We start from the raw sequence: 110,668 nt of genomic DNA, 5'->3' as shown, positions 1-110,668 counted from the left end.
CAACGAAAAGGTGAAGGTGCTGCGCTCCCTGCGCCCCGTCACCGCCGAGGACGCCGAACGCGTCACCGTGCGCGGCCAGTATGTGGAAGGCGCGGTCGAGGGCCGCACCGTCGACAGCTATGAGACCGAGCGCGGCCAGCCGTCGGACACGGAGACCTTCGTCGCCATCCGGGCCGATATCGACAACTGGCGCTGGGCGGGGGTGCCCTTCTTCATGCGCACCGGCAAGCGGCTTCCAGAGAAGCGCACCGAGATCGTCATCCAGTTCAAGCCGGTGCCCCACTCCATCTTCGGCCACGGCGAGCGCGGGGCCATCTACGACAACCGCCTGGTCATCGAGCTTCAGCCCGATGAGGACATCTCCCTGTCGGTCATGAACAAGAAGCCGGGGCTGGAGCAGAGGATGCAGCTTCAACCGATCCAGATGAGTCTGTCGTGGGGGCAGGACGGCAAGGACGCCGCGCCGCCGCGCCGCCGCATCGCCTATGAACGGCTGTTGTTGGACGCCCTGCACGGCGACTCCACCCTGTTCGTGCGCCGGGACGAGGCGGAACAGGCGTGGAAATGGATCGATGAGGTGGCCGACGCCTGGGCCTGCCGCGAGTGCCGGCCGCTGGACTATGACGCCGGGACCTGGGGGCCGGAGGCGGCCGACCTGCTGCTGTCGCGCACGGGCCGGAAGTGGAACACGCGATGATTGCGAGCCAGACCTTTACCACCCGCGACGCCTGGGCCGAAGCTGCAGCGAACGCGCTGGCCGAGGCGTTGGCGAACGCCCTGGCTGCAGGCGGACGCGCCCTGTTCGCCGGATCGGGCGGATCGACGCCCTCGCCCATCTACGCGCGGTTGTCTGAGGCCGACCTCGACTGGGCCGGGGTTACGGCGACCCTGGTTGACGAGCGCTATGTGCCCGAAACCTCGCCTGACTCGAATGCGGCCTTGCTGAAGCGCACCCTGTTGACCGGCCGGGCCGCCGCGGCGCGCTTCACGCCCCTCTACAACCCCGCCGTGACAGTGGATCGCGCCGCCGCAATCGCCTCTCAGGCGCTGGCCGCCGAGGGCCGCCCCCTGGACGCCGTCCTGCTGGGCATGGGGGAGGACGGACACATCTGCTCCATGTTCCCCGGCAGTCCGACGCTGACGACCCTGCTGACGCCGGGCCTGAAGCCCGCCGTCTACGGCGTGCCCGCTGGGCGTAACGGCGCGGCGCCGCCGCAGGAGCGGCTGACGCTCAACCTGCCCTGGCTGGTCTCAGCCCGGCGCCTGGTGCTGGCCCTGACCGGAGCCAAGAAGCGCGTCGTATTCGAGCGCGAGGCTGCGGGCGATCCTGCCGTAAACCCCATCGCCGCCCTGATCGCAGCGAACGCCCCCCTTGAAGTGTTCTGGACGGAGGCCGAGTGATGGCGCTCAATCCTGTGGTGGCCGAGGTCACCGCCCGCATCGTCGAACGCAGCCGCAAGACCCGCGCCGACTATCTGCGCCGCATGGACGCGACGACGGGATCGGGGCCGGGGCGGGGCAAGCTGTCCTGCGCCAACTGGGCCCACGCCTTTGCGGGCCAGACAGTCGCCGACAAGCTGACGGCCATGACCGGGGCCCAGCCCAACCTCGGCGTCGTCACCGCCTATAACGACATGCTGTCGGCGCATCAGCCGTTCGAGCGCTTTCCGGAGGTTATCCGTCAGGCCGCGCGCGAGGTCGGCGCCACGGCCCAGGTGGCGGGCGGAACCCCGGCCATGTGCGACGGCGTCACGCAGGGGCGCCCCGGCATGGAGCTGAGCCTGTTCAGCCGCGACGTCATCGCCATGTCGACGGGGGTGGCCCTGACCCACGATGCGTTCGACGCCGCCCTGATGCTGGGCGTGTGCGACAAGATCGTGCCGGGGCTGTTCATGGGCGCCCTGGCCTTCGGCCATCTGCCGGTCGTCTTCGCCCCGGCCGGGCCGATGCCCTCGGGCCTTCCCAACGCCGAGAAGGCCCGCATCCGCGCCGAATACGCCCAAGGTCTGATCGACCGCGCCGAACTGCTGAAGAGCGAGATCGCCTCCTATCATTCGCCCGGCACCTGCACCTTCTACGGCACGGCCAATTCCAACCAGATGATGATGGAGGTCGCCGGGCTGCACATGCCCTCGACCGCCTTCGTGCATCCCGACACCGGGCTGCGCGACGCCCTGACGGCGGCGGCGGCTCAGCGGGCCGTCGAACTGGCGCGCGAGGGGCGCGGGCGCATGGCCGACGTCGTATCGGAAAAGACCATCGTAAACATGATCGTCGCCCTGCTGGCCACCGGCGGCTCGACCAACCACGCCATCCACCTGGTCGCCATGGCGCGGGCCGCAGGGGTGCTGATCGACTGGACCGACATGGACCAGCTGTCGTCGGTGACGCCGTTGCTGGCGCGGGTCTATCCCAACGGTTCAGCCGACGTGAACGCCTTCCAGGCGGCGGGCGGCGTGGCCTTCGTCACCCGCGAACTGGTCGAGGCCGGGAACCTGCATCCCGACGTGACCACCATCATGGGTCAGGGGCTCGAGCCGTACTTCAAGGAGCCTCGGCTGGAGGACGGCGAACTGGTCTGGCGCGACACGGTGAAGGAGAGCCTGGACCTGACCATCCTGCGGCCCGCCTCGGACCCGTTCGACCGCGAGGGGGGCCTGCGGCTGGTGCAGGGCGATCTGGGACGGGCGGTGATCAAGGTCTCGGCGGTCAAGCCCGAGAACCGCATCGTCGAGGCCCCCGCCGCCGTGTTCGAGACCCAGGAAGACGCCTTGCAGGCCTTCAAGGACGGCCAGTTGAACCGCGACGTGGTGCTGGTGCTGCGCTTCCAGGGACCCAAGGCCAACGGCATGCCGGAACTGCACAGCCTGTCGCCGGCCCTGTCTGTGCTGCAGGACAAGGGCTTCAAGGTCGCCTTCGTCACCGACGGCCGCATGTCAGGCGCCAGCGGCAAGACGCCCGCCGCCATCCATGTCAGCCCCGAAGCCCTGGCCGGCGGCCCCCTGGCCTACGTCCGCGACGGCGACGTGATCCGGCTGGACCCCGAGGCGGGAGTGCTGACCACGTTGGGGATCGAGGATCTGGACGCACGCCCGGCGGCGAAGCGCTCGCGCGCCCATGCCGAAGGCTCGTCCTGGGGTTATGGTCGTGAACTGTTCGGCGCCTTCCGTCAGACGGTGTCGACGGCGGAGGAAGGCGCCAGCGTCTGCTTCGCCTCGCCCATCGGCGCCAACGGCCATGACGACGGCCCGCCCGATCCGAACCTGGTCGATCGCGCCGTGGACGCCTGAACCCGCCAGGAGAACCCGCGAAGGAGAAAGCATGAGGGACGCGACCCTATTGGTAGGCGACGTCGGCGGAACCAACGCCCGCTTCGCCCTGGCCCGCATGGTCGACGGCCATCCTCGGCTCGAGCATTTCGACAGCTTCCCGGCCGAGACCTATCCGACCTTTCTCCAGGGGGTGCAGGCCTACCTCGACGACTGCGCGACCAAGCCCGCAGGCGGGGTCATCGCCGTGGCCGGGCCGGTCACGGACGGCGCCATCGACCTGACCAACTCGCCCTGGCGTCTGTCGGAGAAGGAGCTCCAGTCTCTGGGCCTCAATCCGGCCCGGCTGATCAACGATTTCGAGGCCCTGGCCTGGGGCGCGCCGATCGTGCCGGCCGACCAGCTGGCGCCCCTGGGCGGGCCGACCGAAGGCGACCCGCACGCCGCCATCGCCGTGCTGGGCCCCGGCACGGGCTTCGGCATGTCCGCCCTGGCGCGCGACGCCCGCGGGCGCGAGATGGCCCTGCCCAGCGAAGGCGGCCACGCCTGTTTCGCTCCCGGCGACGAGGTCGAGGATGAGGTGCTCCGCATCCTGCGCCGCCGCTACGACCGCGTGTCCATCGAACGATTGATCTGCGGACCGGGCCTGCTGAACCTGCATCGCGCCCTGGCCGAGATCGACGGCCGCGAGAGCCATATCGACGACCCCGCCCAGATCACGACCCAGGCGCTGGACGATCCGAACAGTCCCTGCGGCGCCACCCTGGCCCGCTTCTGCGCCATGCTGGGCGCCGTGGCTGGCGACATCGCCCTGACCACCGGCGCGCGCGGCGGGGTCTATATCGCCGGCGGCATCGTCCCGCGCATCCTGCCCTTCATCCAGGCCAGCCCCTTCCGCCGACGGTTCGAGCGCAAGGGACGTTTTCAAGACTATATGGCCGCCATCCCCACCAAGGTGATCCTGCATGAACACGCCGCCCTTTTGGGCGCGGCGCGCGTGGCCTTCGCCGAAGCAGGCTGAAAAACGTGATCACAGAGGCGTGAACCGATTGTGAGCCCGCGAGTTTCCAAGGCTCAACCATCTGGAGCACAACCATGCGCAAACTCGTTCTCGCCGCTGTTTCCGTCGCCGCCATGACCGGCCTGGCCGCCTGCCAGAACCCGGCCGAGAAGGAAGCGGACGCTCGCGCCGACGCCGTGGAAGCGGAAGCCGACGTCACCGCCACGCAGCTTGAGAACCAGGCCGACGTCGCCCCGACCGACGCACAGGCCGACGCCCTCAACGCCCAGGCCGACGCCGTGCAGAAGAAGGCCGACGAGAAGGCTGACGCCATCAAGGCCGAGGCCGGCAACCTGGACGGCGGCATGACCACCTCGAACACCCCGCCGAAGTCCTAAACAGACCTCGCACAGAACAAGGGCCCCGTCGTGATCGCGACGGGGCCCTTTTCATGACGTCAGTCGATGCAGAGCGTCGGCTTGGCCTGACTGTGCTCGATCACGGTGCGACAGCCGAAACGATTGCTGTCTGCGGCGCAGAAGCCGCTCGCGGCCGCGCCGACCGCAGGGCGGGCGTCAGCGGACGCCAGGCAGTCGCCCTGACACTGGGCGCCGTCGGTGCAGGGCTTCCCCGCATCGGCGTAGCGAATGACGCACTGGACGCTCTGCAGCCGTCCCACGGGACGCATCTCTCCGCCCCGAGCGGCGCAGGCCGCGACCTCGGCGGACTGATCGGTCGCCTTCTCGGCGGACGGCGCGCATCCGGCCAGCGCCAGCAGAGCCGAAAGCCCCGCCGCCACGATGATTTTCCCCTCACGCCGTGCGGCCTTTCTGGAAGCCGGTCCAGCAGTCGTCGTAGTCGAGCTGCATCAACGGCGTCTGCTCGGCCCATTGCGTCGTGCGGATGGGCATGCGCGTCTCGAACATGAAGGCCAGGGTGTTCTCGATCTTCACCGGCTTCAGCTCGGCCCTGGTCGCCCCGTCCCAGCTGGCCTGATCCGGACCGTGGCCGCTCATCCGGTTGTGCAGGGAGGCGCCGCCGGGGGCGAAGCCGCCCGCCTTGGCGTCATACTCGCCGAAGATCAGCCCCATGAACTCGCTCATGACGTTGCGATGGAACCACGGCGGACGGAAGGTGTCCTCGGCCACCATCCAGCGCGGCGGGAAGATGACGAAGTCGCAGTTGGCCGTGCCCGGCGTGTCCGACGGGCTGGTCAGGACAGTGAAGATCGACGGGTCCGGGTGGTCGAAGCTGACCGTGCCGATGGTGTTGAACCGCGCCGTGTCATAGCGATAGGGGGCGTAGTTGCCGTGCCAGGCGACCACGTCCAGAGGGCTGTGGTCGAAGGTCACAGCCCACAGCTTGCCGCCGTATTTCTGAACGCACTCGGTCGGACGATCCACGTCCTCGAAGGCGGCGACCGGGGTCTCGAAATCGCGCGGATTGGCCAGGCCGTTGGAGCCGATGGGGCCGAGGTCCGGCAGGCGGAAGGGCGCGCCGTAGTTCTCGCAGACATAGCCGCGAACCTCACCGTCCACCTCGACGCGGAAGCGCACGCCGCGCGGGATGACGACCACGTGGCCCGGCGCCGCCTCGATCACCCCCATCTCGGTGACGAAGCGCTGCGTCCCCAGTTGCGGCACGATCAGCAGCTCACCGTCGGCCGAATAGAAGACCCGATCGACCATCGAGCGGTTGGCGACATAGAGGTGGACGCCCACCCCTGTCCCGGAATCGGCGCAACCGTTGCCGCCATAGGTGGTCAGCCCCTCGACCCAGTCGGTCGGCTGGTCCGGCATGGGCAGCGGGTCCCAGCGCATCCGGTTGGGATTGGGCGGCGTCTCGGTGAAGGGACCGGAGCGCACCCTCCCCTGCGCGAACGGCTGATAAGGCCCGTGCTGGGCCGACGGCCGCAGGCGATAGAGCCAGCTTCTCAGATTATGGTCGCGCGGAGCGGTGAAGGCCGTGCCCGACAGCTGTTCGGCATAGAGGCCCAGCGCGGGGCGCTGCGGCGAGTTGCGTCCCACCGGCAGGGCGCCGTCCACCGCCTCCGTCGCGAAGTGGTTGCCGAAACCGCTCTGATAGGCGGGCGCGTTGGATCGCGTCATGTCGTTTCTCCCTTACCGGGAGGTGTAGCGAGTGAATCCCGCCCCGTCATCCTGAGCCGCACAGCTTTGCCCTGGATCAAACGGTATGCGGCATCATCCTTCTCCCCTTGAGGGAGAAGGTGGCTCGCGGAGTGAGACGGATGAGGGGTGTCGGCGCAGTCCTTCGACGTGCCGGCGCACCGCGTCGAACACGAGGTTCGGAGTGTGCAGTATCGCGGAGTTGTCGAAGCGCAGCACCGTATAACCAGCCTCGGCCAGCCAGGCGTCCCGGTCCGCGTCGCGCGCTTCGGTCAAGCGATGGATCCCGCCGTCGGCCTCAATGACCAGCTTCAGGCCGTGGCAGGCGAAGTCTGCGACATAGGGACCGATTGGAGCCTGCCTGCGAAATTTGAATCCATGCAGCCGCCGATCCTTCAGGAGTATCCAAAGCGCGACTTCGGCATCGGTCGGCACGCTGCGAGATCGACGGGCCACTGTCGGAGGGCTTCTCCATCGCGTGCAGCTTAACCGGGTTAGGGCGCGCCGACACCCCTCATCCGACCTGCTTTGCAGGCCACCTTCTCCCTCAAGGGGAGAAGGACGTTAGAAGCCCTGGGCGCGGGCCAGTCGTTCAGCGTGGAAATGGGCGTCGCCGAGAAGTTCGTTCAGGACGCGGACGCGCTTCATGAACAGGCCGACATCGAACTCGTCCGTCATGCCGACGCCGCCATGCATCTGAACCGCCTCCTGCACCGCCAGTTCGGCAACGCGGCCCGCCTTGGCCTTGGCGATTCCGGCGGCCTGTTCGGCGTCGGGACGACCCGCGTCGATGGCCTGAAGCGCGGCCAGCGTCGCCGCCTTGGCCAGTTCCAGCTCGGTGAACAGATGGGCGGCGCGGTGCTGCAGGGCCTGGAACTCGCCGATCAGCCTGTCGAACTGCTTGCGGGTTTTCAGGTAATCCAGCGTCGTCTTGAACGCCTGATCCCCCGCCCCGACCAGCGACGAAGCGGCGCAGGCGCGGCCCAGCGTCAGGGCGGCGTCCAGCGGTCCCTGCCCTTCGCCCACCGCGCCGATGACAGCGTCGGCGTCGACCTGAACCTCGCTCAGGGTCACGCGGGCGGCGTTGTGGGCGTCGACCATGACGGTGCGCTCGACCGAGACTCCCGGCGTCGCCGGATCGATGAGGAACAGGGTCAGGCCTTCATCCGTCTGCGCCGCGACGATCAGGGCGTCGGCGACATGGCCGTCCAACACGAAGCCCTTGGCGCCGTTCAGCTTGAAGCCGTTGCCGGAGCGTTCGGCGCGCGCAGCGATCTTCGCCGGGGCGTGTTTGGGCCCTTCGTCGACGGCGAGACTGAGGATGGCCTCGCCCGCCGCGATCCGGCCCAGCCATTGCTTCTGCGTCTCTGATCCCGCCGTCTTCAGCACCGTCGCCGCCAGCACGGACGAGCCCATGAAGGGCGACGGCGTCAGGGTGCGGCCCAGACTTTCAGCGATGACGCCCGCCTCGACGGCGCCGAGGCCGGAGCCGCCGTCTTCCTCAGGAATGACGACGCCGGAAAATCCCATCTCGCCGAACGCCCTCCACAGGTCGCGCGAGACGCCGTCAGGGTCGCGGCTGTCGCGCAGGCGGCGCAGGTGGGAGATCGGCGCATTTTCGCTCAGAAAGCCGTCGGCAGCGTCCTGAAGCAGGATCTGCTCTTCGGTCAGGATCAGGGGCATGGACTCAGGCTCCCGGCTTCACGGTGAAATAGGAGAAGGCGAAAAAGATCGTCTGATAGAACGGCGCCGCCAGCAGGACGATTTCCTGAAGGGGAGATGGTCGCCGCGAGAACTTCAGCATCCCCGCAACGATCAGAGCGATAAGCGGCGCAAAGAAGAACGCTTTCGCTCCCCAACTCGGCGCTATGTCCTGCCAGGACATTCCCCAGCCCGCAGGCGTCAGCATGACGAAACTGAGCAAGCCGCTCAGTACAATCCCGATCACAGCCGCAGCCAGCAGCTTCGGGCGTGGCACCACATGGCTAACCATCACGCCCCCGGCAGTTGCAGCAGGTGTTTGGCGATGATGTTCAGCTGGACTTCGCTGGTCCCGCCTTCGATCGAGTTGGCCTTGGTGCGCAGCCAGTCGCGGGCGGCCTGGCCGTCGTTCGAGCGCTCGCCCTCCCATTCCAGCGCGTCCGATCCGCCCGCCGCCATGGCCAGTTCGTGGCGGCGTTTGTTCAGTTCTGAGCCGTAGTATTTGAGCATGGAGGCGATGGCCGGATGGGCCTGTTTCGCCTTCATCTGATCGCCTGCCCGCTCCATCGCCAGACGGAAGGCGGCGGCGTCGATGTCGTAGTCGGCGATGCGGGCGCGCAGCAGCGGCTCATCCAGCCGCCCGGCCTCGTCCAGCCCCAGATGATCAGCCGCGACCTGACCCAGCGGTCGGCCGACCCCGGTATCGCCCATGGCGCCGATCATGGTCCGCTCATGCGCCAGCAGGGTCTTGGCCACGTCCCAGCCGCGATTCAGCGTGCCGATCAGGTTCTCCTTCTCCACGCGCACGTCGTCGAAGAAGGTCTCGCAGAAGGGCGACTTGCCGCTGATCAGGGTGATGGGCCGCGTCGTCACGCCCGGCGTCGCCATGTCGAACAGGACGAAGCTGATGCCCAGATGCTTGGGCGCCTCGGGATCGGTGCGGACCAGGCAGAAGATCCAGTCGGCCTTGTCGGCGTAGGAGGTCCAGATCTTCTGGCCGTTGACGATCCAGTGGTCGCCCTGATCGACCGCGCGGGTCTGGATGGAGGCGAGGTCGGACCCGGCGCCCGGTTCGGAATAGCCCTGACACCAGCGGATTTCGCCGCGCACGATGGGCGGCAGGAAGCGCTGTTTCTGTTCCTCGGTCCCGAAGGCCAGCAGGGCCGGGCCCAGCATCCAGACGCCGAAGCTGTAGAGCGGCTGCCGCGCCTTGATGCGGCGCATCTCCAACGCCAGCACCTTGGCCTCCTCGCGGTTCAGCCCGCCGCCGCCGTATTCGCGCGGCCATTCCGGCGCGGTCCAGCCGCGCTCGGCCATGCGGTCCAGCCAGACCTTGTGTGCAGGAGTCGGGAAGACGGCGTTGCGGCCGCCCCAGACCATCTCGGCCTCGCCCGGCGCGGCGCCGCGACATTCAGGGGGCAGTTCGCCTCCAGCCAGTCGCGCGTCTCGGCGCGGAACGTCTCCAGATCGGCCATGACCGCCCTCCCTCGCGTTCTTGCTTGGAGAGGACGCTAGCCGGTCCTTTTTGGAAACGGAACCTACTTCTTGGTGGGCATGAAGGGCGAGAAGGTGATGACGGTGAAGGTGTCGCGGATGTGCGGACGCGTCTGCACCTGCTTGGTGACGAAGGCGCCGATGTCGGCGTCCTTGGGCAGTTGGAACTTGGCCAGCAGGTCGTGCTGGCCCGAGGTCGAATAGACCTCGCTCACATTCTCGACATTGTCGACCAGATCGGCCGCAACATCGTGGGCATGGCCCAACTCGCATTTGATGAAGACGAAAATGGCGGTCATCATGGCCTTCAAGCCTCCCGTTCAAGTGGAGGTCTCTAGCGGATGGAGACGACATGGGTAAGGCTTTGTCGCCCGAGGCGACGCTGACGATGGAACGGGCTGCGGCCTATGAGGCGGCCTATAACAACCGCGCCCGCGTGCCGGGGCACCCCGCTATCCTGGATCGCTGGCGCAAGGACTCGCTGCGGGTGATCGACGCCCGCCGGCCCGAGACGATCGAATACGGTCCGTCCGAGCGGCAGAAGATGGAGTGGTTCGACGCCGGGTCCGGCGCGCCGGTCGCCGTCTTCATGCACGGCGGCTATTGGCAGTCGCTGGATCGGGGCTGGTTCGCCTGGGTCGCGCCCGCCCTGCTGGAGCATGGAATCAGCGTCGCCGTGCCGGGATACGATCTCGCGCCCGGCGTCTCGGTCGGCAAGATCATCAGCCAGATGCGCGAGGCGACGGAGGCGGTGCGCGCCCGCACCGGCAAGCGGCCGCTGGTCTTCGGCCATTCGGTCGGCGGGCATATGGCGGCGGGCATGCTGTCCGAGGGCCGAGCGCGGGCGGCGCTGGCGATCTCGGGCGTGTTCGATCTGGAGCCGCTGGTCCACACCTCGCTGAACGAAGCCCTGGGACTGGACGCGCCGATCGCGCGCGCGCTGTCGCCGCTCCACTGGCCCGCGCCGAACGGCTCGACGCCCGGCGGCACGGCGCTGGACTGCTGGGTCGGCGGCGACGAGAGCAATGAGTTCGTGCGCCAGAGCCGCGAGATGGCCGCCGCCTGGGGCGGCAAGGGCGCCGATACCCGCGTCGAGATCGTAGAGGGCGCCGACCACTTCACCGTCCTGGACCCGCTGGCCGATCCCGACAGCGCCATGGTGAAGCGGCTGGTGGAGCTGGCGACCGCCGAATAGCGGCGCTTACCAGGATTGATCCCGGTTACCCTTGACGTCAGGGGCGTCGCGCGCCGATCTGCGGGCCTCGGATCTTGAAGGAGACCTCCATGCGCCACGACCGCCTCAGCGTGCTGACCGCTCTTGAAACCCAGGGCGTGGTGCCGGTCTTCTATCACCCCGACCAGGAGGTCTGCGCCGAGGTGATCCGGGCCTGCGCCCGCGGCGGCGCCAAGGCGATCGAGTTCACCAACCGCGGCGACTTCGCCTGGGAGACCTTCACCGCCCTGTCCAAGGAATTCAGCCGCACGGATCCCGACATCATCATGGGCGTGGGCTCGATCCTGGATGCGCCGACGGCGGCCCTCTACCTGGCCTCGGGCGCGCGCTTCGTCATCAGCCCCTGCCTGGTTCCCGACGTCGCCAGGGTCTGCAATCGGCGACAGGTGGCCTATTCGCCCGGCTGCGGCTCGGTGCGCGACATCTCCGAGGCGCAGGAGCTGGGCTGCGAGATCGTCAAACTCTTCCCCGGCGCCTCCGTCGGCGGCCCGGACTTCGTCAAGGCGGTTCTGGGCCCCATGCCCTGGAGCAAGATCATGCCGACCGGCGGCGTCGACCCGGACGAAGCCTCCATCGCCAAATGGTTCGGGGCCGGCATCGTGGCGACCGGCATGGGCTCCAAGCTGATTACCGAGGCCGCGATCCAGGCGCGCGACTGGGCCGGCATCGAGGCCAAGGTGCGCCAGACCGTCGAGGCGATCGCGGCGTTCCGGGCGAAGGGCTGACCTTCTCCCTCCCCTTCAGAAAGGGCGCTCAAGGGAACGAGCGGCAACGCATAAAAAAGACCCCGCCGGCTCGCCCGACGGGGTCTTTCTTCTGTTCAGCGACAGGCTCGCCTCAGGCGGCGGCTTCGGCCTTGGCGGCCAGCTTGGCCTGGTGAGCCTTCATGCCCGCCGCGATCAGTTCGGCGGCTTCGCCGGCGTCGCCCCAGCCGTTGACCTTGACCGACTTGCCCTTCTCCAGATCCTTGTAGCGGGTGAAGAAGTGCTCGATCTGCTCGATCAGGATGGCGGGCAGCTGACGGTAGCTGGAGACCTCGGTGTAGTAGGGGTTCAGCTTGTCGACCGGCACGGCCAGGATCTTCTCGTCGCCGCCGGCTTCATCGACCATCTTCAGCACGCCGATCGGGCGCGAACGGATGACGCAGCCGGGCACCACCGGCGTCGGGTTCAGCACGATCACGTCGCAGGGATCGCCGTCGTCCGACAGGGTGTGCGGCACGAAGCCGTAGTTGCCCGGATAGTACATGGCGGTGTGCAGGAAGCGGTCGACGAACAGGGCGCCCGACTCCTTGTCCATCTCATACTTCACCGGCAGTCCGCCCTGCGGAATCTCGATGATGACGTTGATGTCCCACGGCGCGTTAGGGCCGACCGGGATGGCGTCGATGTTCATGGTACGCTCTTATTGCAGGTGCGAACGGGGAGAATTGACGCGCGTGATAAGCTTTGCGCGGCTTTACGGCAAGCGTCGCGGCGATCACGCTTGCCTTGCGGCGGCTGACGTGGCGTCAATCCAGACATGAGTCTGTTCGATTGGATCGCCCTGTTCGTCTTCGTCGTCGCCTGGCTGGGCTATGGCCCGCTGATCCGCCTGGTGGCGCGGCGCAGCGGCTCGCTCAACATGGACATGCTGTCGGTGCGCGACGCCTGGATGCGCGCCATGACCCATCGCGAAATGCGGCTGATCGACAGTCAGTTGATGGGCCATTCGATCAACTCGGCCTCCTTCTTCGCCTCGACCAATCTGCTGCTGATCGCCGCCGTGGCCGGGGTGCTGTTCGGGGGCGAGGCGGCGATGCGCGGTTTCGCCGCCGTCGGGGCCGAGCCCGTCGCTCCGCGCCTGATGGAGGCCAAACTGGCCCTGGTTCTGGTCTGCCTGGCGCGCGGTTTCCTCGACTTCATCTGGGCCTTGCGCCAGCTGAACTACACCCTGGCCCTGATCGGCGCCGCGCCGGAAATCCACGAAGAGGCCGATCGCGTCGCCTATGGCCGCGCCGTGGGGCGGTTGCTGAACCCCGCACTGACCAATTTCAACCAGGGCGTTCGCGGCTATTATTTCGCCCTGGCCGCCGCCGCCTGGTTATTCGGGCCACTGTGGCTGATGCTGGGCGCGGTGTCGGTGTTCGCCCTTCTGGCCTGGCGTCAGCTGGCCTCGCCCGCCGCCAGCGCCATTCGCCAGGCCCGCCGTCTGCTTGAACGCGGATGATTATCTCGCATATGCGAAATCGTCATCGCCGCCCCGCGCCGCCGAGAGGCGACGTCAGACTTCGTAACACCCCGTGATTGTATAAGATTGACTCGGCGCTTGTATTTTTGTGCGCTGCAAACTAACTTGTTTTTCGACGCTTTCGAGCGTCTTGCCCTTCCTGGGCGTTTCCTCCCTATAGACTTTCCAAAGCCGCGCCGTTTGGCGCGGCTCTTTTTTTGCCTCGTTCGCGGTCGTCAGGCGCTCTGGTCCGCGCACAGGCCGGCGATGACCCGCCGCAAGGCCGAGCGACATCGCGTCCAGCCCGGCGAGGGCGCCCAGGCCGCCTCATCCCAGTACAGGCCCCGGCTCAACTCCACCTGGATCGCCTGAAAACCCTCGTCCGGCCGCCCCCAGCGCTGGGTCGCATAGCCGCCCGCATAGGGCCGGTTCAGGCCGACCATCAGCCCCTGCGCCTCGAACAGCCGCCGCAGCCGCCGCGTCAGCAGCGCCTCGCAACTGGTCCCGTGCCGATCGCCCAGCACCACGTCCACCGCCCCGTTCGTCGCCCGCGCCGGCATGGAGTGCCAGTCGATCAGCACCGCTCGTCCGAACCGCGCCCGCGCCGTCTCCATCATCTCATGCAAGGCCGCATGATAGGGCGCATGGACCCGCGCCACCCTCGCCTCAACCTCACGCCACGTCAGCCGTCGATCGTAGAGCGGCGTGCCGTCCCCCGCCAATCGCGCCACCACGCCGTACCCCGCCTGAGCCTTGGCACTGGCGCGCGGCGCGACGGCGTCCGTGATCAGCGCCGGATCCCACTCGTCCGGCGCCCGGTTCAGATCGACGTAGGCTCGACCGATCCGCGCCGCGATCAGAGCCGCGCCTTCTGCCGGACCGCCGTCGATCAACTGATCGACGGCCGCGTCCTCGGCGCTGCGGACCGCGCGCATCGAGGCCGCCGCCTCCATGTCCTCGGGATAGAGGTCGCCCGAGTGCGGCGAGGCGAACACCAGAGGCGTCGCCCGCCCGGCCTCGGCCGGAACGATCCAGAAGGGCGGCTGATACGCATCCATGCCTTGGCCATAGCCTGCTTTGTCGCGAAAGGCGCGCCCGAAGCCGTTGCGCCCGCCGTCGTCTTCACCGCCGGTTTACTCCGCAGGGCCTAGGCTGACCGCCAATTCCCCAACGGTTTCGATTCGATCATGGCGCGCATTCTTCTGGCCGAAGACGACAATTCTCTTCGCGGCTTCCTGACCCGCGCCCTGGAGCGGGCCGACCATGAGGTCGTGGCCTGCGAAAACGGCGACGACGCCATCGACGCCCTGGACCAGGGCCCCTACGACCTGCTGCTGACCGACATCGTCATGCCGGGCGCCGACGGCATCGAGGTCGCCCGCGTCGCCGCCGCCCGCCAGCCGGGCCTGCGCATCATGTTCATCACCGGCTTCGCGGCGGTCGCCCTCAGCGCCGCCCAGGCCTCGCCCCAGGCCAAGGTCCTGTCCAAACCCGTCCACCTGCGCGACTTGGTGAACGAGGTCGAACGCATGATCGCGGCCTAACCGAAAGAAAAGTCGAACAAAGGCGTCAAAGCCCCTTGCAGCCCCCGCAAACGGCGGGTTATAGACGCCGCCTTCCCGCCCACCGGCGCACACGCCGAGGGGCCGCAGAACAGGCGGACGCGTAGCTCAGCGGGAGAGCACTACGTTGACATCGTAGGGGTCACAGGTTCAATCCCTGTCGCGTCCACCATTCTTTTCCTTAGGCTTTTTGGAACAACTCCCACTCGGGAGATTGTCCTGCCCAGGAAACGCCCATGAAACGCTCCCCGCCCAGTTCATCGCCGACCGATCGCTAAGCGCGCCTCCTCCATATAGTCCGGGCAGTGGTGCCCATAGGCCCTGGTGATCAGCCCCTCGCTGGCGCCGGTGAAGCCGGCGACCTGCCAGGTCGGCACCCCCTTCTGAAGCAGCCAGGTAATGCAGGTGTGCTTCAGCGTGTGCGGCGTCACGTCCGCTCCCAGGCCTGCCCGCTCCTTGGCGCTTTCAAAGCCGCTGCGCTGACGCTGGATGATTTCCCCTTCGTATTCGCACGGGCCGTGAATCGTCAGCCGACGCCGATGGCGCGCCGGCTGAGACTCATCTTCATCGCTTCGATCTCGCCGACGATGTCGAGGCCGCGATAGACGATCGACGTCTCGTGGCGGACGTAGGCGCCGTCGCGCGCAGCGCTGAGCCAGTTGAACGAACCAGCGCAGTATAGGTCGTTGTCGGCCATGACGATCTTGCTGTGGACGTCGCGCACCTCGATCATTTCGACACCCGCCAACGCCATGATTTCCTTGGCCGCTTCCAGGTTGTCACGCCCCATCGCGGTGCGGATGGAGCGATCAGCGTTGAGCGCCCGATCCGTATAGACCGATATCCTGACGCCCCGCGCCGATGCGGCGGCGATGTAGTCTCCCAGTTGCGCCTGCTCCAGCGCCTGACGGGTGATCCAAGGCGACACAATGTGTAGTTCGCGGCGGACGTCTGCGAGCACATCACGCAGGAATGCATCATGCGCGGCCGTGTCGCGCAGGTGCTCCACCCTGCCTCGTCGCATTAGATCCTGTCGCGGCGCCTGCTCGAAGGCGAGCCGGTTAGCCTTATCGGCGAACAGATAGTCGCCCAACAGCCCTCGAGGGCTGGATCGGGGCGCGGCTGAAAACAGGTCCATGTCTCCGAAGACGATGAAGCTGTTCATCGCGCGCGAGACGGCGACATTGAGCATGCTCGGGTTGCGGTCGATGAAATCGCCGTCGGCGTGTTTGGAATAGGTCGGTGAGAACAGCATCACGGGCCGTTGCCCGCCCTGGAAGGCGTGAACACTGCCGACGGTCAGTTCCCCGCCCGATCCGGCTGAAACACCAGCCTTATGCAAGGCGGATCGGATCGCGCGCACCTGCGCGCCAAACGGCGTGACGACGCCGACGATGTCGCTAAGCGGTCGGCCAGGATAGGCGGTCTCCAAGTCCTTTCGCCGCTCCGTCAGCCAGGCGGCGATCGCGTCGGCCTCAGCCAGATTACGCCGACTGCCGGAACCGTCCGCTTCGCAGCGGCCGTCAATATGAATGTAGCCGAGCGGCGGCAAGCCGTCGCCGCCGGCTGCGTCCGCCTTGCGGCCGCGCAATGGCCGCAACTTGCCCCGATAGCAAAGCGCATTGCAGTAGCTGACGATCTCATCGAAGCAACGCCGATGCTCATCGAGCATCAGCCCACGGGCAAGATCGGTGGCCTGATGATATCGGGACAAGGTCTGGGCGACCTGCATGACGCTGCCGGAAGCGGCGGCGCGGCCGCTGTCCCGGGCCGGATTGCGTCCGGCTTTCCGGTCGTCAGGCGTGAGCAGGCCCTGCTCCATGAGGTTGCCGACGTCGACACGACCGGGAATGCTCCAGATCGGCGGGATTTGCGCCGTATCGCCAATGACCAACGCGCGTCTAGCCAGGGAGAAGGCGGCGCCGGCGACCTCGGGCGTCGCCTGACCGGCCTCATCGACGATGAGCAGGTCCGCAAAATCATAGAGATAGTCGTCGACGAAGCGGTCGTCCTCGTGCCGCCGACCACGCAGCAGGACCGGTAACATATGGAAGGTCGAGACAACGCAGGGCGTCAACTTCATGCGGCGACGCCATCGGGCCTCCAGCCAACGCCGGCCTTTGCGCCCCTTCTCCTTTGCGATGTCCTCGACGTTCGCCATGTCGAGGAGCCACCGCCCTTCCCAATAATGCGTGGTCGTCAGGAAGATCGGAAAGCGCAGCAGCCTGTCGGCGTCGGCGTCACATTGCGCGAGCGTATGTCCAGCGGCGTCCTCGGCGGAGACGCCCAGCGGACGCAGCACGGCGCGCCAATGCTCAAGACACGCCGCCTCTCGCCCCAGCACCGCCTCGGCTCGTGCAAGGTCGGCCTGTCGCGTGGACAGCGTCCGACGCGCATCCTCGGCCCTGCAGGAGATCGCAAGCGCGATATCGGCGAGGCTCCGCTGCTCCGGCAGCGCGGGCCAGAGCGGGCGCAGCATCTGGCGAGCATGATACAGCCGCCGCCGCGCCACTGCAGGGAGCCAGGTCAGCAGGACATGCAACAACGGCTCGCTCGCCAAGTGCCGGTCCCAGGCTTCGAGGATCGAGTCCGCCTGTCCACACTCGGCCACAGCTTCCTCCACATGGGCGTACAAGGCGGCGATCACATCGGCCGGACTTTCTCCCAACAAGGCCCGGGTCGCCTCGCGCGCACTGCAAAGCGCCGACCAGCCCGCCTCGATCGTCGCAAGTTCGGCGGTCTGCGCCTGAAGTCGCTGGTGGAGCGCTTCCACAGCCCCCTCGACCGTAGGCTCGGGCAGGTCAGGAAAGGCGATGGCGGCCGCATTCAGGAAGGCGGTTCTGGCCCTCTCCAAGTATTCAGCATCCTCAATTCGATCAAAGAAGGCTTGCGTCTGATAGACGGCCGCCTCGCTGCGGCGCGAGGCGGCAGGAAAATAACCAGCGAAGCTCGTCACCTCAGGCAGCCAACGGCCGGCGAAGGCTCCCTCTCCCGTCGCGAAATCGGAGCCGAACGCATCAATGATGTTGGTGACAGCCTGATTATTGGTCGAGGCGGCGAACACGACCGGAGGCTCATCCCGCCTCAAGGCCGCGTCGGCCCAAAGCGAGGCGACCACCGAGAGCAAGAGGGTGGTCTTACCGGTCCCCGGCGGGCCATTCACCGTAACGACCTCGCCCTGTCTGGCCGCCAGGAGATGCGCCAGGGCGCCGCGTTGCGCCCTGGCAAGCGGGTAGCGGGGGCTGGCATGGCCCAGGCGGGTGGAGAAGCCGGCGCTGTCGGGCAAGCATGGCTCGATCGGCGGCGAAGACGACGCAGCGAAATTTTCGAACAGAGGCGAGATCCGGCGCCTCCTCGCGCAGCCGGTCGTATAGGGCGACGATATGCTGGCTGGCGCCCTTGGCGCCCTGGGCGAGCTCCAGGAAACCGTAGTCCATTCGTTCGAAGCGGTCGTCGTGGGCGAGGTCCGGACACACCGCCTTGATCAGCTGGGCGCAGAACTCACGATAGGACTGCCAATCGCGGGACGCGCTGTTGGCGTCGTCCTCCCCGGTCAGGAAAGCATCCAACGCGTCAACTGCGCCGATGGTCAGCCCCCCGCCCCCCATGGGCTCAAGGAGATCACGAGGCGTCGCCGTTCCGGGCCCGAGCTCCAGCCGACCATCTCGGAAGACGGTGGCGGGGGTGGCGATGGGCGTCAGGACATCCGGCAGGCCGACTCTGGCTCTGCCATGTTCGCTCCGTGATCGATAGGCGAGCGGCCGAAGCACGACGCCGAGGCTTTCTGCTTCCCGATTGTCGCCTTGAAACAACGCCTTCAGGATACCCTCGCCGAGGCGCCCCCTCGCGAGCGCCTCGGCGTCAATGCGCTGGAAGGCCTCGACCTCGCGAGAGCGAAAGGCTCCGCGTCCCAGTTCTGCATCAGCAAGCGTATTGCGCCAGTAGCTGGCGTAGGCCAGGGCCATAGGGATCATCATGCGGTAGCTGACCACCTCACCATCCAGATCGCAAGCCGCCGTCTGTTGGTGCTTCCAACCGCCTTGATCGATTGGCGCCAAATCATCGTCTGCCGCCCCGCTTGACTCCCTCCCGGGGTCAGGGCGCATATAAGAACATATGAGGAACATTCATTCTCAGCCTGACGCTCTGGCGGCGCTGAAGACTCGCCTGGAGGCCCTGGATCGGGCGGGCGGTCGTCGCGTCGACGCGGGCGTGCGCGCGGGAAGCAACGACGCATTTGCGCCGTTGGCCACGGGCGTTCTGCATGATCTTTATGCCGCTGCCCCTGCCGACGCGGTGGCGGTCAACGCCTTCGGTCTGGGCATGGCGCTACGGGCGGCGGCGGGGCGGCCCATCGTCTGGGGTCTGCATGAGATGATGGCCCAGGAGGCGGGACGGCCACATGGTCTGGGCCTGCATGAGATGGGCCTGTCGCCGCGCGACCTGCTGCTGGTGCGGACGCGCGACGTTCAGACCCTGTTGGCCGTCGGCGAAGAAGCCCTGCGCAGTCCCGCCGTGGGCGCCGTGCTGTTGAGCGCCTGGAGCGAGGCCAAGGCCTTCAGCCTGACGGCCAGCCGGCGACTGGCTCTGGCCGCCGAGACGGGCGGCGCGACCCTGTTCCTGGCGCGGGCAGGCGCCCTGCCCTGCCCCAGCGCGGCCGAGACCCGATGGTCGGTAGCGTCCTGCGCGTCAGAACCTCTGGAAGGCGGAGCGCCGGGACGGCCGTCTTTTTCCGCGACCCTGCTGCGGCGGCGCGGCGGCGGGGGGACCGGAACCTGGATCATGGAGTGGGATCGTGAACAGCGAACCTTCCGACCGCCCGCGCCGCTATCTGGCGGTCTGGTTCCCCTGGCTGCCCAGCGACCGGCTGCGGCGTCAGGAGCGGCGGGACGACGCGCCGCCTGAGGATGCGCCGCCCGTCGTCCTGGCCGAGATGATCAAGGGCGCGCTGCGGCTGGCGGCCGTCGATCCGGCCGCGGCGCGAGCGGGACTGACCCCCGGCCTGGCCCTGGCCGATGCGCAGGCGCGGACCCCCGCCCTGCGCGTCGTCGCCCATCGAGCGGATCTCGACGACGCCCTGCTGACGCGGGTGCTGGAGGATTTCGGTCGCTTCACCCCCATGATCGCGCTGGACCCGCCGCACGGTCTGATGCTGGACGTGACCGGCTGCGCCCACCTGTTCGGCGGCGAGACGGGCCTGATGCAGACGGTTCAGGCGCGGGCCGAACGCGCCGGATTTCAGACGCGATGCGCCCTGGCCGCCACGCCCCAGGTCGCTCGCGCCCTGGCTCGCTTCGGCTCCGGCGGTCGGTTCGAGCCCGGCCAGGACCGCGCCGCTGCGCGCCGCCTGCCGGTCGCCGCCCTGGAGCTTTCGGACAAGGAGGACGAGGCTCTGCGTCGCCTGGGCCTGAAACGGCTGGCCGATCTGGACGACCGGCCCCGCGCGCCCCTGGCCGCCCGTTTCGGCGCCGACTTCCCGACCCGACTGGCGCGGGTTCTGGGCGACGAAGACATGCGCATCACCCCGCATCGCCCGGCCGCCCCCGTAGTCGTCGACCGCGTCTTCTTCGAGCCCATCTCGGCGCCCGAGGACGTGGAGCGGGTCTTGTCCGATCTGCTGGTCGAGACCATTGACCGGCTGGATCAGACCGGTCTCGGCGGCCGCGCCTTCGAGACCGGCTTCTATCGCGTGGACGGCGAGACGCGCCGCATCGTCGTCCGCACCGGCCGTCCGACCCGCGACGCCCCCGCGACCCTGCGGCTGTTCCGCGAGCGGATGGCGGCCCTGGCCGCCCCGCTGGACCCCGGCTTCGGCTTCGACCAGATGCGGATGTCCGTGCCCTGGACCCAGGCTTTGGCGCCGACCCAGCAAGGGCTGGAGCGCGAGACGCCCGGCGAGGAGGCCTTCAGCCGCCTGGTCGACCGGCTGACCGCGCGTCTGGGGCCGGAGGCGGTGCTGCGCTTCGAACCCTTCGCCTCGCACATTCCCGAACGCGCCGCGCGGCTGGTCCCGGCCGCCGCTCGTCATGGCGACGAGACCTGGACCGATCTTGATCCCGACGATCCGCCCTTGCGGCCGCTGCAGATGTTCGACCCGCCTCAACCTATCGAAACCCTGGCGGAGGTGCCCGACGGCTATCCCCTGAAATTCCGCTGGCGCCGCGTCCTGCATGAAGTGACGCGCGCCGAAGGGCCCGAGCGGATCAGCGGCGAATGGTGGCGCGCCCCGAATCAGCGCACCCGCGACTACTACCGGGTCGAGGACCGGGACGGCCGCCGCTTCTGGCTGTTCCGCCAGGGCCTCTATGGCGAGACGCTCGAGCCGCGCTGGTTCATCCACGGCCTGTTCGCATGAGGAGGCTCGACCCTTGCGGCGACTACGCCGAGTTGGCGACGGCCAGCAACTTCTCCTTCCTGCGCGGCGCCTCGCATCCCAAGGACCTGGTGCTGACGGCGATCCAGCGCGGCCACGCCGGACTGGGGCTGGCCGATCGCAACACCGTGGCGGGCGTGGTGCGGGCCTGGAGCGCGCTGAAGGAGATACGTGTCGAGGGCCTGGCCCCGCCGGACAGGATGCGCGACGGCGGCAGTCCCGGCGAGATCGCCTTCATCGAGGACCCGCTGAACGATCCGGCCCTGTCCGAGGAGGTGAAGCGCCGCGCGGCGGACTTCCGCCTGCTGACCGGGGCGCGGCTGGTCTTCAACGACGGGACGCCGGACGTCATCGCCTATCCGGAGACGCGGGCGGGTTGGGGGCGGCTGACGCGCCTGCTGACCCTGGGCAATCGCCGCGCGAAGAAGGGCGAATGCGAGATCGGCCTGCGGGACCTGCTGGCCGATCCCGAAGGCCTGCTGCTGATCCTCGTCCCGCCGGACCGGCTGACGGGGCTGGAAGAGGTGCTGGCCCGCATGACCGCGGCGACGCCGGGCGCGGTCTGGCTGGGCGCCGCCCTGCACAGGCGCGGCGACGACCGACGCCGACTGGCCCGGCTCAAGGGCATGGCGGAGCGGGTGGAGGTTCCCCTGCTGGCGCTCAACGACGTCCTCTACGCCGCCCCCGAGGACCGCGACCTGCAGGACGTCCTGACCTGTATCCGCGAAGGCGCGACCATCGAAGCCGCCGGCCGTCGACTGGAGGCCAACGCTGAACGCTGGCTGAAACCCGTGGGCGAGATGGTCCGCCTGTTCCGGGACGCGCCAGAGACGGTGGCCGAGACGACCGCCCTCCTGTCACGTGCGACCTTCGACCTGAGCGACCTGACCTACAACTATCCGCAGGAGCCTACGCCGCCCGGCAAGACCTCTCAGGAATGGCTGGAGTATCTCACCTGGCGCAATGCCGACTCCAAGTACCCGGATGGTGTTCCCGACAGCGTTCGGACGACCCTGGAAAGGGAGCTGGCCTTCATCAAGGATGCTGATTACGCCCCCTATTTCCTGACCATCCGAGACATCGTCCAAAAGGCTGAAGAACTGGGAATCCTCTGTCAGGGGCGTGGATCGGCGGCCAATTCCGCGGTCTGCTACGTGCTCGGCGTCACCTCGGTCGACCCCGCCAAACATGATCTGCTGTTCGAACGCTTCTTGTCCACGAGCAGAGGCGAGCCGCCCGACATCGATGTCGACTTCGAGCATGCGCGGCGCGAAGAGATCATCCAGTATCTCTATGAAAAATATGGTCGACATCGCGCCGGCATCGCCGCCACGGTTATCTGTTATCGTCCCCGCAGCGCCATCCGCGAAGTGGGCAAGGTCCTGGGCCTGACCGAGGACATCACCGCCCGCCTGGCCTCGACGCAATGGGGAAGCTGGGGCTCTGAAATCAGCGCTCGTCAGATCGAACAAGCCGGTCTGGATCCCGCCAATCCGATGATCGGCCGCGCCGTCGTCATGGCCTCACGCCTTCTGGGCTTTCCGCGCCACCTGTCCCAACACGTCGGCGGCTTCGTCCTGACCCAGGATCGGCTGGACGAGATGGTCCCCATCGGCAACGCCGCCATGCCGGACCGCACCTTCATCGAGTGGGACAAAGACGACATCGACGCGCTTCACTTGATGAAGGTCGATGTGCTGGCCCTGGGCATGCTGACCTGCATCCGGAAAGCCTTCAACCTGATCCAGGCTCACCAGAAGCAGACCTACCTGCTGCACACCGTTCCGGACGAACAGGCGGACGTGTACGCGATGCTCCAGAAGGGTCAGTCCATCGGCGTCTTCCAGGTCGAGAGCCGAGCCCAGATCAACATGCTGCCGCGCCTGAGACCCAAGAATTTCTACGACCTGGCCATCCAGGTGGCGATCGTCCGGCCCGGGCCGATCCAGGGCGACATGGTGCATCCCTATCTGCGGCGACGCAGCGGCCTGGAAAAGGTTCATTATCCTTCGCCTGGCCGCCTCTACGGTCCGCCCGACGAGCTGAAGAAGGTGCTCCGCCGGACTCTGGGCGTGCCCCTGTTTCAGGAGCAGGCGATGAAGATCGCCATGGTCGCCGCGCGCTTCACTCCCGACGAGGCCAACGGCCTGCGCAAGGCCATGGGAACATTCAAGGGAGACGGCGACCTTCAGCGCTTTGAAGGCAAGATGGTCAACCAGATGATCGCGCGTGGCTATGAGCCCGATTTCGCGCGGCGCTGCTTCGAGCAGATCAAGGGCTTCGGCTCCTACGGCTTTCCCGAGAGCCACGCCGTTTCCTTCGCCAGGCTGGTCTATATTTCCTCCTATCTGAAGAAACGCCACCCCGCGGCCTTCGCCTGCGCCCTGTTGAACAGCCAGCCCATGGGCTTCTACGCCCCCGCCCAGATCGTGCGCGAGGCGCAGGAGGTAGGCGGCGTCGAGGTGCGCCCCATCGACGTCTCGCACAGCGACTGGGACAACAGTCTGGAAGGGCCTGAGAAAGCGCCCATCCTGCGTCTGGGCCTGCGCCAGATCGACGGCTTCAGGGAGGAGTGGGCCAAGGCCCTGTCGGCGACGCGGGCCGAGGCGCCCTTCGCCGATATCGAAACCCTGGCCCGGCGCGCCGAACTGCCCGCCGCCGCCATGCGCAAGCTGGCCGACGCCGACGCCTTCCGCTCCCTGGGCCAGGACCGTCGCGAGGCCCTGTGGGCGGTGCGGCGCCTGCCCGACGACGATCCTCTGCCCCTGTTCGCCGCCGCCGAGGCGCGCGAACGCGGCGCCCGCGAACTGGGCGCCGAGCCCGACGCTCGTCTGCCCACGATGCCGCTGGGCGAGCACGTCGCCGCCGACTATCAGACCGCGCGCCTGTCGCTGAAGGCCCACCCCATGGCCATCCTGCGTCCCGTCTTCGCCGCCGACCGGGTGCTGACCTGCGCGGCCGCCGAAGCCAAGCGCGGCGGCTCCCTCGTACGGGTCGCCGGCGTGGTCCTGGTGCGTCAGCGGCCGGGCAAGGGGAACGCCGTCTTCGTGACCCTGGAGGACGAGACCGGCATCACCAACGTCGTCCTGTGGGCGCGGATGCTGGACCAGTTCCGCCGCGAGGTCATGGCCGCCCGCCTGATGCAGGTCGAAGGCGTCGTCGAGAAAAGTCCCGAAGGCGTGGTCCACGTCGTCGCCCGCCGCGTCATCGACCGCAGCGCCGAACTGTCCCGCCTGTCAGAGGACCATGAGACCGACATCCAGCTCGCCCGCGCCGATGTCGTCGCTAACCCGCAACCGCCGCGCCACCCGCCACACCGGCATCCGCGCGACGTGCGCATCCTGCCGGGATCGCGGGATTTCCACTAGCCGCCGTAAGCGGGCCTGCCAATCGGACATCAAGACCCTAGCCTCGCCGTTCCCAAGCCTCTAGGCGACCCGGGCGGCCGTGGGCGGCGCCTGCCGCAGCGCCAGTTCCGCCTTTTCAGGCCGGATATAGATCGAGGTGAGCTGCGGATACCGCTGCTTCAATTCGGTTTCGAGCGCCTCGATGAGGGTCTCGGCCTCCCCCATCGCCAGGCCGTCCTCGAAGTCAGCGCTGACCGCGACGAACACCGCGTCCGGCGAGGTATGGATGGTGCGCACATGGTTCACCGCCGCCACGCCGGGGCTTCGCTCTACGGCGGCCCAGATGCCGCGGACCAGTTCCGGGTCGGCGCTTTCTCCGATCAGCAGCCCTTTGGCCTCGCGGGCCAGGAGGACGGCGACCAGGGCGAGAATCAGGCCGATGGCGATCGAGGCGACGCCGTCGATGCGCGGCTCGCCCAGGGCATGGCTCGTCCATACGCCCAGCGCCGCGATGGCGAGGCCGAGAAGGGCGGCGCTGTCCTCGAACAGGACGATAAACCCCGCCGGATCCTTGGAGCGTCGCACCGCGCGCCACCAGCCGGCCCCCTGCCGCTTGGCGTTGAACGCTTTCACGGCGATGGCCCAGGAGCCGCCTTCGAGCAGGGCCGCCACCGCGAGAACCACATAGTTGATCCGCGGATCGCCCAGTGGCTCCGGATCTCGAATGTGGAGCCAGCCTTCATAGATGGACACGCCGGCGCCCACCGCGAAGATCAGGATGGCGACCACGAAGGCCCAGAAATAGAGCTCGCGTCCGTAGCCGAAGGGGTGAAGCCCATCCGCAGGGCGCTTCGCGCGATGCTGGCCGTAGAGCAAGAGGATCTGATTGCCGCTGTCGACGAGCGAATGCACGCCCTCGGTCAGCATGGAGGAGGAGCCGCTGATCGCCGAGGCGACGAACTTGGCGACGGCGATGCCGAGATTGGCGGCCAGCGCGCCGAGGAGGACGATGTTCTCCTTGAGGGGATGGATCTCGCCCGGCCCCTCCGGCCTGTCGCTCGCCCGGCTCACCGGCGGTCAGGCCCGCCGTGAGCGCCGCTTTCCATCGGGGAAGGCCCAAGCATCAGGTCGAACGCATCCGGCGCCGCCCTTAGGAGGCCGATGTCGCCGTCCGGGTGCGCGGGCGAGGGAATTTGAGCCACGACGACCTCCTTCCCGGGAGCAGCGCGCGTCGCGGAAAGGAGTTCCCCCAAGCCGCCGGTTCAGGCTGACCTCCAGGCGGCTTCGCGAGGGACGCCCCGTGTCGCTGCGTAGTTTGACTGAACCCCCTTCTGAACCGGAGCCTGTCATGTCCTTCCTTCGCCCCCTCGCCTTCCCCAGCCTAGCCGCCGCCGTCGCCCTGGCTTCTGTCGTCCTGACCCCTATCGCGGCTCAGGCGCACGCCCGCCTGGTCAGCGCCACCCCCGCCGCCAAGTCGACCGTCGCATCGCCGCGCACGGTGACCCTGACCTTCAGCGAGCGTGTGGCCCCGGCCTTTTCCAGCTTCGACGTGGTCAACGCCGCCGGGACGAAGGCGACGATCCGCACCGAGGTCAGCCAGGACGGCAAGACCATTACCGGCGCGCTGGCGCGTCCGCTGGCCGCCGGCGCCTATGTCGTCAACTGGCGCATCGCCTCCGTTGACGGCCACCGCATGACCGGCAGCTACGACTTCGTCGTCCGCTGAGATGATCGAGGTCTGGATCGTCATCCTGCGCGGCGTGCAATACGCCGCCGGCGCATTGCTGCTCGGCCTGCCCGCCTTCATGCTCTACAGCGCGCGAGCGATCGGGCCGCTAAATCTGCGCTGGCCGCGCCCCGCCCTGATCTGGGCGGCGGCCGCGCTGACGTTGGCCGCGCCCGCCGCCTTGCTGGCTCAGACCGCCATGATGGCCGGGTCGTTGAGCGAGGCCGTCAAACCCGCCTCGCTGAGCTTCATGATCACCGGCATGGGACTGGGCAAGGCCATGGTCGTGCGGACGCTGGCCGCCGTTCTGGCGCTGACGGCCGCCCTGCTGCTGCGACCGGGTCGTCTGATGTGGGGCGGGCTGACGCTGCTGGGCGTCATCATCTCGGCCAGCTTCGCCTGGACCGGCCACGGCGCGGCGACCGAAGGGTCAGGCCATGCGGTGCATCTGATCTCGGACATCGTCCACGCCGTCGCCGCCTCGGTCTGGATCGGCGCCCTGGCCGCCTTCGCCGTCCTGATCCTGCGTCAACCATCGGGCGACGCCGCCTGGGACGCAGGCGTGGCGCGCAGCCTGACCGGCTTCGCCGGGGTCGGCGCAGCGGCCGTCGGCGCCCTGGTCGTGACCGGCCTGATCAACAGCGCCTATCTGGTCGGCCTGTCCAGGGCGTTCAGCCTGGGCGACAGCCCCTATGGCGTCCTTCTGATGATCAAGCTGGCTCTATTCGGCCTGATGGTCGCCCTGGCGGCGGCTCACCGCTTCCGCCTGGCGCCCCTGATGACCAGGGACGCCGGCCAGGCCTTGCCGCACTTGAAAAAGAGCCTGGCGGTCGAATTCATCCTGGCCCTGACGATTCTGGCCGTAATCGCCGTCATGGGCGCCCTGCCGCCCCCAGCGGCGCTGTAACGACGTCTTCCTAGAGGGCGGCCTTGCGACGAGTCGCCCGCACCGCCCCCGCCGTCTTCAGGTCGCGCGCCAACCGGATCCACAACAGGATGAAGCCCGTCATCACCATGCTGAGCGTCAGCACGGTCAGGCCGACCAGCAACGGATGGTTGAAGTTGTCGCCGTCCTTGAAGTCGAGGATGTGGAGCCGCCAGAAGAAGTCATAGAAGCGCCAGACCGCCGAGCGCCGCGTGACCACCTCCCCCGTCTGCGGCGACAGATAGAAGGCCGTGCGTTCCGCATCATCGAAGTCCACACGCCAGATCGGCCCGTCGCGGCCGGTTTCCTTCGGCGCCTGATCCAGCAGGACGGCCGACCTGGGCGCCGCCTCGCCACGATAGGCTGCGGCGGCCAAGGCCGAGGCTTCGTCCGCCCTCATCCCCGCGAAAGGCCGGCCGGTCTCGGCGTCCAGGGTGACGAGCGCGCCCTCGACCGGCGTCATGATCCAGGCCGCGCCGCGCTGCGTCATCTTCAGTTCGGCCCGCACCGGCGTCACCCCGGAAAGGCGCGAAACCTCAGCCAACGGAAGAATTTGCTCCAGCGGCAGGGCGGCGGGCGTCGACGCCTTCAGCCGGTGCTCGCTGCGCACCGTTTCGATCGGGATCGCGGTCATGACCAGGCCGCCTCCGACCCAGAACAGCACCTGCAGGCCCACCACCAGGCCCACCCATTTGTGAATCTGGGTCGAGTAACGCAGAACCTTCATCGCTTTCCCTCAAGCTCAAGGCGCCGCGGCCGCAACGGCCGAATGAAACCTATACGCCTATCGACGCGCGCGCCCTCATGCGCTTTCAAGGGAAACAGCGACAGGCCGCGTATTCTCCGTTGAGGCCGCGAGGATTTTGCAATGACCGACGACATCGAGCGGATGCTGACGAGACCGCTTCCCGGCGACGACGACGCCCGACTGGCTGATCTGGAGGGGCGCGTCTGGCGCCGGATCGAGGAGCGCCAGGCGCAGCGCAGCGCAGGTCAGGTGCGGCTGGCGGTCATGGCTGTCGCCCTGCTGGTCGGCGTGACCAACGGCGGCGTCCTGGGACAGGCGTTCAAGCCGCGCCCCTCGGACATTCACGTCTTCAGCGTCTCGGCGGGGCTGTCGCCGATGACCAGCTTCGAGGTCGGCGGATGACGACCAACTGGAAGTCGATCGCCCTGACGGTCGTCCTGGCCGCCCTGGCCAGCGCCGGCGGCGCCTGGCTGGGCGCAGGCTGGATGATGAAGCAGCATGAGACCCCCGGCCTGCACGAGATCGTTCACCTGAAGCTCGACCTGACTGCGGACCAGGACGCCCGCCTGGATCAGATCGAGGCCGGATTCGCCGAACGACGCGAAACGCTGGAGGCCGACGTCCGCGCCGCCAATCGCGAACTGGCCAACGCGATCGCCGCCAGCCAGGGCGACAGCCCCGAGGTCCGCGCCGCGGTCGACCATTTCCACGACGCCATGGGCGCCTTGCAGAAGGCCACCATCGCCCATGTGTTCGAGATGCGCGCGGCCCTGACGCCGGAACAGGCCCGCGTCTTCGACAAGGAAATCGCCGGCGCTCTTACGCAAGAGCCTCGGTAAGGCCGAGGTGGCGGCCGACGACGACACAGACGAGGCGCGCGCCGCGCGCGGGGACCGCCAGGCCTTCTCCCGCCTGATGGCCGCGACCAGCGGCGACCTGCATCGCTTCGTTCGACGCTATGTCGGCGATGCGGACGAGGCTCACGACCTGCTGCAGGAGGCCTATGTCTCCGCCTGGCTGGCCATCCGGCGCTACGACCCGACCCGACCGTTCGCGACCTGGCTGCGCTCGATCGCCGTCAACAAATGCCGCGACTGGGGTCGCAAGCGCGCGGTGCGCCGCATCGTGCGCGGCGTTATGGGCCTCGACACGCCTGAAGCCATGGCTGTGGGCGAGGATGCGCCGGAAGCCGAAACCCGGCTGGACGACCTCCGCCGCATGGCCGCGATGGACCGCGCCCTGGCCGACCTGCCCGACCACCTCAAGGCGCCCCTGCTGCTGGCTTCGCTGGAGGGTCGCAGCCACGCCGAGATCGCCGAGGTGCTGGGCGTCACGCCCAAGACGGTGGAAACCCGCATCGCCCGCGCCCGGCAGAAGTTGAATCTGCGGCTTCTACGCTGAGGTCGGACCTGCGACGTCCTGACGCCATCTGTCGAATGAGGGATGACGGCCAGGGCCGCGTATTCCCGACGAACCCTCCTTTGCGCTCCGCCTCGCGGCGAGCGGCCTGCTCCGAGACCCTCATGGCGACAACATCACTGGACCGGCGAACCCTGTTGCGAGGCGCGGCCATGGGCGGCGGCATACTGGGCCTGCAGGGCCTGCTGCCCGCCTGGGCCCAGACCGGATCGCCGGGCCTGCGCGCCGACCTGCCGACGCTGACGGGGCCGAACATCGACCTGAGCGTGGGCCACGCCGACTTCACCGTCGGCGGCCGCACCGGCCACGCCTTCATGGTCAACGGCCTGCTGCCCGCGCCCCTGCTTCGTATGCGCGAAGGCCAGAACGTGCGCCTGTCGGTGACCAACCATCTGGAGGAGGACACCTCCATCCACTGGCACGGCCTGCTGCTGCCGTTCCAGATGGACGGCGTGCCGGGCGTCAGCTTCCCCGGCATCAAGCCGCACGAGACCTTCGTCTACGAGTTCCCGATCAAGCAGTCGGGCACCTATTGGTATCACAGCCATTCTGGGCTTCAGGAGGCCATGGGCCACTACGGCCCCATCGTCATCGACCCGGCCGGCGCCGACCCGATCGCCTATGACCGCGAGCACGTCCTGGTCCTGTCGGACTGGAGCTTCCTGCATCCGCACGACATCCTCGACAAGCTGAAGAAGAGCCCCGGCTACTTCAACCAGCAGAAGACGACCCTGGCGGGCCTGCTGGACGGTTCGGACCGCATGAGCCTGTCCGAACGGCGGATGTGGGGCTCGATGCGGATGGACCCGCGCGACATCCTCGACGTCAACGGCACGACCTACACCTATCTGGTCAACGGCCATGGCCCGGAAGAGAACTGGACCGGCCTGTTCCGGCCCGGCGAGCGCGTTCGCCTGCGCATCATCAACGCCTCGGCCATGTCGATCTTCAACGTTCGCATTCCCGGCCTGCCCATGACCGTGGTCCAGGCCGACGGCGAGCACGTCCGCCCGGTCGAGGTGGACGAGTTCCAGATTTCGGTGGCCGAGACCTATGACGTCATCGTCCGCCCGCTTGAGGATCGCGCCTACACCATCGTCTCCGAAGCCATAGACCGCTCGGGCATGGGTCGCGCCACCCTGGCCCCCCGCCTAGGCATGACGGCCGAGGTTCCGCCCCTGCGCCAGGTTCCGAACCTGACCATGAAGGACATGGGCATGGGCGGGAGCATGGGCGGCATGGATCACGGCTCAATGGCGGGGATGGATCATTCGGCCATGGGACATGGCCCCGCCGCCCCCATGGATCACGCAGGCATGGATCATGGCGGCATGAGCATGCGCGATCCGAACAACGCCCCGGCCGACATGGCGGTCGGCGTCGGCGTGGACATGATCTCGCCCGCCCCGTCCAACCGCCTGGCCGACCGGCCTCAGGGCCTGGAAGACGTCGACCACCGCGTGCTGGTCTACGCCGACCTGCGCGCCCTGACGCCGAACCGGGACCGCCGCGCGCCGTCGCGCACCATGGAAATCCACCTGACCGGCAATATGGAGCGGTTCATGTGGGGCTTTGACGGCCGCAAATTCTCGGAACTGGTCGAGCCTATCCGTTTCGAACTGAACGAGCGGGTGCGCGTGACCCTGGTCAACGACACCATGATGGCCCACCCCATCCACCTGCACGGCCACTTCTTCGAACTGGTCAACGGCCACGACGGCCATCAGCCGCTGAAGCACACGGTCAACGTCGCCCCCGGCGGCAAGGTCACCTTCGACCTGACCGCAGACGCGCCCGGCGACTGGGCCTTCCACTGTCACCTGCTGATGCACATGCACGCGGGCATGTTCAACGTCGTCACCGTTCGCCCGCTGGATGGAGCCGCCCGATGAGCCGCGCCCTTTTCGCCGCCGTCGCGGCTCTGCCCCTGATGATCTCGGCCGGATCCGCCGTCGCTCAGAACCATGCCGGTCATGCTCCCGCCGCGCCGCCGACACCTGCCGCCCAGACGCCCGCCGCCAAACCCGCGCCCGACTGTCCCATGATGCGCGACGGAAAGCCCTGCCCCATGCACGGCGCCGCCGCCTCCGACGCTCAGGCCGATCCGCACGCCGGTCATGACATGAGCGGCCATGCCGGACATGGCGCGGCTGCGTCCGATCCCCACGCCGGCCACGACATGGCCCAAACCCAGACCCAAGCCGCTCAAGCCGATCCGCATGCCGGTCACAACGCGGCCCCGACCGACCCCCACGCGGGTCACGACATGGCTCCAACTCCGGCGGCTCAGGCCGATCCGCACGCCGGGCATGGCGCTGCGCCCGCAGATCCGCATGCGGGTCACGACATGGGCGCCGCGCGCGGCGGGCCGAACATCCCGACCAGCGTGGACGCCGTCGGCGGCCGCATGGTCGAGACGCCGCCTCCGGCCGCCGCTCGCTCGGCTCCGGCCCACGCCGCCGACCTGCTGTTCGACCCCGCTATCATGACGGCGGCGCGCAAACAGCTTCTGGCCGAGAACGGCGACATCCGCTCGACGGCGGTGCTGATCGACTCCTTCGAGGCCGGGCTCGGCGACGGCGCCGACACCTACAGCTGGGGCGCCCAGGGCTGGACCGGCGGCGACATTAATCGCTTCTGGTGGAAGACCGAGGGCGAAGGCGAGATCGACGGCAAGCTGCACGAAGTCGAGGTCCAGGCCCTCTACAGCCGCGCCATCGCGCCCTTCTGGGACGTGCAGGCGGGCGTGCGCCAGGACTTCCGTCCGGATGGCGAGGACGCCACCCACCTGACCGTCGGCGTCCAGGGCGTCGCCCCCTATTGGTTCGAGATGGGCGCGGCCGCCTTCCTGTCGACCGAAGGCGACCTGACCGCCCGCGTCGAGGCCGAGTACGACCAGCGCATCACCCAGAAATGGATCCTGCAGCCGGCGATCGAGATGGCCTTGTCAGCCAGCGACATCCCGGAACTGGAGATCGGCTCGGGCCTGACTTCGGTCACGGCGGGGCTGCGTCTGCGCTATGAAATCCGCAAGGAGTTCGCCCCGTACGTCGGCGTCGAATGGAGCCGCTCGATGGGCGAGACCGCCGACTACGCCAGGGCCAGAGGCCAGGATCCGGAGGACACGCGCCTCGTCGTCGGCGTCAAGGCCTGGTTCTAAAGCCCTTCTCGCAGAATTTCAGGATCGGTTGGCGTGCTGGAGCATTGCTTCTCAGAAGGAGAGCGCCATGAACGACCACTCAGCACGCCCCGAACCGCACTACATCCTGATCGCCATTCTCGCCGCGCTGGTGATCGCGGACGTCGTCTTCATCGTCGAACTCGGATCCTACCTGCTGTTCTAAGCCCTCGCCCGACCCCGCTTGTCCCGCATGGCCGAACGGCGTCAGGCGAGGCGCGAAGATTAGCCGCATGACCGAGGCGGCCCGACATCCGTTCCCCCTCCATGTCCACGGGAGGATCAGAGGGATGATCGACTACAACGCCCCCATCTACGTCGAGTGGGACAACGCCCTTGAGGGCCTGCGCGCCGCGCATGAGGCGTACCGCCGCCAGTTGGACGAGCCGTCGGCCAAGACCCAGGCGCGCGCCACCCTGGCGGTTGCGCGAGAACGGTATGATCGCGCCCTGGAGAAGATCGTCTAGAGCCCGCCTGGCTTCGGCCCAACCGGAGCTCGGTTCGCGGCCTGTCGACCCGCCCGAATCCGTCGAAAACAAAGGGGATGTCGGGACAATTTAAGACTGTCCTAAAAAACCACCTTAAACGCTAGTTCCGGGGCACTAGCGAAGCCGCCGACCAAGCTAAGAGCGCCACTCAAAGATTTTTGCTAAACGTCCGCCGGAAATCAGCGAGCATCTCTTTAAAGTTCAAATAATAGGATGCAACTAGATCCAATAATCCCAGCGGGATGTAGAACAGCGCAAAAGCAGCGACGAACCAAGCCCAGGCAGCTGTGCTGACTGCCTTGCAAACGTGCCACCCCAAGAGCACCAAAAGCACGGGTAGAAGGATACGAGTGACCCTCTGCGCGACCCTCCAAGCAGCCACCCGGATTCGCACCAGATCTACGTTCTTCTTCTCAAATGAATTCGCCCCCTGACATTGCCAACTCGCCACGTAGTGGAACGCGCTCACAACGAGTAAGAAAGCAGCCACGTTGGCCGATGAACCTTTAGCAAATGCAGAGTCGGCCGCCCCCGCTTCCATCAGCACGCCAAAAGCGACGACCGCTCCTGTGGCTGCCGATAGCCCCTGGATCTTTACGTCCCTCAACGGCATGGGAAGTTGGTTCAGCATCTGCCGCCTCATTAAAAATTGAAGCGGGTCAGGTAACTGCAAAAGCTGAACAACAACCAAAATCTAGGCGATCAGTTCTTTGGCTGAATGCGAGTGGCGGGACGATGGATACGGACCCCCGCCCCTTCCGGCTCGCCCTTTACGTTGGCGAGCGCCTCGGTCAGACCGCGCATAATGCCTTCAAAATTATCGTCACGCCGTTGCTCGGGCGTTCGCTTGTCGGTCACGGCATGATCCATTCGAAAGTGGCGGCGCATTAGGAAAAATGAGAAGAGCATCTAAATCATATCAAGCATTGAAAATAAACGACACTCTGAATGCCGCCGCCGAAAGCGGCCTCAACATAAGGCTGCAGACCTAAGGCCGACATGTGTCTTCGTTGGAGCGCCGCGGTCGACAGTCCCGTCAAGCCATCACGCCAGCGTCGGAAGCAATGCTTGATGAATCCGAGGCTCGAGCTTGTTGGACAGAATTCGTTACACACACTCACGACGGCCTCATAAACACCAAGCGTGAGGAAGCTTCTTCCCTCGGAGATGGGCAATCTCCAAGTCGTTGCAGAGCCTTCGGCGGCCCCGGCATCTCCCAGACGCCCACAATCAACTGCCTGGATATCAGCGCTTGGAACACCCCGCCTCCTCGGAGATCCGCTCGGTTCCAGAAACCATTTTTGGATCTCTTCACACCCGCTTCGAGCATCATGAAGCGCGCCAGGATGGGCGGCATGGCGTAAAGCTCCGCCATCTCGCGCATGCTTATATAATTCGCTCCAAATTTCTCCACGGAGGACGAACGCGCCATCAGCGGATCGAGAGCAATCACGTCGATTTCTCCCATAGCGGCCAACCTGCTGACCTCCGCCGGATAGCAATTCAGATACGTCTCCACCTCAGTGCGAGTCATCGCCTCGGGGTAATGCGCCCCGAGGCACGCCGCCGAAGCGCTATAGACTTGGGGCATCCCGCAGACGCCCCTTCTCCGCATGTCCTCAACTAGAAACCTATGGATATGAAGGCGCCTGAAGTTCAGTCGAGCGCCTTCGAAGCACCGCAAGCCATACGGCAGTGATCCGCTTATTGCCGCGCGGATCACCGGCCCCCATGGCTTGTGGGAACCTCCGATGATCGTGAACGCCCTGGGAATAGAAATGAAACTCGACGTGGCGCGGGTACGGGATGAATATCTGGCGGAAGGACGCCACAATGTCCGCTACCCGTTTATTGGCAGCCGCCGACATGTCCTCGATCATTTCGCCGGTTTGAGGCGTCGCATCCAGGCACCCCATCATTCAAATTCCTTCCACGGCGCATCAGCAAGCCGGGATGAAAATGCAGGCGACGTATCGTTCGATTTCTCTTTTCTCGTCCTTACAATTTTCGGCCGAGATGGCGGTCTCGGCGGGCGAGAAGGCCGCACACTCCCGTCAGTCCGTTCCGAGGCCAACGCCACCTGCGGAATGATCGGCGCCAGGCCCATTGCAGCGCTGGAGGTGTACCGATGCCGGAGTGGACATCGAGGTGATAGACGGCCAGCGCCTCCCAGATGAGTTGCTCGACCTCCTGAACGGTCAGCACTGCCGTGGCTTGGGGGTCGTAACCAAGCTCACGCATGGCGTGGATGGGAAGTTTGGCGCCGGGAAGTTTCCGCACCAACAAGCTGTTTAGCGTGCGGAAAAAACGTTCGACGATCGCCTTGTGCTGGGGAGACGCCACCGGCGCCAGACGCAATGTCGTGCCCAGATCCGCCAGCGTGTGCTCCATCGCAACGCCGGCGAACTCCTTGCCATTGTCGACGATAATCTCGTCGAACCGGCCATAAATATTCACAAGGCTCTGAGGCGCGCCTCGCCGATCCTCGTAGACACTTTTGGGCAGGTTCCCTTAACGGCTAGTGCGGACTGCAGGACCGTTAGAAGGCCCCGGATCTTCCAAGGCGAGCCGGGCGAGCTCGGCATCGTCCACTGTGGGGAAAATACAACTCATCGTAGTTGCGCTCTCCAATGTCTAGATTTGGGCCATGTGCCAGTGTCCGCTGTTGGCGCGTTGCCGTCAGGCGATGTGTAGCCATTCGGCCGCACCGGCGCGAATCGCCCTGGTCAGGTCCTCGATCAGGCGGGTGGTGATGCGCAGGTGCTGCCAGAAAAGCGGCACGTCGACGATGACCCCGGGGGCAAGATCGACCAGGCGGCCTGACGTGATCAACGGAGCGGCCAGGCGTTCCGGAGTCAGGGACCAGGCGACGCCCGCCAGAGTGAAATCCAGAAACCCCTGGGTGGACGGCACCCAATGGGTCGGGCCTTCGATCAGGCTTCCAACGACCTTTTCGGTCCACTTGAGTTGCAGCCGATCACGCGGGCTGAAGCGGAGCACCGGCGCCTCCGCCAGCCGCGCCGCTGTCACGCCGTTCGGGAAATGATGATCGCGATAGTCTGGCGTCGCGGCGGCCACGTAGCGAAGCGAGCCTAGCGGGAGGGTCCGACAGCCTGCGACGGCCTTTCCTGTCGTCGTCACTGCGGCGATCACTTCTCCCGAACGCAGGCGCTCGGCAGTGTCGGCCTCGTCGTCGAGCACCAAAGACAGGGTGTTCGGCTGGTCTGCGGCGAAGCGGGCGGCCGCGCGCGGGAACCATGTGCCGAGGCTGTCGGCGTTGAGGGCGATCTTCAAGGTCGGACGCGCGCCGCCGAACGCGGCGGCCCAGACGGGATCGCCCGCCATCATGTCGTGCTCCAGAAGAGCCACCTGATCGAGGTGGGCCGCCAGCCGCGCTCCTGCCTCGGTCGGTCGGCATGGCGTCGCACGGATGACCAGGGGAAGGCCCAGGCGCTCCTCGAGGCCCTTCACGCGTTGCGACACCGCCGAGGGCGTGACCGACAGGGCTTCGGCGGCCGCATCGAATGATCCGGTGCGGATGACGGCGGCCAGGGCGGCGAGGGCGGGATAGTCTAGCATTAGGGCGGCTAATCTAACCTAAGCAAGATTAGTTCGGCTACAGCCTCATGCCATGCGATCAGCACCCCATGATCGTTTCCATTCTTCCGCCTCTGGCGAAGGGTTTCGCCCTGTCGGCCAGCCTGATCGTCTCCATCGGCGCTCAGAACATGTTCGTGCTGCGGCAGGGGCTGCGGCGCGAGCATGTCCTGCCGGTCGTCCTGTTCTGCGCCGTGGCGGATTCCGTTCTCGTCATCGCCGGCGTGAACGGCCTGGGCCGGTTGCTGGCGGCGGTTCCCGGCCTGTCGGCGGCGTTGAGCCTCGGCGGCGCCGCCTTCTTGACCTGGTACGCCGTCGGGGCCTTTCGACGGGCGATGCGCTCCGAGGCCTTGATCATTGAAGACGGCGCAAGTCTCTCGCTTGGGGTGGCGCTGGCGGCCACCGCCGCCTTCACCCTGTTGAACCCGCATGTCTATATCGACACCGTCATGTTGATGGGAGCGGTCGGGTCCAGCCTGCCTGACAGTGAGCGGCCGTTCTTCATCATCGGAGCCTCGACCTTCGCCGCCATCTGGTTCGCAGCCATCGGGTTTAGCGCGCGCTTTCTGGCGCCGCTCTTCGCCCGTCCGATCGCCTGGCGCGTGCTGGATGTCGTCACCGGCCTGATGATGTCCGTCATCGCCATTGTCCTGGTGCGCGGCGTCTTCGCCTGACGCCATTCCAGACCACGAGGTCCACATGAATCCGCCCGTCATCGCCCCGGAAATCTACGCCCTGCGCCCGGACTTCTCGGCGCTCAGCATCCTTGTCACAGGCGCGCGCAATGGTGCGAGCGATGCGTTTGGCGCGGAACAGTTGCGTCTAGCATGTGAGGCGCAGGAGCCTGAGTGGGCTGAGGCGCATCTGGAAGCCTGGCGGGACGCCTACCGCGCCTTCGGCGCCAAGCCTCAGCGGACGCCCTGTTCGGTCGAGGCCTTGCGCAAGCGGGCGCAGCGGGACGGGACCCTTTCGTCAGTGAACGCCGTCGTAGATCTCTACAATGCGGTCAGCCTTCGTTACGCCCTTCCGATCGGGGGCGAAGATGCGGACGCCTACGCCGGGACGCCGCGATTGGTGGTCGCGCAGGGCGGTGAGATTTTCGACACGGCCCAAAACGGCGAACCGAAGATCGAAATGATCGATCCCGGCGAGGTCATCTGGCGCGATGACCACGGCGCGACCTGCCGACGATGGAACTGGCGACAGGGCGTACGGACGCGGATTACCGACGATAGCACCGCCATGTGGTTTATCCTCGAACGCCTGGAGCCCATGCCGATACCGGCCCTGTTGCAGGCGGGCGACGATCTGATCGCCGGGCTGAAGCGTCTCAGTCCATCGCTGCAGGCGAGCAGTCTTCTGCTCCAGCGTCCCGACTGATCCGGTGGCTCGACACAAACTGAAGCCAAGCCTGATTTGAGCGGACCGCTGCGTCGGTCCTCACTGGGGCTATATTCTGGAGCAGAAGCATGGCGCTGTTTTCGGGCCTTTCGGCTTTTCCCATCACCCCGATGACGCCCGAAGGCGAGGTCATTGCGCCTGACCTGCAGCGGCTGGTCCGACGCATCGAAGCGGGCGGCGCCGATTCCATCGGCCTGCTCGGCAGTACCGGGACCTATATGTTCCTGAGCCGCGCCCAGCGCCGACGCGCCGTGGCGGCGGCCGTTGAAGCCGTCGCCTCAATCCCGATCATCGTCGGCGTCGGCGCCATGAGGACGGACGAGGCTCAGGCTTTAGCGCGCGATGCGGCAGGGGAGGGCGCGTCCGGCCTGCTCCTGGCGCCGGTCAGCTATACCCCGCTGACGGAGGAGGAGGTCTTTCAGCACTTCCTCGCCGTGGCCTCGGCCACGGACCTGCCGCTATGCATCTACAGCAATCCGGGCACGACCAACTTCATCTTCAGGCCGGAACTGGTCGCGCGTCTGGCGGCGATCCCGACCGTGGCCGCGATCAAGCTGCCGCTGCCGGCCTCCGGCGACATCGTCTCCGATCTGGCGGCCTTCCGGCAGGCGGCGCCGAGCCTGTCCATCGGGTACAGCGGCGACTGGGGCTGCAAGGCGGCGCTCCTAGCGGGCGCTGACTGCTGGTACAGCGTGGCTGGCGGGCTGTTTCCAGAACAGGCCGCTGCACTCGCGGTCGCGGCGGTCAAAGGCGATCGCGAAGCAGCGGACCGATGCGACGCTGTCTTTGCCGGCCTGTGGGATCTGTTCCGCGCGCACGGCAGTCTTAGGCTGATGTACGCGGCGGCGAACATGCTGGGCTTGACCAAAGCGTCGCCGCCGAAACCGCTCCTGGAACCCGATGGAATGCTGAAGGCTAGTCTAGCGAAGGCATTGCCGCTCTGAGACGCAGGGGCGGCGTTGGGTTCCGGCGATGAAGCCAAGGACCGCTTCTGGCGCATTCCGCCCAAATGCGTTGCAACTCGCCAAGTTAAGACTGTCGCGTCCCGCGAGCCCCATATGCGGATTTATTCCGTTGTTATTAAAGGCATTTTCCAGGACGCTAGGACAGTCTTAGCTGGTCTAGGACAGTCTTAGCTTGGAAACAGGACAGTCTTAAGTTGTCCCGACAGGGGAATGGCGACCCCGGGAGGACTCCAACCTCCGACCTCGGCTTTAGGAAAGCCTTGCTCTATGCAGCTGAGCTACGGGGCCACGGCGCACTGCCTAAAGGAGGTTGCCGCCGCAGGGAAGCCCTCAGGGAGACTTGGCGAGCGCCAAGGCGCCCTCACCGGTTTCGTCTTGTGGTTAAAGGCCGTTAAGCTACAATCCCTAGTAGGGAACAAAGCCTGAATCGGTGAACGTCGCTGATTCGGTCATGATTCGTTTCGCCCGTGTTCCAGGCGCCGGTAAGGTTCCGCTTACCCTTCTCTCTCCGTTCGCATCCCACCGCTGCGGCGCTTGTGAAAGCGGACGCGGTTCGCCACCTTGGGCCGGTCATGAGCGACCGTTCCGCAGGCATGGCCCCCTCGCGCGTCACGGCGATCCTGGGCCCCACCAACACCGGCAAGACCCATCTGGCGGTCGAGCGGATGCTGGGCCACGCCTCGGGCATGATCGGCCTGCCCCTGCGCCTGCTGGCGCGCGAGATCTATGAGCGGATCGTCAAGCGACGCGGGGCGGCCTCGGTCGCCCTGATCACCGGCGAGGAGAAGATCGTCCCGCCGCGTCCCGCCTTCTTCGTCTGCACGGTCGAGGCCATGCCGTTGGAGCGGTCCGTCGATTTTCTGGCGGTGGATGAGATCCAGCTGGTCGCCGATCCCGAGCGGGGCCACGTCTTCACCCAGCGACTGCTGCACGCGCGCGGCCGGTTCGAGACCATGTTCCTGGGCGCAGGCACGATGGCGCCGCTGATGCGGTCGCTGGTTCCGGATGCGGAGATCGTGACCCGCGACCGGCTGTCGACTCTGTCTTACGCCGGATCGAAGAAGCTGACCCGCCTGCCTCGCCGCAGCGCCGTCGTCGCCTTCTCGACCGAGCAGGTCTACGCCATCGCCGAACTGCTGCGTCGTCAAAGGGGCGGGGCGGCCGTGGTCATGGGCTCGCTCAGTCCGCGCACCCGCAACGCCCAGGTCGAGCTGTTCCAGTCGGGCGAGGTCGATTTTCTGGTCGCCACCGACGCCATCGGCATGGGGCTGAACATGGACGTGGACCATGTGGCCTTCGCCGGTTTGCGGAAGTTCGACGGACGGCGTACGCGCTGGCTGCACGCCGCCGAGATCGGCCAGATCGCCGGGCGGGCGGGGCGACACCTGCGCGACGGCACCTTCGGCGTCACCGGCGAGGCGGAAGAGCTGGACGAGGATCTGGTCGAACAGGTGGTCGAGCACCGCTTCGATCCGGTCGAGGCGGCCGAGTGGCGCAGCGGGCGGCTGGACTTCGACACCCTGCCCGACCTGTTGCGGTCGCTGACGGTCACGCCGGAGCGGCACGGCCTGCGGCTGACGACCCAGGCGCTGGACGAGACCCTGCTGCGGCGCTTCGCGGTCGATGAGGACGTCAGGAAGATCGCCCGCTCGCGCGGCGCCCTGATGCGGCTGTGGGAAGCGTGTCAATTGCCCGACTTCCAGAAGACGACCCTGGACGAACACGCCCGCCTGTCGAAGGAGATATTCACCGCCCTGACCAGCCGTCGCGGGCGGCTGACCGAGGACTGGGTGGCGCCGCGCTTCAACGACCTGGACCGCGACGACGGGCAGATCGACCAGTTGTCGGCGCGGCTGTCGGGGGTGCGGACGCTCAGCTACATCGCCAACCGGCCCGATTGGATGGCGGGGGCGCAGGAATGGCGCGACCGGACCAAGGCGTTGGAGGAACGACTCAGCGACGTGCTGCACGAACGGCTGACGGCGCGCTTTGTCGACCGACGCACGGCGGCCCTGATGCGGGCGCTGAACGTGCGCTCCGACGTGCTGGCAGGCGTGGCCGAGGACGGCGAGGTCACGGTCGAGGGCGAGGTCGTCGGTCATCTGGACGGCGTCTGCTTCACCGTCGATGCGGGCGGATCGGCCCTGGCCGACCGGGCGCTGCGGCAGGCGGCGACGCGGGCCGTGGGGCCGGAAGTGGCGCGGCGGCTTGGGCGGCTCGCGGCCGACGAGGACGCGGCCTTTTCCGTCACGCCGGACGGCGGGGTGCTGTGGAACGGGGCCCTGACCGGGCGCATCATCAATGAAGACCCCTTCTCGCCGCGCGTGCGGCTGCTGGGCGAGCTGGGGCCGGTCCCGGCGCGCGAGCGGGCCGAGCGGCGCATGGAGGCCTGGCTGGCGGCCGAGGCCGGACGGGCGCTGAAGCCGCTGAAACGACTGCGCCATGCGATCGAGAGCGGCGCACTGACCGGCCTGCCGCGCGGGCTGGCGTTTCGACTGATCGAGGCGGGCGGGCTGATCCCCCGGCGCGAGGTCGAGCGCGATCTGGCGGCGCTGAGCCAGCATGAGCGGCGCACGCTGAAGACCTTCGCCATCCGGGTCGGCGCCCATTCGGTGTGGCTGCCCGGCGTGATGAAGCCGCGCGGCGCCGCCCTGGCTCAGGCCTTCCTGCCGCGCGAGGCGACGAAGGGGCTGGCGGGCGATGGCCTCCTAAATCTGCCGGAACCGCCGCCGTCAGCGCGCGCCCTGTCGGCGTTCGGACGACGGGCCGTCGACCGTTGGACCGCCCCGGTCGAGGCGTTGGAGGCCTTGGCCGAGGCCCAGCGCGCGGCGGGCAAGGCGCCGCTGCCGGATGAAGCGCTGAACGCGCTCGGCTGGACGGCGGATCAGGCCAGGGCGATCCACGCCGCCCTGCGCACCCCGCGCGCCGATCGGGCGCCGCGCCCGGGCAAGCCGACGCCGCCGCCCAAGGATTCCCCCTTCGCCGCCCTGGCGCAACTGACGCAGCCCGTGCGCCCCGCCGCCGAGCCCAAGACGGCGCGCAGGCCACGTCGGCGTCCTCGGCGGACGGCGGGCGGCAAGGCCGCTGAATGAGCCTGGAGAGCTGCCGCATCGACGTCTGGCTGTGGCGGGCGCGCTTCGCCAGGACGCGCAGCCTGGCCGCCGCCATGGTCGAGAAGGGCGCCATCCGCCTGACGCACAACGGCGCCCAGACCCGCCTCGACAAGCCCAGCCGCAGCGTCCATCCCGGCGACGAGGTGATGTTCGCCCAGGGCGGGCGGCTGATCGCCGTCCGCGTGGCGCAGATGGGCGAACGGCGCGGACCTGCCGAGGAAGCCCGCGCGCTTTATGAGCCGCTGGACACGGCGAACTAGCCCGCCGCCCTCACGAACTCGCCCTCGACGTGCAGCTTCACCTCGTCGCCCAGGGCCGGCAGGCCGAAGGTGATGCCGAAATCCGAACGCTTGATCGTCGCCTCGCCGTCGAAGCCGGCCTTGTAGCCGCCGCGCGTCGAGCCGGCCTGATTGAACTCGACCTCAATGACCACCGGGCGCGTGACGCCGCGCAGGGTCAGGTCGCCATGGACCGTGGCCTCGTCGCGGTCGTCGGGGTCGACCACGATCCGGGTCGATCGGAAGGTCGCGACGGGGTGGTTGGCGGTGTCGAAGAAGTCCGCCGTCTGCAGATGACGGTTCAGCCCGTCCGAATTCGACGCCACGTCCGTCAAGGGAATGGTCGCGGTCAGGGTGCTGGCGGACGGGTTGGCGGGGTCCAGCTTCAGCTCGGCCTGAACGTTCACGAACTGGCCGACATAGGTGGAGAAGCCCAGGTGATCGACGGACCAGGTGATCTTGCCGTGCTCGGGATCCAGCTTGTAGTCGCCGGACTGGACCTCGGACGGAACCTCGGTCAGGGCGGCCTGGGCGACGACAGCGCCGCCGGCCAGAAGGCTCAAGGCCAGACTGGCCGCGCCGATGCGGCCGACGGCGGAATGGGTGATGAAACCTTGGTTGAAACGCATGGGGACAGGCCTCCGAGCGGATGGTGATCCGGCGTCACGAAGATGAAGCACGGCCCGGCGCCGTCGAGCCTGAACAGCTTTGCAACAGCGCCTTCGGTTGACAGTTGGTTCCGTCGGGGCCATGTGCCCGCCCTCGACCTCCTCGCTGCCACAGGCCCGCCCGAACGCCATGACCTACATCGTCACCGACGCCTGCGTGAAATGTAAGTTCATGGACTGCGTCGAGGTCTGTCCGGTGGACTGCTTCTACGAGGGCGAGAACTTCCTGGTCATCGCCCCCGACGAGTGCATCGACTGCGGCGTATGCGAGCCGGAATGCCCCGTCGACGCCATCGTCCCCGACACCGAGGACGAACCGGACGGCAAGTGGCTGCAGGTCAACGCCGAATACGCCAAGGTCTGGCCGAACATTACGGTCAAGGGCGTGCCCCCGGCGGATCGCGAGCAGTATGAGCGCGAAACCGGCAAGTTCGAGAAGTATTTCAGCCCCAAGCCGGGCAAGGGCTCCTAAGAATTCGCCACAATGCAGTCACAATGTGCCGGTCGTCGTCGACCGCCCTGTGGATGTTTTGAGATTTCCTAATTTTATGATAGGTTCCTCCCTATTCGAAACGGGCGGTTCCGCAGTCCTGCGCGCCGCCCGCATTTACGACAGAACCTCGCCGCGAGGACGGGGTCGGCCAGAGGTTCGGTGATCCGCTTTCGCGTCTGACAATGCGACCTTCCGCTCAACCGCCTGACCCAGGTCCGGCGGAAGGGCGGTTTTTGCTTTCGAAAGACGCGGCGACGATCTCTCCCTTCGGTTCGGGAAAGGAATGACATGACGAGCAAGACCGGTCTGGAATTCAAGGTTGGCGATGCGGTGGTCTATCCCGCGCACGGCGTCGGCAAGGTCGCCGCGATCGAGACTCAGGAAGTCGCCGGCATGGCGCTGGAAGTCTATGTCGTGACCTTCGAACACGAGAAAATGACCCTGCGCGTCCCGACCAAGAAGGCCAAGACCGCCGGTCTGCGCACCCTGGCCGCCGACGACACCGTGTCCAAGGCCCTGACCACCCTGAAGGGCCGCGCCCGCGTCAAGCGCACCATGTGGTCGCGCCGCGCCCAGGAGTATGAAGCCAAGATCAACTCGGGCGACCTGATCTCCATCGCCGAAGTGGTCCGCGACCTGCACCGCGCCGAGACCCAGCCGGAACAGTCCTATTCCGAGCGCCAGCTCTATGAATCGGCTCTGGACCGCATGGCTCGCGAAGTCGCCGCCGCCAACAAGATCGACAAGGACGCCGCCATGGCCCTGCTGGGCAAGTCGCTCAGCGCCAAGAAGCCCGTCCCCTCGGCCGCCGAGGCCGAAGCCGCCTGATTTCAGGCGCGATAGCGAATCGACAAAAGGCCCGGCGGCGACGCCGGGCCTTTTTCATGGCTGAGGCCGAATCCAGCGCGCCCACGCGCCGCCGAAGAAACGAAATGGTCTGCTCAACTACGCCTGAATGGACAGGCTGGACCGGCCATTGATCCTCTAGGAGCGCGCGCATCGTCGTTCGCAGAGGCTCCGCCCCATGTCCATACCCGCCCCCTCTCCATCCCTGCGATGGAGCGATCTGCTGCACCCGGTCGTCGCCGGGCTGATCTCGGTCATCGTCAACTATGGCGGGACCTTCATCCTGGTGTTCCAGGCGGCCAGGGTCGCGGGTCTCAGCCCTGAACTGACCGCATCATGGGTCTGGTCGATCTCCATCGGCGTGGGGACGACGGGGCTGTGGCTGAGCTGGCGCTACAAGGCGCCGATCATCACCGCATGGTCGACGCCCGCGGCGGCCTTTCTGGTCACGGCGCTGGCCGCCACGTCATATGCCGAGGCGATCGGCGCCTATCTGATTTCAGCGGCGGCCTTTGTGGTTCTGGGACTGTCGGGCGGGTTCGATCGGGTGATCCGCCTGATCCCGCCCGCCATCGCGGCCGCCCTGCTGGCGGGCATCCTGCTGCCGTTCGGGGTGCAGGCCTTCGGCGGCGTAGGCGTCGATCCCCTGCTGGCGGGTCTGCTGATCCTGACCTACGTCGTGCTGAAGCGGTTCACCGCCCGCTATGCGGTGGTGGGCATACTGGTGCTGGGGCTGGGTTTCCTGCTGACGCAGGGACGAGTCGACCTGTCAGGGCTAGAGCTGAAGCTGGCGGCGCCCGTCTTCACCATGCCGGCCTTCTCGATCAAGGCCCTGCTGAGCCTCGCCATTCCGATGTTCCTGATCACCCTGACGGGTCAGTATATGCCGGGGATGCTGGTGCTGCGGAACGACGGCTATCAGGTCAGCGCCAGTCCGCTGGTGACGGTGACGGGGCTGGGGTCGCTGCTGATGGCGCCCTTCGGCTCGCACGCCTTCAACGTGGCCGCCATCACCGCCGCCATCTGCACCGGCAGGGAGGCCCATGAAGACCCGTCCAAGCGCTGGATCGCGGGCGTGGCGGCGGGGGTGTTCTACATCCTGATCGGGGTGTTCGGGGTGACGCTGGCGGCGGTCTTCATGGCCCTGCCCGCCGTCTTCATCACCACGCTGGCGGGACTGGCCCTGTTGGGCGCCATCGGCAGCAGTCTGGCGGGCGCCCTGAGCGAGCCGTCATCGCGCGAGGCCGCCCTGATCACCTTCCTGGCGGCGGCGGCCAACATCCAGCTGTTCGGGATCGGCGGGGCCTTCTGGGGGCTGGTGATCGGCCTGATCGCCTATGCGGCGCTGAACGGCGGTCTCGTCACATGGGCCAAGGGCCTGTTGTCCGGTCGCGTCACGCCGGAACGCCCGGCCGGCTGAGACGAAAAAAGAGGCCGGGACATGCATCCCGGCCTCTGTGCTTTTTGCGCAGATCAGAAATATTCCGCCCCAGCCGGACACTGGGCGGCCAGGCGTCGCGCGGTGATGCTGGCGGGGATGTAGGGCGTGCCGCGCGCCAGCTGGGCGCCGCCGTTGAAGCGGAAGGCCTGTTCCTCATAGGTGCCGTTCAGGCGCACGTTGATGCGGCGACCCTTGCGGTCCTGACAGCTGCCTTCAAAGCGGGCGCGGCCGTCGCCGACCTGACGCGTCGGATAGGTGCACTGCCACTTGCGCGTCGACAGGCCGCCGAAGAAGCGGTTGATCTCGCTGGGCCGCACGCACTTCTGCTCGGTGTCGCGCGCGCCCATGACGCTGGTGGTGTATTCCCAGTATCCAGGCAGGACTTCGGACTGGGCGGCCGACTGCGCCTGGGGCGCCGACGCAGGCGCGGCCAGCATGACGGCCCCGGCGACCACCGGGGCGGCGACCGCCATCAGGCGGGCGAAGGGGATCAAGGTCTTCATCGATTTGCCGTTCATGGGACTCATCATGGGTCTGCTCTATATAGTCACGGCTTGAACGACTGCTGAACGAAGGCGATCCCTCGCCTTCACAATGACTCTGTCGCTCGGGATGACGACTCCAGTCTTGACGCCCAGCGAGTCCTTCCTCTATACGGCCCCCTCTCGCGCGGGCCCCGTCGCTCGCTGCGTCCCTGTTTCATGCGTCCGCACCGGTATGGCGGATGTGACCTTGAGGATCTTAAGATGTCGCGTCGCTGCGAACTCACCGGTATCGGCCCCATGGTCGGCAATCACGTGAGCCACTCCAACATCAAGACCAAGCGCCGTTTCCTGCCGTCGCTGAAGACGGTCAAGGTTCAGTCGGAAGCTCTGGGCCAAACCTTCTCGCTGCGCATCTCGAACGCCGCGCTGCGCACCCTCGACTTCAAGGGCGGCCTGGACGCCTTCATCGTCAAGGCCCGCGACGAGCAGCTGTCGACCGCCGCCCTGCGCATCAAGCGCCAGGTCCGCGCCAAGCTGGCCGAGCAAGCCGCCGCCTGATCGGCGTCGACTGACGGATTTTGAAGAGGCCGGTGGAAACACCGGCCTTTTTCTTTTGCGCGCGCTCCCGCTACCCTCAGGGCTCGTCCAGCCGGAGCCTCAGCCTTGCGCCCTCTCGCCGCCCTCTGCCTGACCACGGCCCTGCTGACCTCGCCCGTTCTGGCGCAGGAGCCGGCGCGCGAAACCACCGCCTTCACCCTGTCCAGCGGCACGCCCCGCACGGCGGAGCAACTGGCCCTGCGCTTCGACAAGGCCGACCTGTCGTTCAGGCTGCTGCCGGAAGGCCAGTCGCTGGAAGGCGTCGCTGTCCTCGACTTCACCGCCACGACGCTGACGGCGGCGGTCGTGGTCGAACTGGACGCGGTCTTCGCCATCGCCGCCATCACCGTGGACGGGCAGGCGGTCGCCGACTGGTCCAACCCCGAGGGACGGCTGACCATCCCCCTGCCCCGGCCCCTGACAGCGGGCGACAGCGTTTCCGTCCGCATCGCCTATTCCGGCCGCCCGCATCAGGCCAAGCGCGCGCCGTGGGACGGCGGCTTCGTCTGGACCACGACGCCCGACGGCCAGCCGTGGATCGCCAGCGCGGTTCAGGGCGAGGGCTGCGACCTGTTCTGGCCCTGCATCGATCATCCGCAGGGCGAGCCGGAGCGGGTCGACCTTCACATCACCGTCCCCTCAAGCCTCAGCGCCCCCGCCAACGGCCGCTTTCTGGGCAAGGCTGACAACGGCGACGGCACGACCACCTGGAACTGGACCGCGCGCCAGCCCGACACCTACGCCATCAGCCTGAACGTCGGCCCCTATGTCGAGATGACCGCCGACTATCGCAGCCGGTTCGGAAACGTGATTCCGTTGCGTTTCTGGCGGCTGGCCTCAGCCGACCCGGCCAAGGCGCAGGCGCTGTTCGACGAGTTCCCGCAGATGCTCGACTTCTATGAGGCGACCGTCGGTCCCTTCCCCTTCGGCGACGAGAAGATGGGCGTGGTCGAAACCCCGCACCTGGGCATGGAGCACCAGACCATCAACGCCTATGGCAACGGCTACAAGCTGGACGGCAAGGGCTACGACTGGCTGCTGCAGCACGAGCTGGCGCACGAGTGGTTCGGCAATCAGCTGACCAACGCCGACTGGGACGACATGTGGCTGCACGAGGGTTTCGGCACCTATATGCAGCCCCTCTACGCCCGCTGGCTGAACGGCGAGCGGGCCATGCAGGCCGAGCTTCAGACCATGCGGCTGACGCTGGCCAACCGCTTCCCGGTCGTGTCCGGCCAGCCGCAGGACGCGGGGACCGTTTATGACGACAAGACCGGCCCGGCGCTGGATCTCTATTACAAGGGCGCGCTGATCGCCCACACCCTGCGCCTGCATATCGGCGACGACGCCTTCTATGAGAGCCTGCGTCGTCTGGTCTATGGCCGCCCCGATCCGCGGCCGGGGAACTTCCAGCCGCGCTACGCCACGACGCCGGAGTATGTCGCCATCGTCAATGAGGTGACGGGGCGCGACATGGGCTGGTTCTTCGACGCCTACCTCTATCAGGCGGCCTTGCCCGACCTGGTCATGACGCGGCAGGGCGACCAGGTGACGCTGGAGTGGAAGACCGCAAACGGCCGCCCCTTCCCCCTGCCGGTCGAGGTCGAGGCGGACGGCGTTCTGCGCACCCTGCCCATGACCGACGGGCGCGCGACGTTCGAGGCGGCGCAGGGCGCGCACATCCTGCTGGACCCCGGCTCAAAAGTGCTGAGGCGGCTGGAGTATCTGGAGCGGTGGAAGGCGGCCTCAACCGCCAACTGAGGCTCAGGCCGCTTCCAACTGACGCCGCCCCAGGGCCGCGAACCGGCGCCAGTCGGCGTTGTCGGCCCAGACGGCGGCCAGGGCCTCCAGCAGGTGATCCTCGTCATCGTCGCTGTGCAGCGGCGTCGGCGTGATGCGCAGCCGCTCGGTCCCGCGCGGCACGGTGGGGAAGTTGACCGGCTGGATATAGACGCCGTGCTCATCCATCAGGGCGTCCGTCACCGCCCGCGCCGTGGCCGCATCGCGGATCATCACCGGCAGGATATGGCTGGGGCTGGGCAGGACCGGCAGACCCAGCCGCTGCATCCCCGCCTTGATCGAGGCGGCGCGCGCGGCCAGCGCCCGACGCGGCGCCCCGTCGGCCTTCAAATGGCGCAACGCCGCCCGCACCCCAGCCACGACCGAGGGCGGCAGGGCCGTGCTGAAGATGAAGCCCGGCGCGTGGCTGCGCACGAAATCGACCGCCGCCGCATCGCCCGCCACATAGCCGCCCATGGCGCCGAAACCCTTGCTGAGGGTGCCCTGAAACATGCTGATGCGGTGCGACTGGCCGTCGCGTTCGGCCACGCCCGCGCCGCGCGCGCCGTACAGGCCCACGGCGTGGACCTCGTCCAGATAGGTGAAGGCGCCGTGCTGCTCGGCCACGTCGCAGAGGGCGGCGATAGGGGCGAAATCGCCGTCCATCGAATAGCAGCTCTCGAAACAGACCAGCTTGGGCCGATAGCGGCAGACCCCGCTCATCAGCCGGTCCAGATCGCGCCAGTCATTGTGGGCGAAGATGTGCTTCTCCACGCCCGAGCGGCGCATCCCCTCGATCATCGAGGCGTGGTTCAGGGCGTCGGAGAAGATCACGGCGCCGGGCAGGCGCGACGCCAGCGTCGACAGGGCCGCGTCATTGGCCGCATAGCCCGAGGTGAACAAAAGCGCCGCTTCCTTGCCATGCAGATCGGCCAGATCACGCTCCAGCAGGACATGCTCGTGGCTGGTGCCCGAGATGTTGCGCGTGCCGCCCGCGCCCGCGCCATAGGTCCGGATCGCACTTTGCGCCGCCTCAACCACCTCGGGGTGGACGCCCATCGACAGATAGTCGTTCGAGCACCAGATGGTGATGGTCCGCCCGCGCCGGTGATCGCGCGCATAGGGGGCGTCGGGGGCCAGCCGCTCCAGATCGGCGAAGACACGATAGCGGCCCTCCTGCTTCAGATCGTCCAGATCGCGGCTGAAGAAGTCGGCGAAATCGAAAGCGCCCATGACATCACATCCCATCACAGGACGGGCGGCGACATTGCCATCCCGCCGGGGGCGTGACACCTAACGCTGGATTGGCTGGATCATTCCGGCCACTTTGGAAAGAAACTGCAGACCATTGCTGAAGCGCGCCCAGCTGGAATCCGTTCAGGCCTTCATGGACCATCCGGCCCAGTCCGGCCTGCCCCTGCACGCCCGCATCCAGCGCGCCGTGCGCCAGTTGATCGTCGAGCGGTCGCTGACGGCGGGACGGCCCCTGCCCTCGTCGCGGACGCTGGCCCGGTCGCTGGGCGTGTCGCGCGATACGGTCGAAACGGCCTATGCCCAGCTTCATGCCGAAGGCTTCATCGAGCGGCGCGTCGGCAGCGGCAGCTTCGTCTGTGAACTGACCGAACTGGGCCTGAAGCGCGGGGTGCTGCGTCCGGCGGGCCGCCGTCCCGTCCTGCAACCGGCGGCGGCGCCGACCCTGAGCAAACGCGGGCAGGCGATGGCCGACAGCGGGGGTCTGCGCGACCCTTACGCTCCGCTGGCCTTCTCGCCCGGCGTGCCGGAGACGCGGCTGTTTCCCTTCGCCCAGTGGGACCGGCTGCACCGCCAGACCCTGCGCGAGGAGGGCGCCGCCGCCCTGCACCACGGCGACCCGCAGGGCCATCCGCGCCTGCGCCGCGCCATCGCCGGCTATGTGAACCTGGAACGCGGAGCGCGGGCCGATCCCGACCAGATCCTGATCCTGACCAGTTCGCAGCAGGCCCTGTCCCTGTGCGCGCGGGTGCTGGCCGATCCCGGCGACGGCGTCTTCATCGAAGACCCGGCCTATCAGGGCGCCGCCAAGGCGCTGGACGCGGCGGGCTTGAAGCGCCTGCCCGTGGCGGTCGACGCACAGGGACTACGCACCGACGACCTGCTGGCCCGACGTGAGGACGGGCGGGCGGTCTTCGTCACCCCCTCGCACCAGTTTCCGACCGGACGCACCCTGTCGCTGGACCGTCGGCTGGCCCTGATCCAGTGGGCCACCGAGCATGACGCCTGGATTCTGGAAGACGATTACGACAGCGAGTTCCACTACGCCGGGCGGCCGACGGCCTGCGTTCAGGGCTTGGATCCGCACGACCGGACCCTGTACCTGGGCACCTTCACCAAGTCCCTGTTTCCGGGTCTGAGGCTGGCCTATCTGATCCTGCCGCGCCCTCTGGTCGAGCCGATGGTCGCGGCGCGCAGCCTGATGGACGGCTTCACCGCCTCGGTGGCCCAGCTGACGCTGGCGCGCTTCATCGAGGACGGCCGGTTCGGCGCCTATGTCCGCACCATGCGCGGCGTCTATGCGGAACGGCTGGACGCGCTGGAGACGGCGGTGACGGCGCGCCTGCCCCACGTCGTCACGCCCGACCGGCCCGCCGGAGGGCTGCAGATGCCCTGCTTCCTGAAGGACGGCTTCGACGAGGTCGAGACGGTGCGCGCAGCCCGGCGCGTCGGCGTTCACCTGACCGGCCTGACGCCCCTACATGACGCGGGCGCGGGCCGTCCCGGCTGGCTGATGGGCTTCGCCGCCTCGACCCCGGCCGAGATCGACGCCGCCGTCGAGAAACTGGCGAAGCTGTTCCCCGCGTGATCGACGCTTACAAAGCGGTCTGACGATCTGCGCCGACGTGGCGGGGAATGGCCGGGACACAGGGGTCTAGGGTGCGGAGGTCGGCGGTCAGCCGACGCCGTGAAAGCTTCTATCCCTTGCCTGCCCTCGCCCTGTTCCCGACCGACCATCCGGGCCGCCGATCCGACCACGGCGGCGGCCGGATTCGCGTTTCCCTGAACGCCGTCGCCGCCAACTATCGCGCCATGTGCGACCAGGTCGCCCCCGCCGCCTGCGCCGCCGTGGTCAAGGCCGACGCCTATGGTCTGGGCGCCGCCCGCATCGCGCCCGCCCTCTATGACGCCGGATGCCGGGCCTTGTTCGTCGCCCATCTGTTCGAGGCGGTGGAGCTGCGCCGCAACCTGCCCGCTGACGCCGAGCTGTTCGTGCTGAACGGTCTGGCGCCCGGCGCCGAATACGCCGCCCTCGCCGCCGGGGCGATCCCGGTGCTGAACAGCCGCGAGCAGATGGAGGGCTGGGCGCGTCTGGGCCGGGCGGTCGGGCGGCCGCTGGCGGCGGCGATCCAGTTCGACACCGGCATGTCGCGGCTGGGCCTGCCGCCCGAGGACGCCGCCTTCGCCTTCGACCCGGATGGCCCGATCCGCTGGATCGAACCGCGCCTGATCCTCAGCCATCTGGCCGTCGCCGACACGCCCGGCCTCGCGGGCAATGCGCGCCAGCGTCAGGCCTTCGAGCGCATTCTGGCCCACGCGCCGCCGGGCATTCCGCGCTCGCTGGCCAACTCGGCCGGGTGTTGGCTGGGCCAAGACTATCACTACGACCTGTGCCGGGTCGGGGCAGCCCTGTTCGGGCTGGACGCCTCGCCCTCGGCCAAGGCCATGCAGCCGGTGGTCGAGGTGACGGGCCGCGTCATCCAGACCCGCGCCGTGCTTGCAGGCGCGGGCGTCGGCTACGGCTGGGCGGTCACGGCGGCCGAGGGAATGCGTCTGGCGACCATCGGCGTGGGCTATGCCGACGGCTGGCCGCGCCAGTTGTCGGCCACCGGCGCCGCAGCGTTCGAAGGACAGTTGCTGCCCTTCGTAGGCCGCATCTCGATGGACAGTCTTGTCGTGGACGTCAGCGCCCTGCCGCCCGATGCGCTGAAGCCGGGCGATCAGGTCGAGCTTCTAGGTCCCAACCGCACACCGGAACAGCTGGCGCTGGACGGCGCGACCATCGACTATGAAGTCATCGCGCGGCTGGGCCGCCGCCTGTGTCGGGAGTATGTTTCGTGACCCTTTCGCCTGAAAATCTCGAACGCTTCGGTGCTGATCCGCGCGAGCGGTTCGCCGCCAATCTGGCGCTGGTTCATCGCCGCATCGCCGCCGCCTGCGAACAGGTGGGGCGGCCGATCGACAGCGTGCGCCTGCTGCCCATCACCAAGACGGTTCCGGCCGAGATCCTGCGTCTGGCCTGGGCCGCGGGCGTCACCGACTTCGGCGAGAACAAGCTGCAGGAGGCCCGCGACAAGGCCGAGGCCATGGCCGACCTGTCGATGCGCTGGCACGTCGTCGGCCACCTGCAGTCGAACAAGGTCAAATACCTGACCCGTCTGGCCGACGAGTTCCATGCGATGGACAGCCTCAAACTGGCCGAGGTGCTGAACAAGCGGCTGGAGACCGACGGCCGCGACATGAAGGTCTATGTCCAGGTCAACACCTCGGGCGAAGAGAGCAAGTTCGGCCTGCATCCCGATGATGCGCTGGACTTCATCGAACGGCTGGAAGCCTTCCCCCGGTTGAAGCCGCAGGGGCTGATGACGCTGGCCATATTCAGCGACGATGCGGATCGGGTACGGCCCTGCTTCACCCTGCTGCGGTCCCTGCGCGACAAGGCCGAGCGCATCGATGCGCGCATCACCGGCCTGTCGATGGGCATGACCGGCGACTACGAACTGGCCGTGCGCGAAGGCGCGACCGTGGTGCGGGTCGGACAGGCCATCTTCGGCCCGCGTCCGACGCCGAACGCCCACTACTGGCCCGGTCTGGCCTGACCAACCTTCCCTCCCCGGAGTAACCGCGTGACCATTCCCTTCATCGATCTTCTAAGCCAGCGCCGCCGCATCGGCCCGGCCATCGACGCCGCCCTGATGGAGGTCGCGGCCAGCGGCCAGTACATTATGGGTCCGGCGGTCGGCGCCTTTGAACAGGCCCTGTGCGATTTCGGTCAGGCCCCACACGCCCTGTCCTGCTCCAACGGGACGGATGCGCTGGTGCTGTTGATGATGGCGTGGGACGTGGGACCGGGCGACGCCGTCTTCTGCCCCGCCTTCACCTTCGCCGCTACGGCCGAGGTGGTGGCGCTGGCGGGCGCCACGCCGGTCTTCATCGACATCCGTCCCGACACCTGGACGATGGACCCCGACCACCTGCGCGCCGCCGTCGAGGCGGTCGAGCGCGAAGGCGTGCTGAAGCCCCGCGCCGTCATCGCCGTGGATCTGTTCGGCCAGCCCGCCGACTATCCCGCCCTGTCGGACATCACCCATAAACACGGGCTGAAGCTGATCTCGGATTCGGCGCAGGGGTTCGGCTGCACCCTGAACGACCGGCACCCGATCCATTGGGCCGACGCCACGACGTTGAGCTTCTTTCCGGCCAAGCCGCTGGGCGCCTACGGCGACGGCGGGGCGGTGCTGATGAAGGATGAGGCGTTGATGGATCACCTCGTCTCCTTGCGCGTCCACGGTCAGGCGACGGTGGCGGATGCGGCGGCGCAGGGCTTCGCCCACGACCCCAAGTATCTGAACCCGCGTCTGGGCATGAACGGACGGCTGGACACCCTGCAAGCCGCCGCCCTACTGGAGAAGCTGAAGATCTTCCCGGACGAGATCGAGCGCCGCAACCGCATCGCCGACCGCTATGTGCAGGGGCTGGCCGGTCATGTGGCGGCGACGCCGGTCGTCATTCCCGGCGGCCGTTCGGTCTGGGCGCAGTTCACCGTCGAGCATGACGACCGCGACGCCCTGGCCGCCCATCTGAAGGCGCAAGGCGTGCCGACCGCCGTCTATTATCCGATCCCCCTGCATCGCCAGCCCGCCTATCGCCAGCACCCGGTCGGCCCCGGCGGTCTGGCCGTGACCGAGGCCAAGGCGGAACGGGTCATCAGCCTGCCGATGAGCGCCTATCTGGACGAGGCCGTGCAGGACCGGGTGATCGCCGCCGTCGCCGGCTTCGGCTGAGGGCTTTCAGCTCTCGGTCAGGCGCATCTCGAAGGCGCCCACCGCCTGGGTCCGCAGCAGAACGGTCTGGACCCCGGCGGTGGCGCGGGCGGCGGCCTGCGGCAGGCTTTCGCCGCGCATCAGCCACCCGGTCAGGTATGCGGTGAACAGGTCGCCGGTGCCGCTGGGCCGGATCGGGATGCGAGGGATGGAGGTGCGATGGGCGACGCCGCCCTCGACCGCCACCGTCTCGACTTCGCCCGGCGCGGTGTCGGTCAGGACGCAGCCCGTCACCACCGTTCTCCCGGTTCCCCGCGCGTTCAGGATGCGCGCCGCCTCGATCACCCCCTCGTCCGTATCGGGCCGTTCACCGACCAGTCGGCCCAGTTCGAACTGGTTGGGAGTGATGATGTCGGCCATCGGCGTCAGTTCATCGCGGAACTGTTCGATCAGGCCATCGGCGACGAAGACGCCCAGATCATCGTCGCCGATCACCGGGTCGCAGATGTGCAGCAGCGCCGGGTTCTTCGCCTTCCAGCGCCGCAGGAAACCCGCCGTCGCCGCCGCATTGGCGGCCGAGCCCATATAGCCCGTCACCACCGCCCCGGATGTCATCGGCAGGTCGCGCTCCTCGACCCCCAGCAGCAGGTCGGCGACCAGTTCCGTCTCCAGAATCCGGCCGCGCATGGTGGGATAGTGCGGGTGATTGGACAAAAGGGTGGTCGGCACCGCCGCCACCTCCAGCCCCATGGCCTGCATCGGCTGGACCGCCGCGCTGTTGCCGACGTGGCCGTAGACGACCTGGCTCTGAATCGAGATGACCCGCACGCGCGTTCGGAACCTCCTTAAGCGGGCGTCAGCGCCGGTCCGGCGATCGGATAGGCCCGCGTCAGTTCTCTTCCCTGCGCCTTCACCGCCGCGCTGTCGAGATCGCCGTCGCGCAGACCCTTGAGGATGGTCAGGATCATGCCGCCGACCGTGCGGAACGCCTCGGCGTCGAACCCGCGAGAGGTCGAGGACGGCGAGCCCAGCCGCAGCCCCGACGTCACCATCGGCGAGGCCGTATCATAGGGGACCGCGTTCTTGTTGGCGATCAGGCCGTGATCCTCCAGCGCCTCGACCGCCACCTTGCCGGTCAGGCCGAAGGGGCGCAGGTCCACTAGCACCAGATGGCAGTCCGTCCCGCCCGACACGAGGCGCAGGCCTCCGTCCGCCAGCGTCTGGCCCAGTACGCGGGCGTTCTCGATCACCGCCTTGGAGTATTCGACGAAGTCCGGCTGAAGCGCCTCGTGGAAGGCTGCCGCCTTGCCGGCGATGACGTGCATCAGCGGGCCGCCTTGCGTGCCGGGGAAGACCGCCTTGTCGATGCGCCGCGCCAGCTCCGGATCGTTGCACAGAATCAGGCCGCCGCGCGGGCCGCGCAGGGTCTTGTGCGTGGTCGAGGTGGTGACATGGGCGTACGGCGTCGGATTGGGATAGAGGCCCGCCGCGATCAGCCCGGCGTAGTGAGCCACGTCGGCCACCAGATAGGCGCCGACCTTATCCGCGATCTGGCGCATCCGGGCGAAATCGATGCGGCGCGGATAGGCCGAGCCGCCCGCATAGATCAGACGCGGCCGGTCCTGAAGGACGCGCTGCTCCATGTCGTCATAGTCGATCAGGTCGTCGTCTTCGCGCACCCGATAGGCGCTGACCTCGAACCACTGGCCCGACAGGCTGACCGGCGAGCCGTGCGTCAGGTGACCGCCGCAGGCCAGGTCCAGCCCCATGATGCGGTCGCCCGGCTTGATCAGGGCGAACAGCACGGCCTGGTTGGCGTTGACGCCCGAGTGCGGCTGGACGTTGGCGTAGGCCGTGTCGAACAGGGTGCAGGCGCGCTCGATGGCCAGCTTCTCGGCGATGTCGACCGCCTCGCACCCGCCGTAGTACCGGCGGCCCGGATAGCCCTCGGCGTATTTGTTGGTCAGGACCGAACCCTGCGCCTGACGCACGGCGGCGCTGACGATGTTCTCGGACGCGATCAGTTCGATACTGTCCTGCTGGCGTTTCCGCTCCAGGGCCAGGGCATGAGCCAATTCCGGGTCCAGAGCCCGCGTCGCCAGATCGAAAGCCATGTCGTCTCCGCCGTTCGAATGAAAAAGGCGGCGGGTCGGCCTTTGAGGAGGAGGGTCGCCGACCCGCCGAGCGGCTGGCTTCGGGGGACTGAAGCCAGGCCGAAGAGCGTCAGCGCAGGGCCGAAAGGTCCGCGCCGTGATTGATGTGGTAGACGGCGCCGCCCATGACGATGGCCGGAACCGACTGCACGCCGGCGGCCTCGGCTTCAGCCAGGCGCTGCGGCGTCTCGCCAAGGTGAACGACCTCGACATCATAGGCGGCCGGGTTCAGCGCGCCGACGAAGCGTTGCTCGGCGTCGACGCAGACGGTGCAGCCTGCGTGATAGAAAACGGCTTTCTCGGCCATGGCCCTATCCCTTGTTTCTGATCCCGCAGCGGTGTTGCTGCCTGGGAATGCGCGTGGGATACCCGGCCTATCGGCCCTGTCAGAAGAGCCGCTTTCCTGAAACCTGATAGGCCGGATCATGGGACGCAGCGCCGTCGTCATTGAACTGATTGAAGACCCCGCCCGGCCCCTGTTCATCAATCTGGCGGGGTCGGTCATCCGCGAGATCGAGCGCGGGCGGCTGAAGCCCGGCGACCGCCTGCCCGGCACCCGCGCCCTGGCCCGCACGCTGGGCGTTCATCGCAACACCGTCGACGCCGCCTATCAGGAGCTGGTGCTGCAGGGCTGGCTGACGGCCGAGGCGTCGCGCGGCACCTTCGTCGCCCGCGACCTGCCCGATCTGGGTACGCAGAACTGGGGCGCTCGCCCCGCCGCTGCGCGCTTCGCCTCGCCCCTGCCGCAGACCCGGCCCGCGCCGCCGCCGATGCAGTTCTCCGACGGGGCGCCCGATGCGCGCCTGATGCCGGGACTGGAGCTGGCCAGAGCGTTCCGCCGATCGCTGACCGGCGCCGAACTCAAGTCGCTGCCCGGATACGGCGACCCGCGCGGGGCGCCGTCGCTGCGGACGGCGCTGGCCCGCTATCTGTCGGCCGAGCGCGGCCTGACGGTCAGCGCCGACGACATCCTGATCACGCGCGGCAGCCAGATGGCCCTGTTTCTGGCCGCCGCCGCCCTGAACCCCGGCGACGCCATCGCCGTCGAAGATCCCGGCTATCCGCTGGCCTGGAAGGCGTTTCGCGCCGCAGGCGCCCGCGTGGTCGGCGCCCCGGTCGATGCGCAGGGGCTGGACGTCGAACGGCTGGAGGCGCTGCTCGCGCGCGACCCGACCATCCGCGCCGTCTATGTCACGCCCCATCATCAGTTCCCGACCACGGTGACGCTGGGCGCCGGGCGGCGTCTGCGCCTGCTGGAAATGGCGCGTCGTCATGGCCTGATCCTGATCGAGGACGACTATGACCACGAGTACCGTTTCGAGGGCCGCCCGGTCCTGCCGCTGGCCGCCCGCGCTCTAAGCCAGGGCCGCGATCAGGACCGCATCATCCATATCGGATCGGTGTCCAAGCTGCTCTCGCCCGTGGTCCGCATCGGCTATGCGACAGGCGCGCCGGACCTGATCCAGACCATGACCGCGCGGCGCGAGGCCATCGACCGTCAGGGCGACCTGCCGCTGGAGCGTGCGCTGGCCCGGCTGATCGACGACGGCGACCTGGGCCGTCACGCCCGCAAGGCGCGCAGGATCTATGAACAGCGCCGCGACCTGTTGTGCGCCGAGATCGCCGCCCGGCTGGGCGACGCCGTCGCCTTTGACAAACCGGCGGGCGGGCTGGCGCTGTGGCTGCGCGTGAACCCGGACATCGACGCCGCCGCCTGGGCCGCCGAGGCTGAGCGCTGCGGCTTGACCCTGACCCACGGCCGCCAGCTCCAGCTTGAACCCGGCCCAAAGGGGTGCGCCGCCGCCAACGCCTTCCGCATCGGCTTCGCCAGTCTGGACGAGACGGAACTGGTGCGCGCCGTCGACCGGCTGAAGGCGACGCAACCGGCCTGATCGATCAATCCAAACTGGAACTTCTGGACCATCCGGCTTGTCGCCACCCTCGGAACTGATCGCGGCCGTCGCCGCATGGGTCTGAAAGGGTTCAACACGATGCCGCCGTCCAGCCGCAAGACGACCTCGCCCCGGCCACGCCGTCTCTTCGAGGGCGAGGACACGCCCGAGGGCGGCGCAACGCGGCAGACCGCCCTGATCCAGATCTTCGTCCTGCCGCTTTCGGTGGCGGTCGCCGCCGCCGTCATCGGCGTCGTCGCCGTCTGCTCGGGTTGAAGCGGTGATCTCCGGAGGCCGCAACCGGCCAATGACTTGCGTCATTCCAGGTCAGGGCGCATGAACCGGCCCTGACGAAGCCGCCCGAGAGGTCATCCGTGTCCGACGCCGACAAAGCCGCCGCCCTGTTGCCCGAAGGCCAGCCTGTCGGCCGCGTCATCGCCATGCCCGCCGACACCAATCCGGAAGGCGATATCTTCGGCGGTTGGCTGCTGGCGCAGATGGACCTGGCCGGGGCGACCCCGGCGTTCGAGCGCGCGGGCGGCCGCTGCGCCACCGTGGCCCTGGACGGCATGGTCTTCCACCAGCCGGTCTCGGTCGGCGACGAAGTCTCCACCTACGCCAAGATCATCCGCGTCGGCCGCACCTCGATCCGCGTCCACGTCGAGGCCTGGAAACGCGCGCGCGGTCAGGCCGAGGCCCAGTCGGTCCGCGTGACCGAGGGCGTCTTCACCTATGTGGCCATCGATCAGGACCGCAAGCCGCGCGAAGTGCCGCTCGACACCCTCCACGAATAACATCAGTATCCAAACCTTCGCTTAAGGGAGGGCGTCAAGATGTGGGTTCTGGCCGGGATCGGCGCCGTTCTGGCGGGCTTGTTCCTCATGCTGCGTGAACTGTTGCCTGCCTTCGAGGCTGGGCGCTCTGGCGTCATCCGCAGCAAGAGCGCCGTCGCAACCCGCATTGAGCGCGCCGCCGAACCCGAGCGTTTTGAAGCGATGCGGCGCAGCCGTTTCCGAGCCGCGCGGTTCGGTATCGGCCTCGCCGCAGTTGGCCTGCTCTGGACCATCCTGCAGATCGTGGGGATCGCCCTGAACCAGGCCGGATGAAACCCGAGTCCGGGAGTCGGTAATTCTTGACGTTCGGAGGCGGCGGCCCTACCTCCCCCGCATGGCCATTCGTCGTATCCTGACTATCGATAACGCCGCCGATCTGGCGACCCTGAAGACTGTCGCCGCGCCTGTGGAAGGCGGCGTCACCGATGCCGTGCGCGCCCTGATGGATGACATGCTGGAGACGATGTACGACGCGCCGGGCATCGGTCTGGCCGCGCCGCAGATCGGCGAGCTGACCCGCGTGGTCGTCATGGACCTGGGCGACAAGCCGGTCGAGGGTGCCGCTGACGAGCCGCAGACCGAGGAAGAGGCGCTGGAGCGCCGCAACCCGCGCTTCTTCGTCAACCCCGAGATCCTGTGGTCGTCCGAGGAGATGTTCTCCTACGAAGAGGGCTGCCTGTCGGTGCCGACCTATTACGACTCGGTCGAGCGTCCGGCGCGCGTGCGGGTCCGCTACATGAACTATCAGGGCGAGACGATCGAGGAAGAGATCGAGGGCCTCTACGCTATCTGCTTCCAGCACGAGCTGGACCATCTGAACGGCGTCCTGTTCATCGACCACCTGTCGCGCCTGCGCCGAGACCGCGCGGTCGCCAAGGTCAAGAAGCAAGCGAGGATGGCCGCCTGATGGCTCGCAAGACCCGCAACATTGATCCGAGAACCGTCAATAGAGGGGGTCGTCGCCGCCTGACCCGCAACCAGAAGGTCGGCGCGGCCAGTCTGGCGACCCTACTGGCTGTCGCCGCCGTCGGCGTGGTGGCGGGTCTGGTCATCGACCGCCTGCTCGATTTCGACGACGCGCTGGACGCGGGCGGCGAGTGGGACGAGGGCGGCGGCGTCTATACCCGCTGGATGTAATCGGCCTCACGGTCTAAAGGCCTGCCCATGCGCCTAGCCTTCATGGGAACCCCCGACTTCGCCGTGCCGTCGCTGGCCGAGCTGATCGCCTCGGGGCACGAGATCATCGCCGTCTATTCGCAACCGCCGCGCCCCAAGGGCCGGGGCCAGAAGCTGACGCCGTCGCCTGTCCACGCCTTCGCCGAGGCCATGGGCCTGCCCGTCTTCACGCCCGACAGCATGAAGGCCGCTGAGGCCATCGACGTCTTCCAGAGCCTTGATCTCGACGCCGCCTGCGTCGTCGCCTACGGCCAGATCCTGAAGCCCGAGGTGCTGGAGGCGCCGCGTCTGGGCTGCTTCAACCTGCACGGCTCGCTGCTGCCGCGCTGGCGCGGGGCCGCCCCGATCCAGCGCGCCATCATGGCCGGGGACCGCCAGACCGGCGTCCAGATCATGCGCATGAGCGAAGGCCTGGACGAAGGCGCCATCATCCTGTCGGAACTGATGGACATTCATGCCGACGACACGGCCGCCTCTCTGGGCGACCGCATGGCTCATGTCGGCGCCGCCCTGTGGCCGCGCGCGCTGGCCGCCATCGAGCGCGGCGGCTTCACCGAGACGCAGCAGACGGGCGAGCCGACCTACGCCAAGAAGATCACCACGGCTGAGGCCCGCATCGACTGGACCCGCCCGGCCGCCGAGGTGGACGCCCACATCCGCGGCCTGTCGCCCTTCCCCGGCGCCTGGTTCGAGGTCGAGGCCGACGGCGAGCCGGTCCGCGTCAAGGCGCTGATGTCGGTTCTGGCTGAAGGCGAAGGCGCGCCCGGTCAGGTGCTGGACGACACCCTGACGATCGCCTGCGGCGACGGCGCGGTGCGCCTGACTCGCGTGCAGCGTCCCGGCAAGGCGGCGCAATCGGCCGAGGAAATGCTGCGCGGCTTTGCGGTTCCTGTCGGAACCATTCTGAGTGGGCCGCGGTCAGAAGGCTCCGCCTTCTCGACCGGACGCGGCCTGTAGGGCGTCATGCCCCGATACAGATTCACCATCGAATACGACGGCTCGGCCTACAACGGCTTTCAGGCCCAGGTCGGCCAGCCGACCGTGCAGGGCGCCATCGAGACGGCGATCGCCGCCTTCAGCGGCCAGAGCGTGCGCATCGCCGCCGCTGGGCGAACCGACACGGGCGTCCACGCCACAGGCCAGACCTGCCATGTCGATCTGGAGCGCGACTGGCCGGCGCAGACGGTGATGAACGCCCTGAACGCCCATCTGGTGAAGGAGGCCGTGGCGGTGCTGGACTGCACGCCGGTCAGCGACGACTGGCACGCCCGCTTCACCGCCAATGGGCGCAAATACCTGTATCGCATCCTGAACCGGCCCGGCCGTCCGGCGCTGGACCGGGGCCGTGTCTGGCACGTCAGGAAGCCCCTGGACGCCGAGGCCATGCACGCCGCCGCGCAACACCTGATCGGCCATCACGACTTCACCACCTTCCGCGACGCCGCCTGTCAGGCGGCCAGCCCGCTCAAGACGCTGGACGTCGCCCGCGTCTCCCGCGTCGGCGAAGAGGTGCATCTGGTGTTCGAGGCGCGCAGCTTCCTGCACCGTCAGGTGCGGTCCATGACGGGCAGCATCGTCGAAGTGGGCCTCAATCGCTGGAGCCCGGCCGATCTGGCCGATGCCTTGGCGGCCAGGGACCGCGCGCGATGCGGCCCGGTGGCGCCGTCAGACGGTCTCTATCTGACGGGCGTCACCTATGAGGCCGAGGCCTGACCTCAGGCTTCAGCGTTTGAACAGACCGCCCAAGGCGCCGCCGAGGCCGCCTGGCAGGTTGTTCAACAGACCGCCGAGCATGTCGTCCGCGCCCTCCGCCGAGCCGTTCGGCGTCAGGCGGTCAATGGCTTCCGGCAACAGTCCGGCCAGGGTCTCGCTGGCCTGTTCCGGCGAAACGCCCAGCTTCCGGGCGAAATCGGCGATCGGGCCGGAGCCGATGACGGCGGCGATCTGCTCGGGGCTGATCGCAGCGTTGCCGCCCTTGCCGATCCACGAAGCGGCCACGTCGCCCAGACCGTTCTGGCCGAACTTTTCAGCCAGGCCCGCCACGCCGCCCTGCCCCTTCAGCAGGTCGGCCAGGCCGCCGGCGGCGTCGTCGCCGAGGCCGCCCAGAACATTATCCAGAAGTCCCATCTCAATTCCTCCGATTTGCGCCGCCAGAATGACAGACTTCCTCTGCGGATTTGTGGCCGGAAGGTAAAAGACGGCGCCGCGATCACGGCGACGCCGTCGACGTCAGCTCTTGGCGCGTTCCGAACCCGAGGTGACGGCCTGACCGGCGGCGGACAGATCGCGGCCGATGCCCGAAACGGTGTTGCAGGCTGCGGTGGCCAGGGCGGCGGCGATGACGCCGAAAACAATGAGCTTGCGCATGATGAAATCCCCGTGGTCGATTTGGCGCTTCAACGTGAAGCTTGGCCATAAGGTTGCATGGCCAATTCATCCTCCAATCTGCTAACGGCGAAACCATGACGCAAGCTTCCGGAACCGCCGCCCGCCGTTTGGTCGAAACCCTGGTGATGAACGGGGTCGACAAGGTCTTCTGCGTGCCGGGCGAAAGCTATCTGGCCGTGCTCGACGCCCTGGCCGATGTCCGCGACCAGATCGAGGTCATCGTCTGCCGCCACGAGGCCGGCGCCGCCAACATGGCCGAGGCCTATGGCAAGCTGGCGGGCCGTCCCGGCGTCTGCATGGTCACGCGCGGACCGGGCGCGACCCACGCCTCGATCGGCGTGCATACGGCGCATCAGGATTCGACCCCGATGATCCTGTTCGTCGGCCAGATCGCCCTGACCGACCGCGGCCGCGGCGCCTTCCAGGAGGTCGACTACCGCGAGGTCTTCGGCGGCCTGGCCAAATGGGCCACCGAGATCGAAAGCCCTGAACGCACCGTCGAAGTGGTCGAACGCGCCTTCGCCACGGCCCAGCAGGGCCGCATGGGTCCGGTCGTCGTCGCCCTGCCCGAGAACATCCTGCACGAGGACGGCGGCCCCTCGCCCATCCGCCCGGTCGCGCCCGCCAGAGCAGCCCTCGATCCAGCCTTTGTCGAACAGGTGCGCGAACGCCTGTCGCGCGCCGAACGCCCCATGCTGATCCTGGGCGGTTCGGGCTGGACCGATGAAGCGACCGACGCGATCTCCGGCTGGGCCGAGCGCCTGGGCCTGCCCCTTGCCCTGTCCTTCCGCCGCAAGGATCTGATCCGCAACGACCACCCCGGCTATGCGGGCGACCTCGGTCTCGGACCGAACCCGAAGCTGGTGGCTCGGGTCAAGGACGCCGACCTGCTGCTGGTGATCGGCGCGCGCATGGGCGAGAACCCGACCCAGGGCTACACCCTGCTGGATCGGACGAAGACGGCCGAAACCCTGATCCACATCCATCCGGGGCCGGAGGAGCTAGGCCGCGTCTGGGCGCCGGCCCTGTCGGCGGCGGCGGACAACTCCCTGGCGGCCCTGGCCCTGTCGGCCATCGAACCGGGCCGGACCTGGAACGATCAGGGCGCGGCGGCCCATGCCGACTTCCTCGCCTTCTCCTCGCCCATCGAGGTCGAGAGCGCGGTCAATATGAGCGAGGTCATCGCCCATCTGGCGCAGGCCCTGCCCGAAGACGCCATCCTGACCAACGGCGCGGGCAATTTCGCCGCCTGGCTGCACCGCTTTCACCGCCATCAGGCCCGTCGCACCCAGCTGGCCCCGACCTCGGGCGCCATGGGCTATGGCTACCCCGCCGCGCTCGGCGCCAAGGCGACCCAGCCCTCGCGCGAGGTCATCTGCATCGCCGGCGACGGCGACTTCATGATGAGCGCCAATGAGATGGCGACCGCCGCCCAGTACGGCCTCGGCGTCATTGTCGTGGTCGTGGACAACGGCACCTTCGGCACCATCCGCATGCACCAGGAGCGGGAATATCCGACCCGCGTCATCGCCACCGACCTGAAGAACCCCGATTTCGTGAAGTACGCCGAAGCCTTCGGCGCCTTCGCCGTGCGCTGCGAGACGACCGGTGATTTCCCGGCGGCCCTGGCGGCGGCGCGCGAGGCGGCGGCGAGCGGCCGCCCCGCCCTGGTCCACCTGATCACCGACGCCGAACAGATCGCGCCGGGCCGCACGATCACGGATTTACGCGGGCAGTAGTCCTTACCCTCTCCCAACAGGAGAGGGGCGGCTTCCGCGCTTGCGTCCCGCCACGCTTCGCGAAAGAGTGCGCCCCTTATTGTACCGAGGGGGTCTTTCTCATGCGTCGTCTTCTGATTTCATCCGCCGCCGCCCTGGCGCTCTGCACCGCTGCGCCCACTGCTATGGCCGAGGGAGCCGCGCCGGCCGCCGCGACCATCCAGGCCCAGAGCGAGGACGCCCGGCTCAACGCCTTCTTCGAACAGGCCTTCGAGGCGCGCGTGGCCCTCAGCCCCCAGCGTATGACCTCGCTGGGCCGCAAGACCGACTATGACAAGCTGGACGACGTCTCCGACGCCGCCGCGGAGCGCTCCCTAGCGCTGCAGGAAGCCCAGCTGGCCCAGATGAAGGCCCAGTTCGATCCGACCAAGCTGAGCGAGCAGAGCCGCCTGTCCTGGCGCCTGTTCGAACACGGCGTGCAGCAGGCGCGCCTGTCGAACCAGTGGCGCGACTGGGGCTTTCAGTTCGCCGCCAACGGCAACCCGACGACCAGCCTGCCGGTCTTCCTGATCAACAATCACCGCATCGGCAGCGTCTCGGACGCCGAGGCCTATGTCGCCCGCCTGAACGCCGCCGAGCGCTATATGGGCCAGGTGGCCGACACCCTGACGGCGCGCGCCGGCAAGGGCGTGGTCTCGCCGCGCTTCGTCTTCGAGCCCTCGATCGACAACACCCGCGCGGTGATCGCCGGAGCGCCGTTCGACGGCGGCGCCGACAACCCGGTCTGGGCCGACTTCCAGAAGAAGATCGCCGCCCTCGACGCCGATCAGGCGACCAAGGACCGCCTGCTGGCCTCGGCCCGCGAAGCCCTGACCGGCCCCTATAAGCGCGGCTTCGACACGGTTCTGGCGGCGCTCGGCCAGGTGCAGACCCAGGCCGACAGCGACGCGGGCGTGTGGCGCCTGCCGCAGGGCGAGGCCTATTACAACGCGCGCCTGCAGCTCTCGACCACCACCGACCTGACCGCCGACCAGATCCACCAGATCGGCCTGGACGAGGTCGCCCGCATCCAGCGCGACATGGAGACGATCAAGACCCAGGTCGGCTTCACCGGCACGCTGCAGGAGTTCTTCGCCTTCCTGAAGACCGATCCGCAGTTCCAGTATCCGAACACGCCGGAAGGCAAGGAAGCCTATCTGACCGACGCCCGCGCCTTCGTGGCCCAGGTGATGGCCGTGGCGCCGCAGTGGTTCTCCAACCTGCCCAAGGCCCCGCTTGAGGTCCGCGCCGTCGAGCCGTTCCGTGAGGCGACGGCCTCCATCGCCTTCTACAACTCGCCTGCGCCGGACGGCTCGCGCCCCGGCATCTACTACGTCAACCTGTCGGACATGACCCAGGTGCTGAAGCCCCAGATCGAGGGCATCAGCTATCACGAGGGCGCGCCGGGCCACCACTTCCAGATCGCCTATGCGCAGGAGATGGAGCACCTGCCCAGCTTCCGCCGCTTCGGCGGCTACGGCGCCTATTCCGAAGGCTGGGGCCTGTATGCCGAGCGCCTGGGCAAGGAGATGGGCTTCTATCAGGACCCCTATTCCGACTTCGGCCGTCTCTCGACCGAGCTGTGGCGCGCGGTGCGCCTGGTGACCGACACCGGCCTGCACGCCAAGCGCTGGAGCCGCGAGCAGGCGATGGACTACTTCCGTCACAACTCCCTGCTGTCCGAGCGCGACATCCAGAAGGAGGTCGAGCGCTACATCACCAATCCCGGCCAGGCGACCAGCTACAAGATCGGCGAGCTGAAGATTGAGGAACTGCGCGCCAAGGCCGAGGCGGCGCTGGGCGACAAGTTCGACATCAAGGACTTCCACACCGTGGTCCTGGGGTCGGGCGCCGTGCCGCTGGATGTGCTGGGCGACCTGGTCGACGCCTGGATCGCCAAGGGCGGCGGCGCGCCCAACTAAGTCTTCCTTCTCCCCTCCGGGGGAGAAGGTGGGCGCCGGAGGCGCTCGGATGAGGGGGGATTTCAGCGCACGCGCGTGTAGCGCGCCACTTGCTTCTGGAAAGTGAGACACTTGAAACTGGAGCAAAAACTATGAAGGCGTATCGGCTGTCATCCGCCCGCCCCCTCATCCGTCATGCTGACGCATGACACCTTCTCCCCCGAGGGGAGAAGGGCTAGGAGGCTGCCCATGCCCTTTACCGCCACCGTCCTGACCATGTTCCCCGAGGCCTTTCCCGGACCGCTGGGGGTGTCGCTGATCGGCACCGCCTGGCGCGAGAAGGGGCTGTGGGACTTGCAGACTCTGGACATTCGCGCGTTTTCCGAAGATAAGCGCGGCTTCCTGGACGACACCCCTGCGGGTGGCGGTCCCGGTCAGGTGCTTAAAGCGGACGTGGTGGCCAGGGCTCTCGACAGCCTGGAAGGCCCGCCTAGGCCGCTTTTGTACATGAGCGCACGCGGTCGACCCCTGACGCAGGCGCGAGTGACGGAATGGGCCAAGGCCGACGGCATTGTCGTCCTGTGCGGCCGTTTCGAGGGGGTGGACCAGCGGGTGCTCGACGCCCGGGGGTTCGAGGAGGTCTCCGTCGGGGACGCGGTGCTCGCCGGCGGCGAGGCGGCGGCCATGGTGGCGATCGAGGCGTGCGTCCGGTTGGTTCCGGGGGTTCTGGGTGCGGCGGAAAGCCTGTCCACCGAGAGCTTCGAGGACGACCTGCTTGAACACCCGCAGTACACGCGACCGCGGACGTTCGAGGGCCACGACATCCCGGAAGTCCTGTTGTCAGGCGATCACAAGAAGATCGCCAAGTGGCGTCAGGAGCAAAGGGAAGCGACGACGCGGGAGCGGCGCCCGGACCTCTGGGAGCGGCATCTCGCCAACTTACAGGTAAAGAGCAAACAAGCTCCGGAGAAATGACATGAACATCGTCCAGCAACTCGCTGCCGAAGAAAAAGCCCGCCTGCTCGAAGGCAAGACCATCCCCGACTTCCAGCCCGGCGACACCCTGCGTGTCCACGTGCGCATTAAGGAAGGCGAGCGCGAACGCATCCAGGCGTTCGAAGGCGTCTGCATCGCCCGTGACGGCGGCGGCGTGAACGAGACCTTCACGGTCCGCAAGATTTCGTTCGGTGAAGGCGTGGAGCGTCGCTTCCCGATCCTGTCGCCGAACGTCGACTCCATCGAAGTGAAGCGTCGCGGCGTCGTCCGTCGCGCCAAGCTGTATTACCTGCGCGACCGTCGCGGCAAGTCGGCCCGGATCGCCGAGCGCCAGACGGCCCGCAAGGTCGCCGTCCCGGCCACCGGCACGACCGAGAAGGCCGGCGACGAGGCCTGATTTCAGGCTTCGGCTTCGCGCTGAAGATCAAAAGCCCCGGTGGAAACGCCGGGGCTTTTTTGTGTTGCCCCTCTCCCGGTGAGAGAGGGCTTGAGCGCGCTTCTCTCCCTCCCCTTCATGGGGAGGGTGGTCGCGCAGCGACCGGGTGGGGAGGACCGGGTGATTTCAGACGTGGCGCTTGATCCGCCCTGTCGCCCCCACCCGACTTCGGCCTAAGGCCTCAGCCACCCTCCCCATGAAGGGGAGGGAGAAGCGCCGCCTCTTTATCCCGCCAGTCCCTGTTTCAGGGCGCCGAGCTGATCGCGCCCCGCCCGAACCTCCCCGTAAGCGCGGCGAATGCTCTCCTTTGTCGTGGCCGACAGGGCGTCGTCCGCCAGCGCCCGCTCGAACCGCGCCTTCAACTGCTCCTCTCCGTTTTCGATCGTGTCGATCATGGAGACCTCGCTGCGCAGCAAGGCGTGGCTGACATCCCTGAAGGCGCGCTGCGCCTTGGCCAGGATGGAGCGATCTTCCTCCGGCGACCCGCCGCGTTCGCGCACCGCCGCCTTGAACGCTTCGGCCAGACGCCGCCGTTCGCCCGCCCGCGCCTCGAACCAGGTGCGATAGGCGTCGTCGGCCGCCTCCAGAGCGGCTTGGTGATAGCCGTCGGCGCTGTCGACCAGCCCCTCGACCAAGCCGTTGAGGATCTTGATGTCGTGGCTGTTGCCGGCCATCGGAAACCTCCGTTGCTGTCCCAGAGGAAAACCCCTGCCAGCGGCGAAGGTTGCGCCTTGCGCCCCGCCCTAAAGCTTGGTGCGCAGGGACCAGAGTTCGGGGAAGCAGCGGCGCTTCAGCGTCTCGACCAGATAGCCCACGCCGTCGGTGCCGCCGGTGCCCTGACGCCGGCCGATGATGCGCTCGACCGTGACCACATGCTTGTGCCGCCATGTCAGCAGGGCGTCGTCCAGATCGACCAGCTTCTCGGCCAGCTGATACAGGGGCCACCAGCGCTCGGTGTCGCGATAGACCTCGAGCCAGGCGGCCTCGACGCCTTCATTCGCCTCGTAGGACTGGCTGACGTCGCGGTTCAGCACCGCGTCGGGCACCGGCAGGCCCGCCTTGGCCAGTTGGCGCAGGGCGTCGTCATAGAGGCTGGGCGATTCCAGCGCCGCCTGCAGCGCCGCGTGGGCGGCCGGACGCTCGGCGTGGAAGCGCAGGAAGCGCGAGTCCTTCAGGCCCAGCATGGTCTCGAGGCGTCGGAACTGGTCGCTCTGGAAGCCCGAACTGGCGCCCAGATCGCCGCGGAACTTCAGGTAGTCGGCGGGCGTCATGGTGGCCAGGATGTCCCAGCTCTGGGTCATCACCGCCTGGATGCGGCTGACCCGCGCCAGGCTCTTGTAGGCGGGCACCAGATCGCCGGCCCGCACCAGCGTCTGCGCCAGCGCCACCTCGTGCAGGATCTGCTTGAGCCACAGTTCCTTGGTCTGGTGGATGATGACGAACAGCATCTCGTCATGCTGGTCGGAGCGCGGCTTCTGGGCGGACAGGATGTCGTCGAGGGCCAGATAGCCGGCATAGGTCACGCCCTGCGGCTCATGCTTGGCCGTCTCGATCGCGTGTCCGCGAATGTCGTTTGCGTCGGTCATACGCCAGCTATCGCCCGATCAGCCGGGCGGGGCCAGACCCTTTTTGACTTGAGAAACTAGTTGGCGGCGCGGTCGTCAGCGACGGCGTTGGCGGCCATCTGGCGACCGTTGGCGAAGGCGTCACGGGCGTTGTTGTAGATGAAGCCGTAGGTCGGATAGACGGTGGTGCCCAGATCGTTGATCGGGTTGTACCAGACCTTCACCCGGCTCCAGTCGCCCGAGGATGAGACGTCGACGACGGTGACGTTCTCCTCGACCTTGCCGCGGCTGCCGCCCCAGTTGGCGTGGGTGACGCGGATCACGCGGTCGGTCAGGACATCGGAGACGACGGCGACGTGGCCGGCGCTCATTCGGCCGTGCGGCTGGAACACCAGCACCGAGCCGGTCTCAGGCGCGTCGCCGGTGCGGAACTTGCTGACGGCCTGACGCCACCAGGTCCAGGCGTCGCCGAAGATCTGAATGCCCGAGAACATGCGCGCGAAGGTCACGCACTGCCAGTAGGGGTCGCCGGCCTGGGCCGGGGTGGTGCTGAAGGCGAAAAATCCCAGGGTCGCCGCAAGGGCGGCGGCTGTGAGCCGTTTCATCATCTGGCGTGCTCCCGACTGAACGCGGACAAGCCTTAGACGATAGGGTCAGAATGTTGAAGAACTGTTTCCGACTGTTTCCCCGACTGATCCACAGATGATCGCCGCTTGGTCGCCCAGCCGCGCAGGAACGTACGGGCCGGACGCTCGATCAGTTGGTGAACAATCGCGGCGGCGACAATCAAGCCTGCAATGATCGCCAGCCACAGTACGAGCGGAAGCTGCTTGTCCTCCGCCCCCGTCAGGCGCGCCACGATATTGACCGCCAGGATCTGCCACGGGGCGCACAGCATATAGACCGCATAACTGATCTCGCCGAGATAGACTGCAGGGGCGGAACCCAGGACGCCCGCCCTGTCCGCCGGAATGCCGGCCAGGGCCAGGATCAGCAGGCCGCCGGACAGGACGGTGATCCCGTCCCAGCTCATCAGGGCGGCGCTGAACGCCATCACGACCGCCGCCGCCAGGGCCAGCAGGCCCGCGCGCGGCAGGGGCGCACGCCGGTAAACCAGGTAGAGGGCGCAGCCGTAGGCGAAGCAGGGCACGATCCGCAGCGCCCCCCACTTGAACGTCGCCTCCGTCAGGCGATAGCCCGCGACGCGTTCGAAGCCGACGTAGAGGGCGACCAGCAGCAAGGCCGCCGCGCCCGTCGCCAGCCAGGGCCGGTTCCGCAGCTTCCACGCTGCGGCGGCGAAGAGCGGGAAGGTCAGATAGGCGAACCACTCGGCCGAGATCGACCAGGACGGATGGTTCCAGCCCGCCTCGCCCGCGAAACCCCAGGCGTGAACCATCAGTAGATTGGGCAGCAGCGTCTTCCAGCTGAGGATGCCGGAATCGATCGCCATCCCCGCCGCCGTCGCCGCCAGTCCCAGGGCCATGACGCCGAACAGGGTGAACAGGTGCAGCGGATAGACCCGCGCGATGCGCGCCCACAAGAAGCCCCTGTAGCCGAAGCGTTTCTCGCCGAACGCCTGGAGATAGACGTGGCTGAGGATGAAGCCCGACAGGACGAAGAAGAGTTCGACCCCCAGATAGCCCTTGGCGGCCAGGGCGGGCATGCCGCCGACCGCCAGATTGGGCCACATCAGATAGACCACGACCCACAGGGCCGCGAGGAACCTGAGCGAGGTCAGGGGACGGATGTCGATCGGCGTCGCTACGGGCGTCATGGGACCATCCTGGCCGGTGAACCGACCGGGGACAGCCCGGTCGCGCAACAGCGCTCAATGCAAGCCGGGCGCCAGCTTCGCCTTACTCTACGCGACCGCTCTCCCCGGCTCTCTCGATCGCCGCCGTGGCCGCGGCGCAGCCGGTCAGGGTCTCGTCGCCGATCTCGACCTTGGCGGTCAGGGGATAGGTGCGGTCGCTCATGCCGTCCGAGCAGTCCGTCGCCGTCAGGGTGACGGCCAGATCCGCGCCCGCCTCGGTCTTGGTCGACCAGGTCGCGACCGTGCCCTGCAGGGCCGGGCCGGGGTTGGCGGCCTTCTGCTCGGGCCGGTCGACTCCGGAATAGGTCAGGCCCTGCGGCGTGATCTCCACGGCCCAGAAGGGCTCGGTTCCCAGCACCCGTAGCGGCTGATCCAGATCGACGCCGGCCAGGGCGCGCGGCTCGGCCTTGGCGGGCTCCGCCGCCTTTTCAGCAGGCGGCGTGCAGGCGGCCAGAGCCAGAGAAACGGCGGCGGCGGAGAAGAGGGCGACGCGCATGGCGGTCCTTTCAGAAGGTTTCCGGCCAAAGTCCGGGTTTGCCTTCACCCCGTCAAGACAGGCGCCAAAGCGGCTCGCCTGGGTTAGTGTGTCCTCATGCCGATTCGCCCCGCCCCCGACGCTGACCTGACGGCCTGCGAGTTCTTCGCGGGCGGCGGCCTGGCGGGCCTGGGACTGAGCCTGGACGGTGCAGGCTTCCGTACCGTTCTGGCCAATGACATCGACGCGGCCAAGGCCCGCGCCTTCCGCGCCAACCATCCCGATACGCCGCTGATCCACGACGACGTCTGGACCGTGACGCCGGATCAGATTCCCGGCGCGCCCGACCTGTGCTGGGCCTCATCGCCGTGCCAGGACGTGAGCCTGGCGGGCGCGCGGGGCGGTCTGAAGGCGCAACGCTCGGGCGCCTTCTGGGGCTTCTGGAAGCTGATGCAGGGGCTGGACGCCGAGGACCGCGCGCCGCGCGTCATCGTGCTGGAAAACGTCGTCGGCCTGCTAACCTCGGGCGAGGGGCAGGACTTCGCCGCCGTCTGCGGGGCCATGGCCGAGGCGGGCTATACGGTGGGCGCCCTGGAGATCGACGCCGGACTGTGGCTGCCGCAGTCGCGCCCGCGCCTGTTCATCGTCGCCATGCGCGGCGTCGAGGGGCCGCGCCTGCCCGCCCCGACCCAGCCCTTCCACTCCTCGCGCCTGATCGCCGCCTGGGAGCGCCTGCCGGAGCCGGTTAAGACGAATTGGGCCTGGTGGCGGCTGGCCGTTCCGCCGCGCCGCAACCTCGACCTGGCGACCGTGCTGGAAAGCGACGCGCCCTGTTTCACCCCGGCGGAGACACAAGCCTTGCTGGCCATGCTGTCGCCGCTGCACCGCGCCCGGCTGGAGGCGATCCAGGCTTCAGGCGAGCGGCGTGTGGGCGCGGCCTTCCGCCGGGTGCGGGTCAAGAACGGCGAGAAGCTGCAGCGGCTGGAGATGCGCTTCGACGGACTGGCGGGTTGCCTGCGCACGCCGTCCGGCGGGTCGTCGCGCCAGTATGTCGTGATCGTCGAGGGCGGACGCATCGCCATGCGCCGCCTGACCGGACGCGAGGCCGCGCGGCTGATGGGTGTGAGCGACGCCTATCGCCTGCCCGCCAGCGAAAGCGCGTCGCTGAAGCTGATGGGCGACGCTGTGGCCGTGCCTGTGGTCGAGGCCCTGACGCGCGGCCTGTTCCTTCCCGCCCTGACCGGACGCCAGGCCGAAGCCGCCGCCTGAAACCTCAATAGTAGAGCTCGTCGTCCTTGCGGTCCTCGGCGCTTTCGATGCCGGGATCGAGGTGGTTGTCCACCCGATCGTCCCAGCCCTCGCGATCAGACCGGAAGGCCAGGGCCATCAGCCCCCAGGCCAGGCCGACCGTGCCGAGCACGCCCAGCCCCATGGCGATCCAGCCATGCAGGCTCATCTCGCCTCCGCCGATGAGACGCCAATAGGCCGCCAGCCCCAGGGTGCTGACGGCCGATATGGCGACGGCGAGAACCAGCGACCGCAGAAGCCGGACCAGTCGCCCGCCCCTGGAGGTCTTCGTCATGGCTCAGCTCAGCGCTGGACCCACTGGCCCTGGGCGTTCTTGTACCACTGGCCCGAGCTGATGCGCGGCAGCAGCTGGGTCTCGAACATCCGGGCGCCCGCCACCTCGGCCGAGGTGCCGGCGTCGGAGGCGCTGCGGGCGTAGGCCTGGCGGCGACCGGCGTTGGTCGCGCTGATGGCGGCCTGGGTGGGGCCGTCGACCGAGGTGCGCACGCCGACGTAACCGTCGGCCTGCTCGCCGGCCGCGCCGGCGGCCTTGGCCTGATCGACCAGGGCCTTCTGCGAGGCGGTCTGCGCCACGGCGGCGCCGGCGGCGGCGCCCAGAGCAGCGACAGCGGCCACGGCGACGAAGAGTTTGCGGTAAGTCATGTCTAAAGCCCCCTTTCGTATCAGAACAGGTTGGGGTTTTCGCGGAGCAGGTTCTGCAGTTCCTGGTCCAGCTTGATGCGGATGTCGGCGTCCAGCTTGGCGTAGATCTGCAGCGGCTCGCTGAACTTGATGTTCACCGTAGGCGCGCATGCGGCCAGGCTGACGGCGCCGAGGCCGAGCATGGCGACGATGTGGCGCTTGCTGATCATGTGGCCGATCTCCGAAGGCGGCGTTGGAAGTCGCCGCCATTAAACGCAGCGGCGTGTGAATGGGTTCTGAACAAAGCGCGGCCGTGACTCAAGGCGTTTCATCCGTCGTCAGCACGGGCGTCTCCCCCCGACGCGCATATTCCAGCAGGTCGGAAATGATCTGGTTGGCGTTCCAGGTCGTGTCCAGCGTCAGGTCGATCGGCGTGTCCGACGGCAGGTTCAGCTTCTTGTTCAGGAAGTCACGCCGGATCAGCTCCATGAAGGTCAGGCGAAGCTGCTCTCGCTCGGGCGGGTCGTGACGGCCGTTGATGCGGAACCGGACGCCCAGGCGCCCCTCATCCAGGCTGTTGACCTCGGCGGTCAGGTCGCTGATCGCCAGGTCCTGCATGGCCTGATAGGCCAGATCCTGCATGGTGTTGGGCGGAACCCCGGCCTCGCCCCCGCCGCCTGCGGCCAGATCATCGAACACCTCGGGCTGGATCGACAGACGGCCGGGGCGCACCCCGTTCAGCACGCCGCCGACAATGCGCCAACCGTCCTTGGGATCATAGGTGAAGGGCAGTCGTCCCGACACCACGGCGTCGAACTCGGCCTTGTCCTGAAGATTGGCGCTCTTCAGCAGTTCGTTCAGTTGCACGCCCTCTACCACGACCACGCCGCCCCAGCCCTCGCCCGGCGTCAGCGGCAGCGACAGGGGCTCGACGCTGATGCGCCCGCCCGCCGCCTGGATCTGGCCGCCGTCGATGGTCAGGGCCTTTTCGTCCAGACCGAAGGACAGCTGAAGATCGGTCAGCGGCGTCACCGTCTGCACCCGGTCGGCCGTCAACGTCTGGTTCGGCGCGGTGATCAGCGGCGTCAGGCTGGTGAACTCCACCCGCCCCTTCAGCCCCTGGACCTTGCCCGCCGGACTGGTGAAATCCAGATCGGGCACAGTCAGGACGCCTGAACTGGTCGCGCTCTCGGCCGTCCAGTCGAAACGCCCCTCGAACCCGGCCGAGCCTTCGACCGGCGACTTCACATAGTCGGCCACGAGCGGGCTGAGGTCGTCGGGCTGCAGCCCATGCTCGGTGAAGGTCAGACTGGGCGCCGAGATCACCGCCCCGCCCGCCTCGGCCCTCACGTCGTGACGCACGTCGACCCGCCCGACGGCGTGGTCCAAACGGCTGAGGTCAAAGGCGGCCGTCCAGACGTCATCCGCCAGTTGCGCCTCGCCCTTGGCCTGAAGCGGCAGGAAGCGGACCGGATCGGCCGTATCCGCGACCTGGGCCTTGACGGCCCCGACGCGCATCGACACCCCTTTCGGTCCGCCGTCGACCGTCAGCTCGCCCTCCGCGGCGGAAAGGCCCGCCTCGAAAACCGGCACGGAGGCCGCCACGTCGGCCAGCCGCGTCCGAGCGCGCCAGAGACCGTTCTGAACCACGACCAGCGGGTCCGATGTCGGACACGCCCGGCCGGTCACGGCCTCAACCGAGTTCTCGCCCAGGTCCAGCTTGCGCACCGTCAAGGGAATGCAGTCGTTCGTCGCATAGGTCAGCCGCCCGCCCGTGGAGACCAGTTCGCCCCGGGTGCTGAAGGCGATGTCGCGCGCAGGCCCAAAATCCAGAGCCGCCTCCCCCTTCAGCGTCGCGGCGAATCCGCCCGGCGTCATCCGCCACTGCACGCCGTCGAAGCGCGCTTCCGGCAAGCCGCCGCCGCGTCTGGACGCCACGCTGAAGGCGCCCTGCGCCGCGCCGCCCGCCCTCATGGACAGCACCGGCGCCCTCGCCGAGGACAACTGCAGCTCGCCGCCGTTGGCCGGGCGGGCGGTCAGCGGCCGCAGCAGGACCAGCTCCACCCCGGCGTTGTCGCTGACCAGCCGCACCTGGGGCGCATCCAGGGCGAAGGCCCCCAGCGCCCGCTTCATCTCGGCGAGTTCGGGAATGTCGTCAGCCTGAGGCGCGCCGAGCACGGGCGCCGAAACACGATCCGCCGCCAGGGCTCCGGCGGCGCTGATCCGCGTGATGGAATCCCGCACCAGATCGACGTCCAGACGCCCGCGCGCGCCGTCCAGCGTCACATCGCCCGTCGCCAGGCGCCGAACGGTCAGGGTCGCCGGCCCCTGGACCTCGAAGGCTTCCCCCTTGCCGCCGGCCTCCAGGGCGGTCGAGACGAGGACCGCCTGGGTCAAACGGGTCTCGCCGAACCGGCCCGACGCCGCCGTCAGCCGCAGGGGCGAAGCCGCCCGCCACTTCATCTCCTCGGCTTCCGTCCCGCCTGAGGTCGACAGGACGAGGCGGCTGAGATCCAGCGCCGCCTGACGAACCTCCATTCCCTCGCCCTGGAGGCGGTCCGCAGTCGCCGTCCCCTTCGCCTCGCCCTTGAGGCTGTAGGCGTTGAGCCAGCCTTCGACCGCCCCGGCGAACTCCATCGTCGCGACCGCCTGGCGCGCCGTCGTCCCGGCGCCGGCCAGTTCATCCGCCGTCAGCCGCGCGTTGAGGCCGACCCGACCGTCGCCGCGCCGGGTCTTCATGTCCGGGTAGGGCAGGTCGCCGCTGAGACTCAGCGCCGCCCCCTGCCCGCCGACGCCCGCCACGGCGAAGCGCTCGGCCTGGGCGTCCAGCTTCACCGTCGTACGGTCGCCCGCGGTCGTCACATCGATCACGCCGGCCAGGCCGCGCGCCTCGGTCTCGCCGCTCTTGAGCGAGGCGGCCGGCATCCGTCCCGACAGCCGCATCAGCTTGCCGTCGTCGATCCGGGCGTCCGCCAGCAGACGCAGCGGGCCGTATTCGGTGTCGAGCCGCGCCTGGCCGCCTTCAACGATGACCAGCGGCGCGCGGGAATCCGGCCTGGGCGGCTTGCCGGTGAACTCCTCGACCAGGGGATCGAGACTGCCCAGCGACAGCTTCCCGCCCTTCCACGCCGCTCGAACGATCGGACGGACCAGACGGATGCGGCTGGGCGTCACCCCCAGTCCGGCCTTCGACCACGGCAGGCCCACGGCGTAGTCGACCTCGACCCGCTCGACCTTGAAGTCGGGGTTCTCTGGATCGCCGATGGAGACCTTGCCGACAAAGCCGTTGAGCTCCAGCCGCTCGACCTCGACGTCGGCGTCGATGCCCTTGCGATCCAGCCAGCCGACCAGCAGCTCGCGCGCCGCCGCCCGCCGGTTCAGATAAAGCGTCGCCGCCAGCACCAGCAGCAACGCCAGAACGATCAGCACCGTCCTGGCCAGCCGTCGTCGCGGCCTTCCCTTTCCGGACGGCGCGCCAGGGGACTGGGCGGATCCGGCGTCGGATCCTGAAGTGGCTATGTCGTCGGTCAAGGGGAGCGGCGTTCAACTTAACAGGAAGGGGAACAACGCCACAGAATGCGCGACAACAACAGTCGTTGCAGAATGAGCACTGCGACGTGACACCTGCGCCACTACCAGCCGACCTCGACTACAGGAAGGCGAAGTTTGGCGAGAGACTCACGCAGAACGGTAAATTACTGCAGATCATCGCGGCCATGTTAACCAATCGTAACATTCCATCTTCCCAAGATGGGACGTGCGGGCTATACGGCTCGCTTCGCGTTCGCCGGACGACCGGCAAGCGCGTCGAGATCTCGACTGTTTTGGCGCGGAACGCGTCGCCGACTTGCCGGGGACCCATGGCTCAGTTCGATCCTCGCCGCCAGCCTGTCCGGCTCGCGCCGCACCTGCTGACGACCTGCGCCGCCGTGGGCATCGCCCTGTTCGCCGGTCGTGGGTATGAACAGGTCAAGGCCGAGGAAGTTCCGGTCCTGACGGCGGAGCAGATCGAATCCCTGGAGGCCCAGGCCTACGCCGCCGCCGCCGCGCCAGCCGGCATGACCACGCCGGAAGCCATTCCCGTCCAGATTCGCCGCGGCGAGACCTTCGAGCAGGCCGTGCGCCGCACCGGCATCGGCGCCGACGAGGCCAAGGCCGTGGCCGCCACCGTCGCCAGCGCCTTCGACCTCAAGGATCTGCGCGCGGGCCTGCGTTTCGAAACCGCCGTGTCCAAGCCGCGCGGCGGCCTGGGCGACGCCCGCCTGATCGGCCTGACCATGCGCACCGGTCCGGCCAGCCAACTGACCGTGTCGCGCAGTTTCGACGGCGCGCTGCGCCTGCGCTCGCTGGACGAGAAGATCGCCCAGGAAACCGTCGTCGCCAACGACAAGGTGCAGCGCTCCCTGTCGGCCAGCGCCCGCGAACTGGGCGCCACCTCGGCCGTGGTGCGTCGCGCCAGCCAGCTGTTCGCCCACAAGTTCGACATGCAGCGCGACGTGCGCGCCTCGGACGAATTCACCCTGGTGTTCGATCGCACGGTCACGGAATCGGGCCGCACCGTCGAAACCGGCGAACTGCTCTACGCAGAGTTGAAGGGTCACGCCTTCTACCGCTTCCAGCCCGCCGGCTCGAAGACGGCCCAGTATTTCGACGCCACGGGCAAGAACACGCGCACCGCCATGATGCGCACGCCGCTGCAGAACTTCCGCCGCGTCAGCTCCAATTTCGGCGTTCGCACCCATCCCATCTCCGGCTATCGCAAGATGCACCAGGGGATGGACTTCGCCGCCTCCACCGGCACGCCCGTGGTGGCGCCCGCCGACGGCGTGGTGGTCGAGGCCCGGCGCTGGGGCGGCTACGGCAACTGGCTGCGCATTCGCCACGCCAACGGCCTGGAAAGCGGCTACGGCCACCTGTCGCGCTACGCCTCGGGCATGCGCGCCGGCCAGCGCGTGACCCAGGGCCAGGTCGTGGCCTATGTCGGTTCGACCGGCGCCTCGACCGGGCCGCACCTGCACTATGAAATCTGGCGCAACGGCCAGCGGATCAATCCCTCGGGCATCAAGACTCAGGAAGGCACCGTCCTGGCCGGCGCCGACCTGAACGCCTTCCGCGCCGAGAAGGCCCGCATCGATCGCATCATCGCCGCCGGCGGCCAGCGTCGCCCGGTGGTCCAGCAGGCCTCGACCGGCCTGCGTCCCGCCGAAGGCTGATCGCACTCTCTCCGATCGCTCAGCCGACCAGTTGCGGAACACCGCCCTGGTTTGGACAGCGCACGCCGTGCACCCACACATCCGCCTCTCCCAGCCGGACGCCGAGCAGGTCCAGCAGAGGCTGAACCACGCCGTCCAGCACCGGCCCGAGCGGCGTCAGCACGCCCGCCAGCAACTGGGTGACGAGGTGCAGGGGTATCCCCAGGGCCGTCAGCCGCGTGTCCCGCAGCAGGGTGACGATCAGGCCGTTCACGAAGCCCTTGGCGCGGACGGTCTTGGGCTGGCTCGACCCGATCTCGCTTCCCGTGAAGCGCAGCTCGCTCCAATCCAGATCCGCCACCTGGATGTCCGCGACGCCCTCCACCGTGATCAGCAATACGGACACCAGCCTGGCCGGGCTGACCTTGAGCTCGGACTTGAAGTCCCGCAGGCGTTTAGGATCGATCTGGCCCAGGCGCACGCGCGCCACGCCGGGCCGCGCCTCGATCAGAACGCGCGGCGTTCCCTCGCACTCGATCGCCTTGAGCCGCGCCTCGGCACTGGCCGCTTCGATCAGGATGGGGACCTTCACCTGCGCCAGCAGCCCCACGAGCGGAACCTTGTCCAAGGCCGTCGCCTCAAGATAGAGGCGCGTCTGCACCGTGCGGATGATCGGCTCGCCTGTGCCGGTCACCGTCAGCCAGGGCGCGCGATTGGGACGTTCGCCGATCGCCAGCATGACGTCGAGGTCCGCCAGTCCGGCGCGCGCGCCCACATCCAGGGCCAGCTGACGATCCTGATTGGCGGTCTGCAGCGTCGCCATCAGCAGGTCCATGGCCGAGACCTCGGCGTCCAGCCCTCGCCGCAAGCCGCCGCGCGCATCTGCATCCACCCCGATCAGCTCCTCGAGCTTGACCACGGCGTTCAGCGGCAGGCGCGTCAGCTTGCTCAGCGCGCTTTCTGCGCCCGACCCGGCGACGGCCTCCAGCGCCCTCAGCACCTGGCCCGTCTGGGCTTCATGCGCCAGCAAGGCGTCATAATCTCCCGCCGTCACCCCTAGCTCGGCCGCCAGGGCGTCCGAGAACTGCAGCAGGTTGACCTGAGCGTCAGCCAGGGCGCGATAGTCCATCACCGTCAGGGACACCTTGCTTCCCAGCAGGCCGGACAGCAGGGCGTTCGCCAATCCGCCGTCCAGCCCCGCTAGGCGCGAACCGATGGAGAAGACGGCGCTGGGCGGACCGCCGGGCAGCGCCGCCGTGGCCGATTTCGACACCGTCACGCTGTCTCGCCTCAGTATCCAGCGGCCGAAATAGAGGGGCGCCGGGGCGCTCAAGGTCACGCGGGCGGCGTTGGGTCTGGACCCGCCGTCGGCGAAACGCGCGCGCGGCTTCAACCGGGGGTCAGGCGTATAGACGCCCCGCTGGATCCGCGCTCCGGCCAGATCGACCAGATTGTCCTGGGCTGTGAGGCGGGCTGCGGCCTCGGTCCGTTCGGGCGGGTCGGATAAGGTTTGGGCGGCCGCCAGCGCCGACAGGTCCGCCGCCCCCTGGACTTCGCGTCCCTTCAGAACCATGGAGCCCACATCGACCGCCAGGGCTGCCAGGACGCAGATCAGGGCGCCGAAGACGGCGGCCATGACCGCAACCCCGCCCCGGTCATCGCTGGAAAGGCGGCGACGCCGGCCCATCTCACGCCTCCTCCACGCGGATGACGGCGGTGCGGCGAATGATGCGAGGGGGCGGCACGGTCAGCGGCGACAGGGCCATCAACGGATGTCCGCCTGCGTCATAGGCCACCTCGACCCGGAAACGCCCCGGCTCAGCGCGGACCGCCACGACGGCGTCGGCGGCCTTGAGCCCGAGGTCCTTCAGCTGGGTCTCCACGACTTCGCGCGCCAGTTGTTCGCGCTCGACAGCGTCCAGTCCCGCGATCGCGGCGCGCGCGCCCTCGGACACGGCCGCCTGGACCGAATGCGCCATCCAGAACCAGCCGCCGTAGACGATCATTCCCGCCAGCAGCAGAAAGAACACCGGCCCGACGATGGCGAACTCCACCGCCGCCGCCCCTTGCCGCTTCGCCATCCCGATACGCCGTTCATCTCGCATCATTGCACCTCGTGACACGAGCACGATCAACTACACAACTTAAAGGAGAGTGTAGGCGCGTGATGAACGCTTCGACTCCGCCCCTCAGGCCGCATCGCAAACCGTCGGCCGTATCAGGAGGCTTCTCGACCTTGCTCCCTCTTCGGGAACCATTTCCGTGGCTCTCCGCCTCACTCTGAGTGATCACGACAGGAGAGAGAGCAATGCGCGACAGACAGCAATCCAAGGGACGGGAGCGCAACGCCGCCATTCCAGGCGGGAAGCCTGACGCCGACACGCCCGACGAAGCGGTGCGCCGGGTCGGGCGCGAGTCTCAACGTCGCGCCGGACCGGACGGTCCTGACGCGCGGGAGATCGGGGACACCTTCAAGAAGAAGGGCGGCGGCGACGACCCTCGCCCCAAACCGAGCAAAGGATAGGGGCTCGCCGCGTCCAGAGCGCAGGACGGAAGCATTTAACGACCGCAGCGCCGGTGTCATCGGCTACCGTTTCTCGCCATACGGATAGAATTTCTAAGTTATGCAAGCCGGCTTGGCATGCCTTATTGCGCGCCCAATTGTGACACTTATTGCAGTGAAACATCCCCATGATCAGGCCCTCCCTGACCGTTCTCGCCTTTCTTTCGGCCGCAAGCGCGTGCGGCGCCGCACAAGCCCGAAGCGATGAAAATCTAACAGACCAAGCCCAGGTTGCGGCGGCTCATTCGGTCGCGGACGTCGTGGTGACCGGGTCCAACATCCGCCGCGCCAACACCGAAGGCTTCAACCCGGTGCAGGTGATCGGGCGCGAGGAGCTGGAAAGCTCGGGCAAGTCGACGACGGCGGACCTGCTGCGCTCGATCTCGGCCAATACCGGCAACGGCTCCAACGAGACGCAGAACAGCGGCTGGTCGTCAGGCGCGGCGGGCATCGGCCTGCGCGGCCTGTCGCAGAAGAACACCCTGGTGCTGCTGAATGGGCGGCGCGTGGCCAACTACGGCTTCCCCGGCGGCGGCCTGTCGGACACCTTCGTCAATCTGAACGCCCTGCCGATGGTGGCGACGCAGAGGCTGGAGGTGCTGAAGGACGGCGCCTCGGCCGTCTATGGCTCGGACGCGGTGGCGGGCGTCACCAACATCATCACCCGCCAGAATTTCCAGGGCCTGGAATTCGGCGCCAGCTACGGCCTCGCCGATCAGGGCGGGCTGGAGACCTCCACCGCCAAACTGGTCGCCGGGCATGGCGACCTGGAGACGGACGGCTACAACATCCTGCTGTCGCTGGAGGCCTATACCCGCAATCGGCTGGATCAGGACCAGCGCGACCTGACCAAGTCGGGCATCTATGACGACCTGCCCGGCGGCCGCTGGAATGGCTGGTCGGCCAAGGGGGCGCGCTTCCTGGTCGACGGCAAGTCCGTGCCCTTCCTCAACGCCCAGGGCCAGTGCCCCGAGGGCATGGTGCTGACCGCCAGCGCCCCGATCGACGGCCTGGCCGGCGACACCTGCGCCATCAACCTGGCGCCGCACACGACGCTGATCCCCTCGACCGACCGCTATCAGGCCTATCTGTTCGGGACCAAGCGCCTGACGCCGCAGATCGAGGCCTTTGGCGAGGTGCTCTATTCCTACGTCGAGGGGGCGTCCCTGTTCGGCTCAAGCCCCTTCTTCACGCTGGAAGGCGGGCGGTTCGCGCTGAACGCCGAGACCGGGCTGGCCGAGCCGGTGTCGAACCTGCTGCCCGCGAACAACCCCTATAATCCCTACGGCGTCGCCACGCCGATCGAATACACCTTCTTCGACCTGGGCCGGACGCTGAAGACCAATGAGTCCAAGTCCTATCGCGCCCTCGCCGGGGTGCGCGGGCGCCATGACCGCTTCGACTGGGAGGCGGCCGTCTTCGCCTCGGGCAGCGACGAGCGCGAGACTGTGTCGGGCGGCTTCGCCCATCGCTGGAACCTGGCCGACGCCCTGGCCAACGGCACGCTGAACCTGCACGATCCGGCCGCCACGCCGCAGGCCGTGCTGGACGGCATCCGCCTGTCGACTCTGCGTCCGGCGGAGTCGCGCCTCTATGGGGCTGACTTCAAGATTTCCGGCGAGCTGTTCAACCTGCCCGCCGGTCAGGTCGGCTACGCCGCCGGGGTCGAGTTCCGGCATGAAAGCCTGGTCTCCAGCAATCCATGGCAGATCGACGCCGGGCTGCAGATCCGCCCCGCCATCGCCGCCGTGGACGGCGAGCGCGACGTCTGGGCCGCCTATGCCGAGTTCAACATCCCCGTCCTGAGCAATCTGGACATCCAGGTCGCGGCGCGAGCGGATGAATACAGCGACTTCGGCAGCGCCTTCTCGCCCAAGGCGGGCGTGCGGTGGAAGCCGCTGGAGTGGCTGGCGCTGCGGGCCTCGGCCTCACGCGGTTTCCGGGCGCCGTCGCTGTCGGAGAACTCGGCCTCGACTATGATCTCCTACGGCTCGGTCATCGACCCCTATGATCCCGACCTGCCCAACTCGCGCCAGAGCCCGACCTTCTTCACCGTGGGCAACACCGATCTGGAGCCGGAAAAGACCCGTTCCTACAATCTGGGCGTCGTCTTCACCCCGACGCGCGACACGGCGCTGAGCATCGACTGGTATCAGATCAAGCTCGACAATCTGATCGGCTCGGGCAACACCACCGCCATCGTCCAGGGCAACGACCCCGCCGACGTCGTCCGCGATGAACGCGGCAAGCTGCAGGCCGTCTACAACCGCTATCGCAACCTGACGGCGCTGGAGACCTCGGGCTTCGACGTGGACTTCAGCCAGCGCTGGCGCACAGACGGTTGGGGGACGTTCACCGTCTCCAGCGCCTATACGCACCTGCTGGAATACAAGCGGCCGAACGCGGCGGGCGGGCCGCTGCTGGACTACGCCGGGTCGAACCGGGGCGCGACCCTGCCGGCGCACAAGGCGACGACGCGGCTGGCCTGGAACCGCGACGTCTTCGACGCCAACCTGACCTGGTACTACACCTCGGGTTATGATCAGGTGCCGGAAGTCGGGGGACAATCGCGCGTGGACGCCTATCACCAGTTCGATCTGTATGCGGCGTGGTCCGGGCTGGAGCGCGTGACGCTCTACGCCAAGATCGAGAACCTGATGGACGAAGCGCCGCCGCACGACGCCTCCTTCCCCGGCGTGCGTGCGCCCTACGACTTCGGCCAGTACGATCTGCGCGGGCGCTACTTCCGCGTCGGCTTCGACGTCCGCTTCTGATCCCTTTTCGCATCGAGACCTGACACCATGAGCGTTCAACACGCCCGTTCATCCCTCCGTCGCATCCTCACCGGCGGCGCGGCGGCGGCGATCCTGCTGGGCGGCGTCGCCCTGGCGGCGCCCGCTCCGGCCCTGGCCCAGAGCGCCTATTTCTTCCCTCAGGCGGCGGCGGGGGATTTCGACCCCGCCATCCCGACGCCGGAAGCCTTCCTCGGCTATCCGATCGGCACACACTACACCCGCCACGACCGCATCGTGGACTATCTGCGCGAACTGGCCCGCCTGTCGGACCGGGTGACGGTCGAGGAGATCGGCCGCAGCTATGAAGAGCGGCCCCTGCTGTCCGTGGTCATCACCTCGGGTGCCAATCAGGGTCGGATCGACCAGATCCAGCGCGCCCATATCGCGGCGGGCGATCCCGGCGGCCCGGTGGCGGGCGCCGACGCCCCGGTCGTCGTCGGCCTGTTCTACAGCGTCCACGGCAATGAGACCTCCAGCGGCGAGGCGGCCCTGCTGACCGCCTACTACCTCGCCGCCGGGCGGTCGCCCGAGGTGCTGGACTGGCTGGACAAGGCCGTGGTCGTCATCGATCCGGCCCAGAACCCCGACGGCCGCGACCGCGCCGCCAACTGGCACAACGCCTGGAAGAACCAGCCCGCTGTCTCGGACCCGCTGGACAAGGAGCACGTCGAGGCCTGGCCCGCCGGGCGCACCAACCACTATTTCACTGACCTGAATCGCGACTGGCTGGCGGTGACGCAGGCCGAGACGCGCGCCAAGCTGGAGGCCTTCCACCGCTGGCGGCCCAACATCCAGATCGACTTCCACGAGATGGGCCCGGGCAGCACCTATTATTTCGAGCCCTCGCCCGCCAGCATGGAAAGCCCGCTGCTGCCGCGCGCCAGCTATGAGTGGAACGTGACGCTGGCCAGGTATCACGCCCAGGCGCTGGATAGCCTCGGCTCGCTCTATTACACGCGCGAGGTTTTCGACAACTTCTCGCCGGTCTACGGCTCGACCTATCCCGACTTCCACGGCGGGGTCGGGGTGACGGTCGAACAGGCCAGCTCGCGCGGCCTGGTGCAGGACACGGCCAACGGCCCGCTGACCTTCCCCTTCACCATCCGCAACCAGACCAATGTCGGCCTGGCCACCATCCGCGGCGCCGTCGCCGAGCGCGCCGGACTGCAGGCCTTCCAGCGCGACTTCTTCCGTTCGGCCGTCGAACAGGGACGGCGCCATTCCAGCCAGGCCTTCGTCTTCGGCGATGCGGCCGATCCGGGCCTGACGCGCCAGACGCTGGACCTACTGCTGGCCCACCACATCCAGGTCCACCCGCTGACCGAGCGGGTGATGCAGAACGGCCGCGCCTATGAGCCGGGCAGCGCCTATGTCGTGCCCTCGGCCCAGCCGCAGTTCCGCCTGGTGCATTCCATCTTCGACCGGACGCCGCCGACCAGGGGCAGCGTCTACGGCAGCACCTCCTATTCCGTCGCCCTGGCCTATGGGCTGAAGAGCGACGGCCTGCGCCGTATCCCCGCCCACGGGTCCGCCGTGACCGAAGCGCCCGTCGCAAACGGCGGCGTCAGCGGGCCGCAGGACGCCTACGCCTATGTCGTCGACTGGCGCGATCTGAACGCCCCGCGCGTTCTGGCGGCCCTGCTGCGTCAGGACGTGCGCGTCCGCGCGGCGTTCGAGCCGCTGACCGCAAGGACGGCGGCGGGCGACAGCGCCTTCGGGCGCGGCTCCCTGGTCGTGACCACGGCGGGACAATCGCTGGACGCCGCCGCCCTGCGCACCGCCGTCGACACGGCCGCACGCGAGGCGGGCGTGGTCGCCCACGCCGTCTCGACCGGCCAGAGCGTCGCGGGCGTCGATCTGGGCAGCGACAACGTGAAAGTCGTGCGCGCGCCGCGCATCGCCCTGGTCATGGGCGAGGGCGTCAACGCCACCGAAATCGGCTCGACCTGGTTCGCCCTCAGCGAGCGGCTGAACTACCCGGCGACGCGGCTGGACCCGTCCCAGTTGGGCCGCGTGCCGCTGGGAAGCTATGACAGCATCGTCCTGTCCGGAGGGCGCTACGACAACCTGGGCCAACCGACGGTGGACGCCCTGAAGGCCTGGGTGCGGGCGGGCGGGTCCCTGGTGGCGTTCGGCAACGCCGCGCGCTGGGCCGCCGCCAACGGCCTGGCCCCGCAAGCCGCCTCAGAAGACGAGAAGAAGGCCGAGGTCGAGCGCCGTGACTACGCCGACCGCGGCGCCATCCAGGGAGAACAACGCACGGCGGGCAACGCCCTGTCGGCCGACGCCGACATCAGCCATCCCCTGGCCTTCGGCCTGTCGCGCCGCGACCTGTTCGTGAACAAGGAGACGGACGTCGTGCTGGCGCCCGTGGCCGATCCCTTCGCCAACGTCGTGCGGATCGAGACCGACCCGCAGGTCAACGGCTACCTGCCCGAAGCCCTGCGCGCCCGCTCGGCCGGTTCGGTCTGGGCTCAGGTGAACCCGATCGGCGCGGGCAACGTCGTCCTGTTCGCCGACGACCCGGCCCACCGCAAATACTGGTTGGGGACGGAGCGTCTGCTGATCAACGCCCTGTTCCTGTCGAACCACCTCTCCTCGCCTTCGCGACGTTAGGCCGGGTTCGACAGGAGGCTGTCCGCCTTCAGGTTCTGATCCCGCTCAGAACCTGAAGGTCAGGAAGGTTCCCAGGTAGGACTGGTTCTCGGCGGTCCCGGTTTCCTTCAGGAAGTCGCCGGCCTTGGTGTAGTTGGCCACGCCCATCAGCGAGACATAGGGCGTCAGGGCGTAGCGGGCGAAGACGCCCGTGCGCCAGCCGACATAGGACGACTCTCCTTCATCCGCCCCGCGCAGCACCAGACCCGACAGGGCGTAGAGACCGTCGTCCTTGCTCTGGCGCCACAGACCGGCCGTGTTGGCGCCGAGCGTCAGCTTGGGCGACGGACGCACCGTCACCTCGGGCTGCAGCAGGATCAGGTTGGCGAAGCCCAGATCGGTGCGCAGGGCGGCCGGCTGCGGGAACAGGGGGTTGAAGCTGTTCAGCTTGCCGTCGTTCGGGTTCTTGTCGCCCGAGCCGACGTCCAGGCGCACGGCCACGCGCGGCGACCACTTCACATCCGCGAAGGTGCGACCGCCGACGGCCGAGATGAACCAGGCGTCGATGTCGAGATCACGGAACGAGCCCCACTGTTTGACCGCCTCGACCTCATAGTCCCAGGGCGCGACCTTACCCGACAGGCGCACCGACAGGGTGTCGCGGTCGTCGCGGCCGGGAAGTTGACCATCGAACGGCGTCGTCAGGCGATCGGTGTTGGCGTAGAGCAGCTCCAGCTTCGGCGCCGTCGCCCCCTGCCCCAGCGTCTTCGCGGCCGTCGCGCCATACAGGCGATAGTCGAAATTGGTGGCGTCGTCCCACGAGGCCTTGCCCTCGCGCAGCGCATAGCCGGCGAAGGCGCCGCCGCTCCAGCCGGTCGGGCTGTCGTACATGACCCGGACCATGTCCAGGGCCATCCGGGCGTTGGCGCCCTCGCGCATGTCGAACAGACGGAAGCCGCCCTGGCCGAACTCCTGACGGCCGGCGCGGACGCGCAAGCTTCCGCCGCCCAGACCCGTCTTCGCCTCGATGAAGGCCTGATGCAGGTCGGTGCGGTTCTCCTCGATCACCGGCTCGCCGCTGGCCAGACCCGAGGTGCGGGCGTCCTGCACGTCGACGAAGGCGCGCAGCGAAGAGCCCAGGTTCAGCTCGCCCCACAGGCGGGCGCGGGTCTGGAAATCGCCGCCGGTGTCCTGCGGACCGCGGCCGAAGCGTTCGTTGTCGCGATGCTCGGCGCGAAAGCGCAGTTCGCCGCCGAAGCTGGCCCATACGGGGCTGTCCTCGCCGCCGACCGGGACATATTTGAACCTCGACCAGGTCGAGGTGCGCTTCGCCGGGTCGGCCAGGTAGGCGTAATTCTCATCGTGGTTGATCAGCTTGAACGGCGGCGGCGCGACCGGAGCAGCAGGCGCGGCGGCCGGCGCGGTCTGGATCGGCGCCTCGGCGTCGGCGGGCATGGGGGCGTGCGAAAGCAATGCGGCGGCGGCCGCAGCGGCGATGGTCATGGTTTCCTCCGGGAAAGGGCGCGGTTGTCTCCGCGCTCGGTTCGGTTGAGATGATTATTCGGCGTCGGGCTGCTGGCCGGGCGCGGCGTTCTGGAAGGCGGGCAGTTCGAGACAGGCCGCCTCAAGCGCCACCAGGCGCGGCCAGCGCAGTTCGACGCCGAAGCGGCGAGCGTTGCCCAGTTGCGGCACGATGCACAGGTCGGCCAGGCTTGGGGCGTCGCCGAAGGCGAAGGGACCCGGCTGATCCGCCAGCAGTCGGTCGACGGCGTCGAGACCTTCCTCGATCGTGGTCGAGGCCCAGGCCTGGACCAGCTCTTCACCCAAGCCCAGTTCGCGCAGGCGTTGCAGCACCTTGAGATTCTGCACCGGGTGGATGTCGCAGGCGACCGCCTGGGCCACGGCCCGGACCTTGGCCTTCAGCACCGGCACGACGGGCAGAAGGGCCGGCTCGGGCGCGATCTCGTCCAGGTATTCGATGATGGCCAGGGACTGGGTCAGGACCGCGCCGTCGTCGGTGACGAGCGACGGCAGCAACCCTTGCGGATTGAGCGCCAGGTACGCCGGCGCCCGCTGCTCGCCCTTGCGCAGGTGGTGGGCGACCTGCACGGCCTCCAACCCCTTGAGGCCGAGAGCGATACGAACGCGCCAGGAGGCCGTGGAGCGGAAATAGCCGTGCAGGATCATGGGGTCGGACTCCGGCCCGACGGCGCACGCCGCCGAGGGTGAAGACGGCGATCGAGGCGATCGCGGCGGGGATGACGGCCAGCAGGATCAGCGACTGCGGCGTCCAGCCGGCGGCCAGCAGCACGCCGCCGACCAGCGGGCCGACGATGGCGCCGATGCGGCCGACGCCCAGGGCCCAACCCACGCCCGTGGCGCGGATGGCCGTCGGGTAGACCGCCGCCGTCAGAGCATTGCAGCCGATCTGGGCGCCGACGACGCCGAAGCCGGACAGGGCCGCGCCGACCAGCAGGACCGGCAGATTGGTGCCGCCGAAAGCCAGCAGGGCGATGAAGGCGGCCGAGGCGGCGTAGGCCGCGCCCAGGACGACATAGGGACTGATCCTGTCGATCATCCGACCCAGGACGATGGCGCCGACGACGCCGCCGAGGTTCAGGATCGAGGTGGACAGGATGGCCATGCTAAGCGGCAGGCCCGCTCCCTTCAGCAGGGTCGGCAGCCAGTTCACCAGGAAGTACATGACCAGCAGGTTCATGAAGAAGGCGACCCACAGCAGCAGGGTCACGGGCGTGCGGCCCTCGCGGAACAGCTGGAAGACCGAGAAGCCCTTGGCCGCCGAAGACTGTTCATGCTTCAGGCCGGCGATGAATTCGTCGACCGAAGCGCTGGCGTCGATCTTCTTCACGATGGGCGCGATCCTGTGCTCCGGCGCACCCTTGGCGACCAGGAAGCGCACCGATTCCGGCAGCATGAAGTAGAGAACCGGCAGCAGCAGAAGCGGCAGGACGCCGCCGACGACGAAGACCGAGTGCCAGTCCCAGGTCGCGATCAGCCAGGTCGAAACCAGGCCGCCGATGGTCGATCCCAGCGGGAAGCCGCAGAACATGACCGTCACCAGGGTCGCGCGCAGCCGCGCCGGGCCGTATTCGCTGGTCAGGGCGATGATGTTGGGCATGGCGGCGCCCAGGCCGACCCCGGTGATGAAGCGGTAGATCAACAGCTCGTTCATCGAGGTCGAGAACGCCGTCAGCAGGGCGAACAGGCCGAAGATCAGGGTCGAGATCAGGATGACCGTCTTGCGGCCGAACTTGTCCGCCGCCGGGCTCAGGGTGAAGGCGCCGACGGTCAGGCCCAGAAGGCCGATGGCGAAGATCGGACCGAAGGCCGACGGGGCCAGACCCCAGTCCTCGGCGATCTTGGGCGCGACGAAGGCGATCGACTGGGTGTCGAAGCCGTCGAGCATGGCGATGATGAAGCACAGCGCCGTGACGCCGAACTGCAGCGGGCCGAATCTGGCCCGGTCGATGACGGCGTTGCCGCCTCCTTCGCCCATGGCTGCCATATGTGTAGTCCTCCTGCGGAGGGCGCGTCTGACGCGCGCCTCTCCGTGATTGCTGATGATGCGTTGAAGGGGATCAGGCGGCCTTCGGACCGACCTTGATATTGAGCGGCGTCAGGCCGTCGATGGTCACCACCATCTCGTCGCCCTCGACCACGGCGCCGACGCCCGCCGGCGTGCCTGTGTAGATCAGATCGCCCGGCTGGATCTCCCACAGGGTCGACAGATAGGCGATGATGTCCGCCACCGGCCAGATCAGGTCGGCCAGGTCGGCGTCCTGCTTGACCTCGCCGTTGACGGTCAGCTTGATCGCGCCCTTGTTCGGGTCGAAGTCGCCCCCGCCCGCCTTCAGGATCAGGCCCAGCGGCGACGACTGTTCGACGTTCTTGCCGGTGTCCCACGGACGGCCCTGGGCGCGAGCTTCCAGTTGCAGGTCGCGGCGGGTCATATCCAGGCCCGTGGCGTAGCCCCAGACGTGGTCCAGCGCGTCCTCGACGGCGATGTCGCGCCCGCCCTTGCCCACGGCGACGACCAGTTCGGCCTCATAGTGGAAGTTCTCCGTCTTGGACGGATAGGCGATGGTCGTTCCATCCGGCACGACCGTCTCGGCCCAGGCGGTGAAGAAGAAGGGCGGTTCGCGGTCGGGGTCGCGCCCCATCTCGCGCGCATGGGCGGCGTAGTTGCGGCCGACGCAGAAGATGCGGCGAACCGGGAAATCGTCGCCCGTCGAAGTCTTGGCCAGGACCGGCGCTTGCGGTTGGAACAGCAGGCTCACGCGTTTTCTTCCTTGTAAAGATTCAGTTTTTCCTGACAGGCCTTGTCCGAGTAGCCGAACAGCACAAGCTGGCTCTCGGCCTTGAACACCACCTGTTTCCACGACGGGACGACGACGATGTCGCGGGGGTTCAGGGCGACGGTCTCGCCCTCGATCACGGCCTCGCCGGTTCCTTCCACGACGACGAAGATGGTCCCGTCGGTCGCGCGACGCGGACGCGTCTGGAAACCGTTCGGCAGCAGGCGGACATGGGCCGAGATGGTGGCCATGATCGGGCCGCCGTCGATCGGATTCATGAACTCCAGCGCATGACCCAGGTGCGGGTCGATCTCGGCGCCGCTCTCGGCCAGGGCGTCCAGGGCCGGACGCCACTCGGCGTAGGGGTAGTGGAACAGAGGCTGGTGCGCCGGGCGACGGTCCGCCGTGTGGCCCTTCAGGGGACGCATGTTGCGGCCGTAGCGGTTCAGGCTGTCGCCCGCCGGGGCCTGCTCCGGGAAGCGGTCCTCGTGATAGTGCTCGGCGAAGCTAGCGTCGAAATGGCGCACGGTCGGGATATCCAGACCGTCCAGCCAGATCATCGGCTTGTCGGTCGGATTGCCGTGGTCGTGCCACTGGCCGCCCGGCGTCAGCACCAGGTCGAAGGGGCGCATCACCGCCTTCTCGCCATCGACCGCCGTATAGGCGTCCTCGCCTTCCAGCACGAAGCGCAGGGCGCACTGGGCGTGGCGGTGGGCCGGGGCGACCTCGCCCGGCAGGATCAGCTGCAGGCCGGCGTAGAGGCTGGGCGTGATGCCCGAATGGCCCGGCAGGCCGGGGTTCTCCAGGATCAGCACCCGCCGCTCGGCGTCCTTGGCGCTGATCAGGTCGCCGGCGCGCATCAGATAGTCGCGGGCGTTGTCATAGACCCATTTGTGCACCTGGGCCGGCGACTGCGGCTGGGGCAGGACCAGGGCGGCCAGCTTCTCCCACAGAGGGTAGAGCCCTTCCGGCTCCATCTGCTGATAGAGGGTCTCGAGCTGGGCGCGGTTGTCGTTGGTCAGCTGCGTCATGTGATCAGGCCTCCATGCCGACGTGCAGGACGCCGTCTTCGAGCTTCACCGGGAAGGTGCGCACGGCGACCGAGCAGGGCGCGTCCACGGCCGCGCCGGTCTTCACATTGAAGGTGCCCTGATGCAGCGGGCACTCGATCAGCTCGCCGTCCAGATAGCCGTCGGAGAGGCTGGCCTGGCCGTGGGTGCACAGGTCGGCGGTGGCGAAATACTCGCCGTCGACGACATAGAGGGCGACGCTCAGGCCGTTGACGACGGCCTTGGCCACGCCGTGTTCATCCAGAGCCGAGGGCGGCAGGGCGGCCGTCCACGACAGGGTCGCGACATCGGTCATGCGGGATACACCAGACTGTTCGGGATCATTTCGGAATCGAAGACGACGATGCGCTCGACGAAGCGCAGCCGGTCGCCGTCGCGGACGATGCGGTCATGGCAGACGGCCGACAGCACGATGTCCGAGGGCTTGTCGATCAGCGTCTGCACCACCAGCAGGTTGTGGCGGACGCGCACGCCCTGTTCGTCCTGCTCGACGATGCGCGGCGCGGTGGGAAAGCGGCGATAGTAGCGCGGGGCGTACATCTGCGTCCGCGTCAGTCCCGTCACCCGGTCCTTCAGCATGCCGCGGCTCTCGGCCTGCATGGTGCACAGGGTGTAGCCCGCCTCATGGTTCTCGCGCGGGATCACGCGATAGAGGCAGTCCTCGGTGAAATACTCGGGCCAGGCGTGCAGATCGACATCGTCAAGCGTCGCATAATAGGCGTCGTAAAGGTCGCGGACCTCGTCGCGGGTGATGGTCTGGCTCATGCTCACAGCCCCATCACCTTGCGCCAGTAACGCCACATGCCGCGCACGGCGGTCTCCGTGACCTGGTGGTCGGTCGGGGCGATCTCGCGGCCGCCCATCTGCAGGATCATGTTGGCGTCAGGCGAGCCCATGGCCCCCTGCTGGGTCATCTCCAGAACCTCGCCGTCGTCGGCCGAGACGAAGCCCGCCGGTCCGAACAGATTGGCCTGGCGCGTGCGCCGCAGCTTCATCTCGTCGGTGTCGTCGGCGTAGCACCAGTGGGTCCAGTGGAAGTCGAACCCGCCCGGCCCCTTGGGCACGATCTGGCGCGTGGTCAGGCTGTTGACCTGCTGCTGCAGGATGACGCTGGGGAAGATCGTGATCATCCCGACGGTCTCCTCGCCGGGGAACTCCTGCACCACGTCCATGACGCGCGGGTCCTCCAGCACCAGGTCGCCCTGGAAGTTGCGGATGTCCGCCATGTCCTCGGTCTTTTCCTGCTCGCCCTTGCGCGAGATCAGGATGCCGTGGCGGCCCTCGTCGTCGATATCGACGGCCGACTTCTGGTCGGCGCGGAACAGGCCGAAGGTGGCGAAGAACACATGCAGGAGCCCGGCGTGATACGGGTCCTTGATGTTCTCCTGCATCTGCTTCCAGTTGGCGGGAATGTGCTGGCGGTTGTAGCCCAGCACCTGCAGCTTCCGGCCGTCATAGACGCGGGTGTAGTGCTTCCAGAACTTGTCGCCGAGGTAGTCGCGGAACGGCGGCGTCTCGTCCGAGAAGGTGGCCCAGACCACGCCGTTGACCACCTCGACCCGCAGCTTGGTCAGGCCGTTCTGCTTCAGGTCGAAGTCGGCGGGCATCCCGCCCTGGCGCTTCACGCCCCGGCGGAAAGGCACGCCCTGCAGGTCGCCGTTCAGGGCGTAGGACCACTGGTGATAGGGGCAGATCAGCTCCTTGGAGTGGCCGAAGCGCGACTGGCAGAACTTGACCCCCTTGTGGGCGCAGCGATTCTCGACGACCGAAATCTCGTCCTCGCCCGAGCGGACCATGACGCAGGGTTTCTCGCCCAGGGTCGTGGTCTTCCAGTCGCCGACATCGGGGATTTCACATTCCAGGCCGACGTACAGCCAGTGGGGGCCGTACCAGATCTTCTGCAGCTCCTCGGCGTAGATTTCCGGGTCCGTATAGACCCAGTAGGGCACCGCGGCGTCGACATCGGCCGGCCAGGCGCGCGCTTGACGGCCCTCTGGAGGGCGCATGGCGATGGTCACTGAAAAGCTCCCGAACTGACAATTCGAAGCGGCGATCTCACGTCGCCGTTGACCGCCTTGGTGTCGTGGTTTTTGATCTATGTCAAATGCGTTGCATGTAGTGCAATGACATGAGGAGATCACAAATGACGGAGCGCATCGTTGTCGTCGGCGCCGGCCACGCTGGCGGAATGGCCGCCATCACCTTGAGAGAGTTGGGTTTTTCTGGGAGCCTGACCCTCATCGGCGATGAGCCGCACCCCCTACGAACGTCCAAGCCTGTCGAAGGGATTCCTGAGCGGAGCCGAACCCGAACCCGTCTGGCTGGCGCCGGCGGAACGCTGGAGCGCTCTGAACGCCGTCCTGAAAACCGCCAGTCCCGCCGTCGCGATCGACCGCGAAAAAGGCGAAGTCCGCCTGGCCGACGGATCGACCGAGCCGTTCGACGCCCTGATCCTGGCGACCGGCGGACGGGTGCGGCGCCTGCCCCTGCCCCACCATCCCGCCGTCCATTATCTGCGGACCACGGACGATGCGCGCGCCCTGGCCGCGCGCGCTCGGCCCGGCGCGCGCGCCCTGATCGTCGGCGGGGGCGTCATCGGTCTGGAAGCGGCTTCGACCCTGCAAGGCATGGGCCTGTCCGCCGTGGTGATCGAAGCGGGCGAGCGGCTTCTGGGGCGCAACATTCCGGCCGAGGCGGCCCAGTGGCTGGCCGATGCTCACGCGCGCATCGGCGTCGACGTCCGCCTGGGCCGTTCGCTGACCGGCCTGGACGACACGCCCGACGGCGGCGTCACGGCGACGCTGGATGGCGGAGAGACGCTGAACGTCGACCTGGTCGTCGTCGGGATCGGCATCATCCCCTGCGTCGAACTGGCGGAAGCGTCCGGCCTGTCGATCGACGGCGGCGTGCTGACGGACGACGACTATCGCTCGCCGGGCGATCCGCGCGTCTTCGCCATCGGCGACGTGGCGGCGCGGCTGAAGGACGGCGCGGCGCGGCGCATGGAGACTTGGGCTCACGCTCAGACCTCGGCCCGCAAGGCGGCGCTGGCGATCCTCGGCCTGCCGTCCGAGCCCGAACCGACGCCCTGGTTCTGGACCGACCAGTGCGGGCATAACCTGCAGATTCTCGGAGACCCGTCCGCCGCAGACGCCGTTGTGGAGCGTGGGGAAGGCGTGCGGCTTTACCTGCGTCAGGGCGCTCTGGTCGGCGCCGTCTGCCTGGACCGGCCGCGCGATTTCGCCGCCGCCCGCCGCCTGATCGGCAAGACTCTCAAGCCCGAAATCGCATCCGATCCGTCCGTCGACCTGCGTAAGGCCGTCTGAAGCGCGCTCGCGTCAGACCTGGGGACGTATGCCGCCGGTCGCGGCGGTGATCTGGTCGCACACCTCGATCAGACGATCGCGCGCCTGATCGTCGTTCTCCGGCTTGAACAGATCGGTGGCCAGCACCGTGGCGGTGAAGACCGCCTCGCCCTGCAGGTCGAAGATCGGCACGGCGGTGGCGCGCAGACCGGGGATCAGGTCCCCGCGAGATCGCGGAATAGCCGTCGCGGCGGACCCGCGCGCGCAGGGCTTCAACGTCGATGGGCTGGAACTGCGGCTGGGTCTCGCGCTCGACCATGGCCCGAGTCTGGTTCTCGGGCCTGAAGGCCAGGAAGACATGGCCCGTCGCCGAACTCAGCAGCGGCAGCGGAGCGCCGACGGTCAGCGAGGTCGAGATCGGCGGCGTGCCCATGATCCAGCGCACCACGATGGGGCCTGACGGCCCCAGGGCGGCCATCTGCACCGTGCGGCCTGTCTCGCGCACATAGTCGCCGATGGCGATGGCGGCCTCGCGGAAGACATCCATGCGCGACAGGGCCGCCAGCCCCAACCGCAAGGCGCCCGGCCCCAGTTCATAACGTCCCGTCGCGGCGTCCTGCCGCGCCATGCCCGCCGCGATCAGACTGGCCAGATAGCGGTGCGCCTGCGACGCCGACAGATCCGACGCCTGGGCGATCGCGCCCAGGGCCGCCGCCCCGTCCAGCGACGCCAGCACGTCCAGCACGCGCAGGCCGATGCCCACCGACTGTATGCCCTGTCGCCGATCCGTCGTTTCCACCATTCAACCACCCCCTCATGCCGGCTCGCCTTCGGCCCTTCTCTCTCATGCGGAGTCAGCCGCTCACTGACAAGGGAAGGGCTGATCGCAGCCGGTCATATCCGGCCGGTCCGGCCGATGCGCGAAGCTGCCTCCTTAAAATTAACTTAAAATCAACGTTTTTGCGCCTTGGCAGGAACGACCGTCGTGCGGTCGCCGTTTCCCGTCCCGGAGGAACGCCTGAGATGGTGTGGGAGAGGGACGCAAGCCGGACCGCCGGAGGGGGTCGGTCGCGCCTGCCCGTAAGGGCATGGTGACGCGCGCGGTCAGCGTGCGCCGTTCGGCGTCCACGCCAGGCGACCTGGCGGCGCTGCGCAACCTCACCTCCATCAACCGGCTGAGCGATGAAGAGCGCGCCCTGGTGCGGCGCCTCTGCGTCTTTCAGGAAGTCGTTCCTGCGGGTCAGGCCTTCGATCCGGACGGGCGGGCCGCCTCGCCTCGCCTGATTCTGAGCGGTTGGGCCTGTCGGCAGCGCATCCTGGCCGACGGCCAGCGTCAGATCTTCGGCTTCCTGCTGCCCGGCGACTCCATGGGGCTGAGCCTTCATCCGCGGCCACTGGACGAGACGACCGTCATCGCCCTGACGCGGGTCGAATATGTCGACGCCCTGATGCTGCGCGAAATTCTCGCTTTGCAGGACCCGCGTCACGACCGGCTGCGTCGGGCCCTGGCGACCTCTCGCCGCTACGAGGAAGCCTGCCTGCTGAATCATGTGGTGCGCCTGGGCCGGCAGTCGGCCCAGGCCCGCCTGGCTCACCTGCTGCTGGAACTGCGTGATCGGCTGCAACGCGCCGGCCTGTGCACCAGCGACCGTCTGCATCTGCCCTTGACCCAGGAGACCCTGGCCGACGCCCTGGGGCTGAGCCTGGTCCATGTCAGCCGCACCCTGGGACAGATGCGACGCCAGCGGTTGATCGCCATGCAAAGCGGCTGGGTGACCCTGCTGGACGAAGCCTATCTGCGCGCCGCCAGCGACTATGGCGTCGACGAACACGCCCTTCACTGAAACCGAAGCGAAAAGAGAGAGCGAGCGTCATGAGCCTTTATCGACAACCGTCTCGGCCCCGCCCGCCTCTCTTCCCCCATCGCCCGCCGGGACGCGCCGGCTCCGCCCTGCGGATGATCGGCGTTTCGGCGGCCATGGCGGCCTTGTTGGCGCCCGGCGCCGCCCTCGCCCAGGACGAGGACCTTGCGGCCCGGGTCGCGCGGCTGGAGGCCCTGGTCGTCGAACAGCAACGTCGGATAGAGGCGCAGGAAGCCCTGTTGGCCGAACGCGCCGCCGTCCCTCCGCCAGCCGTCGATTCCCGCTGGCAGGTGCAGACCGACGCCTCAGGCCGGGCGATCTTCGCCGATCGCACGCTCGACCAGTTGCGCGCCGGCCAGCAGGTCGCCAGCACCATCGCGCCCAACGGACCGGCTCAGCCGACCCTGCCCCCGACCGAGGGGCCGCCGCCGCCCGCGCCCGAGGTGCGGCGCGAACAGTTGGCCGCCATCCCCGAGGGCATCGCCGTGCTGAGCCAGCCGGGCAAGCTGACGGTGGACCTGTCGACCGAGTACACGCGCTCCAGCGCCAATCGCCTGGTGTTCCGCGGCATTGAGATCGTGCCCGGCGTGCAGATCGGCGTGATCGAGGCCAATGAGGCCGACCGGGACACCGGCGTCGTCACCCTGGCGGCGAAATACGGCATCGCCCCCCGACTGGAGGCCGAGATCCGCGCCCCCTACGTCTGGCGCAACGACACCATCACCACCGTGCAGCAGCGCGACGAGGCGGTGACCCGCACCATCGACCTGAGCGGCGACGGCGTCGGCGACGTCGAGGCCGCCGTCCGCTATCAGATCAACGGCGGCGAGCGCGGCCGCCCCATCTTCATCGCCGGCCTGCGGGTCAAGAGCGACACCGGCGAAGGCCCCTTCGACATCGATCGCGACGAGTTCGGCATCGCCACGCGCCTGGCGACCGGCTCCGGCTTCTGGGGCGTCGAGCCCAGCATCAGCTTCCTCTATCCCAGCGACCCGGCGGTCATCTTCGGCAGCCTGAGCTACTTCGCCCACCTGCCGCGCGACATCGACAAGACAGAAGGCGAAATCCACATCGGCAAGGTCGATCCGGGCGACGCGATCGGCCTGGCGATCGGTTTCGGCTTCTCGCTGAACCCTCGCTTCTCCTTCTCGCTGGGCTATAAGCACAACTACATCCGCCCAACGTCGAGCCAGTTGAACGACATCACGGAAAAGTCTGACGAACTGCAGGTCGGAGCCCTTCAGTTCGGCATGTCCTATCTGATCAACGACCGATACAGCCTGAACGGCAATTTCGAGTTCGGCGTGACCGAGGATGCGCCGGACATGCGCTTCATCCTGCGGCTGCCGATCGTGTTCTGACATGAAGAAGGGCCGCCGCGGCGGCCCCTTCCCTAGCTTGGCCTGCTTGGGCCTGAAACGCCAGCCGACCTAGAAGCCGCCCAGGCTCCGAAGACCCGCCCAGTCGATGTCGCTGGCGATGTTGGAGCCGTAGTTGTGTCGCTGACTGTTGGTCTGGATCATCCCCAGGTCGGGCAGCACGAGATTCAACTCCATATCCTGACGGATGTCGCGGTTGTCGGCATTGTTGATGATGAGGTTCTGCAACTGGCTGGTCGTGATGTTGTGCAGGATGGCCGTGGCGCCGTTCCCGTCGATCACCGCCACGCCGCCGACGTTGTTCAGTCCGCGAAGATCAACGCCGCCCGCCATCAGGCCGGCCATGGCGCCCGCCAGGTCGGAGACGCCGGGGACGTTGTGCTGAACCTGTTCGGTCATGGCGCCGGTCGGCGTCCAGGTCAGTTGGGTCTGCAGGGCCAGTTGATCATTGACGTAGGAGCGCACCACGACGCCGAAGCCGAAGGTGAAGCCCGCCACCGTCATGAAGCCCCCGCGCGCCTCGGCCATGTCGGCGTCCGTCATCATCCGGGGACCGTCAGAGACCGTCACGGTCAGCGCCGGCGGCGCCGACGCTTGCAGCGGCGCGCCCGAAGGCTCCGACAGGGGACCGCCCGCAAGTTCGGCGGCGAAGGCGGCGGACTGGGCGCCGGCCGGCGCCGCAACGCAGATCGGCGCCGCCAGGCTGATGATCATAAGGAGGCTGGATCGCGCGCGTCGCATGGCGTCACCTCAGATAGGGATCGAGGGAGAACCGCGTCGTCACCTGATAGAGCGGCGGCAACTCCCGCGTCAGTTCCGCCAGGGACATGGGTTGCAGCGCCTGACCCGGCCGCGACCGGTTCCACACGCGCCATTCCTCGGCGTCGTTGAAGGTGTCCGCCGGCTGACGGACGACGAAGGCGACCCCGTTCCACATGTCGGTGAACTGGTCGCGCGAATAGATCTTCAGCCCCAGGGCCGGATCGCCGACCAGGACGCGCCCCGCGTCGTCGCCCTTGAAGACGACGAAGTGCTTGTAGCCGGCGGTGTCGATCATCACGATCGCCGGGGCGTTCATCTCGATCAGCTCATCCAGGCTCAGCCGGAAGCCGTCGGCGGGATAGCCCCGCGCATCCAGATACCGCTTCATGTCCAGCAGGGAGAAGCCGACGCGGCGAATGGTCTCCTGATCGCCGTCGGCGAACATGGCGCGGAAAATCTGAGCCTCGCCGACATCACGTCCGTAGTGGTGCCGCAACAGTGTGGCCAGGGCGGCCGAACCGCAGCTGAAATCATACTGCTGACGCACCACTGTGCGGAACGGCAGGTCGCGATAGCTGACCACCTTCAGCCGCCCTGCAGCCGGGCCGTTGTTCAGCAGAATCTCAGCCTGAGCCGAGGGCGCGGACAGGACCGCGACGCTGACCCCGACAGCCAGCCCCAGGCCGGGCGGAAACCGGGCGGTCCAGCGTGTCACGGGTTCGGAGCCGTCGTCACGATATTGATCGTGATCGCGCCTTGCAGGTTGTTGTTGTTGCCGCTGTTCATGACGAAGTTGCCGATGCCGTTGAAGCCGGAAAAGGCGTTGGCGTCGATGCGCATGGCGCCGGTCGTGACCGTATTGGCGTTGACGCTGTTTCCGCTGTTCGTCGCCTGCAGCAGCTGGTCGCTGGCGATGAGGACGGATGGCGCGCCTTGGCGGCCGTGCAGGGCGTCCAATTCCTCAACCGCCAGCGAACGCGGAGCGCCCGCAGCGACAGCCGAGGAGTCGGCCTGGGTCGGCGCGATGATGATCAGGGCGGAGGGGGCGACGGCGGAGAGGCCGAATTCGGATCGGCCGCCCCCAGCAGCGCCAGGGTCGACAGAAGGCTGAGCATGGTTCCCTCCCAGGAAGAAGTTCGGCGGCCGGAGAACCGGCCGCCGAAAACGAAGGCCTAGTTGCCGCCGCCGCCGAAGGTGACGTTGGCGTTGGCGCTGATCGCCGTGGCCGCCTGACCAACCGAGGCCAGACCGGTGTTGTTGCTCACCGTCTGGATGCCGGCGAAGCCTGCAAAGGCGCCGCCGCTCTGGTTGATGTCGCCCGTGCGGATCCGGCCGTTTTGCGGGCCTTGGCCGTCTTCCGACATGTCGAAGCTCAGGTCGCTGACGTTGGCGCTGAGTTCCTGCATGTTCAGGGAGACGCGGATGTTGCCGATGTTGGTGGAGTTGTCGTTGCCCGAGTCATTCACCGAATTGTCGTTGAAGGAATCAGAGACCCCCAACTCCAGGTTGGTGTTCACCGAGTTGTCGGTATTCGTCGAGGCGTCGGTGTTGAACGAGTCGGAGATGCCGACCTCGGTATTGGTCGAGTTATCCGAATTGTCGTTGAACGAATCCGAAACGCCCAACTCCAGGTTGGTGTTGGTGGAATTATCCGAATTATCGTTCAGCGAATCCGAAATGCCGACATCGAGGTCAGTGGAATTATCGGTATTGAACGAGTCCGCGACGCCCAGATCCACATCCGTGCTGTTGCCGCCGCTGTTGTAGGAGCCGTCCGCATCGGTGTTGCCGCCGACCGGACCGTTCGGTCCGCTCGAGGACTGGGCTTGAGCCATGCCCGCAAAGGCGAGGGCTCCGGCCAGGACCGCAGCGGACGTCATCAATTTGGCACGCATTTCTTTGCCTCCAATCAAAAGGGTTTCAAAGGAGGCTCCTCCACCTCCGAAGGCCCAAATCGTCGGATGACAGCCGTCGTTCCCCTGAAGAGAACCTCTGATTTTTCTAGAGAATTCTTGCAGCACGACCGTCAGGCGGGCGGAAATTCGATCAAATGGAGTGGCAAGTCCGGCCTACGGCGCAGAACGGCCTTTCATTTGATCAAAACGTCACCCGGAATAAAGTTGGCGAAGTCGTGACTTTTTTCGGGCGACGGCGTCATTATTCGCCCAGAGGCCGCCATACGGCTGACGTGGCGCAATCTCTCCAGCCGTGCTACGCGCGCCGAACCATGACGACGCCCCCTATCGAACGCATCCGCAACTTCTCGGTGGTCGCCCACATCGACCACGGCAAGTCGACCCTGTCGGACCGCCTGATCCAGTTCACGGGCGGCCTGACCGCGCGCGAAATGTCGGAACAGGTCCTTGATAACATGGACATCGAGAAGGAGCGCGGCATCACCATCAAAGCGCAGACCGTGCGCCTGAACTACAAGGCCAAGGACGGCGAGACCTACGTCCTGAACCTGATGGACACGCCGGGCCACGTCGACTTCGCCTATGAGGTGTCGCGTTCGCTGGCCGCGTGCGAAGGCTCGATCCTGGTGGTGGACGCCTCGCAGGGCGTCGAGGCCCAGACCCTGGCCAACGTCTATCAGGCGATCGACAACAACCACGAGATCGTCCCGGTCCTGAACAAGATCGACCTGCCGGCCGCCGAGCCGGAGCGGGTCAAGGCCCAGATCGAAGACGTCATCGGCCTGGACGCCTCGGACGCCATCGAATGCTCGGCCAAGTCGGGCCTAGGCATTGAGGACGTGCTGGAAGGCATCGTCGCCCGCCTGCCGGCGCCCAAGGGCGACATCAACGCCCCGCTGAAGGCCATGCTGGTCGACGCCTGGTACGACCCCTACCTGGGCGTGGTGCTGCTGGTGCGCGTGTTCGACGGCGTGCTGAAGGCCGGGATGCGGGTCAAGATGATGCAGACCGGCTCGACCCATCTGGTCGATCGCGTCGGCGTCTTCCTGCCCAAGAACACCCCGGTCGAGCAGCTCGGCCCCGGCGAGGTCGGCTTCATCACCGCCCAGATCAAGGAAGTCGCCCACGCCGCCGTCGGCGACACCATCACCGATGAGAAGAAACCCACGGCCGAACCGCTGAAGGGCTTTAAGGAAGTCCAGTCGGTGGTCTTCTGCGGCCTGTTCCCGGTCGACGCCGCCGATTTCGAGGACCTGCGCGCCGCCATCGGCAAGCTGCGCCTGAACGACGCCAGCTTCACCTATGAGATGGAATCCTCGGCCGCCCTGGGCTTCGGCTTCCGCTGCGGCTTCCTGGGCCTGCTGCACCTGGAGATCATCCAGGAGCGCCTGAGCCGCGAGTTCAACCTCGACCTGATCGCGACGGCGCCCTCGGTCGTCTACAAGATCGGCCTGCGCGACGGCACCGAGATGGACCTGCACAACCCGGCCGACCTGCCGGACGTCATGCAGATCGAGACGATCAGCGAACCGTGGATCAAGGCCACCATCCTGACCCCCGACGAATACCTCGGCGGCGTGATCAAGCTGTGCCAGGACCGCCGCGGTAACCAGATCGAGCTGTCCTATGTCGGCGCGCGCGCCCTGGTGGTCTATGAGCTGCCGCTGAACGAAGTGGTGTTCGACTTCTACGACCGGCTGAAGTCGATCTCGAAGGGCTACGCCTCGTTCGACTATGAGATCACCGACTACAAGGTCGGCGACCTGGTGAAGATGTCGATCCTGGTCAACGCCGAGCCCGTAGACGCCCTGTCCATGCTGGTCCACCGCGCCCGCGCCGAGACGCGCGGCCGCGGCATGGTGGAGAAGATGAAGGAGCTGATCCCGCCCCACATGTTCACCATCCCGATCCAGGCGGCCATCGGCGGCAAGATCATCGCCCGCGAGACGGTGCGCGCCCTGCGCAAGGACGTGACGTCCAAGTGCTACGGCGGCGACGCCACCCGCAAGAAGAAGCTGCTGGAGAAGCAGAAGGCCGGCAAGAAGCGCATGCGTCAGTTCGGCAAGGTGGAGATCCCGCAGGAAGCGTTTATCGCAGCCCTGAAGATGGATGAGGACTGAGGATCAGTCCAAATCTCCGGCATTACGAAGAAGATTCAATCCCTCGTCCGACCTGGGCTTCACAGCGACGAAATCGTCGGTCGCCAGCTGAAAACCGAGTTTTCGGGCCAGTGGCGCATCATAACGCCCTGACAACAGCGCAACTCCCAGCGGTCGCAGAACATCGGGCGCGCCGCCGTTCGCCCGGAGTCGCTTCATCGGGTCCTTTTGGTCGAAGAGCAGCGCCGCCAGAACGGTCCGGTGTGTGATCCGCCGATCATTTTCGAGAAAGAACATCGCGGCTCGCCGTCTCCCGATCTTTATCTGACGGAGTTCGCGAAAGCGCTTCATATCGAGGCCCGCCCAGCGATTGGGCGGCCAGGCGACACCCGATGCCAGCCAGAGGATGTTGGCGTAAGCTGAGGAAAGCACCCCGCGTTTGCCGTCCCGATTAGGCGCACCGAGGTACGCTTCGCGCGCCACCATCAAACCCATCCAAGATTTGCGCTCGTCTTCGTCGGCTGCGAGCAGAATGACAGGCTCCTCATCGCGATAGGTTTCCGGCGGGATCATCCAACTCCACGATCGGCTGACCGTATTCTTTATATCCACATCGTGATCCAAGAGCGTGAGGTCACGAACGCCTTTAGGCGCATCGAGCAGATCTCGGACGAAGTGCTCGATTTTCAAGCCGATGAATGTCTTTTCGACATTATCGAGTTCTGAAAGTGTCGTGCGACCGGTCCGTATGGGATCGAGAACAAACTCAATCGCTTCGATCACCGCACCTACGAAGGCGTCTGCAGGCCGTGTGCCGAGACGCCCGGCGATCTCTCTCGCCAACCGGTCAAGAAAGACATGGTCGGGGTGGCCCGGCAAAACTAAGGATGGAGGCACTTTTCGCATGCCGCCATCTGGACTGCAGATTGGTTACGAAACGCTTCCCGTTCGGATGCCGACTATGCAGCCACTGAACGGTCGGTAAGCGCCGTCAGCACAGTTGCAGCGAGCGCGCCCGCCAAGTTCGGCGGCACGGCGTTGCCGATTTGGCGGGCCACCTCTACCTTCGTACCGGAGAATTTGAACTCGTCCGGAAAGCCCATGAGGCGCGCGGCTTCACGGTGAGTGATCGGGCGATGGGCCTCGGGATGGAGATACCGCCCCTTCTCAGGCTTATAGAATTCCGTGCGGATCGTGACTGAAGGGCGGTCCCACCACAGTCGGCCGAACAGATCTGTTCCCCCACTGGTCTTCCTAATCCAGCAGTTGGGAGTGATGTCCGGGCGATTGGATTGCAGATCGAAACGATTGCCGCCGGGCGGCACCGCCCGATAACGCTGCATGCTTTTTTCCGTAGGATTGCGCCCGAAGTGCAAGTCGAAGGTCTTAGCCTCGCCGATTTCCGTGCCGAACGGGTCCGTGGGAAGATCTCCGATAACGTCGCGGACCGTCCTCCAACGCGGTAGATTACTCTTCAGTTTAGGGTCGGCGTGCGTCGGCAAGGGCGGAAAATTCGGGAGATTGTTCGCATCCCGCCAGCCCAGGATGATCGTGCGCTTGCGCGTTTGCGGCGCGCCGTAATCCGCGGCGTTCAAAATGGCGGCCTGTGTCTGAAAGCCGTGTTGACGCGCCTTCTTCTCAATTAGAGTGCGCTCGGGCGAGCGGTAGAGTTCCGCCACATTCTCCATCACGAAGACGCGCGCGCCCGAACGCTCGGCGATTTCGATGAAGGGCTCCCACAAGGCGCGACGAGCGTCGCCGTCGCGCTTCTTGTTCAGCAAGCTGAAGCCTTGGCAGGGGGGCCTCCGATCACCACGTCGGCCGGCGGCACTTCATTCTGGAGAAGCCATTCCTCGATATTGGCTTTAACGGCCTCGCCTGGGAAGTTGAGCTCGTGAGTTTTGACGGCGGCGGCGTCATTGTCGATCGCCAGCACCGGGGTGAACCCGCCGCAAAACAGCTCGTCGTAGAAGCCCAAGCTCATGCCGCCGGCGCCGCTGAAAAGGTCAATCAGGCGCAATGTCATGGCGGCTTCGCCCTCCTTAAATACACGCAAACAAAACGCGAACACGATTCGCGTGTCAACAGCATACCATCCAAGGGTTAGGCTCGGATGAAGCCCTTATCTGAGGTTGACCAATCTCTCTACAAGAGCGGCGTGATGGCGGGTCTCGCACTCCCAGACCGTGACCACCTCAAAGCCCATACCGCGCAAGTCAGCCTCGACGCGTTGATCCCGCACTCGGTTCGCCGCGAACTTAACCAACCACTCCTCCCGATTGTTGACCGGCACCGTTCCTCGCTTGCAGTCATGATGATGCCAGAAGCACCCATGAACCTGCACGATCCAACCCTTTGAGCGGTTGGCGAAGTCCGGTTTCCCCGGCAAGTTACGGACATTTCGCCGATAGGCCTTGCCCAGTTCACGAAGAACCTTTGCGACGCGCTCTTCAGGCGTCGTTCGCACTTGTCGGACCTTAGACATTGCCGACGTGGTGCGGGCGTTCAGAGGCTGCATGAGCCTGAGTATAACGGCCCAGTCGCCCGCAGCGATCGCAATCTGTCGTAATTGACGCTTTCATTTCATCGGAGCGGCCTGTTTTCCGCCGCCGCAGCCCGCCTGGGTCGGCGCCGGGCCTATCCTTGCGCGCATGGAGGAGACCCTGGACGCCAAGCCCGCGCACTATCGCCTGTCGCGGGCGACGTGGGAGATCATTCTGGAGGCCTATCGCAACGGCGCGACCGTGCCGGAGCTGAGCGAGCGGTGGCGGGTGTCGCAGCACGCCCTGCGCAAGCGGATCACCGTCCACGGCGCGACCAAGCGCGACTGGGGCGATGCGCGGGCGCGCGAACAGGCCGAGGCGCGCGAGCGGATGCAGGCCGAACGGGCGGCGGCCGAGGCGGTTCGCGCCGAGGCTCTGTTCGCCCCCTCCGAAGAGGAGGCGGATGAGACGGCGGAGGTTCTGGCCGAGACGGCGATGCGGGCCTCGGCGCGAGCCATGCGGGGACGGATGTGGGACGAGGCCAAGGCCCTGGCCCAACTGGCCGAGGCCTATGGCCGGATGGCGCAAAGGGGCGAGCGGGCGCGGGCGCGCGGCGAGGTGACGCTGGACGACATTCCGCTGGAGCTGATCAAGGCGCTGGCGCTGAACGAGGATCAGTGCGCCTCCAGCCGACTGGCGATCTGGGACGAGGCGGACCCGCATCCGGCCAAGCAGGAGTATTGGGCGGTCAACGCCGCGCAGCGCGAGGCGGGCATGGAAGAATGGCTGGCCCTGATGCGAGAGCGCAAGACGCTGCGGGATCGGGTGCGCGAACTGGAGGCGGCGGCGGGCCTGGACCCCGCTCTGATCAAGCGCAGGCCGAGCGCGCCGAAGAAGATGAAGAATTCTTCATATAACAATGTGTCGCGTTGCAGCGGCGGCGAGCGCGGTTAAGGTCCGCCTCAACATGATCCGTTGGGGACTGAAAACATCATGCGCCTTGCCGCCTCTTCCGTTGCGCTCGCCGCCCTTCTGGCCGTGAGCACGCCCGTTATCGCCGCGCCTGCGGCCGCCGCCGCAACCGTGACCGCCGCCCAGGCCGAGCCCCTGCGCGGGGCGCCGGTGTCGGAGCTGATCGCCCGCGTCGACATTTCGTGGAAGCGCTTCCAGCTCGACAACGGCCTGACCGTCCTGGTCCACGAGGACCGCAAGGCCCCCGTCGTCGCCGTGTCGGTCTGGTATAATGTCGGATCGAAGGACGAGCCCAAGGGTTCGACCGGCTTCGCCCACCTGTTCGAGCACCTGATGTTCGGCGGGTCGGAGAACTCGCCCTCCAGCCACATCCAGACGATGAATGCGGCGGGCGCGACCAGCCTGAACGGCACGACCTGGTTCGACCGCACAAACTATTTCCAGACAATGCCGACCCCGGCGCTGGACTACACCCTGTATCTGGAATCCGACCGCATGGGCTATCTGCTGGGCCAGGTCAGCCAGGAGGTGCTGGATCTGCAGCGCGGCGTTGTCCAGAACGAGAAGCGCCAGGGCGACAATCAGCCCTACGGCATGACCTATTACGCCACGCTGGAAGCCCTGTTCCCCGAGGGGCACCCCTATCGCCACTCGACCATCGGCTCCATGGCAGACTTGGACGCCGCCAGCATGGAGACGGTGCGCGACTGGTTCCGCCAGAACTACGGCCCGAACAACGCCGTCCTGGTCCTGTCGGGCGACATCGACGAGGCGAAGGCCCGTGAACTGACCGAGAAGTATTTCGGCGCCATCGCGCGCGGCCCGGTCAACACCCCGGCGGCGGCCCCCGTGCCGACCCTGGCGGCGCCGGTCGAGCAGGTGCTGCACGACCGCGTGGCCCAGACCCGCATCAGCCGCACCTGGGTGGTGCCCGGCCTGGGCGATCCGGACTCCGTGCCGCTGAGCGTCGGCGCCTCGGTGCTAGGCGGCCTGGCCAGCTCGCGCCTGGACAATGTGCTGGTGCGCGACGAGCAGACGGCCTCCAGCGTCTCGGCCGGCAATCAGGTGTTCCAGCGGGTCGGCATGTTCAGCTATTCCGCCATGGTCAAGCCGGGCGCCGATGCGGACGCCGTGGCCCGGCGCATGGATGAGGTGCTGGCCGACCTGATCGCCAACGGCCCGACGCAGGACGAGATCAACCGCGTCGTCACCCGCTACGCCTCGCAGCGCATCCAGGGGCTGGAAACCGCCAACGGCAAGGCCTCGGTCCTGGCCGAGGGGCAGCTGTATTCGAACGATCCCGACTTCTACAAGAAGGAGCTGGCGGCCTATGCGGCGGTGACCCCGGCCCAGGTCCAGACCGCCCTGCAGAAATGGCTGAGCCGCCCCGTCTACAGCCAGATCGTCATGCCGGGCGAGCGTGAAGCCTACGCCGAGGCCGCCGCCGCCCCCTCGGGCGCGACCCCGGTTCCGGCCGAGCCGATCCAGCGCGTGGCCCGCGACGCCGCCCCGACCATCGGCCAGGTCTCCAACGTCGACTTCCCGGCGGTGGAGCGCGCCGCCCTGTCGAACGGCATCGAGATCGTCTACGCTCGCTCGACCACCGTGCCGGTGACCCGCGTGGCGCTGGAGTTCGACGCCGGGGTCGCGGCCGACCGCGCCGACCGCCTAGGCGCCCACACCCTGATGCTCAACGTCATGCAGGAAGGCACGACGACGCGCGATTCCAAGGCCCTGGCCGAAGCGCAGGAGCGCCTGGGCGCCAACGTCTCCGTCGGCTCGTCGATGGACCGCACCGTGGCCAATCTGTCGGCGGTGACGACCAATCTGCAGCCGTCGCTGGCCCTGCTGTCGGACGTGGTGCGCAACCCGGCCTTCGCCCCGGCCGAGATCGAGCGCCTGCGCGCCACGCGCCTGGCCGCCCTGGCCAATGAGAAGACCCAGCCCGCCGCCATCGCCGGCCGCGCCCTGCCCCCGCTGATCTACGGCGAGAGCCACCCCTACGGCCGCCCGTTCGGCGGTTCGGGCGACGAGGCGGTGATCCGCGGCCTGACGCGCGACGATCTGGCGGCCGAACACGCCCGCTGGGTCCGCCCGGACAACGCCAGGCTGTTCGTCGTCTCCGACCTGCCGCTGGCGGAACTGAGGCCGCAACTGGAGGCCGCCTTCGGAAACTGGCGCGCCCCGGCGACGGCCAAGGGCGTCAAGGGCTTCGACGCCGCCCTGCCGCAGACCTCGGCGCGGGTGGTGCTGATCGACCGGCCGCAGTCGCCGCAGTCGCTGATCTACGGCGGCCAGGTGCTGCCGGTGTCGGGGACGGACGACATCCTGACCCTGACCACGGCCAATACGGTGCTGGGCACGGACTTCCTGTCGCGCATCAACGCCGATCTGCGCGAGACCAAGGGCTGGTCCTACGGCGTGCGCGGCACGATCAGTCAGCTGCAGAACCGCGCCCCCTACATCGTCAACGCCCCGGTCCAGGCCGACCGCACGGGCGAGTCGATCGCCGCCCTGATCGGCCAGTACGAACGCTTCCTCGGCGCCGACGGCGTGACCCCGGCGGAGCGCGAGCGCACCGTCCTGGGCGACACCCGCGCCCTGTCGGGCAGCTATGAGACCTCGTTCCAGGTGCTGAACGCCCTGCGGTCGAACGCCCTGTTCGGCCGACCGGATGACTATCAGGAGACCCTGGCCGGCCGCATCAACGCCCTGACGGCCGAGCAGATGGACGCCGCCGCCCGCGCCGCCATTCAGCCGTCGCGCTTCGTCTGGGTGGTGGTCGGCGACGCCGCCGTGGTCAAGCCGCAGCTGGACGCCCTGGGCCTGCCGGTCGAGGTGCGCGCCGCCGAGGCGCCGAAGACGGCGCAGTAAGCGCTTCATACCAGGCCGGACATGGAGACGGCCGGCGGGGCGACCCGTCGGCCGTTTTCCTTTGCGGTTGACCCCGAGCGCGGCCGGGGCGAGCCTTCGCCCCTCTCCTCCCCTCGCCGGAGCCTTCATGCCGACCGACGCCTTCAACCCCGCCGCCCGCGCCCCGCGCCTGGCCGTGCTGATCGACGGCGAGAACGCCTCGGCCCGCATCGCCGAAGCTCTGTTCACCGAGATCGCGACCCTGGGCGAGGCTTCGGCGCGGCGTATCTACGGCGACGCGGCCAGCCCGGCGCTGCGCGGCTGGATCGACGTCCTGCCCCGCTGGGCGATCCAGTGGCAGCAAAATTTCCAGAACACCAAGGGCAAGAACTCAGGCGACATCGCCCTGGTCATCGACGCGATGGATTTGCTGCACTCGGGGCGGTTCGACGGCTTCTGCCTGGTGTCGTCGGACAGCGACTTCACCCGACTCGCGGCGCGCATCCGCGAACAGGGCGTGCCGGTCTACGGCTTCGGCGAGCGCAAGACGCCCGAGAGCTTCCGCCAGGCCTGCACCCGCTTCATCTACACCGAGAACCTGACCGGCAGGGCCGCTGCCGAGGCTGACGCCGACGCCGCGCCCCCCGCCGAACGCAAACCCGCCGAAGCGGCCGCCCTGATCGCCGCCGCCATCACCGACATGGACGAGGACGGCGA

General features: G+C 67.6%; 109 protein-coding genes, 2 tRNA genes and 4 pseudogenes (2 of these 115 running past the window's edge). 59 read left to right on the top strand and 56 right to left on the bottom strand.

Annotation, left to right across the window (positions count from 1 at the left end; genetic code table 11):
- From zwf to AC52GN_RS01365, 5 genes are all read left to right on the top strand, one after another.
- A protein-coding gene (gene zwf, locus AC52GN_RS01385; protein ID WP_496527942.1) for a glucose-6-phosphate dehydrogenase crosses the window boundary here: on the top strand, positions 1-697 show its 3' end. It extends 758 nt beyond the left edge of the window; the window shows 697 of its 1,455 coding nt (coding positions 759-1,455); its start codon lies off the left edge, out of view; its stop codon occupies positions 695-697.
- Complete coding sequence (gene pgl, locus AC52GN_RS01380) at positions 694-1,401, top strand: 6-phosphogluconolactonase (RefSeq protein ID WP_496527941.1); 708 nt, start codon at positions 694-696, stop codon at positions 1,399-1,401. Before zwf ends, pgl begins: the two co-directional genes overlap by 4 nt.
- Positions 1,401-3,290, top strand: a complete 1,890-nt coding sequence (gene edd / locus AC52GN_RS01375) for a phosphogluconate dehydratase (RefSeq protein WP_496527940.1) — start codon at positions 1,401-1,403, stop codon at positions 3,288-3,290. Before pgl ends, edd begins: the two co-directional genes overlap by 1 nt.
- Before the next feature lie 31 nt (positions 3,291-3,321).
- Positions 3,322-4,290 (top strand): glucokinase, encoded by a 969-nt coding sequence (gene glk, locus AC52GN_RS01370; protein ID WP_452112023.1) that lies wholly within the window; start codon positions 3,322-3,324, stop codon positions 4,288-4,290.
- Positions 4,291-4,364: 74 nt separating this feature from the next.
- Positions 4,365-4,667, top strand: coding sequence for a hypothetical protein (locus AC52GN_RS01365; protein ID WP_338577891.1), 303 nt, complete (start codon positions 4,365-4,367; stop codon positions 4,665-4,667).
- 59 nt (positions 4,668-4,726) lie between these two features.
- Here AC52GN_RS01365 and AC52GN_RS01360 read toward each other — a convergent pair whose 3' ends face one another.
- From AC52GN_RS01360 to AC52GN_RS01330, 7 genes are all read right to left on the bottom strand, one after another.
- On the bottom strand, positions 4,727-5,068 hold the full coding sequence (locus AC52GN_RS01360; RefSeq protein WP_496527939.1) for a hypothetical protein: 342 nt from the start codon (positions 5,066-5,068) through the stop codon (positions 4,727-4,729).
- 13 nt (positions 5,069-5,081) lie between these two features.
- Positions 5,082-6,377: a homogentisate 1,2-dioxygenase gene (gene hmgA, locus AC52GN_RS01355; protein ID WP_496527938.1), complete on the bottom strand. Its 1,296-nt coding sequence runs from the start codon at positions 6,375-6,377 to the stop codon at positions 5,082-5,084.
- A gap of 93 nt (positions 6,378-6,470) precedes the next feature.
- Positions 6,471-6,851 carry an endonuclease domain-containing protein gene (locus AC52GN_RS01350; protein WP_496527937.1) on the bottom strand — a complete coding sequence of 127 codons (381 nt, stop codon included), beginning with the start codon at positions 6,849-6,851 and terminating at the stop codon, positions 6,471-6,473.
- 108 nt (positions 6,852-6,959) lie between these two features.
- Positions 6,960-8,078, bottom strand: coding sequence for an acyl-CoA dehydrogenase family protein (locus tag AC52GN_RS01345; protein ID WP_496527936.1), 1,119 nt, complete (start codon positions 8,076-8,078; stop codon positions 6,960-6,962).
- Between the two features lie 4 nt (positions 8,079-8,082).
- Complete coding sequence (locus AC52GN_RS01340) at positions 8,083-8,388, bottom strand: hypothetical protein (RefSeq protein ID WP_496528833.1); 306 nt, start codon at positions 8,386-8,388, stop codon at positions 8,083-8,085.
- Positions 8,388-9,476 (bottom strand): acyl-CoA dehydrogenase family protein, encoded by a 1,089-nt coding sequence (locus tag AC52GN_RS01335; RefSeq protein ID WP_496527935.1) that lies wholly within the window; start codon positions 9,474-9,476, stop codon positions 8,388-8,390. Before AC52GN_RS01335 ends, AC52GN_RS01340 begins: the two co-directional genes overlap by 1 nt.
- Before the next feature lie 158 nt (positions 9,477-9,634).
- Entirely contained in the window at positions 9,635-9,892 is a 258-nt protein-coding gene (locus tag AC52GN_RS01330; protein WP_291779074.1) for an Lrp/AsnC ligand binding domain-containing protein, read from the bottom strand.
- A 50-nt stretch (positions 9,893-9,942) separates the two neighbouring features.
- Here AC52GN_RS01330 and AC52GN_RS01325 point away from each other — a divergent pair, with 50 nt between their 5' ends.
- On the top strand, positions 9,943-10,785 hold the full coding sequence (locus tag AC52GN_RS01325; protein ID WP_496527934.1) for an alpha/beta hydrolase: 843 nt from the start codon (positions 9,943-9,945) through the stop codon (positions 10,783-10,785).
- An 89-nt stretch (positions 10,786-10,874) separates the two neighbouring features.
- On the top strand, positions 10,875-11,549 hold the full coding sequence (locus tag AC52GN_RS01320; RefSeq protein ID WP_338577884.1) for a bifunctional 4-hydroxy-2-oxoglutarate aldolase/2-dehydro-3-deoxy-phosphogluconate aldolase: 675 nt from the start codon (positions 10,875-10,877) through the stop codon (positions 11,547-11,549).
- A 112-nt stretch (positions 11,550-11,661) separates the two neighbouring features.
- Here AC52GN_RS01320 and ppa read toward each other — a convergent pair whose 3' ends face one another.
- Positions 11,662-12,219, bottom strand: coding sequence for an inorganic diphosphatase (ppa, locus tag AC52GN_RS01315; protein ID WP_346522423.1), 558 nt, complete (start codon positions 12,217-12,219; stop codon positions 11,662-11,664).
- A 126-nt stretch (positions 12,220-12,345) separates the two neighbouring features.
- Here ppa and AC52GN_RS01310 point away from each other — a divergent pair, with 126 nt between their 5' ends.
- Positions 12,346-13,032, top strand: a complete 687-nt coding sequence (locus AC52GN_RS01310) for a DUF599 domain-containing protein (RefSeq protein WP_291779066.1) — start codon at positions 12,346-12,348, stop codon at positions 13,030-13,032.
- Positions 13,033-13,268: 236 nt separating this feature from the next.
- Here AC52GN_RS01310 and AC52GN_RS01305 read toward each other — a convergent pair whose 3' ends face one another.
- Positions 13,269-14,090 (bottom strand): N-formylglutamate amidohydrolase, encoded by an 822-nt coding sequence (locus AC52GN_RS01305; protein WP_496527933.1) that lies wholly within the window; start codon positions 14,088-14,090, stop codon positions 13,269-13,271.
- A 129-nt stretch (positions 14,091-14,219) separates the two neighbouring features.
- Between AC52GN_RS01305 and cpdR the strand changes: the two genes are divergently transcribed.
- Positions 14,220-14,576, top strand: coding sequence for a cell cycle two-component system response regulator CpdR (gene cpdR / locus AC52GN_RS01300; protein WP_003166166.1), 357 nt, complete (start codon positions 14,220-14,222; stop codon positions 14,574-14,576).
- Between the two features lie 115 nt (positions 14,577-14,691).
- Positions 14,692-14,766: transfer RNA gene (locus tag AC52GN_RS01295), tRNA-Val, on the top strand.
- Between the two features lie 85 nt (positions 14,767-14,851).
- Here the strand turns inward: AC52GN_RS01295 and AC52GN_RS01290 are convergent.
- From AC52GN_RS01290 to AC52GN_RS01275, 4 genes and pseudogenes are all read right to left on the bottom strand, one after another.
- Entirely contained in the window at positions 14,852-15,085 is a 234-nt protein-coding gene (locus AC52GN_RS01290) for a tyrosine-type recombinase/integrase (RefSeq protein ID WP_496528832.1), read from the bottom strand.
- 35 nt (positions 15,086-15,120) lie between these two features.
- A complete protein-coding gene (locus tag AC52GN_RS01285) occupies positions 15,121-17,658 on the bottom strand; it encodes an AAA domain-containing protein (RefSeq protein WP_496528831.1) in 2,538 nt (845 codons plus the stop codon).
- A 12-nt stretch (positions 17,659-17,670) separates the two neighbouring features.
- Positions 17,671-17,787, bottom strand: a pseudogene (locus AC52GN_RS01280) (hypothetical protein); the annotation flags it as partial.
- A complete protein-coding gene (locus AC52GN_RS01275) occupies positions 17,732-18,652 on the bottom strand; it encodes a hypothetical protein (RefSeq protein WP_496527932.1) in 921 nt (306 codons plus the stop codon). The gene AC52GN_RS01275 and the pseudogene AC52GN_RS01280, both read right to left, overlap by 56 nt.
- Before the next feature lie 58 nt (positions 18,653-18,710).
- On the opposite strand from AC52GN_RS01275, the gene AC52GN_RS01270 reads away from it, so the two are divergent.
- The 3 genes from AC52GN_RS01270 to AC52GN_RS01260 are packed head-to-tail and all read left to right on the top strand — an operon-like array spanning position 18,711 to position 24,335.
- Positions 18,711-19,499 carry an ImuA family protein gene (locus AC52GN_RS01270; protein ID WP_496527931.1) on the top strand — a complete coding sequence of 263 codons (789 nt, stop codon included), beginning with the start codon at positions 18,711-18,713 and terminating at the stop codon, positions 19,497-19,499.
- Positions 19,390-20,949, top strand: coding sequence for a Y-family DNA polymerase (locus AC52GN_RS01265; RefSeq protein WP_496527930.1), 1,560 nt, complete (start codon positions 19,390-19,392; stop codon positions 20,947-20,949). The genes AC52GN_RS01270 and AC52GN_RS01265 overlap by 110 nt, the downstream gene beginning before the upstream one ends.
- Positions 20,946-24,335: an error-prone DNA polymerase gene (locus AC52GN_RS01260; RefSeq protein WP_496527929.1), complete on the top strand. Its 3,390-nt coding sequence runs from the start codon at positions 20,946-20,948 to the stop codon at positions 24,333-24,335. The genes AC52GN_RS01265 and AC52GN_RS01260 overlap by 4 nt, the downstream gene beginning before the upstream one ends.
- Positions 24,336-24,395: 60 nt before the next feature.
- On the opposite strand, the gene AC52GN_RS01255 is transcribed toward AC52GN_RS01260, so the two are convergent.
- Positions 24,396-25,385: a cation diffusion facilitator family transporter gene (locus tag AC52GN_RS01255; RefSeq protein WP_496527928.1), complete on the bottom strand. Its 990-nt coding sequence runs from the start codon at positions 25,383-25,385 to the stop codon at positions 24,396-24,398.
- 277 nt (positions 25,386-25,662) lie between these two features.
- Here AC52GN_RS01255 and copC point away from each other — a divergent pair, with 277 nt between their 5' ends.
- Both copC and copD read left to right on the top strand, forming a co-directional pair.
- Positions 25,663-26,040 (top strand): copper homeostasis periplasmic binding protein CopC, encoded by a 378-nt coding sequence (gene copC, locus AC52GN_RS01250; protein ID WP_496527927.1) that lies wholly within the window; start codon positions 25,663-25,665, stop codon positions 26,038-26,040.
- 1 nt (position 26,041) lies between these two features.
- Entirely contained in the window at positions 26,042-26,947 is a 906-nt protein-coding gene (copD, locus tag AC52GN_RS01245) for a copper homeostasis membrane protein CopD (protein ID WP_496527926.1), read from the top strand.
- A 10-nt stretch (positions 26,948-26,957) separates the two neighbouring features.
- On the opposite strand, the gene AC52GN_RS01240 is transcribed toward copD, so the two are convergent.
- Positions 26,958-27,692 (bottom strand): PepSY domain-containing protein, encoded by a 735-nt coding sequence (locus tag AC52GN_RS01240; protein WP_496527925.1) that lies wholly within the window; start codon positions 27,690-27,692, stop codon positions 26,958-26,960.
- Positions 27,693-27,833: 141 nt separating this feature from the next.
- Here AC52GN_RS01240 and AC52GN_RS01235 point away from each other — a divergent pair, with 141 nt between their 5' ends.
- The 6 genes from AC52GN_RS01235 to AC52GN_RS01210 all read left to right on the top strand — a co-directional run bounded on the left by AC52GN_RS01235 (position 27,834) and on the right by AC52GN_RS01210 (position 32,777).
- Complete coding sequence (locus AC52GN_RS01235; protein WP_291779018.1) at positions 27,834-28,115, top strand: hypothetical protein; 282 nt, start codon at positions 27,834-27,836, stop codon at positions 28,113-28,115.
- Positions 28,112-28,552, top strand: a complete 441-nt coding sequence (locus AC52GN_RS01230) for a Spy/CpxP family protein refolding chaperone (RefSeq protein ID WP_496527924.1) — start codon at positions 28,112-28,114, stop codon at positions 28,550-28,552. The genes AC52GN_RS01235 and AC52GN_RS01230 overlap by 4 nt, the downstream gene beginning before the upstream one ends.
- A gap of 7 nt (positions 28,553-28,559) precedes the next feature.
- Positions 28,560-29,114 (top strand): RNA polymerase sigma factor, encoded by a 555-nt coding sequence (locus AC52GN_RS01225; RefSeq protein ID WP_453989662.1) that lies wholly within the window; start codon positions 28,560-28,562, stop codon positions 29,112-29,114.
- A gap of 122 nt (positions 29,115-29,236) precedes the next feature.
- On the top strand, positions 29,237-31,024 hold the full coding sequence (locus AC52GN_RS01220) for a copper resistance system multicopper oxidase (protein WP_496527923.1): 1,788 nt from the start codon (positions 29,237-29,239) through the stop codon (positions 31,022-31,024).
- The gene (locus AC52GN_RS01215) at positions 31,021-32,292 is read left to right on the top strand and encodes a copper resistance protein B (protein WP_496527922.1); all 1,272 of its coding nucleotides are present in this window, start codon (positions 31,021-31,023) and stop codon (positions 32,290-32,292) included. Before AC52GN_RS01220 ends, AC52GN_RS01215 begins: the two co-directional genes overlap by 4 nt.
- Before the next feature lie 308 nt (positions 32,293-32,600).
- Complete coding sequence (locus tag AC52GN_RS01210; RefSeq protein WP_312218230.1) at positions 32,601-32,777, top strand: hypothetical protein; 177 nt, start codon at positions 32,601-32,603, stop codon at positions 32,775-32,777.
- 169 nt (positions 32,778-32,946) lie between these two features.
- Here the strand turns inward: AC52GN_RS01210 and AC52GN_RS01205 are convergent, their stop codons facing one another.
- From AC52GN_RS01205 to AC52GN_RS01185, 5 genes are all read right to left on the bottom strand, one after another.
- Positions 32,947-33,429 (bottom strand): hypothetical protein, encoded by a 483-nt coding sequence (locus AC52GN_RS01205; RefSeq protein ID WP_496527921.1) that lies wholly within the window; start codon positions 33,427-33,429, stop codon positions 32,947-32,949.
- A 71-nt stretch (positions 33,430-33,500) separates the two neighbouring features.
- On the bottom strand, positions 33,501-33,656 hold the full coding sequence (locus AC52GN_RS01200; protein ID WP_496527920.1) for a hypothetical protein: 156 nt from the start codon (positions 33,654-33,656) through the stop codon (positions 33,501-33,503).
- 259 nt (positions 33,657-33,915) lie between these two features.
- A complete protein-coding gene (locus AC52GN_RS01195; protein WP_496527919.1) occupies positions 33,916-34,332 on the bottom strand; it encodes a hypothetical protein in 417 nt (138 codons plus the stop codon).
- A gap of 464 nt (positions 34,333-34,796) precedes the next feature.
- Positions 34,797-35,303, bottom strand: coding sequence for a TnsB C-terminal domain-containing protein (locus AC52GN_RS01190; protein WP_496528830.1), 507 nt, complete (start codon positions 35,301-35,303; stop codon positions 34,797-34,799).
- Between the two features lie 174 nt (positions 35,304-35,477).
- Positions 35,478-36,377, bottom strand: a complete 900-nt coding sequence (locus AC52GN_RS01185) for a LysR family transcriptional regulator ArgP (RefSeq protein WP_496527918.1) — start codon at positions 36,375-36,377, stop codon at positions 35,478-35,480.
- Between the two features lie 68 nt (positions 36,378-36,445).
- Here AC52GN_RS01185 and AC52GN_RS01180 point away from each other — a divergent pair, with 68 nt between their 5' ends.
- The 3 genes from AC52GN_RS01180 (at position 36,446) to AC52GN_RS01170 (ending at position 38,740) form a co-directional block, all read left to right on the top strand.
- Positions 36,446-37,069, top strand: a complete 624-nt coding sequence (locus AC52GN_RS01180) for a LysE/ArgO family amino acid transporter (protein WP_496527917.1) — start codon at positions 36,446-36,448, stop codon at positions 37,067-37,069.
- Between the two features lie 25 nt (positions 37,070-37,094).
- Complete coding sequence (locus AC52GN_RS01175; protein WP_496527916.1) at positions 37,095-37,775, top strand: B3/B4 domain-containing protein; 681 nt, start codon at positions 37,095-37,097, stop codon at positions 37,773-37,775.
- Between the two features lie 89 nt (positions 37,776-37,864).
- Entirely contained in the window at positions 37,865-38,740 is an 876-nt protein-coding gene (locus tag AC52GN_RS01170; RefSeq protein WP_496527915.1) for a dihydrodipicolinate synthase family protein, read from the top strand.
- A 232-nt stretch (positions 38,741-38,972) separates the two neighbouring features.
- On the opposite strand, the gene AC52GN_RS01165 is transcribed toward AC52GN_RS01170, so the two are convergent.
- Positions 38,973-39,049, bottom strand: a tRNA-Arg gene (locus AC52GN_RS01165).
- Positions 39,050-39,333: 284 nt separating this feature from the next.
- Between AC52GN_RS01165 and AC52GN_RS01160 the strand changes: the two genes are divergently transcribed.
- Positions 39,334-41,853 carry a helicase-related protein gene (locus AC52GN_RS01160; RefSeq protein WP_496527914.1) on the top strand — a complete coding sequence of 840 codons (2,520 nt, stop codon included), beginning with the start codon at positions 39,334-39,336 and terminating at the stop codon, positions 41,851-41,853.
- On the top strand, positions 41,850-42,134 hold the full coding sequence (locus AC52GN_RS01155) for an RNA-binding S4 domain-containing protein (RefSeq protein WP_496527913.1): 285 nt from the start codon (positions 41,850-41,852) through the stop codon (positions 42,132-42,134). The genes AC52GN_RS01160 and AC52GN_RS01155 overlap by 4 nt, the downstream gene beginning before the upstream one ends.
- Here AC52GN_RS01155 and AC52GN_RS01150 read toward each other — a convergent pair.
- Complete coding sequence (locus tag AC52GN_RS01150; RefSeq protein WP_496527912.1) at positions 42,131-42,781, bottom strand: YceI family protein; 651 nt, start codon at positions 42,779-42,781, stop codon at positions 42,131-42,133. The two genes, AC52GN_RS01155 and AC52GN_RS01150, sit on opposite strands and share 4 nt — an antisense overlap.
- Positions 42,782-42,950: 169 nt before the next feature.
- Here AC52GN_RS01150 and fdxA point away from each other — a divergent pair, with 169 nt between their 5' ends.
- From fdxA to AC52GN_RS01135, 3 genes are all read left to right on the top strand, one after another.
- Complete coding sequence (gene fdxA, locus AC52GN_RS01145; RefSeq protein WP_003166185.1) at positions 42,951-43,292, top strand: ferredoxin FdxA; 342 nt, start codon at positions 42,951-42,953, stop codon at positions 43,290-43,292.
- A 309-nt stretch (positions 43,293-43,601) separates the two neighbouring features.
- Positions 43,602-44,141, top strand: coding sequence for a CarD family transcriptional regulator (locus AC52GN_RS01140; protein ID WP_291778987.1), 540 nt, complete (start codon positions 43,602-43,604; stop codon positions 44,139-44,141).
- A gap of 196 nt (positions 44,142-44,337) precedes the next feature.
- On the top strand, positions 44,338-45,579 hold the full coding sequence (locus AC52GN_RS01135; RefSeq protein WP_496527911.1) for a benzoate/H(+) symporter BenE family transporter: 1,242 nt from the start codon (positions 44,338-44,340) through the stop codon (positions 45,577-45,579).
- A 53-nt stretch (positions 45,580-45,632) separates the two neighbouring features.
- On the opposite strand, the gene AC52GN_RS01130 is transcribed toward AC52GN_RS01135, so the two are convergent.
- Positions 45,633-46,118 carry a DUF3617 domain-containing protein gene (locus AC52GN_RS01130; RefSeq protein WP_233126829.1) on the bottom strand — a complete coding sequence of 162 codons (486 nt, stop codon included), beginning with the start codon at positions 46,116-46,118 and terminating at the stop codon, positions 45,633-45,635.
- 228 nt (positions 46,119-46,346) lie between these two features.
- Between AC52GN_RS01130 and rpmB the strand changes: the two genes are divergently transcribed.
- Both rpmB and AC52GN_RS01120 read left to right on the top strand, forming a co-directional pair.
- A complete protein-coding gene (rpmB, locus tag AC52GN_RS01125; protein WP_496527910.1) occupies positions 46,347-46,643 on the top strand; it encodes a 50S ribosomal protein L28 in 297 nt (98 codons plus the stop codon).
- A gap of 105 nt (positions 46,644-46,748) precedes the next feature.
- Positions 46,749-48,443 carry a M1 family metallopeptidase gene (locus AC52GN_RS01120; RefSeq protein WP_496527909.1) on the top strand — a complete coding sequence of 565 codons (1,695 nt, stop codon included), beginning with the start codon at positions 46,749-46,751 and terminating at the stop codon, positions 48,441-48,443.
- Positions 48,444-48,446: 3 nt separating this feature from the next.
- On the opposite strand, the gene hemA is transcribed toward AC52GN_RS01120, so the two are convergent.
- Positions 48,447-49,694 carry a 5-aminolevulinate synthase gene (gene hemA, locus AC52GN_RS01115; protein ID WP_496527908.1) on the bottom strand — a complete coding sequence of 416 codons (1,248 nt, stop codon included), beginning with the start codon at positions 49,692-49,694 and terminating at the stop codon, positions 48,447-48,449.
- A gap of 115 nt (positions 49,695-49,809) precedes the next feature.
- Here hemA and pdxR (AC52GN_RS01110) point away from each other — a divergent pair, with 115 nt between their 5' ends.
- The 4 genes from pdxR (AC52GN_RS01110) (at position 49,810) to AC52GN_RS01095 (ending at position 54,496) form a co-directional block, all read left to right on the top strand.
- On the top strand, positions 49,810-51,300 hold the full coding sequence (gene pdxR, locus AC52GN_RS01110; RefSeq protein ID WP_496527907.1) for a MocR-like pyridoxine biosynthesis transcription factor PdxR: 1,491 nt from the start codon (positions 49,810-49,812) through the stop codon (positions 51,298-51,300).
- 116 nt (positions 51,301-51,416) lie between these two features.
- Positions 51,417-52,553, top strand: a complete 1,137-nt coding sequence (alr, locus tag AC52GN_RS01105) for an alanine racemase (protein WP_496527906.1) — start codon at positions 51,417-51,419, stop codon at positions 52,551-52,553.
- Positions 52,550-53,311 carry a YggS family pyridoxal phosphate-dependent enzyme gene (locus AC52GN_RS01100; RefSeq protein ID WP_496527905.1) on the top strand — a complete coding sequence of 254 codons (762 nt, stop codon included), beginning with the start codon at positions 52,550-52,552 and terminating at the stop codon, positions 53,309-53,311. Before alr ends, AC52GN_RS01100 begins: the two co-directional genes overlap by 4 nt.
- 27 nt (positions 53,312-53,338) lie before the next feature.
- The gene (locus AC52GN_RS01095; protein ID WP_496527904.1) at positions 53,339-54,496 is read left to right on the top strand and encodes a DegT/DnrJ/EryC1/StrS family aminotransferase; all 1,158 of its coding nucleotides are present in this window, start codon (positions 53,339-53,341) and stop codon (positions 54,494-54,496) included.
- Positions 54,497-54,502: 6 nt separating this feature from the next.
- On the opposite strand, the gene pdxY is transcribed toward AC52GN_RS01095, so the two are convergent.
- The 3 genes from pdxY to AC52GN_RS01080 form a co-directional block, all read right to left on the bottom strand.
- On the bottom strand, positions 54,503-55,303 hold the full coding sequence (gene pdxY, locus AC52GN_RS01090; RefSeq protein WP_496527903.1) for a pyridoxal kinase: 801 nt from the start codon (positions 55,301-55,303) through the stop codon (positions 54,503-54,505).
- Between the two features lie 17 nt (positions 55,304-55,320).
- A complete protein-coding gene (gene glyA, locus AC52GN_RS01085; protein ID WP_496527902.1) occupies positions 55,321-56,589 on the bottom strand; it encodes a serine hydroxymethyltransferase in 1,269 nt (422 codons plus the stop codon).
- Between the two features lie 109 nt (positions 56,590-56,698).
- On the bottom strand, positions 56,699-56,935 hold the full coding sequence (locus AC52GN_RS01080; RefSeq protein ID WP_292058750.1) for a thioredoxin domain-containing protein: 237 nt from the start codon (positions 56,933-56,935) through the stop codon (positions 56,699-56,701).
- A gap of 118 nt (positions 56,936-57,053) precedes the next feature.
- Between AC52GN_RS01080 and pdxR (AC52GN_RS01075) the strand changes: the two genes are divergently transcribed.
- From pdxR (AC52GN_RS01075) to truA, 8 genes are all read left to right on the top strand, one after another.
- Positions 57,054-58,520 carry a MocR-like pyridoxine biosynthesis transcription factor PdxR gene (gene pdxR / locus AC52GN_RS01075; protein WP_496527901.1) on the top strand — a complete coding sequence of 489 codons (1,467 nt, stop codon included), beginning with the start codon at positions 57,054-57,056 and terminating at the stop codon, positions 58,518-58,520.
- Between the two features lie 99 nt (positions 58,521-58,619).
- Positions 58,620-58,796, top strand: a complete 177-nt coding sequence (locus AC52GN_RS01070) for a hypothetical protein (RefSeq protein ID WP_496527900.1) — start codon at positions 58,620-58,622, stop codon at positions 58,794-58,796.
- Between the two features lie 98 nt (positions 58,797-58,894).
- On the top strand, positions 58,895-59,314 hold the full coding sequence (locus AC52GN_RS01065) for an acyl-CoA thioesterase (protein ID WP_496527899.1): 420 nt from the start codon (positions 58,895-58,897) through the stop codon (positions 59,312-59,314).
- A 39-nt stretch (positions 59,315-59,353) separates the two neighbouring features.
- Positions 59,354-59,626 carry a hypothetical protein gene (locus tag AC52GN_RS01060; protein ID WP_496527898.1) on the top strand — a complete coding sequence of 91 codons (273 nt, stop codon included), beginning with the start codon at positions 59,354-59,356 and terminating at the stop codon, positions 59,624-59,626.
- A 61-nt stretch (positions 59,627-59,687) separates the two neighbouring features.
- On the top strand, positions 59,688-60,260 hold the full coding sequence (gene def / locus AC52GN_RS01055; RefSeq protein ID WP_496527897.1) for a peptide deformylase: 573 nt from the start codon (positions 59,688-59,690) through the stop codon (positions 60,258-60,260).
- On the top strand, positions 60,260-60,490 hold the full coding sequence (locus AC52GN_RS01050) for a hypothetical protein (RefSeq protein WP_496527896.1): 231 nt from the start codon (positions 60,260-60,262) through the stop codon (positions 60,488-60,490). The genes def and AC52GN_RS01050 overlap by 1 nt, the downstream gene beginning before the upstream one ends.
- Positions 60,491-60,517: 27 nt before the next feature.
- The gene (fmt, locus tag AC52GN_RS01045) at positions 60,518-61,486 is read left to right on the top strand and encodes a methionyl-tRNA formyltransferase (protein ID WP_496527895.1); all 969 of its coding nucleotides are present in this window, start codon (positions 60,518-60,520) and stop codon (positions 61,484-61,486) included.
- Positions 61,487-61,492: 6 nt separating this feature from the next.
- Positions 61,493-62,242 (top strand): tRNA pseudouridine(38-40) synthase TruA, encoded by a 750-nt coding sequence (gene truA / locus AC52GN_RS01040; RefSeq protein ID WP_452112436.1) that lies wholly within the window; start codon positions 61,493-61,495, stop codon positions 62,240-62,242.
- A gap of 9 nt (positions 62,243-62,251) precedes the next feature.
- Here the strand turns inward: truA and AC52GN_RS01035 are convergent.
- Positions 62,252-62,695: pseudogene (locus AC52GN_RS01035) on the bottom strand (YidB family protein); the annotation flags it as partial.
- A 63-nt stretch (positions 62,696-62,758) separates the two neighbouring features.
- On the bottom strand, positions 62,759-62,896 hold the full coding sequence (locus AC52GN_RS01030; protein ID WP_291778924.1) for an entericidin A/B family lipoprotein: 138 nt from the start codon (positions 62,894-62,896) through the stop codon (positions 62,759-62,761).
- A 95-nt stretch (positions 62,897-62,991) separates the two neighbouring features.
- Between AC52GN_RS01030 and AC52GN_RS01025 the strand changes: the two genes are divergently transcribed.
- From AC52GN_RS01025 to rplS, 4 genes are all read left to right on the top strand, one after another.
- The gene (locus AC52GN_RS01025) at positions 62,992-64,656 is read left to right on the top strand and encodes a thiamine pyrophosphate-binding protein (protein ID WP_496527894.1); all 1,665 of its coding nucleotides are present in this window, start codon (positions 62,992-62,994) and stop codon (positions 64,654-64,656) included.
- Between the two features lie 101 nt (positions 64,657-64,757).
- Entirely contained in the window at positions 64,758-66,596 is a 1,839-nt protein-coding gene (locus tag AC52GN_RS01020; protein ID WP_496527893.1) for a DUF885 domain-containing protein, read from the top strand.
- A 228-nt stretch (positions 66,597-66,824) separates the two neighbouring features.
- Positions 66,825-67,550 (top strand): tRNA (guanosine(37)-N1)-methyltransferase TrmD, encoded by a 726-nt coding sequence (gene trmD, locus AC52GN_RS01015; protein ID WP_121482067.1) that lies wholly within the window; start codon positions 66,825-66,827, stop codon positions 67,548-67,550.
- Between the two features lies 1 nt (position 67,551).
- On the top strand, positions 67,552-67,968 hold the full coding sequence (gene rplS, locus AC52GN_RS01010) for a 50S ribosomal protein L19 (RefSeq protein ID WP_291778912.1): 417 nt from the start codon (positions 67,552-67,554) through the stop codon (positions 67,966-67,968).
- A 263-nt stretch (positions 67,969-68,231) separates the two neighbouring features.
- Here rplS and AC52GN_RS01005 read toward each other — a convergent pair whose 3' ends face one another.
- The 5 genes from AC52GN_RS01005 to AC52GN_RS00985 all read right to left on the bottom strand — a co-directional run bounded on the left by AC52GN_RS01005 (position 68,232) and on the right by AC52GN_RS00985 (position 71,881).
- Complete coding sequence (locus tag AC52GN_RS01005; RefSeq protein ID WP_496527892.1) at positions 68,232-68,681, bottom strand: PA2169 family four-helix-bundle protein; 450 nt, start codon at positions 68,679-68,681, stop codon at positions 68,232-68,234.
- A 69-nt stretch (positions 68,682-68,750) separates the two neighbouring features.
- Entirely contained in the window at positions 68,751-69,593 is an 843-nt protein-coding gene (locus tag AC52GN_RS01000) for a tryptophan 2,3-dioxygenase (RefSeq protein WP_312219474.1), read from the bottom strand.
- 56 nt (positions 69,594-69,649) lie between these two features.
- Positions 69,650-70,180, bottom strand: a complete 531-nt coding sequence (locus AC52GN_RS00995; RefSeq protein WP_046652349.1) for a CHAP domain-containing protein — start codon at positions 70,178-70,180, stop codon at positions 69,650-69,652.
- Positions 70,181-70,212: 32 nt separating this feature from the next.
- Positions 70,213-71,346: an acyltransferase family protein gene (locus AC52GN_RS00990; RefSeq protein WP_496527891.1), complete on the bottom strand. Its 1,134-nt coding sequence runs from the start codon at positions 71,344-71,346 to the stop codon at positions 70,213-70,215.
- Positions 71,347-71,428: 82 nt separating this feature from the next.
- Positions 71,429-71,881, bottom strand: coding sequence for a COG3650 family protein (locus AC52GN_RS00985; RefSeq protein WP_496527890.1), 453 nt, complete (start codon positions 71,879-71,881; stop codon positions 71,429-71,431).
- Positions 71,882-71,977: 96 nt separating this feature from the next.
- Here AC52GN_RS00985 and AC52GN_RS00980 point away from each other — a divergent pair, with 96 nt between their 5' ends.
- On the top strand, positions 71,978-73,129 hold the full coding sequence (locus tag AC52GN_RS00980) for a DNA cytosine methyltransferase (protein ID WP_496527889.1): 1,152 nt from the start codon (positions 71,978-71,980) through the stop codon (positions 73,127-73,129).
- A gap of 4 nt (positions 73,130-73,133) precedes the next feature.
- Here AC52GN_RS00980 and AC52GN_RS00975 read toward each other — a convergent pair whose 3' ends face one another.
- The 4 genes from AC52GN_RS00975 to AC52GN_RS00960 form a co-directional block, all read right to left on the bottom strand.
- Positions 73,134-73,442: a hypothetical protein gene (locus AC52GN_RS00975; RefSeq protein ID WP_291778884.1), complete on the bottom strand. Its 309-nt coding sequence runs from the start codon at positions 73,440-73,442 to the stop codon at positions 73,134-73,136.
- A gap of 8 nt (positions 73,443-73,450) precedes the next feature.
- Positions 73,451-73,810, bottom strand: coding sequence for a YdbL family probable chaperone protein (locus tag AC52GN_RS00970; RefSeq protein ID WP_496527888.1), 360 nt, complete (start codon positions 73,808-73,810; stop codon positions 73,451-73,453).
- Positions 73,811-73,830: 20 nt separating this feature from the next.
- On the bottom strand, positions 73,831-74,019 hold the full coding sequence (locus tag AC52GN_RS00965) for a YnbE family lipoprotein (RefSeq protein WP_291778878.1): 189 nt from the start codon (positions 74,017-74,019) through the stop codon (positions 73,831-73,833).
- Between the two features lie 88 nt (positions 74,020-74,107).
- On the bottom strand, positions 74,108-77,218 hold the full coding sequence (locus AC52GN_RS00960; protein ID WP_496527887.1) for an intermembrane phospholipid transport protein YdbH family protein: 3,111 nt from the start codon (positions 77,216-77,218) through the stop codon (positions 74,108-74,110).
- A gap of 431 nt (positions 77,219-77,649) precedes the next feature.
- Here AC52GN_RS00960 and AC52GN_RS00955 point away from each other — a divergent pair, with 431 nt between their 5' ends.
- Positions 77,650-79,002, top strand: a complete 1,353-nt coding sequence (locus AC52GN_RS00955) for a M23 family metallopeptidase (RefSeq protein WP_291778870.1) — start codon at positions 77,650-77,652, stop codon at positions 79,000-79,002.
- A gap of 19 nt (positions 79,003-79,021) precedes the next feature.
- On the opposite strand, the gene AC52GN_RS00950 is transcribed toward AC52GN_RS00955, so the two are convergent.
- The gene (locus AC52GN_RS00950) at positions 79,022-80,668 is read right to left on the bottom strand and encodes a TadG family pilus assembly protein (RefSeq protein ID WP_496527886.1); all 1,647 of its coding nucleotides are present in this window, start codon (positions 80,666-80,668) and stop codon (positions 79,022-79,024) included.
- A 1-nt stretch (position 80,669) separates the two neighbouring features.
- Complete coding sequence (locus tag AC52GN_RS00945; RefSeq protein WP_312219798.1) at positions 80,670-81,062, bottom strand: TadE/TadG family type IV pilus assembly protein; 393 nt, start codon at positions 81,060-81,062, stop codon at positions 80,670-80,672.
- A 227-nt stretch (positions 81,063-81,289) separates the two neighbouring features.
- Between AC52GN_RS00945 and AC52GN_RS00940 the strand changes: the two genes are divergently transcribed.
- The 3 genes from AC52GN_RS00940 (at position 81,290) to AC52GN_RS00930 (ending at position 86,955) form a co-directional block, all read left to right on the top strand.
- Entirely contained in the window at positions 81,290-81,505 is a 216-nt protein-coding gene (locus AC52GN_RS00940) for a hypothetical protein (RefSeq protein WP_312219799.1), read from the top strand.
- 302 nt (positions 81,506-81,807) lie between these two features.
- Positions 81,808-84,318: a TonB-dependent receptor gene (locus AC52GN_RS00935; RefSeq protein WP_496527885.1), complete on the top strand. Its 2,511-nt coding sequence runs from the start codon at positions 81,808-81,810 to the stop codon at positions 84,316-84,318.
- Between the two features lie 27 nt (positions 84,319-84,345).
- Positions 84,346-86,955 (top strand): M14 family zinc carboxypeptidase, encoded by a 2,610-nt coding sequence (locus AC52GN_RS00930; RefSeq protein WP_496527884.1) that lies wholly within the window; start codon positions 84,346-84,348, stop codon positions 86,953-86,955.
- A 45-nt stretch (positions 86,956-87,000) separates the two neighbouring features.
- On the opposite strand, the gene AC52GN_RS00925 is transcribed toward AC52GN_RS00930, so the two are convergent.
- From AC52GN_RS00925 to AC52GN_RS00890, 8 genes and pseudogenes are all read right to left on the bottom strand, one after another.
- Positions 87,001-88,437, bottom strand: a complete 1,437-nt coding sequence (locus AC52GN_RS00925) for an alginate export family protein (RefSeq protein ID WP_496527883.1) — start codon at positions 88,435-88,437, stop codon at positions 87,001-87,003.
- A gap of 54 nt (positions 88,438-88,491) precedes the next feature.
- Positions 88,492-89,121 (bottom strand): maleylacetoacetate isomerase, encoded by a 630-nt coding sequence (gene maiA, locus AC52GN_RS00920; protein WP_496527882.1) that lies wholly within the window; start codon positions 89,119-89,121, stop codon positions 88,492-88,494.
- A gap of 25 nt (positions 89,122-89,146) precedes the next feature.
- Positions 89,147-90,361: pseudogene (locus AC52GN_RS00915) on the bottom strand (MFS transporter); the annotation flags it as partial.
- 172 nt (positions 90,362-90,533) lie between these two features.
- On the bottom strand, positions 90,534-91,232 hold the full coding sequence (locus tag AC52GN_RS00910; protein ID WP_452112421.1) for a fumarylacetoacetate hydrolase family protein: 699 nt from the start codon (positions 91,230-91,232) through the stop codon (positions 90,534-90,536).
- Positions 91,229-92,281, bottom strand: a complete 1,053-nt coding sequence (gtdA, locus tag AC52GN_RS00905) for a gentisate 1,2-dioxygenase (protein ID WP_343831728.1) — start codon at positions 92,279-92,281, stop codon at positions 91,229-91,231. Before gtdA ends, AC52GN_RS00910 begins: the two co-directional genes overlap by 4 nt.
- A 4-nt stretch (positions 92,282-92,285) precedes the next feature.
- Entirely contained in the window at positions 92,286-92,615 is a 330-nt protein-coding gene (locus AC52GN_RS00900; protein ID WP_338577835.1) for a non-heme iron oxygenase ferredoxin subunit, read from the bottom strand.
- On the bottom strand, positions 92,612-93,085 hold the full coding sequence (locus AC52GN_RS00895) for an aromatic-ring-hydroxylating dioxygenase subunit beta (RefSeq protein ID WP_312218844.1): 474 nt from the start codon (positions 93,083-93,085) through the stop codon (positions 92,612-92,614). Before AC52GN_RS00895 ends, AC52GN_RS00900 begins: the two co-directional genes overlap by 4 nt.
- Before the next feature lie 2 nt (positions 93,086-93,087).
- Positions 93,088-94,338 (bottom strand): aromatic ring-hydroxylating dioxygenase subunit alpha, encoded by a 1,251-nt coding sequence (locus AC52GN_RS00890; RefSeq protein WP_291778830.1) that lies wholly within the window; start codon positions 94,336-94,338, stop codon positions 93,088-93,090.
- Positions 94,339-94,566: 228 nt separating this feature from the next.
- Between AC52GN_RS00890 and AC52GN_RS00885 the strand changes: the two genes are divergently transcribed.
- Positions 94,567-95,646 carry an NAD(P)/FAD-dependent oxidoreductase gene (locus tag AC52GN_RS00885; protein WP_496527881.1) on the top strand — a complete coding sequence of 360 codons (1,080 nt, stop codon included), beginning with the start codon at positions 94,567-94,569 and terminating at the stop codon, positions 95,644-95,646.
- On the opposite strand, the gene AC52GN_RS00880 is transcribed toward AC52GN_RS00885, so the two are convergent.
- Positions 95,594-96,427 (bottom strand): IclR family transcriptional regulator, encoded by an 834-nt coding sequence (locus AC52GN_RS00880; RefSeq protein ID WP_496527880.1) that lies wholly within the window; start codon positions 96,425-96,427, stop codon positions 95,594-95,596. The two genes, AC52GN_RS00885 and AC52GN_RS00880, sit on opposite strands and share 53 nt — an antisense overlap.
- A 286-nt stretch (positions 96,428-96,713) precedes the next feature.
- On the opposite strand from AC52GN_RS00880, the gene AC52GN_RS00875 reads away from it, so the two are divergent.
- Positions 96,714-97,469: a Crp/Fnr family transcriptional regulator gene (locus tag AC52GN_RS00875; protein WP_291778820.1), complete on the top strand. Its 756-nt coding sequence runs from the start codon at positions 96,714-96,716 to the stop codon at positions 97,467-97,469.
- 29 nt (positions 97,470-97,498) lie between these two features.
- Positions 97,499-98,848: a transporter gene (locus AC52GN_RS00870; protein ID WP_496527879.1), complete on the top strand. Its 1,350-nt coding sequence runs from the start codon at positions 97,499-97,501 to the stop codon at positions 98,846-98,848.
- A 69-nt stretch (positions 98,849-98,917) separates the two neighbouring features.
- Here AC52GN_RS00870 and AC52GN_RS00865 read toward each other — a convergent pair whose 3' ends face one another.
- The 4 genes from AC52GN_RS00865 to AC52GN_RS00850 all read right to left on the bottom strand — a co-directional run bounded on the left by AC52GN_RS00865 (position 98,918) and on the right by AC52GN_RS00850 (position 101,649).
- Positions 98,918-99,607 (bottom strand): hypothetical protein, encoded by a 690-nt coding sequence (locus AC52GN_RS00865; RefSeq protein WP_496527878.1) that lies wholly within the window; start codon positions 99,605-99,607, stop codon positions 98,918-98,920.
- 4 nt (positions 99,608-99,611) lie between these two features.
- On the bottom strand, positions 99,612-100,343 hold the full coding sequence (locus tag AC52GN_RS00860; protein WP_343831716.1) for a C39 family peptidase: 732 nt from the start codon (positions 100,341-100,343) through the stop codon (positions 99,612-99,614).
- Entirely contained in the window at positions 100,340-100,585 is a 246-nt protein-coding gene (locus AC52GN_RS00855) for a hypothetical protein (protein WP_496527877.1), read from the bottom strand. The genes AC52GN_RS00860 and AC52GN_RS00855 overlap by 4 nt, the downstream gene beginning before the upstream one ends.
- Before the next feature lie 215 nt (positions 100,586-100,800).
- The gene (locus tag AC52GN_RS00850) at positions 100,801-101,649 is read right to left on the bottom strand and encodes a hypothetical protein (protein ID WP_291778804.1); all 849 of its coding nucleotides are present in this window, start codon (positions 101,647-101,649) and stop codon (positions 100,801-100,803) included.
- A gap of 206 nt (positions 101,650-101,855) precedes the next feature.
- Between AC52GN_RS00850 and lepA the strand changes: the two genes are divergently transcribed.
- Positions 101,856-103,664: a translation elongation factor 4 gene (gene lepA / locus AC52GN_RS00845; protein ID WP_291778800.1), complete on the top strand. Its 1,809-nt coding sequence runs from the start codon at positions 101,856-101,858 to the stop codon at positions 103,662-103,664.
- Positions 103,665-103,667: 3 nt separating this feature from the next.
- Here lepA and AC52GN_RS00840 read toward each other — a convergent pair whose 3' ends face one another.
- From AC52GN_RS00840 to AC52GN_RS00830, 3 genes and pseudogenes are all read right to left on the bottom strand, one after another.
- A complete protein-coding gene (locus AC52GN_RS00840) occupies positions 103,668-104,549 on the bottom strand; it encodes a NaeI family type II restriction endonuclease (RefSeq protein ID WP_496527876.1) in 882 nt (293 codons plus the stop codon).
- A 53-nt stretch (positions 104,550-104,602) separates the two neighbouring features.
- A pseudogene (locus AC52GN_RS00835) lies at positions 104,603-105,627 on the bottom strand (DNA cytosine methyltransferase).
- A 138-nt stretch (positions 105,628-105,765) separates the two neighbouring features.
- On the bottom strand, positions 105,766-106,161 hold the full coding sequence (locus AC52GN_RS00830; RefSeq protein ID WP_496527875.1) for a very short patch repair endonuclease: 396 nt from the start codon (positions 106,159-106,161) through the stop codon (positions 105,766-105,768).
- Between the two features lie 133 nt (positions 106,162-106,294).
- Between AC52GN_RS00830 and AC52GN_RS00825 the strand changes: the two genes are divergently transcribed.
- From AC52GN_RS00825 to AC52GN_RS00815, 3 genes are all read left to right on the top strand, one after another.
- Complete coding sequence (locus AC52GN_RS00825; protein ID WP_496527874.1) at positions 106,295-107,080, top strand: hypothetical protein; 786 nt, start codon at positions 106,295-106,297, stop codon at positions 107,078-107,080.
- A 39-nt stretch (positions 107,081-107,119) separates the two neighbouring features.
- The gene (locus AC52GN_RS00820) at positions 107,120-109,972 is read left to right on the top strand and encodes a M16 family metallopeptidase (protein WP_496527873.1); all 2,853 of its coding nucleotides are present in this window, start codon (positions 107,120-107,122) and stop codon (positions 109,970-109,972) included.
- A gap of 127 nt (positions 109,973-110,099) precedes the next feature.
- On the top strand, positions 110,100-110,668 hold the 5' portion of the coding sequence (locus AC52GN_RS00815; RefSeq protein ID WP_343831707.1) for an NYN domain-containing protein. Its footprint extends 172 nt past the window's final position; the window shows 569 of its 741 coding nt (coding positions 1-569); it begins with the start codon at positions 110,100-110,102; the stop codon falls past the right edge of the window.

The sequence above is a fragment of the Brevundimonas sp. SS2672 genome, assembly GCF_059579685.1.
This window is presented reverse-complemented; position numbering and strand designations above follow the sequence as displayed.

Excerpts from the sequence above, each read along its gene's own strand:
- pgl (WP_496527941.1), top strand. The coding sequence starts at position 694 with ATGATTGCGAGCCAGACCTTTACCACCCGCGACGCCTGGGCCGAAGCT.
- edd (WP_496527940.1), top strand. The coding sequence starts at position 1,401 with ATGGCGCTCAATCCTGTGGTGGCCGAGGTCACCGCCCGCATCGTCGAA.
- glk (WP_452112023.1), top strand. The coding sequence starts at position 3,322 with ATGAGGGACGCGACCCTATTGGTAGGCGACGTCGGCGGAACCAACGCC.
- AC52GN_RS01365 (WP_338577891.1), top strand. The coding sequence starts at position 4,365 with ATGCGCAAACTCGTTCTCGCCGCTGTTTCCGTCGCCGCCATGACCGGC.
- hmgA (WP_496527938.1), bottom strand. The coding sequence starts at position 6,377 with ATGACGCGATCCAACGCGCCCGCCTATCAGAGCGGTTTCGGCAACCAC.
- AC52GN_RS01345 (WP_496527936.1), bottom strand. The coding sequence starts at position 8,078 with ATGCCCCTGATCCTGACCGAAGAGCAGATCCTGCTTCAGGACGCTGCC.
- AC52GN_RS01340 (WP_496528833.1), bottom strand. The coding sequence starts at position 8,388 with ATGGTTAGCCATGTGGTGCCACGCCCGAAGCTGCTGGCTGCGGCTGTG.
- AC52GN_RS01335 (WP_496527935.1), bottom strand. The coding sequence starts at position 9,476 with ATGGTCTGGGGCGGCCGCAACGCCGTCTTCCCGACTCCTGCACACAAG.
- AC52GN_RS01330 (WP_291779074.1), bottom strand. The coding sequence starts at position 9,892 with ATGATGACCGCCATTTTCGTCTTCATCAAATGCGAGTTGGGCCATGCC.
- AC52GN_RS01325 (WP_496527934.1), top strand. The coding sequence starts at position 9,943 with ATGGGTAAGGCTTTGTCGCCCGAGGCGACGCTGACGATGGAACGGGCT.
- AC52GN_RS01320 (WP_338577884.1), top strand. The coding sequence starts at position 10,875 with ATGCGCCACGACCGCCTCAGCGTGCTGACCGCTCTTGAAACCCAGGGC.
- ppa (WP_346522423.1), bottom strand. The coding sequence starts at position 12,219 with ATGAACATCGACGCCATCCCGGTCGGCCCTAACGCGCCGTGGGACATC.
- AC52GN_RS01310 (WP_291779066.1), top strand. The coding sequence starts at position 12,346 with ATGAGTCTGTTCGATTGGATCGCCCTGTTCGTCTTCGTCGTCGCCTGG.
- AC52GN_RS01305 (WP_496527933.1), bottom strand. The coding sequence starts at position 14,090 with ATGGATGCGTATCAGCCGCCCTTCTGGATCGTTCCGGCCGAGGCCGGG.
- cpdR (WP_003166166.1), top strand. The coding sequence starts at position 14,220 with ATGGCGCGCATTCTTCTGGCCGAAGACGACAATTCTCTTCGCGGCTTC.
- AC52GN_RS01270 (WP_496527931.1), top strand. The coding sequence starts at position 18,711 with ATGAGGAACATTCATTCTCAGCCTGACGCTCTGGCGGCGCTGAAGACT.
- AC52GN_RS01260 (WP_496527929.1), top strand. The coding sequence starts at position 20,946 with ATGAGGAGGCTCGACCCTTGCGGCGACTACGCCGAGTTGGCGACGGCC.
- copC (WP_496527927.1), top strand. The coding sequence starts at position 25,663 with ATGTCCTTCCTTCGCCCCCTCGCCTTCCCCAGCCTAGCCGCCGCCGTC.
- copD (WP_496527926.1), top strand. The coding sequence starts at position 26,042 with ATGATCGAGGTCTGGATCGTCATCCTGCGCGGCGTGCAATACGCCGCC.
- AC52GN_RS01240 (WP_496527925.1), bottom strand. The coding sequence starts at position 27,692 with ATGAAGGTTCTGCGTTACTCGACCCAGATTCACAAATGGGTGGGCCTG.
- AC52GN_RS01235 (WP_291779018.1), top strand. The coding sequence starts at position 27,834 with ATGACCGACGACATCGAGCGGATGCTGACGAGACCGCTTCCCGGCGAC.
- AC52GN_RS01230 (WP_496527924.1), top strand. The coding sequence starts at position 28,112 with ATGACGACCAACTGGAAGTCGATCGCCCTGACGGTCGTCCTGGCCGCC.
- AC52GN_RS01220 (WP_496527923.1), top strand. The coding sequence starts at position 29,237 with ATGGCGACAACATCACTGGACCGGCGAACCCTGTTGCGAGGCGCGGCC.
- AC52GN_RS01215 (WP_496527922.1), top strand. The coding sequence starts at position 31,021 with ATGAGCCGCGCCCTTTTCGCCGCCGTCGCGGCTCTGCCCCTGATGATC.
- AC52GN_RS01210 (WP_312218230.1), top strand. The coding sequence starts at position 32,601 with ATGATCGACTACAACGCCCCCATCTACGTCGAGTGGGACAACGCCCTT.
- AC52GN_RS01205 (WP_496527921.1), bottom strand. The coding sequence starts at position 33,429 with ATGCTGAACCAACTTCCCATGCCGTTGAGGGACGTAAAGATCCAGGGG.
- AC52GN_RS01195 (WP_496527919.1), bottom strand. The coding sequence starts at position 34,332 with ATGACTCGCACTGAGGTGGAGACGTATCTGAATTGCTATCCGGCGGAG.
- AC52GN_RS01185 (WP_496527918.1), bottom strand. The coding sequence starts at position 36,377 with ATGCTAGACTATCCCGCCCTCGCCGCCCTGGCCGCCGTCATCCGCACC.
- AC52GN_RS01180 (WP_496527917.1), top strand. The coding sequence starts at position 36,446 with ATGATCGTTTCCATTCTTCCGCCTCTGGCGAAGGGTTTCGCCCTGTCG.
- AC52GN_RS01175 (WP_496527916.1), top strand. The coding sequence starts at position 37,095 with ATGAATCCGCCCGTCATCGCCCCGGAAATCTACGCCCTGCGCCCGGAC.
- AC52GN_RS01170 (WP_496527915.1), top strand. The coding sequence starts at position 37,865 with ATGGCGCTGTTTTCGGGCCTTTCGGCTTTTCCCATCACCCCGATGACG.
- AC52GN_RS01160 (WP_496527914.1), top strand. The coding sequence starts at position 39,334 with ATGAGCGACCGTTCCGCAGGCATGGCCCCCTCGCGCGTCACGGCGATC.
- AC52GN_RS01155 (WP_496527913.1), top strand. The coding sequence starts at position 41,850 with ATGAGCCTGGAGAGCTGCCGCATCGACGTCTGGCTGTGGCGGGCGCGC.
- AC52GN_RS01150 (WP_496527912.1), bottom strand. The coding sequence starts at position 42,781 with ATGCGTTTCAACCAAGGTTTCATCACCCATTCCGCCGTCGGCCGCATC.
- fdxA (WP_003166185.1), top strand. The coding sequence starts at position 42,951 with ATGACCTACATCGTCACCGACGCCTGCGTGAAATGTAAGTTCATGGAC.
- AC52GN_RS01140 (WP_291778987.1), top strand. The coding sequence starts at position 43,602 with ATGACGAGCAAGACCGGTCTGGAATTCAAGGTTGGCGATGCGGTGGTC.
- AC52GN_RS01135 (WP_496527911.1), top strand. The coding sequence starts at position 44,338 with ATGTCCATACCCGCCCCCTCTCCATCCCTGCGATGGAGCGATCTGCTG.
- AC52GN_RS01130 (WP_233126829.1), bottom strand. The coding sequence starts at position 46,118 with ATGAACGGCAAATCGATGAAGACCTTGATCCCCTTCGCCCGCCTGATG.
- rpmB (WP_496527910.1), top strand. The coding sequence starts at position 46,347 with ATGTCGCGTCGCTGCGAACTCACCGGTATCGGCCCCATGGTCGGCAAT.
- hemA (WP_496527908.1), bottom strand. The coding sequence starts at position 49,694 with ATGGGCGCTTTCGATTTCGCCGACTTCTTCAGCCGCGATCTGGACGAT.
- glyA (WP_496527902.1), bottom strand. The coding sequence starts at position 56,589 with ATGGCTTTCGATCTGGCGACGCGGGCTCTGGACCCGGAATTGGCTCAT.
- AC52GN_RS01080 (WP_292058750.1), bottom strand. The coding sequence starts at position 56,935 with ATGGCCGAGAAAGCCGTTTTCTATCACGCAGGCTGCACCGTCTGCGTC.
- pdxR (WP_496527901.1), top strand. The coding sequence starts at position 57,054 with ATGGGACGCAGCGCCGTCGTCATTGAACTGATTGAAGACCCCGCCCGG.
- AC52GN_RS01070 (WP_496527900.1), top strand. The coding sequence starts at position 58,620 with ATGCCGCCGTCCAGCCGCAAGACGACCTCGCCCCGGCCACGCCGTCTC.
- AC52GN_RS01060 (WP_496527898.1), top strand. The coding sequence starts at position 59,354 with ATGTGGGTTCTGGCCGGGATCGGCGCCGTTCTGGCGGGCTTGTTCCTC.
- def (WP_496527897.1), top strand. The coding sequence starts at position 59,688 with ATGGCCATTCGTCGTATCCTGACTATCGATAACGCCGCCGATCTGGCG.
- AC52GN_RS01050 (WP_496527896.1), top strand. The coding sequence starts at position 60,260 with ATGGCTCGCAAGACCCGCAACATTGATCCGAGAACCGTCAATAGAGGG.
- fmt (WP_496527895.1), top strand. The coding sequence starts at position 60,518 with ATGCGCCTAGCCTTCATGGGAACCCCCGACTTCGCCGTGCCGTCGCTG.
- truA (WP_452112436.1), top strand. The coding sequence starts at position 61,493 with ATGCCCCGATACAGATTCACCATCGAATACGACGGCTCGGCCTACAAC.
- AC52GN_RS01030 (WP_291778924.1), bottom strand. The coding sequence starts at position 62,896 with ATGCGCAAGCTCATTGTTTTCGGCGTCATCGCCGCCGCCCTGGCCACC.
- AC52GN_RS01025 (WP_496527894.1), top strand. The coding sequence starts at position 62,992 with ATGACGCAAGCTTCCGGAACCGCCGCCCGCCGTTTGGTCGAAACCCTG.
- AC52GN_RS01020 (WP_496527893.1), top strand. The coding sequence starts at position 64,758 with ATGCGTCGTCTTCTGATTTCATCCGCCGCCGCCCTGGCGCTCTGCACC.
- trmD (WP_121482067.1), top strand. The coding sequence starts at position 66,825 with ATGCCCTTTACCGCCACCGTCCTGACCATGTTCCCCGAGGCCTTTCCC.
- rplS (WP_291778912.1), top strand. The coding sequence starts at position 67,552 with ATGAACATCGTCCAGCAACTCGCTGCCGAAGAAAAAGCCCGCCTGCTC.
- AC52GN_RS01005 (WP_496527892.1), bottom strand. The coding sequence starts at position 68,681 with ATGGCCGGCAACAGCCACGACATCAAGATCCTCAACGGCTTGGTCGAG.
- AC52GN_RS01000 (WP_312219474.1), bottom strand. The coding sequence starts at position 69,593 with ATGACCGACGCAAACGACATTCGCGGACACGCGATCGAGACGGCCAAG.
- AC52GN_RS00995 (WP_046652349.1), bottom strand. The coding sequence starts at position 70,180 with ATGATGAAACGGCTCACAGCCGCCGCCCTTGCGGCGACCCTGGGATTT.
- AC52GN_RS00990 (WP_496527891.1), bottom strand. The coding sequence starts at position 71,346 with ATGACGCCCGTAGCGACGCCGATCGACATCCGTCCCCTGACCTCGCTC.
- AC52GN_RS00985 (WP_496527890.1), bottom strand. The coding sequence starts at position 71,881 with ATGCGCGTCGCCCTCTTCTCCGCCGCCGCCGTTTCTCTGGCTCTGGCC.
- AC52GN_RS00980 (WP_496527889.1), top strand. The coding sequence starts at position 71,978 with ATGCCGATTCGCCCCGCCCCCGACGCTGACCTGACGGCCTGCGAGTTC.
- AC52GN_RS00975 (WP_291778884.1), bottom strand. The coding sequence starts at position 73,442 with ATGACGAAGACCTCCAGGGGCGGGCGACTGGTCCGGCTTCTGCGGTCG.
- AC52GN_RS00970 (WP_496527888.1), bottom strand. The coding sequence starts at position 73,810 with ATGACTTACCGCAAACTCTTCGTCGCCGTGGCCGCTGTCGCTGCTCTG.
- AC52GN_RS00965 (WP_291778878.1), bottom strand. The coding sequence starts at position 74,019 with ATGATCAGCAAGCGCCACATCGTCGCCATGCTCGGCCTCGGCGCCGTC.
- AC52GN_RS00955 (WP_291778870.1), top strand. The coding sequence starts at position 77,650 with ATGGCTCAGTTCGATCCTCGCCGCCAGCCTGTCCGGCTCGCGCCGCAC.
- AC52GN_RS00950 (WP_496527886.1), bottom strand. The coding sequence starts at position 80,668 with ATGGGCCGGCGTCGCCGCCTTTCCAGCGATGACCGGGGCGGGGTTGCG.
- AC52GN_RS00945 (WP_312219798.1), bottom strand. The coding sequence starts at position 81,062 with ATGGCGAAGCGGCAAGGGGCGGCGGCGGTGGAGTTCGCCATCGTCGGG.
- AC52GN_RS00940 (WP_312219799.1), top strand. The coding sequence starts at position 81,290 with ATGCGCGACAGACAGCAATCCAAGGGACGGGAGCGCAACGCCGCCATT.
- AC52GN_RS00930 (WP_496527884.1), top strand. The coding sequence starts at position 84,346 with ATGAGCGTTCAACACGCCCGTTCATCCCTCCGTCGCATCCTCACCGGC.
- AC52GN_RS00925 (WP_496527883.1), bottom strand. The coding sequence starts at position 88,437 with ATGACCATCGCCGCTGCGGCCGCCGCCGCATTGCTTTCGCACGCCCCC.
- maiA (WP_496527882.1), bottom strand. The coding sequence starts at position 89,121 with ATGATCCTGCACGGCTATTTCCGCTCCACGGCCTCCTGGCGCGTTCGT.
- gtdA (WP_343831728.1), bottom strand. The coding sequence starts at position 92,281 with ATGACGCAGCTGACCAACGACAACCGCGCCCAGCTCGAGACCCTCTAT.
- AC52GN_RS00900 (WP_338577835.1), bottom strand. The coding sequence starts at position 92,615 with ATGACCGATGTCGCGACCCTGTCGTGGACGGCCGCCCTGCCGCCCTCG.
- AC52GN_RS00895 (WP_312218844.1), bottom strand. The coding sequence starts at position 93,085 with ATGAGCCAGACCATCACCCGCGACGAGGTCCGCGACCTTTACGACGCC.
- AC52GN_RS00885 (WP_496527881.1), top strand. The coding sequence starts at position 94,567 with ATGAGCCGCACCCCCTACGAACGTCCAAGCCTGTCGAAGGGATTCCTG.
- AC52GN_RS00880 (WP_496527880.1), bottom strand. The coding sequence starts at position 96,427 with ATGGTGGAAACGACGGATCGGCGACAGGGCATACAGTCGGTGGGCATC.
- AC52GN_RS00875 (WP_291778820.1), top strand. The coding sequence starts at position 96,714 with ATGGTGACGCGCGCGGTCAGCGTGCGCCGTTCGGCGTCCACGCCAGGC.
- AC52GN_RS00870 (WP_496527879.1), top strand. The coding sequence starts at position 97,499 with ATGAGCCTTTATCGACAACCGTCTCGGCCCCGCCCGCCTCTCTTCCCC.
- AC52GN_RS00865 (WP_496527878.1), bottom strand. The coding sequence starts at position 99,607 with ATGCGACGCGCGCGATCCAGCCTCCTTATGATCATCAGCCTGGCGGCG.
- lepA (WP_291778800.1), top strand. The coding sequence starts at position 101,856 with ATGACGACGCCCCCTATCGAACGCATCCGCAACTTCTCGGTGGTCGCC.
- AC52GN_RS00840 (WP_496527876.1), bottom strand. The coding sequence starts at position 104,549 with ATGCGAAAAGTGCCTCCATCCTTAGTTTTGCCGGGCCACCCCGACCAT.
- AC52GN_RS00830 (WP_496527875.1), bottom strand. The coding sequence starts at position 106,161 with ATGCAGCCTCTGAACGCCCGCACCACGTCGGCAATGTCTAAGGTCCGA.
- AC52GN_RS00825 (WP_496527874.1), top strand. The coding sequence starts at position 106,295 with ATGGAGGAGACCCTGGACGCCAAGCCCGCGCACTATCGCCTGTCGCGG.
- AC52GN_RS00820 (WP_496527873.1), top strand. The coding sequence starts at position 107,120 with ATGCGCCTTGCCGCCTCTTCCGTTGCGCTCGCCGCCCTTCTGGCCGTG.